This window comes from Streptomyces camponoticapitis (assembly GCF_014646115.1).
GTDB lineage: Bacteria > Actinomycetota > Actinomycetes > Streptomycetales > Streptomycetaceae > Streptomyces > Streptomyces camponoticapitis.
On record NZ_BMMV01000009.1, the window covers coordinates 171271 to 262521 of the forward strand.

A 91251-nucleotide genomic window follows, 5' to 3' on the forward strand; every position below is an offset into this window, starting at 1 on the left:
CGACGTGGTCGTCGGTGTCGTACGTGGTCAGGACCAGCACCTTGACGCCGGCGAGGTCGTCGTCGGCGGCGATCAGCCGGGTCGCCTCGATGCCGTCGGTGTCGGGCATCCGGATGTCCATGACGACGAGGTCGGCGCGCGCGGAACCGGCCAGTTCCACGGCTTCCCTGCCGGTGCCGGCCTGGCCCACGACCTCCATGTCCGGGGCGGACTCGACGAGCATCGCGAAGGCGGCCCGGACGAGACGCTGGTCGTCGGCGAGCAGTACACGGATCATGCTCATGCGAGCGACTCCCGTCGTCGGGTGAGACCGGTGGCCCGGCCGGCTTCCACCGACTTCGCCGGCCCTGCGGGCGCCCCGGCATCCGATGCCGGCTCGCCGCGCTCCCGCAGCGGCAGGACGGCGGACACCCGGAACCCGCCGTCGTACGGCCCCGCGTCGAGCGTGCCCCCGACGCTGCGGGCCCGCTCACGCATGCCGACGATGCCGTAGCCGGGGTCGGCGGGCGCCGCCCTGCCTCCGGGTCTGCCCCCGTTGTCGGTCACGGTGACGTGCAGGGCGCCGTCCGACGTCTCGACCCGGACCCGCACCCGTGGGGCGGGGCCCGCGTGCCGTACGGCGTTGGTGAGCGATTCCTGCACGATCCGGTACGCCGCCGCCTCGGCCACCGGCGGCACCCGTACGCCCTCCATCCGCACCGTGAGCTCCGCCTCCGCGCCCGCCGTCCGCGCGGACTCCACGAGGCCGGACAGCGCCGCCAGGTCGGGCAGGGCCCCCGCCCAGGTACCCTCCTCGTCCTCGCCCGTGCCGGCGGCGCGCAGCACCTCCAGCGTGGTGCGCAGCTCCGAGCGCGCGTCGCGGCAGGTGTCCGAGATGCCGTCGAGCGCCTGGGAGATGGCTGCCCGGTCCAGCCGTTCGGGGTCGACGGACAGGATGTGCGAGGCCACCGAGGTCTGGACGCCGATGAGCGTGATGCTGTGGGCCAGCAGATCGTGCAGGTCCCGCGCGATCCGCAGACGCTCCTCGGCGACGCGCCGGGCGGCCTCCTCCTCCCGGGTCCGCTCCGCGCGTTCGGCGCGTTCCACGACCGCCGCGATGTACTTGCGGTAGACGCGTACGTCCATGCCGACGACGATGACCGCGATGATCCAGCCGGACGTGCGGAGCATCTCGATGCCCCGGTCGGTGTTGATCACCAGCATCACCGTGAGCGTGATGCTGACGATGCCGACACCGAGCAGCGCGGCGCGCATCGGCGGGCCGGTGACCGCGAGGGTGTAGAGGGCGATCATCGTGGCCGGGGTGGTGGCCGCGTGCGAGTAGTCCAGCGCGTGGTAGACGGCGACGAGCGGCACCATGACCGTGAGCGCGGCGACGGGGTGGTGGCGCCGCCAGATCAGGGACGCGGTCACGGCGGCCAACAGCACCCAGCCGAGGGCGTCGGGGCGGCCGCCGTCGGTCACGACGAAGGCGAGCAGGACGCCCAGCGCGCCGGCGACCCCGGTGATCACCAGGTCCGTGCGGAGCTGGTTCGGTGCGTCGAGCGGATCGCGGTTGAGCACGGCGAAGACGCGTTCGGTGAGCGGTCCTCTGCTTGAGGTCTCTGGCACGGGCCCATCCTCTCTCGTCGGGGGCGGGACGGGACATGGTCCGGTGCGGTACGGCTCCGGGGACGAGGAGCCGTACCGCACCGGTCGCTTCGGGCGGCTCAGGCGCCGGTGGTGACCGACTCCCGGTCGCGGTCGTCCCGTTCCTCGTCGGGGAACGGCGCCGCCGGCGGCTTGGAGAGCGCCCCCGGCCACCAGACCTTGCGGCCGAGCAGCACGCTCGCGCTCGTCACCAGATACGTACGCACCAGGAAGGTGTCCAGCAGGACGCCCACGGCGACGAGGATGCCCATCTCGGCGAGCATCACCAGGGGCAGGCTGGCCAGGACACCGAACGTCGCGGCGAGTACGACACCGGCCGAGGCGATCACGCCGCCCGTGGTACGCAGCGCGGTCAGCGCGGCGGCCTCGGGCTCCGCCCCCTTCAGGGCCTCTTCCCGCATCCGGTGCATCAGGAAGATGCCGTAGTCGACGCCGAGGGCGACGAGGAAGACGAACGAGAGCAGCGCGAGCCCGGGATCCATCCCGCCGAAGCCCAGCAGCGGCTCGAAGACCAGCCCGCCGATGCCCATCGCCGCCCCCCAGACGACCACGACGGCGAACACCAGCATCAGGGGTGCGACGAGGCTGCGCAGCAGGGCGACGAGGATCAGCAGGACGGCGATGATGACGAGCGGGATGACGTACATCCGGTCGCGCGCGTTGGTGTCGGCGAGATCGATCTGCTGCGCGCTGGGACCGCCGACATATGTCTCGTCGTCGAGGGTCGACCGCAGCCGTTCGATGGTGGCGGTCTCCCCCGCCGACTCCGGCGCGTCCTTCGCGAAGACGGTGATCTCGGTCCAGCCGCCGCCGCTGCGGCCCCGTTCGGCGTCGGCGACGCCGGAGACCGAGCGGGCGGTTTCGAGCGCCGCGTCAGCGGTGCCGGTCGGCGCCATGATGCTGATGGGCTGGGCACTCTGCTCCGGGTAGGCAGCCGCCAGATGTGCCATGGCGACGACCGACTCGGGCCTGTCGATGAAGCTGTCCTCCTGCTTGAGCGTGCCAGGAAGGTTCAGCACGCCGAGGGCGAGGGCACCGAGCGCCACCACGCCGGTGGCGAGCACGGCGACCGGCCTGCGGGCGGCCGACGTGCCCATGGCGGCGAAGAAGGAGCGGCGCTGCTTGCCCTCGCTGCCGTGGACGGGGATCAGCGGCCAGAAGACACGGCGGCCGAGCAGCACCAGGACGGCGGGGAGCAGCGTGAGCATCGCGACGAGCGCGCACACGACGCCGATGGCGGCGATCGGTCCCATGCCGCTGCTGCTGTTGAGGTCGGCGGCCAGGAGGCACAGGAGACCGGCCGCCACGGTGCCGGAGGAGGCGAGGACGGCGGGGCCGCAGCCGCGCAGCGCAATGCGCATGGCGTCGTACGGGTGGGGTACGCGGCGCAGCTCCTCGCGGTAGCGGGCGACCAGCAGCAGCGCGTAGTCGGTACCCGCGCCGAACACGAGCACCGTCATGATGGCCGAGCTCTGGCTGCTCACGACGGTGTCGAAGCCCTGCACCAGGCCGTAGACAACCGCCATGGAGCTGACGGCAGCGGCGCCGACGACGAACAGCGGCACGATCCACAGGAACGGGCTGCGGTAGGTGAAGATCAGCAGGACGGCGACCACCAGCACGGTCGCGATCATCAGGGTGCCGTCGATGGACTCGAAGACGGCCTCCATGTCGGACTGGAGCGCGCCGGCTCCGCCGACCTCGATGTCGAGGCCGCTGCCGCCGCCCGTGCCGCTGTCGGCCGTGGTGACGGCCCGTACGTCCTCGACGAAGGCGATCTGCACGGCCTCCCTGTCGACGCCCGGCCGGTCGGGCACGGCGCTCGCGATCGGGTACATCAGGGTCGTACCGTCCTCGGACGGGATGCCCCTGGGCGGGGCGGTGAGCTTCTGCTCGGAGGCGATCCGGGCCAACTGCCCGTCGGCGACCGCCCGGTCGCCGGCGGTGAGTCCGCCGTCGCGGTGGTAGACGACGATCAGATCGGTCGTCTCACCGCCGGGAAGTTCCTGCCGGACCTTCTCCACATGGGTGGAGTCGGCGCTCGCCGGGAGGTAGTCGACGGCCTCGTCACGCTGCACGTCGGTGAGTTTCCCGGCGAACATGGCGGCCACGGCGATCACGATCACCCACAGCCCGACCACCGCCCAGGGCAGCAGACGTCGGCGTTTGTTCTCGGGCCCCATCGCGGGCCCCCCCTTCTGCACAGCCGGTCAGAGTCTGGTTTCAGCCTCGGGCCCGCAAGAGGCGGATTCGTCGCGCGTGAGGGCGAGATGGGCGTTACTGCCGTGGGTGACGGGGGCGCCCCGCTACTCCCGGGAGAGTACCGCCCGGGAGTAGGCGCAGGGGCTCAGGGCACGGCGTACGGGCTCGACGGGACGGCTCCTCAGGGGGAGGGCGTACGGGCCGATTCGAGCAGCCGGGCCGTGTCGTCGGCGCGCAGTTGCAGCGCCCCGCCGACGGTGGAGAGCACGTCGCGCTCCGACGCGCTGTAGGGCCCGTCCGCGAGGGCGATCCGGGCGGCCTGGAGCAGGATCGACTCCCGGCCGGCCGCGGCGAGGTGCGGGGCCAGCGGCTCCAGGGCCTCGTGCAGCTCGATGGCGAGCGCCGCCCCGCAGGGGCCCGGGTCGAGCAGGAAACGTCCGGTGTCGGCGGCCAGCGCGTCCACCAGGTCCGTGAGCTGCTCCTCGGTGCAGTCCTCGATCCCGGCGGCCCTGACCGTGCCGACGGCGGTCTCGCGGACCGTACGGGAGGACGTGCCGCCCGCGGCGAGGACGGCGAGTGCCACCGTGTGCACGGCGTCGCGGAGCATCGCGGAGAAGCGGACGGTGGTGGGGTGGTCGAGGATGTCGGTGCCGAAGTGCCCGTGGCAGGCGGCGCATTCGACGACCGGGCCGGCCGAGCCGCGCGGCACCAGCGGGACGCCGAGGACCGCGAAGCGGCGACGGCCGGTGCGTCGCCGGTAGTTGCGGTCACCCCCGCAGTCGGGGCAGAAGAACTCCCCGTCACCGATCGTGTTCCACGCGGTCGTGATGCCGCAGATGCGCAGTTTCCTGCCGTTCGGTCCCTGGCCTGGCAGCACGTCGCGCACCTCCGTAACGCTTCGGCAACTTTGCCGCATTGACGTGATGTTAACCACAGCAACGATGCGGCGTCATTACCTGGGCGTCAGGTCGCCACGACATGGCCGAACCCCGCCCACCGCGATCGGTGGACGGGGCCCGTAAATCCTCAGGTCAGCGCGGTGCGCGATTGACCGCGGAGACGACGGCCTTCAGCGAGGCGCGCGTGGTGTTGGCGTCAATGCCGATACCCCACAGCACCTTTCCGTCGATGGCGCACTCGATGTACGAGGCGGCCTGCGCGCTCGCGCCCTCGCTCATGGTGTGCTCCGAGTAGTCCAGCAGCCGGGCGTCGACCCCGACGGCGGCCAGCGCGGCGAAGAAGGCCGAAATCGGCCCGTTGCCGGTGCCGGTCAGCACGGTCTCGACCCCGTCCACGACCGCCTCGACGGTGAGGGTGTCCGTGCCGTCCTTCTCGGTCGTGGTCTGGCCGGACCGCAGCTGGATCCGGCCCCAACGGGCGCCGGGCTCCTCGGCGTTGGGCAGGTACTCGTCCTGGAAGACCGACCAGATCGCGCCGGGCGTGACCTCGCCGCCCTCGGAGTCGGTCTTCGCCTGGATGATCCGCGAGAACTCGATCTGCATCCGGCGGGGCAGGTCCAGCTTGTGCTCGTTCTTCAGTACGTAGGCGATGCCGCCCTTGCCGGACTGGGAGTTGACCCGGATGACCGCCTCGTAACTGCGGCCCACGTCCTTGGGGTCGATCGGCAGATACGGCACGGCCCACTCGATGTCGTCGACCGTCCTGCCCTGGGCGGCGGCGTCGGCCTCCATGGCGTCGAAGCCCTTCTTGATGGCGTCCTGGTGGGAGCCGGAGAAGGCGGTGTAGACGAGGTCGCCCGCGTAGGGGTGGCGCGGGTGGATCTCCATCTGGTTGCAGTACTCGCTGGTGCGGCGGATCTCGTCGATCTGCGAGAAGTCGATCTGCGGGTCGACGCCCTGGGAGAACAGGTTCATGCCGAGGGTCACCAGGTCGACGTTGCCGGTGCGCTCGCCCTGGCCGAACAGACAGCCCTCGATCCGGTCGGCCCCGGCCATGATCGCCAGCTCGGCGGCGGCGACGGCGGTGCCGCGGTCGTTGTGCGGGTGGACGGAGAGGCAGAGGTGCTCGCGGCGGGACAGGTTCCGCGACATCCACTCGAAACGGTCGGCGTGCGTGGACGGCGTGGACCGCTCGACGGTGGCCGGCAGGTTGAGAATGATCTCGCGGCCCTCTTCCGGCTGCCAGACGTCCATGACGCCCTCGCAGACCTCCAGGGCGAAGTCCAGTTCGGTGTCGGTGAAGATCTCCGGGCTGTACTGGTAGCCGAAGACGGTCTCCGGGCCCAGGATCTTCTCGGCGTACTCGGAGACCAGCCGCGTACCGTCCACGGCGATCTGCCTGACCTGCTCGCGCGTGCCGCGGAAGACGACGCGGCGGAACGTGGGGGCGGTGGCGTTGTACAGGTGGACGGTGGCGCGGTGGGCGCCGACGAGCGACTGGACGGTGCGCTCGATCAGCTCTTCCCTGGCCTGCGTCAGGACGGAGATGGTCACGTCCTCGGGGATGGCGCCGTCTTCGATGATCGACCGTACGAAGGCGAAGTCGGTCTCGCCGGAGGACGGGAAGCCGACCTCGATCTCCTTGTAGCCCATGCGTACCAGCAGGTCGAACATCTCGCGCTTGCGCGCGGGCGACATGGGGTCGATCAGGGCCTGGTTGCCGTCGCGCAGGTCGGTGGAGAGCCAGCGGGGCGCCTGGGTGATGCGGTTGTCCGGCCAGGTGCGGTCGGGGATGTCCACGGCCTCGTAGCGGCCGTACTTGTGGATCGGCATCCCGGACGGCTTCTGGGTGTGCGTCGCGTTCGTGACGGGGGTGGGACGGCCGACGGCCGATCCGGCCACCGCGGGGTCGGACATGCGCTCAGACATTGCGTAGGGCTCCTCGTGTGTCCGCTGGAACGGCCGACGGGGCGGGAAAACCGCATCACCAGACTCCGCGGGGAGGGGGTCGGCCTACGACTACAGACCCTCGCCGCGGCAGCTAAGGAGAAGCAGCCCGAAACGCATGATGTGCCGCAGCCTAGCCGAGCCGGGTGGTCCGCGCGGGCCCGTATCAGTATGCGGGATCACCGGGGGTCGAGGCCAAAACCCCTCGAAAGCCCCATTCCGGAGCCCCCCGGGGCCCTCCGGGGCCCCCGCGGTCCCTAGAACCCCAGCTTGCGCAGCTGCTTCGGGTCGCGCTGCCAGTCCTTGGCGACCTTGACGTGCAGGTCCAGGAAGACCGGCGTGCCCAGCAGCGCCTCGATGTGCTTGCGGGACTTGGTCCCGACCTCCTTGAGCCGCTTGCCCTTGGGGCCGATGATGATCCCCTTCTGGCTCGGCCGCTCGATGTAGACGTTCGCGTGGATGTCCAGCAGCGGCTTGTCGGCCGGCCGGTCCTCGCGCGGCAGCATCTCCTCCACGACGACCGCGATCGAGTGCGGCAGCTCGTCCCGTACGCCTTCGAGCGCGGCCTCGCGGATCAGCTCGGCCACCATGACCATCTCGGGCTCGTCGGTGAGATCGCCCTCCGGGTAGAGCGGCGGGCTCTCCGGCAGCAGGGGGACGAGCAGGTCGGCTACGAGCTCGACCTGGTCACCGCTGACGGCCGAGACGGGGATGATCTCCGCCCACTCGAAGCCGAGCTCCTTGCCGAGCTGGTCGATCGCGATCAGCTGCTCCGCCAGGACGCGGGAGTCGACCAGGTCGGTCTTGGTGACGAGCGCGACCTTCGGCGTCTTCCTGATCCCGGCGAGCTCCTTGGCGATGAAGCGGTCACCGGGGCCGAGCTTCTGGTCGGCGGGCACGCAGAAACCGATGACGTCGACCTCGGCCCAGGTGGTCCGTACGACATCGTTCAGCCGCTCCCCGAGCAGCGTACGCGGCTTGTGGAGACCGGGGGTGTCGACCAGGATCAGCTGCGCCTCGGGCCGGTGCACGATGCCGCGCACCGTGTGCCGCGTGGTCTGCGGCCGGCTGGAGGTGATCGCCACCTTCTGGCCGACGAGAGCGTTCGTGAGGGTGGACTTGCCCGCGTTGGGGCGACCGACGAAACAGGCGAAACCAGCCCGGTGGGGGGCTTCGGACGGTTCGGCGGAAGTCTCGGGAGACGTAGGGGTACGAGCGCTCATGGCGCCCATTCTCCCCGATCGCCCCGCCCCCGCCGACCAGTCGGCCCGGACCCGGGCCCTCCGGATGCCTCAGCCGGCGGTGACGGCCAGCCGCACGGTCCCGTCGGGAGCGGCCACGAGCACCGGTGTACCGGGCCCGCCGAGATCGCGCACGGCGGCCCGGTCCTCGTCGCTGGCCGCCGCCGCCTCGGTGACGACGGCGGCGGCCTCCAGCGAGGTGGCACCGCTCGCGACGGCCATGGCGACGGCGGTGCGCAGGGCACTGAGCTTGAGGGAGTCGAGCTCGACGCTCCCGGCGACATAGGTCCGCCCGGTCTCGTCCCGCACGGCGGCCCCCTCGGCCACCCCGTTCCTGGCACGGGCGCTCCGGGCCAACGTAATGATCTTGCGGTCCTCGGGACCGAGTTCGGTGCTCTGCGTCGTCATACGCCGAGCATAGAGAGCCGCGCCGGCCGGAGGACGGGGCCCGCCCTCATCAGCCGAGAAGGCAGAAGGGATGCCCGGCCGGATCCGCGAAGACCCGCCACCCGGCTTGGTCGACGCGGAGCAACGTGGCACCGAGAGCGAGGACCTGTTCATGGGCCCGGTCGATGTCCCCGACATCGAGATCCAGATGGAACTGCTGCGGATGCGCCTGGTCCGGCCACCGCGGCGCCCGGTACCCCGCCACCCGCTGAAACGCAAACACAAGACCGTCACCGGTGTGCAGGGTGGCGAAGCCGTCGCCCACGGCCCACCTGGGATCGGATCGATTGACGGCGCCTCCGAGGAGCGCCTGGTAGAACCGAGCGAGATCCCCCGCATCGGGGCAGTCCAGCACCACGCACTGCAGCTTGCCGATCACCGGCTGATTCTCCGTCCCTCCCGAACCCGCGACTCACACCTGTCACAGAGGACCAGCAGGACTGGTCTGCTCGCACGCTCGGAGCCGTCCGCGCCACAGCGTTCGCACACCGTCTCGCTGCGCCGCGCGAACACCTCGATGACCTCGTCGAGTCGCTCGGACTCGGCGTCTGTCCAGTTCCCTCCGAGCCTCCATGGGCGCGGAAACGCCTGGAAGGCCAAGGATGCCCACTTCTGCTTGACGGCCAAGAGCTCGTACTCGGGGAACTCCGCGGCGACGGCGCGATGGCATTCGAGCACCAGCTCCAACCAGCCCGGCCCCACGTCGATCTCGACCGACGGATCGCGGAAATGCCGCCGGACCTCACTCATCGCCCCCTCGCCCGCTGCCACCATCCGGACACTCCCTACCCGATGTCGTCGAGAGACGCCTTACGCGTCGAAGTCGTACTCCAGGACGTAAGACGCCGAGTCGAGAATCATCTCGTTGACCTCGACCGCCCGGCCGTCAGCGGTGAACGCCGTGCGGCAGATCAGCATCACGGGCGTCCCGGCGGACAGACTCAATCGCCGTGACTCCTCCTGGGACGGCATGCGCGAGCGGACTTCCTCCCGGAAGTGCGCGGGTTCGTGGCCGAGTTCGGCGAGGCGGGCGTAAATACCGCCGGGCCCTGTGTCCTCCCGCGTGATCGCGGACCCCGCGACGAGCGCGGCGGACAGGTGGCTGGCGGCCAGCAGCACCGGCTTCCCGTCCAGGACGAAGCGGCGGCTTCGTACGCACACGGGGGCGCCCGGAGCGAGGTCCAGCACATGGGCGACCCGTTCCGGCGCGGGCTCCTCGGTCACGGCGATCTGATCGACCACAAGATCCCGGTCCTCGATGTCCGCCGCCCAGATCGACCGTCCGGCGCCCCACAGCTCACCTGACAACCGCTGGACACCACGCCGCCGCACCGGCCGAAAGGCCCGCACGAACACCCCGGCCCCCTTGCGCGACTCGGCGATCCCCTCGGTCTGCAGCACCCCGAGTGCCTGCCGCGCCGTCATCCGTGCGACGCCGTGCTCGGTCATGAGCTCGTTCTCACCTGGCAGCCGCGCCCCGGGACCGTAGTCACCGAGCCGAATCGCCTCACGCAGCACATCGGCGATGCGCCGGTACTTCGGCTGCCCTCCGTCGTCCCTGGTCGCCATGCGTCGACACCCTTCCGTCTTCTCTAGACAGCCTAGGCCACACCCGTAACAGAGCATTCGGACCGTCAACCTCTCTAGACATCTCATTGACACCGCTGGCCCCGACAGGTTCTACTCAAGATGTCTAGAGAGGTTGCGTGCTGCGATGACACGTCAGAAGCCACCGCCGAACACCACACACCGACACCCCGCTCCCGTGCCCTACATCACACGGTGGAGCGCGGAGGAGTCACCCGGCATACGCGTCGTCGCGAAGAACGGTGGCATCGGCTACGCGGACGAGCGACCGTACGACCGGGACACGAACGGCGTCCTGTGGACGCGTGTCCCCTCGCTGCCAGGCAAGGGCGACCCGAGTTCGGCAAGGTGCACGCACTACGCCAACGGTTGGCCATGGAGGCCCTGCTGTGTCAGGTATGCGCCCTTCCGGCCGACTGGACCGGCGACGGCGTGCTGTGGATGCTCGGCGAGAGCCTGGATGACACTGACGGCTCCGGATCGGACATCGATGAACTCGTCACCGCCCAGCCGCCTCTCTGCCCGCCCTGCGCCGTGAAATCCGCCCAGGCGTGTCCGCACCTCCGCCGGCGGTGCACCGTCCTGCGGGCGCGCTCGTTCGACCTGGCCGGAGTACGAGGGGTCCTCTACCGCCCGGGACATCCGAGCCCCGTCGCGTGGGACGCGAGCGGTGTGGGCTTCGGCGATCCCCGCATCCGCTGGATCCGCGCCGGACAGTCGCTCATGCGGCTGCGTGGCATCACCGTCGTGCGTCTCGGCGCGCTCCGCGAGACCCCCCTCGGCGCACTCAGCGCACCGGTCGTCTGACGGAGCGTGAACCTGGGTGTTCGCGGGGTGGTGCGGGAGCCGCAGATCACATGAACGGCGTCCCAACAAAGCACGAATTAGGCATGTCTTCTAGCTTTTGATCTCGGGTATCGTCCCGTTCCACGCGGCCAGGTCACGTGATCGGGAACGGTGCCGCCGAGGGGAAGAGCGCGCTTTGCCGGGCTCCCGGGCAGGTTGTCCGAGCAGACGAGGAAGAAGGTCATGAAGCGCATACTCATTCGCTCTGGGAAGAGTCCGTTCTACGTCGCCAGTCAGCAGGAGTTCCTCCAGAAGGACCTGATCGGCACGAACTCCGGGAATCTGCTCTTCAGCGACGCCGCGCACAAGATCCTGCTCACCGAGCGGACCGAGGTGACGTCCAACGGTATCGGCACCGACGCGACGCCCGAGCGCGCGCGGCAGATCAACGAGGACTACGACGTCTTCGTCATTCCGCTGGCCAACGCCTTCCGGCCCTCCTTCAAGCCCAACCTGAACAAGCTCTCCACCCTCATCGAGCAGCTCACCATCCCCGTCGTCGTCGTGGGCGTGGGCGCGCAGGTGTCCGAGGACTACGACACCACCAGACTCGTGCCCATCGAGGCCTCGGTGAAGAGGTTCGTCAAGGCCGTCCTGGAGAGATCCGCCTCCATAGGTGTGCGCGGCGAGCTGACCGCCTCCTATCTGGAGCGGCTCGGCTTCAAGCGGCACGTCGAGGTCATCGGGTGCCCGTCGATGTTCCTGCACGGCGACACCTTCCCGACCCCCCGGGACCCGGGCACCATCGACGCCCACTCCCGGATAGCGATCAACATGTCCCCCGGTGCGATAGCCGTCGGCGACATGGAGGGCCTGGCCCGCCACGCGCTGAGCCGCTTCCCGCATCTCAGGTACTACGCGCAGAACCTCGCCGACGCCGAAGTCCTCTTCTGGGGCGACACCTCCGCCGTCACCGGCCCCCAGACCCGCTTCCCCCGGCGGTTGACCCACCCGCTGTTCGAGGAGAACCGGGTCAGGGTCCCGCTGGATCCCAAGACATGGATGGACGAACTGGCGACGTACGACTTCGTCTACGGCACCCGTATCCACGGCAACATCGCGCCCCTGCTCGCCGGCACCCCCAGCGTCGTCCTCGTGCACGACTCCCGGACCCTGGAACTCTGCCGCTACTTCGGCATCCCGCACCGGATGCTTCGCACCACGCCCGCCGACGTCCACCCGCAAGAACTGTACGAGCAGGCCGACTACAGCGAGATGGTCGGCGGGCACAAGGAGCGCTTCGACCGGTTCGTCGGCTTCCTCGACAGGAACGGTCTGGAGAACACGTTCACGCACGGCGACGGCGGCGCCGCCTTCGACCTGCGGCTCGGTGCCCTCGATCTGCCGCCGTCACTCGGCGTGTGGGACGGCACCGACGACGGGGCGCTGCACTACCGCTTCAGCCGGATGCACGAGCGTCACACCATCACGGACCGCCGTATCGAGGTGCTCACCAAGAAGAACAACGAGCTCCAGAAGAAGCTCACTTCGCTGGAGCGGCGGCTGTCCACCCTGGAGAGCGGCTCGATACGGCGGATCGGTCCGGCCGTCCGGCGTCAGGTACGCCGCCGGCTGCGGCCCAAGAACTGATCCGCGCGCGCCCGTTACGGCCGGTCGAGCCGAAGACGCTCCGCCTTCGGCAGACCGGCCACCACCAGGTCGTAACTGTCCTCGATCAGCTCGCGCACCATCCGCGCGGGCAGCCCGGGGACCGTGACCGTGTTCCAGTGCCGCTTGTTGAGGTGCCATCCGGGGACGATCTCCGGATGGGCCGCGCGCAGCCGTATCGCCTCGTCCGGGTCGCACTTGAGCGAGACCTTCAACGGCTCGGCGTCCAGGGCGGTGAGCAGGAACACCTTCCCCACCACCTTGAAGACCGAGGTCTCGGGGTCGAAGGGGAACTCCTCCTTCACCGCGTTGAACTCCAGGCAGAACGCGCGCAGTTCGTCCCGCGACAACGAGCCGCCCCCGGCGGAGCTCATCGCGACGCCGCCTTCCCGGCCGGCTCCGCGAGCACCGTAACGATCTTGTTCCGCCGGCCCGCGGGCGACTCCGCCGTCAGCCGCAGCGTACGGCCGTCCGGCAGCTCCACCAGCGCGCTCGCACCGGCGATCGGCACCCGCCCGAGCGCCTTCGCGAGCAGACCGCCGACCGTCTCCACGTCCTCGTCGTCGAACTCGTCCAGCCCGTACAGCTCGCCGAGATCACCGATGTCGAGCCGGGCCGTGACCCGGTAGGAGTCGGTGCCCGTCTCCTCGACCGGCGGCAGCTCACGGTCGTACTCGTCCGTGATCTCGCCGACGATCTCCTCCAGGATGTCCTCGATCGTCACGATGCCTGCCGTGCCGCCGTACTCGTCGATGACGACGGCGACATGGTTGCGCTCCTGCTGCATCTCCCGCAGCAGATCGCCCGCGTTCTTCGTGTCCGGCACGAACGCCGCCGGGCGCATCGCCGTGGAGACCAGATCGGCCTCGGAGTCGCGGTTGATGTGCGTCTTCCTGACGAGGTCCTTGAGATAGACGATGCCGACGATGTCGTCCTCGTTCTCCCCCGTGACGGGGATACGGGAGAAGCCGGAGCGCAGCGCCAGCGTGAGCGCCTGGCGGATCGTCTTGTAGCGCTCGATGCAGACCAGGTCCGTACGCGGCACCATGACCTCCCGCACCAGCGTGTCCCCCAGCTCGAAGACCGAGTGCACCATCCGCCGCTCGTCGTCCTCGATCAGCGACTCCTGCTCGGCGAGGTCCACCATCGCGCGCAGCTCCGCCTCGCTCGCGAACGGTCCCTTGCGGAAGCCCTTGCCCGGTGTGAGCGCGTTGCCGAGGAGGATCAGCAGCTGCGGGACGGGCCCCATGATCCGGGCCAGCGGCAGCAGCACGTACGCCGCGACGGTCGCCGTGTTCAGCGGGTGCTGCCGGCCGATGGTGCGCGGCGAGACGCCCACGGCCACGTACGACACGAGGACCATCACCCCGATCGCCACCAGCAGCGCGGCCCAGGTCTCCGCGAACTCCTCCAGGCAGACGTAGGTGACCAGCACCCCGGCCGCCATCTCGCACGCGACGCGCACCAGCAGCGCCACGTTCAGATACCGCGTCGGGTCGGCGGCGATCTGCGCCAGCCGGTCGGCGCCGCGCCGCCCGGAGCGCTCGGCCTCGGCGGCGCGGAAGCTGGAGACGCGGGCGAGCCCCGCCTCCGCGCAGGCCGCCAGCCAGGCGATGACCACCAGCGCGACGGCCCCGATGATCAGTTGCGTGATCACGAGACGGTCGGCGCGGGAGAGGGACCGGTCAGGCCCTGTTCGGCCCGCCAGCCGTCCACGATGGCCGCCTGGAGGCCGAACATCTCGGCCTTCTCGTCCGGCTCCTCGTGGTCGTACCCGAGGAGGTGCAGCACACCGTGGACGGTGAGGAGCTGGAGCTCCTCGTCCATGGAGTGCCGCGTCGGCGCTTCCTCGCCCTGGGTCTTCGCGACCTCCGGGCAGAGCACGACGTCACCGAGGAGCCCCTGGGGGGGCTCCTCGTCGTCCTTCACCGGCGGACGAAGCTCGTCCATCGGGAAGGACATGACGTCGGTCGGACCCGGGAGGTCCATCCACTGCATGTGCAGCTGCTCCATGGCGGCGGAGTCCACCACGATCACCGAGAGCTCGGAGAGGGGATGGATGCGCATCCGGGTCAGCGCGTAGCGGGCGGCCCCGAGGATCGCCTGCTCATCGACCTCGGTGCCTGACTCGTTGTTGACGTCGATCGACATGGTGCGGTGTGACTCTCCCGGTTAGTGCCGCGAGGCGTCGTTCAGCTGTGCTGTTCGTTGCCGTTGCGGCTGTCGTACTGCTCGTAGGCGTCGACGATACGGCCGACGAGCTTGTGCCGGACGACATCGTCGGAGGTAAGACGGGAGAAGTGCACGTCCTCGACGTCGTGGAGGATGTCCTGGACCTGGCGCAGACCGCTCTTCGTGCCGCCGGGAAGGTCGACCTGGGTGACATCGCCCGTGATGACGATCTTCGAGTCGAAGCCGAGCCTCGTCAGGAACATCTTCATCTGCTGCGAGCTCGTGTTCTGCGCCTCGTCGAGGATGATGAACGCGTCATTGAGCGTCCGGCCTCGCATGTACGCCAGGGGCGCGACCTCGATCGTGCCCGCGGCCATCAGACGCGGGATCGAGTCGGGGTCGAGCATGTCGTGCAGCGCGTCGTAGAGCGGACGCAGATACGGGTCGATCTTCTCGTACAGCGTGCCGGGCAGGAAGCCGAGCCGCTCCCCCGCCTCCACCGCGGGCCGGGTCAGGATGATCCTGGTGACCTGCTTGGACTGGAGGGCCTGCACGGCCTTGGCCATGGCGAGATAGGTCTTGCCGGTACCGGCGGGGCCGATGCCGAAGACGATCGTGTGCTTGTCGATCGCGTCCACGTAGCGCTTCTGGTTGAGCGTCTTGGGGCGGATCGTGCGGCCACGGCTGGAGACGATGTTCTGAGTGAGAACTTCGGCGGGGGTCTCGGGTCCGTCCGCGCCGCCGTTCTCGCTCGCCCTGAGCATGGCGATCGAGCGTTCCACTGCGTCCTCCGTCATCGGCTGTCCGGTGCGGAGCACCAGCATCATCTCGTCGAACAGGCTCTGGATCAGCGCGACCTCTGCCGCGTCGCCCACGGCGCTGATCTGATTGCCCCGGACATGGATGTCGGCGGCCGGGAACGCCTTCTCGATCACGCGCAACAGCGAGTCACCGGAGCCCAGGATCGTCACCATCGGGTGCTTGGCCGGGATGGTGAACTGGGCTCGCGCCTGACCGGGCGCGGGGGTAGGGGCTGTGGGTGTCTGAGTCATGGGCCGGCACTGTGGCCTGCACATACCTCCCGTTGCAGGGTTCTCGCCGCTCGACAACCTCTGGGTACCAGCGTACGACTCCGCACTGACAAGCCCGAAGGGCTTTTACACGCGCCTTCGCGCGGACGGGCCCCGGCGGGATCGTCCGATCCCACCGGGGCCGCTCACTGTCAGTAGCCGACCGGGGCCCGCGAAGACCGCCGGACGCCCTCTAGTGCTTTCTGACCTTCACCACGACGGTGTCGCTGGTGGAGCCGGTCGCACGCTCGCCCTCGGCCGGGACGTACTCGGCCGTGAACTTCCGGTTGCCGACCGTGGTGTCCGGCTTCAGCGTGCAGGCGGCCTTCCCGGCCCGTACGGGCATGGCGGCCAGCTTCTGCCCGCCCGACCTGAAGACCACCGTCCCGGCCGGCTCGGCCCTCGGGTCCAGCGTCACCTCGGCGGTGAGCCTGACCGGGTCCTCGGTGCCGTACCACTGCGCGTCGTCCGACGCCTTGAGCCGCACCGCCGACGTCGCAGCCGGGGCCTCCAGCGCCCCCGGCACGGCCGGCGGCCGGTTCTCCGCGCCACGGCCCCACGTGCTGCTCGCGCCGTCGGTGGTGAGCCTGAAGTTCACCGTGCCGGCGGAGAGCAGGTCGTGGTGCGAGATCCAGCTGCGCCCGGTCTTCTCGCCCGCGACGCTCAGCGTGTCGATGTACTGGATCGTCGACGCCTTCGCCCCCGGGGCGTTCAGGGTCAGCCTGGTGCCGTCGGGCTGCGTGATCACGGCCTTCGGGAACATCGGCGCCGAGAAGACGTAGTTGCCGGAGCCGGGCTGCGCCTCGAAGAAGCCCCGCATCGCGAACGCGGCCCCTCCCCGTCAGCCGGAGCGCCCGAAGCCGATCGTCGGCACCGCCCTGCGCAGCGGCCACGGCCGGGTCGGCGCGGGCAACAGGCCCGTCAGGAAGGCGTATCGGCGCAGTGCCGCCGGATCCTGGTCCGACAGCTCCTGCACGTAACTCCACCAGGCGGCCACCTCCGCCCAGCCGGGCGCCGACAGCGATCCGCCGAACTCCTGGACCGAGAGCGCGGCCGTGAGCCCGGAGAAGGCGAGCCGGTCGGCGAGCGGCCAGCCGGCGAGCGTGCCGGTGACGAACCCGGCCACGAACACGTCGCCCGCGCCCGTCGGATCGAGCGCCTCCACGTCGATGGCCGGCACCTCGGCGGTCGCGCCGGCGGCGCTGTCCACCGCGTACGCCCCCTCCGCGCCCAGCGTCACGACCACCAGCGGCACCACCTCCGCGAGCGCCCGCGCGGCGGCCTTCGGGCAGTCCGTACGGGTGTAGCGCATGGCCTCCTCGGCGTTGGGCAGGAACGCCTCGCAGTACGCCAGGTCGGGCAGGCCCGCCAGGTCCCAGCGGCCGGTGTCGTCCCATCCCACGTCGGCGAAGACCCGCGCCCCGTGTCCGGCGGCGCGGGCGATCCATCCCTCGCTGCGGCCCGGTGTGAGCGCGGCGACGGCGGCACGCGCGCGGGGCGGGCACTCGGGCACGGCGCCCTCGGGCGGCGGGGCCTCGTGGCCGTGCGAGACCATCGTGCGCTCGCCCTCGTACGCCATGGAGACGGTGACCGGCGAGTGCCAGCCGGGGACGGTGCGGGAGCGGGAGAGGTCGATGCCCTCGCCCTGCTCCAGGGCGTCCCAGCAGTACTCCCCGTAGTGGTCGTCGCCGAAGGCCGCCGCGAGCGAGGTGCGCAGTCCGAGCCGGGCCAGCGCGCTGGCCATGTTCGCGATGCCGCCGGGGCTCGAACCCATGCCCCTGGCCCAGGACTCGGTGCCGCGCACGGGGGCGCTGGCGAGACCGGTGAAGATGATGTCGAGGAAGACCGTGCCCGTCAGGTAGACGTCGCAGTCCGGGTCGTCCGGAGCACGCAGGGCGCCCAGCGGGTCGACATCGGCGGTGTGCTGCTGCGGCTTTCCTTCGGTTGGGGTCACGGTCGCGCTCCCGGATCGGCGTACGGATCCGGACAGTGTGCCCGATGGCACTGACAGCCCGCGTGACGGCAGGCCGTGGGGGCTGCCGTCGACGGCCGCGGGGCCGGGGCGGCGGCGGTCAGCCGGAGCGCTTGGGCAGCGGTACGCGTACGAGGTCGGCCGCGACGGTCAGCTCGCCCTCGTAACCGGCCGCCCTGGCCTGCCGCTCGAACTCCGCGGGGTCGGAGTAGCGCTGCGAGAAGTGCGTCAGTACGAGGTGCCGTACGCCGGCCTCGCGCGCCACCGCGCCCGCCTGACCGGCGGTCAGATGCCCGTGTTCCTCGGCCAGTTGCGCGTCCTCGTCGAGGAACGTGGACTCGATGACCAGCATGTCGCAGCCGTCGGCGAGGGCGTGCACCCCGTCGCAGAGCCTGGTGTCCATGACGAACGCGAAACGCTGCCCCCTGCGCTCCTCGCTGACGTCGTCGAGCGTCACCCCGCGCAGTTCCCCGTCGCGCTGGAGACGCCCCACGTCGGGCCCCTTGACGCCGTGCGCGGCGAGGCGTTCCGGGAGCATCCTGCGGCCGTCGGGCTCGGTGATCCGGTAGCCGTAGGACTCGACGGGATGGGACAGCCGGTGGGCCTGGAGGGTGTACGAGTCGGTGCGGGCGAGCACGCCGTCGGCGTCGACGGGAGCCTCGGTGACACCGACGGTCTCGCGGTACGCCGTCGCGTACCGCAGTCTCCTGAAGAAGACGTGTCCGCTCGCCGGGTAGTGCGCGGTGACCTCGTGCGGGACACGGTCCAGGTTGACTCGCTGGATCACCCCGGCGAGGCCGAGCGAGTGGTCACCGTGGAAGTGCGTGACGCAGATCCGGTTGATGTCGTACGCCGCGACTCCGGCGCGCGACATCTGGCGCTGGGTGCCGTCCCCGGGGTCGAAGAGGATGCCCTCGCCGTCCCAGCGCAGCAGATAGCCGTTGTGGTTGCGGTGCCGGGTGGGGACCTGGCTGGCGGTGCCGAGGACGACGAGTTCGCGTACGGACAAGGTGCGGGCCTACCCGGGAGGCCAGTTGAGACCGCGTCCGCCCAGGACGTGGGCGTGCGCGTGGAAGACGGTCTGGCCCGCGCCGCTGCCGGTGTTGAAGACGATCCGGTAGCCGCTGCCCACGGTCTTGTCCTCGGCGGCGACCTCCGCGGACTCGCGCAGGATGTCGGCGGCCATCTGGGGCTCGGCGGCGGCGAGGGCGGCCACGTCCGGGTAGTGGACCTTGGGGATCACCAGGATGTGCGTGGGGGCCTGCGGGTTGATGTCCCTGAAGGCCACGGTGGTGTCCGTCTCGCGTACGACGGTGGCCGGCACCTCCCCGGCGACGATCTTGCAGAACAGGCAGTCGGCCTGTCGTTCTCCCGCCATGGTCCGGGTCTCCTCATCGGTCGGCCGGTCGCCCCTGGTCACTTCCGTACGGAGGCATGCTATCCGCCCCCGGGGCGTGTCCGGCGATCAGGACCAGCGCCCCGTACGGCCCAGGAGCAGCGCGCAGGCGGCCGTGCCCGCGGTGGAGGTGCGCAGCACGGTGCGGCCGAGCCGGTACGGCGCGGCCCCGGCGTCCGCGAAGAGCGCCAGCTCGTCCGGGGAGACGCCACCCTCGGGTCCGACGACGAGCACGATGCTCCCCGCGCCGGGGAGTGCGGCGGTGGCCAGCGGCTCGCTGCCCTCCTCGTGCAGGACCGCGGCGAAGTCGGCTCCCGCCAGCAGCGCCGCGACCTCTTTGGAGGTCATCGCCTCCGCGATCTCGGGGAAGCGGAGCCTGCGGGACTGCTTGCCCGCCTCACGCGCGGTGGCACGCCATTTCACCAGGGACTTGGCGCCCCTTTCGCCCTTCCACTGGGTGATGCAGCGCGCGGCCTGCCAGGGCACGATCGCGTCGACACCTGTCTCGGTCATCGTCTCCACGGACACCTCGCCGCGGTCGCCCTTGGGCAGCGCCTGGACGACGGTGATGCGGGGCCGGGGCTCGTCCTCGGTCCGTACGCCGCTGACCGCGACGTCCAGCCGGTCCTTGCCGTGAACCGCCTCGACGGTTCCGTGGGCCCCGGTGCCCGCGCCGTCCGTCAGGACCACCTCCTCGCCGACGCGCAGCCTCCTTACGGAGACGGCGTGGCGGCCCTCGGGGCCGTCCAGCGTGACCGTGCCCGGCCGCAGGGCGACAGTGGGGTCGACGACGAAGACAGGTGCGGTCATGAGGCGTTCCCCAGGGTCAACGAGGCGCGGGCGGCTTCGAGTTCTTCGGCGAGGACCTCGACGAGCTGCCCGGCGGGCAGATCGCGGGCCATCCGGTGTCCCTGGCCGGCCCACAGGGCCATGCCCTGCGGGTCGCCGACCTTGGCCGCGGCCTTGCGCAGCCCGGTGGTGAGGTGGTGCACCTCCGGGTACGCGGGCGGGGCGTAGCGGCCGTGTTCGCGCATGAAGCGGTTGACGAGGCCGCGCGCGGGCCGGCCGGAGAAGGCGCGGGTGAGTTCGGTGCGGGTGAACAGCGGGTTGGTCATGGCCTGCTTGTGGAGCGCGTGGGCGCCGGACTCCGGGCAGACGAGGAAGGCGGTGCCGAACTGCGCGGAGTCGGCGCCCGCGGCCAGCACGGCGGCGATCTGGCCGCCGCGCATGAGTCCGCCGGCCGCGATGACCGGGAGCCGTACGGAGTCCCGTACCTGCGTCACGAGCGACAGCAGCCCGATGCCCGTGGCGTCGGCGGCGGGGTCGTCGCGGTGCGTGCCCTGATGGCCGCCGGCCTCGATGCCCTGGACGCAGACGACGTCGGCGCCCGACCATTCGGCGGTCTGGGCCTCCTCGGGCGTCGTCACGGTGACGACGGTGACGGTGCCGACGCGGGTGAAGGCGTCGAGGGTGGTGGGCGTGGGGCAGCCGAAGGTGAAGGACACGACCGGGACGGGATCGTCGAGCAGTATCGCGAGTTTGGCCTCGTACCCGTCGTCGCGGCCCGCCTCGGGGTCGCCGAGCGGGGTCTCGTACCAGGTCACCTCACCCGCGAGCTGTTCGCGGTAGAGCTCCACGGCGGCATGGTCGTCGTGGTGCGGCTGCGGCATGAAGAGATTGATCCCGAACGCGGCGGAGCTGAGCCCCCGGAGCTGCTTGACCTCCTCGTACATCCCGTCGGCGGTCTTGTAGCCGGCGGCGAGGAATCCGAGCCCCCCGGCGTCACCGACGGCCGCCACCAGCTGCGGGCAGGACGCGCCGCCGGCCATGGGAGCCTGCACGATCGGATACCGGCAGAGATCGGTCAACACGGAGGACATGCACGCATGGTGCCATGTCGCCCGTGGAGTCTTGGTACCGGTTCGTCCTCGGCCGCCGGAGGGGCCCTGAGCAGGCCGTCCGGCGGCCGAGGAGACGGTCTAACGACCGTTGAACGCGTCCTTCAGCCGGGAGAAGAGTCCCTGTTGCCCCGGTTGAAACTGGCCGGTGGGCCGTTCCTCGCCCCTGAGCTTCGCCAGCTCTCGCAGCAACCGCTCCTGCTCCGGGTCGAGTTTCGACGGGGTCATGACCTCGACATGGACGATCAGGTCGCCCCGGCCACCGCCCCGCAGATGCGTGATGCCGCGGCCGTGCAGCGGGATCGACTGGCCCGACTGGGTGCCCGGCCGGACGTCGATGTCCTCGACGCCGTCCAGCGTCTCCAGCGGGCACTGTGTGCCCAGGGAGGCCGCCGTCATCGGGATGGTCACCGTGCAGTGCAGATCGTCGCCGCGCCGCTGGAACACCGCGTGCGGCAGTTCGTGGATCTCGACGTACAGATCGCCCGCCGGACCGCCACCGGGGCCGACCTCGCCCTCGCCGGAGAGCTGGATACGGGTGCCGTTGTCGACGCCCGCGGGGATCTTGACCGTGAGCGTGCGGCGCGACCTGATGCGGCCGTCACCGGCGCACTCGGGGCAGGGGGTCGGCACGACCGTACCGAAGCCCTGGCACTGCGGGCACGGCCGCGATGTCATGACCTGGCCCAGGAAGGACCGCGTGACCTGTGAGACCTCGCCGCGACCGCGGCACATGTCACAGGTCTGCGCGGACGTACCGGGTGCGGCGCCCTCGCCCGAGCAGGTCGTACAGACGACCGCGGTGTCGACCTGGATGTCCTTGGTCGTACCGAAGGCCGCCTCGTTGAGGTCGATCTCCAGCCGGATCATCGCGTCCTGGCCGCGCCGCGTCCGCGACCTCGGCCCACGCTGCTGCGACGTTCCGAAGAACGCGTCCATGATGTCCGAGAAGTTGCCGAAGCCTCCGGCGCCGAAGCCACCGGCGCCGCCGCCCGCCTGCGAGAGCGGGTCGCCGCCGAGGTCGTAGACCTGCTTCTTCTGCGGGTCCGACAACACCTCGTACGCGGCGTTGATCTCCTTGAAGCGCTCCTGCGTCTTGGGATCGGGATTGACATCCGGGTGCAGCTCGCGGGCGAGCCTGCGGAATGCCTTCTTGATCTCGTCCTGTGATGCGTCGCGGCGTACGCCGAGTACGGCGTAGTAGTCCGTGGCCACTTACGACTCCGCCAGGATCTGTCCGACGTAACGTGCCACTGCGCGTACCGCTCCCATCGTTCCGGGGTAGTCCATGCGGGTCGGTCCGACCACGCCGAGTTTGGCGACTGCCTCGTCGCCCGAACCGTAGCCGACCGCGACGACGGACGTGGAGTTGAGGCCCTCGTGGGCGTTCTCGTGCCCGATTCGTACGGTCATGCCCGAGTCCTCGGCCTCGCCGAGCAGCCTGAGGAGCACGACCTGCTCCTCCTCCTCAAGTGCCTCCAGCACCGGCCGGATGGTCAGGGGGAAGTCGTGCCCGAAGCGCGTCAGATTGGCGGTACCGCCGATCATCAGCCGCTCCTCGGTCTCCTCCACCAGAGTCTCCAACAGCGTCGCGAGGACGGTGGACACCGTCCCCCGGTCCTCCAGGTCGAAGGATTCGGGCAGCTCCTGCACCAGCAGCGGCACGTCGGAGAACCGGCGGCCCACGACCCGGGCGTTGAGCCGGGCCCGCAGGTCCGCCAGCGACGTGTCGCCGAACGGCACCGGACAGTCGATCATGCGCTGCTCGACCCGGCCGGTGTCGGTGATCAGCACCAGCATCAGCCGCGCCGGGGCCAGCGAGAGCAGTTCCACGTGCCGCACCGTCGAGCGGGTCAGCGAGGGGTACTGCACGACCGCGACCTGCCGCGTCAGCTGCGCGAGCAGCCGCACCGTACGGCCCACCACGTCGTCCAGGTCGACGGCGCTGTCGAGAAAGTTCTGGATGGCCCTGCGCTCCGGCGCCGACAGCGGCTTCACACCCGCCAGCCGGTCGACGAAGAGCCGGTAACCCTTGTCCGTCGGAATACGCCCCGCACTCGTGTGGGGCTGTGCGATGAAGCCCTCGTCCTCCAGGACCGCCATGTCGTTACGGACGGTGGCCGGGGAGACACCGAGCTTGTGCCGCTCGGTCAACGCCTTGGAGCCGACGGGCTCCTCGGTGCCGACATAGTCCTGGACGATGGCGCGCAGCACCTCAAGCCTGCGTTCGCTCAGCATCGCGCACACCTCCAGCTCTGGGTCCTCGGATCCGGCTTGGCACTCGGTGCGTAGGAGTGCCAGCATTCCCCGGGCCAGTGTACGGCCGTGAGGTACGCCCCTAGCAAGGCCGACCGGTCACGCTACCGCGCGGCACCGCCCGCCCCACCGATAGCGTCGCCGTATGAACGTCCGTTGGGAAGAGCACGGCTGGGAACGACTGGCACCAGGGGTCGGCAGACGGCGACTGCCTGGCTGGGATGCGACGGTCGGGCTCGTCGTGGGCGAGGACGCCGTCCTTCTGTACGACACGGGCTCGACGCTCCGTGAGGGCGCGGAGATCCGCGCCCAGGCGCAGGCCCTCTGCGGCCGGCGCGTCACCCACATCGCGCTCAGTCACCCCCACTTCGACCATGTCCTCGGCACGGCGGCCTTCTCAGGAGCGGAGGTCTACGGCGCGGTCGGTCTGGGCGAGCTGCTGCACCGCGACCGCGAGAGCCTGCGCGCCACGGCCGTAGGGCACGGTGTACCCGCCTCCGAGGCCGCCACGGCGGTGGACGTGCTCGTCCTCCCGGACCACCCCGTGTCCGGCGAGTGGACGCTCGATCTCGGTGGGCGGCAGGTACTTCTCGCCAATGTCGGCCCCGGGCACTCCGGACACGATCTGGCCCTGCTGGTCCCCGGCGACCGGGAGATCGTCTTCTGCGGCGACCTGGTCGAGGAGTCCGGCGAACCACAGGCCGGCGACGACGCGATCCCCTCCCGCTGGCCGGCCGCCCTGGACCGGCTGCTGGCGCTGGGCGGTGAGGACGCGGTGTACGTTCCCGGCCACGGCGCGGCCGTCGACGCGGCGTTCGTACGGGCCCAGCGGGGCGCGCTCGCCGCACGTTTCGGGACGGCGTGACGCGGGGTTATCGTCTGCGGATGCGCAGTTACAGCCCCGATCTGACCCCGCCCTGGAAGCGTTCGAAGCGGGTGCCCGAGGTGCCCGCCGAGCCGGATCTGGTGGTCGAGGAGGTGTCGACGGGCTTCTGCGGTGCGGTGATCCGCTGCGAGAAGACGGCCGAGGGGCCGACGGTCACCCTGGAGGACCGCTTCGGCAAGCACCGGGTCTTCCCCCTGGTCGAACGGGGGTTCCTGCTCGAAGGCCAGATGGTCACCCTCGTCCGGCCCACCTCCGGGGGTCCGGCCCGGCCCGCCCGTACGGCCTCCGGCTCGGTCGCCGTCCCGGGCGCGCGGGCGCGGGTGGCCCGTGCGGGGCGCATCTACGTCGAGGGGCGGCACGACGCGGAACTGGTCGAGCGGGTCTGGGGCGACGACCTCCGTATCGAGGGCGTGGTCGTGGAGTACCTGGAGGGCATCGACGACCTCCCGGCGATCGTCACGGAGTTCGGCCCGGCACCGGACGCGCGGCTCGGCGTACTGGTGGACCACCTGGTGCCCGGCTCCAAGGAGTCCCGCCTTGCCGAGCAGGTGACCGGGGACGACGTACTGGTCGTGGGGCACCCGTACATCGACGTCTGGGAGGCGGTGAAGCCGTCGTCGGTGGGCATCCGGGCGTGGCCGACGGTTCCGCGCGGCCAGGACTGGAAGACGGGGGTGTGCCGGGCCCTGGGCTGGCCGGAAAACACCGGTGCGGCGTGGCAGCGGATCCTCGGCTCGGTCCACACGTTCCGAGACCTGGAACCGGCGCTGCTGGGCCGGGTGGAAGAACTGATCGACTTCGTCACGGAACCGGTGTAGCTCCGGGGGGGCTTGTGCGGATCCCCCACCGGCGTGAGGGGGGGCGGGGGCGCAGGAGGGGTGTGTTCGGACACTCAGGCTGATTTGTGGCGCGGGAACAAGAACCTCTCCTCGGGGCCAACGAGCGGTGCGCGCGCCGTAAATCACGCCGTCCGGAACATACCCCTCCGGAGACCCCGAACCCCGCCCCGAGCACCGGCAGCAACCAAGACCCACGCCGGAGGCGCTACGCCTCAGTCCACCAGGTCCCGCACCACCGCGTCCGCCAGCAACCGGCCCCGCAACGTCAGCACCGCCCGCCCCTCTCCGTACGGCCCCGCGTCCAGCAGCCCGTCGTCCAGCGCCTTGCGCGCCGCCCCGAGCCCCGCCGGCCGCAGCAGCGACAGCTCCACGCCCTCCGACAGCCGCAGCTCCAGCAGGATCCGCTCCACGCGCCGGTCCTCCGCCGTGAGGAGTTCCCGCCCCGCCCCCGGCGACCGCCCCTCCGCCAGCGCCGCCGCGTACGCGCCGGGGTGCTTCACGTTCCACCACCGGACCCCGCCCACATGGCTGTGGGCGCCCGGCCCGGCGCCCCACCAGTCCGCCCCTCGCCAGTACAGCTCGTTGTGCAGGCACCGCCCGGCCGTCGTGGTGGCCCAGTTGGAGACCTCGTACCAGGAGAACCCGGCGGCGGCCAGCGTCTCGTCCGCGATCAGGTACCTGTCGGCGTGCTCGTCGTCGTCCGTCATGGGGATCTCGCCCCGGCGGATACGGCGGGCCAGCCCCGTGCCCTCCTCGACGATGAGCGCGTACGCCGACACGTGGTCGGGCCCGGCCCCCACCGCCGCCGCGATCGACTCTCGCCAGTCGTCGTCGGTCTCCCCGGGCGTGCCGTAGATCAGGTCGAGGTTCACATGCTCGAACCCGGCCGCGTGGGCCTCCGCGACGCACGCCTCGGGCCGCCCGGGCGTGTGCGTGCGGTCGAGCACCTGAAGGACGTGCCGCTTCGCGCTCTGCATGCCGAACGAGATCCGGTTGAAGCCGCCCGCGCGCAGCTCCGCCAGGTACGCGGGGTCGACGGACTCCGGGTTCGCCTCGGTGGTGATCTCGGCGTCGTCGGCAAGGCCGAACTCGTCGCGTACGGCGCCCAGCATGCGTACGAGGTCGGACGCGGCGAGCAGCGTGGGCGTACCGCCGCCGACGAAGACCGTGCGGACGGGCCGGGAGTCGTCGCCGAGGACCTTGCGGGCGAGCCGGATCTCGTCGGTCAGGGTGTCGGCGTAGTTGTCGCGGGATGCCAGGACGCCCCCCGAGCCGCGCAGCTCCGTCGCGGTGTAGGTGTTGAAGTCGCAGTAGCCGCAGCGGGTGGCGCAGTACGGCACGTGCAGGTAGAAGCCGAGCGGCCGGTCCGCCGCGCCCTCAAGGGCGTGCGGGGGCAGCGCGCCGGACTCGGGCATGGGGTCACCGTCGGGCAGAGCGGAAGGCATGCCCCCAGTGTCCCGCACCGCGGAGGTGTCCCGACCAGGACGCCGAGGCGGACGCCTACTCCGCCCGCAGCACCAGCATCGCCAGGTCGTCCGAGGGCGGACTCGGGTCGAAGTCGTGCACCGCGCGTCTGATCCGCTCGGCGACGCCCTGCGCGTTCAGTCCCGTGCAGCCCGCCAGGATCGCGGCGAGACCGTCGTCGTCGTCCAGGAGCAGCCGGCCCGAGCGGCGCTCGGTGACCCCGTCGGTGACGCACAGGAGCGTGTCCCCCGACGCCAGGTCGAAGCTGAGGCTCTCGTACGCGACGTGCTCGTCGACCCCGAGGAGCAGTTGCGGCTCCGCCGCCACGCGGACCGTCCCGTCGGGCCGCAGCAGCAGCGGCAGCGGGTGCCCCGCGCTCGCGAGGGTGCAGCGGGCGCCGCCGCCGGTGCCGGGGAGCGGCGCGAGTTCGCCGTACAGGAGGGAGAGGAAGCGTGACTGGCCGCCGTCGGCGAGTCCGCCGCCGCGCCCGCCGTCCCCGGCGCTCTGCTCGATGTCGCCGATGTCACGGATGTCGCCCATGTCACTGAGCGGGCCCAGGTCGCTGAGTCCGGGGAGGGCGCCGTCGCCACCCGTCAGGTCCTGCCCGCCGGCGACGGCGACCATCAGCGCGGCGGCCTCGGCGGCTTCCATCGCGTCGTCGAGCAGGAGCCGGTTGAGCCGGTCGAGGACCTCGCCGACGCCGTACCCCTCACGGGCCAGGAGCCGCAGCCAGGGCCGGGCGAGACCGGTGACGACGGCGGCCTCGGGGCCGCTGCCCTGGACGTCGCCGAGCATGAAGCACCACCGTCCGCCGGGCGGCGCCGGGAAGACGTCGTAGAAGTCGCCGCCGACCACGCCGTCGTCGGCGGGCTCGTACACGAGGTGGCTCTCGACGCCCGGGATCCGGGCGACCTGACTGGGCAGCAGGCTGCGTTGCAGGACGCGGCTGATGGTGGCCTGCCGGGTGTAGCGGCGGGCGGCGCCGATCGCGAGTGCGACGCGGCGGGCGAAGTCCTCGATGAGCGCGATGACTTCGTCGGGCATCCGGGCGAGCCGGCGCCGGCCGAGGACCAGGGTGCCGAGGGGGCGGCCGTTGGCGACGAGCCGGCAGGAGACGGCCGCGCCGTCGTGCGAGCCGGTCTGGCCGGAGCCGGGCCAGGGGACGGGCACAGGAACGTTACGCCCGCCGGTGCCCCCGCCCGTGCCGTCCTGGCCGGGCTGGGAGTCGAGCAGCCTCGGCGGCTCCTTCTCAAGGAGGGCGCGGAGCAGTTCGATACGGGACTCGTCGGCGTGCCAGACGCGGGCGAGCCGCGGCGTACCGGCCCTGCCGTGTCCTTCGCCCTCGCCGTCGAGCCAGATCGCGCACCAGTCGGCGAGCCGGGGCACGAGCAGCTGCCCGGCGAGCGCGGCGACCAGGTCCTCGTCGAGCTGGCCGGCCAGCAGGTCGGAGGCTTCGGCGAGGAAGGAGAGTGCGCCCCGGCTGATCCAGTCCGGGTCCTCGCGCGGCATGCCGCGCGGTGCGGCGGCGAGGATCTCGGCGGCGCGCAGCCCGCGGCGCAGGGCCGGTTCCCCGACGACCCCGTTGACTCCGGAGGCCGCGTCGGTGCCGGACGGGACCTCGGCCGTCGGTCCGTCGAGCGGGAGCCGGGCCCAGACGGTCTTGAGGCCGGTGCGGTAGGTGATGCCCCAGCGTTCCGCGAGGGCGGCGATGAGCTGGAGGCCCCGGCCGTAGTCGGGAGCGCCGCCGCCCTCCGGACCGTGCGCGTCGCTGCGTACGGAGCGGGCGGGGTGGTGGTCGGAGACCTCGATGACGAGCGCGGCGGGCTCGTACTCGGAGGCGGTGTCCGGCTCGGGGAGCGCGACGGGCGCGCCGTCGGGACCGGGCGCCCGGTCGGGTCCCGGCGCGTCGGGCCCGTCGGCCTCGGGCTCCGGCGGTGCTTCGAGACGGCAGAGCAGTTCGACGTTGGTGCCGGCGTGCACGACGGCGTTGGTGACCAGTTCGTCGACGATCAGCACCGCGTCGTCGGCGAGCCCGTCGGAGCTGTGGCGGCCCGGTGGGCACGCCTCGTCGCCCTGGCAGAGGGCGCAGGTGGTGAGCAGTCCGAGGCTGGTCCACTCGGCGAGAGCCGCGCGTACGAACCGGCGCGCGGCCGACGGAGCGAGCGGGTTGCCCGGCAGGCTGGTGCGTGCCGTGCGTCGCTCGTCGTGCCGGAACACCCGACTCCGCGTCGGAGTCGGCACTTCCGGATCGTTCGGGTCCCGACGGTCCCCTATAGGCACCACGTGCGGCTCCTGGTTGTTTCTTTCGTTGCGCCGCTTACGACCCCGACAGAGTGACAGACTGAGCGTGCCCATATGCGTCGAGTCATCGAAACGGGCGAATAAGCGGGCGAAGAAATGGGCGAAGAACGGAGCTCAGAGGCCACCTCCCGGCCGCCGTACCCCCGACACACTACGCACCCGGATCCCCCAATCCCGGCCATCATCTACTCGGACGCCACCCACGATGAGCACCCAGATACCCACCGAACCAGCCACTGACACCCCTGTCGAGGACCGCGCGGGAATCCTTCTCGTCGACGACATGGAGGAGAATCTCCTCGCACTCGAAGCCGTACTGGCCTCCCTCAACGTCCCGCTGGTACGCGCCCGTTCGGGCGAGGAGGCGATGCGGGCGCTGCGCCGCGAGCGGTTCGCGCTGGTCCTGCTGGACGTACGGATGCCGGGCATGGACGGCTTCGACACCGCCGCCGGCATCAGGCGGCTGGACCAGGCGAAGGACGTCCCGATCATCTTTCTGACCGGGAGCGATCCCGACAGCGGATTCACGTTCCGCGGCTACGCGACCGGGGCGGCCGACTTCATCCCCAAGCCGTTCGACCCGTGGGTACTGCGCGCCAAGGTGACGGTCTTCCTCGAACTGCACCGCAAGAACCGCCAGTTGGAGGCCCTGCCGGCCCGGGACCACGCACAGCTCGCGGAGATGGCCCGGCGGCTCGCCGCGATCGAGTCGATGCTCGGCGGTGACGGTCCGGTCGGGCACGGCGGCGGCTCCGCCGGCGGCGGTGCGGGCGCGGACGGCACCGAGGGCGAGGGCGGCACGGACACCCTGCGCGGCCCCGGTGACCTGGCGGCGCTGCGCGAACACGTGGCCGGGCTCGGCAACATACTGCGAGAATTACGCCGCGGACGGAGCCTCCAGCCGTAGATCCCGGCCGCCGGCCCCGCCCGCGTACTGATGTACGGCGCGTATACGCGTCTACGCCTCCCGCGTGCCCTCGTACATCTCGTCCAGCAGGTGCTTGTACTCCCGCTCCACGACAGGCCGCTTGAGCTTCAGACTCGGCGTCAGCTCGCCGTGCTCGATGTCCAGGTCGCGCGGCAGCAGCCGGAACTTCCTGATCGTCTGCCAGCGCTGAAGGCCCTCGTTGAGCTCCTTCACATAGCCCTCGATGAGCTCCTTCGTCCGCGGCGACGCGACGACGTCGGCGTACGAGGCGCCCTCCATGCCGTTCTCGGCCGCCCAGCCGAGCAGGGACGGCTCGTCCAGGGAGATGAGCGCGGTGCAGAAGTTCCGGTCGGCGCCGTGCACCAGGATGTTGGAGACGTACGGGCACACCGCCTTGAACTGGCCCTCGACCTCGGCCGGTGCGATGTACTTGCCGCCGGAGGTCTTGATCAGGTCCTTCTTGCGGTCGGTGATCCGCAGATAGCCGTCGACCGACAGCTCCCCGATGTCGCCGGTGTGGAACCAGCCGTCGGATTCGAGGACTTCGACGGTCTTCTCGGGCAGGCCGTGGTAGCCGTCCATGATGCCGGGGCTGCGCAGCATGATCTCGCCGTCGTCGGCGATCCGGACCTCGGTGCCGGGCAGCGGCTTGCCGACGGTGCCGGTGCGGTAGGCCTCGCCCGGGTTGACGAAGCTCGCGGCGCTGGACTCGGTGAGGCCGTAGCCCTCCAGGATGTGGATTCCGGCGCCGGAGAAGAAGAAGCCGATGTCGGGCGCGAGGGCGGCGGATCCGGAGACGGCGGCGCGCAGTTGGCCGCCGAACGCGTCGCGGAGCTTGGCGTAGACGAGCTTGTCGGCCACGGAGTGCTTGGCGCGGAGGCCGAAGGGCACCGAGGCGGTGCCGGTGTGGCGGAAGTTGTCCTGGCGGACCTTGGCGTACTCGCGGGCCACCTCCGCGGCCCACTGGAAGATCTTGTACTTCGCCGCGCCGCCAGCCCGCGCCTTGGCCGCGACCCCGTTGTAGACCTTCTCGAAGATGCGGGGCACCGCCGCCATATAGGTCGGGCGCACCACCGGCAGATTCTCGATGATCTTGTCGACGCGGCCGTCGACCGCGGTGACATGACCGACCTCGATCTGGCCGGAGGTCAGCACCTTGCCGAAGACGTGCGCCAGCGGCAGCCAGAGGTACTGGACGTCGTCGTTGGTGACGAGCCCGGTGCCCGCGATGGCCTTCGCCACGTACGACCAGTTGTCGTGCGCCAGCCGTACGCCCTTGGGGCGGCCGGTGGTGCCCGAGGTGTAGATGAGGGTGGCGAGCTGCTCGGCGGTGATCGCGCCGACCCGCTCCTTGACGGCCTCGGGGTGCTCCTCCAGATACTTCGTCCCGCGCTTCTCCAGCTCGGCGAGGGAGAGCACCCAGCCGTCCGGGTCACCCTCGGCCGGCGTCGCGCCTGCCTCGTCGATCACCACGACATGGGCGAGCTTCGGCAGCTCGGACCGGCGCTCGCGCGCCTTGGCGAGCTGCTCGGCGTCCTCGGCGATGAGGATGCGGCTGTCGGAGTCGGCGAGGATGTACGCGCACTCCTCGGCGTTCGTCGAGGGGTAGACGGTCGTCGTCGCCGCTCCCGCGCACATCACACCGAGGTCGGCGAGGATCCACTCGACCCGGGTGGCGGCGGCGAGCGCGACACGCTCCTCGGGCCGTACGCCCAGCGCGATCAGACCGGCGGCCATCGCGTACACCCGCACGGCGGCCTGGCCCCAGCTCAGGGACTTCCAGTCGTCGGGGCCCTGACCCGTGGCGGGAGGGACCGGATGGCGGTACGCCTCCGCGTCCGGCGTGGCCGCCACGCGCTCAATGAAGAGGGTCGCCACTGACGGCGGCCGATTCTCGATCAAGGTCTTTGTGTCGCTCACGACGTCCTCCGGGCCCCGCAATGTTTGCGCGACTGGCTTGTTGTTTAACTGGTGAGTAACCATCGAGCAGTGATCAGACTAGAGCGGACCCGCCCGGTACGTAAGGGGACGCGGGGACCCGCTTCATAACGAACAAGACCCGTGAACGGGCGTCGGGCCCGCGCGCCTGTGCGCCCGGACCCGACTGGTCCTACTCGCGAGTCACTTCCCCGTCGCCTCCGGTCCCAACCCGGCACGCGCCCGCGATCACTTCTTCTTGCTCGACGACTCGTCGCTCGACAGCACCGCGATGAACGCCTCCTGCGGGACCTCCACGCTGCCGACCATCTTCATCCGCTTCTTGCCCTCCTTCTGCTTCTCCAGCAGCTTGCGCTTCCGGGAGATGTCACCGCCGTAGCACTTGGCGAGGACGTCCTTGCGGATGGCGCGGATCGTCTCGCGGGCGATGACCCGGGATCCGATGGCCGCCTGGATGGGCACCTCGAACGCCTGGCGCGGGATGAGCTCCCTGAGCTTGGCGACGAGCCGTACGCCGTACGCGTACGCCTGGTCCCGGTGCGTGATCGCGGAGAAGGCATCGACCTTGTCGCCGTGCAGCAGGATGTCGACCTTGACGAGCTGGGCGCTCTGCTCGCCGGTGGGCTCGTAGTCCAGCGACGCGTAGCCACGGGTCTTCGACTTCAGCTGGTCGAAGAAGTCGAAGACGATCTCGGCGAGCGGAAGGGTGTAGCGGATCTCCACCCGGTCGGCGGAGAGGTAGTCCATACCGAGGAGCGTGCCGCGGCGGGTCTGGCAGAGCTCCATGATCGAGCCGATGAACTCGCTGGGCGCGAGGATCGTGGCCCGGACGACCGGCTCGTGCACCGAGTCGATCTTCCCCTCGGGGAACTCGCTCGGGTTGGTGACGGTGTGCTCCTTGCCGTCCTCCATCTCCACCCGGTAGACCACGTTCGGCGCGGTCGCGATCAGGTCGAGGTTGAACTCGCGCTCCAGCCGCTCCCGGATCACATCGAGGTGCAGCAGCCCGAGGAAGCCGACGCGGAAACCGAAGCCGAGAGCGGCGGAGGTCTCCGGCTCGTAGACCAGGGCCGCGTCGTTGAGCTGGAGCTTGTCGAGGGCGTCGCGCAGCTCGGGGTAGTCCGAGCCGTCCAGCGGATAGAGGCCGGAGAACACCATCGGCTTGGGGTCCTTGTAGCCGCCCAGCGCCTCGGTCGCGCCCTTGCTGAAGGAGGTGATCGTGTCACCGACCTTGGACTGGCGGACGTCCTTCACACCGGTGATGAGATAGCCGACCTCGCCCACGCCGAGACCGTCGGCCGGGGTCATCTCGGGCGAGGAGACACCGATCTCCAGCAGCTCGTGGGTGGCGCCGGTGGACATCATCCGGATGCGCTCGCGCTTGTTGAGCTGACCGTCGATGACACGTACGTACGTGACGACGCCCCGGTAGGAGTCGTACACCGAGTCGAAGATCATCGCGCGCGCCGGGGCGTCGGCGACGCCGACCGGCGGGGGTACGTCCTTGACGACCCGGTCGAGCAGGATGTCCACGCCGACGCCGGTCTTCGCGGAGACCTTGAGCACGTCCTCCGGCTGGCAGCCGATCAGGTTCGCCAGCTCCTCGGAGAACTTCTCGGGCTGCGCGGCCGGCAGGTCGATCTTGTTGAGCACCGGGACGATGGTGAGGTCGTTCTCCATCGCCAGATAGAGGTTGGCGAGGGTCTGTGCCTCGATGCCCTGCGCGGCGTCCACCAGCAGGATCGTGCCCTCACAGGCGGCGAGGGAGCGGGACACCTCGTAGGTGAAGTCCACGTGGCCCGGGGTGTCGATCATGTTCAGGACATGGGTGGTTCCCTTGTCCGGACCCTCGTTGGGGGCCCACGGCAGCCGGACCGCCTGGGACTTGATCGTGATGCCGCGCTCGCGTTCGATGTCCATCCGGTCGAGATACTGGGCACGCATCTGCCGCTGGTCGACCACGCCGGTCAGCTGGAGCATCCGGTCGGCGAGCGTCGACTTGCCGTGGTCGATGTGCGCGATGATGCAGAAATTGCGGAGCAGCGCCGGGTCCGTACGGCTCGGCTCGGGCACGTTGGTAGGGGTCGCGGGCACGCAGGGTCCTGATTCTTGAGACGCGCGGCGTCTCGTCTCGGGTCGATCGGATCGATACGTAGGCTCCATCGTCCCACGGGTACGGGGCTGCGCCCGGTTTGGGCCGGTCGGGCGGCGACTGGTAGCGTTGTCAGCTGTGTCTGCTGCCGTCTCGGCGTGGGCGCTCATTCAAAGATCATCGAACCTGAAAAGGCGTTTCGTGGCGAACATCAAGTCCCAGATCAAGCGGAACAAGACCAACGAGAAGGCGCGCCTGCGCAACAAGGCCGTCAAGTCGTCGCTCAAGACCGCTATCCGCAAGGCCCGCGAGGCCGTTGCCGCCGGTGACGTCGAGACGGCGAACGTGGCCGTCCGTGAGGCGTCGCGCAAGCTCGACAAGGCTGCCTCGAAGGGTGTCATCCACAAGAACGCCGCCGCCAACAAGAAGTCGGCGCTGGCGTCGAAGGTTGCCGCCCTGCAGGGCTGAGCGACTGTCTGCTCACTCTTGATTCCAACCGCCGGAACGGACTCAGCGGGCCCTCTCTACCGCTCCTGACCGGTGTCTTTCGGAGCCGCGCACGACTGCGTTCGCCACGCGGGTGCGGGTCCAGCCAGGTTTGACGACGAAGGCCCCGGTACGGCGTACCGGGGCCTTCGGCATGCGGGTCCGCGCCGCGGCGGGGCCTCAAGGCCGTGTCCGGCAAATCCCGCCTGGCGCGCGATGCCCTGCGTCCGGACGTCGCTGTGTGTCGGGCACGACCTAGCGGCCGGCGCGGGCCGCGCGGGCGACCGTCACGACGGCCTTCTCCAGCGCGTACTCGGGGTCCGCGCCGCCGCCCTTGACGCCCTCGTCGGCCTCCGCGACCGCGCGCAGCGCCGTCGCCACCCCGTCCGGGGTCCAGCCGCGCATCTGTTGACGCACCCGGTCTATCTTCCACGGCGGCATGCCCAGCTCACGCGCGAGATCGGCGGGCCGGCCGCCCCGCGCCGAGGAGAGCTTGCCGATGGCGCGCACGCCCTGCGCGAGGGCGCTGGTGATCAGTACGGGCGCGACGCCGGTCGACAGCGACCAGCGCAGCGCTTCGAGCGCGTCGGCCGCGCGGCCCTCCACGGCCCGGTCGGCGACGGTGAAGCTGGACGCCTCGGCGCGGCCCGTGTAGTAGCGGGCGACGACGGCGTCGTCGATCGCGCCCTCGACGTCCGCGACGAGCTGGGACACCGCGCTCGCCAGCTCCCGCAGATCGCTGCCGATCGAGTCGACCAGCGCCTGGCAGGCCTCGGGCGTGGCCGACCGTCCCAGCGTGCGGAACTCCGAGCGGACGAAGTTGAGCCGCTCGGCGGGCTTGGTCGTCTTCGCACAGGGGACCTCCCGGGCGCCGGCCTTGCGGGCGGCGTCGAGCAGGGCCTTGCCCTTGGGCCCGCCCGCGTGCAGCAGGACGAGCGTGATCTCTTCGGCAGGGGCGTCGAGGTACGCCTTGACGTCCTTGATCGTGTCGGCGGGGAGGTCGTGCGCGTTCCGTACGACGACGACCTTGCGCTCGGCGAAGAGCGACGGGCTCGTCAGCTCGGCGAGGGTGCCGGGATGGAGCTGGTCGGAGGAGAGGTCGCGTACGTCCGTGTCCGGGTCGGAGGCGCGGGCCGCCGCCACGACCTGCTGGACGGCACGGTCCAGCAGCAGGTCCTCCTGGCCCACGGCGAGCGTGAGAGGGGCGAGCGGATCGTCGGGGGAAGTCTTCCTGGTGGCCATCGCGGTCCAGCATCGCACGGCCCACCGACAGCGCTCCGCGTGCCGGCCGGGTACGGGAGAATGGGCGGGTGAGCGATGTTCGACATGTACTGGTGCTGCCTGACCGCGACGCCGCCGAGGAGGTGGCGAGTGAACTCGCCGACCGCTTCGGGGTGGTGGAGGAGCCCCAGCTCGTACGGGACGCCCTGGCCGGCGAGGACGACGCGGAGGACGCGCAGTGGCTGGTGGTGATCGAGGACGCGGCGACGCGGCTCGACCCCGCGGCGCTGGACGCGTTCGCGGCCGAGTACGAGGGGTGGCTCGAAGCACCGCCCGAGGAGTGACACCCCGGGTCTCGGGTCCTACGGACGATGGTGACGCCCCCGGGTCTCGGGACCCGCGGGCGATCAGGACTTACGGACGATCTGGACGTCGAGATCGATGGCGATGCTGGAGCCGACGACGGCGATGCCACGGGCGACCATCGTCTGCCAGGTGAGGGTGAAGTCCTCCCGGTGCAGCTCGGTCGTGGCGCGGCAGGCCGCGCGGGTCTCGCCCTCCATGCCGCTGCCGATGCCCAGGTAGCGGGTGTCCAGGGTGACCGTACGGCTGACGCCGTGCAGGGTCAGCGCGCCGGTCACGCCCCAGTGGCCGCCGCCCCGGTGGACGAAGCGCTCGCTGTAGAACTCCAGCGTCGGATAGTTCGCCACGTCGAGGAAGTCCGCCGAGCGCAGATGGTCGTCGCGCATCCTGACGTTCGTGTCGATGGACGAGGCGTCGATGATCACGTGCATCGCGGACTCGTCCATACGCTCCGCTATCCGCACGGCGCCGGCGAAGATGTTGAACCGGCCGTGGATCCGTGCCAGTCCGATATGGCGGGCGGTGAAGCCGATCTGGGAGTGCATCGGCTCGATCTCCCACTCCCCCGGTTCGGGGAGCGGCGGGGGCGTCGCGATCTGGAGGGTCACGTCGCCGACGCCCGCGTGCGCGCTCTCGCTCACCGTGGCATTGCGGCGGTAGGGCGTGAAGCCGTCGGCCGTGACCGCGAGCCGGTACTCACCGGCCGGGACGGTCGCCATGACCGAGCCGAACGGATCGGTCTCCCCGCCGACGACCTTCCGCCCCGAGCTGTCGCTGAGGATGAACTCGGCCCGCTGGACGGGTTCGCCGCCCGGATCGAGAACGCGGCAGCTCAGTACGCCCGCAGTGGGCGGCACCGCCACGCCCGCGAGAGGCCCGGCCTCCGCCGCGGCTGCCGCGCGCCCGCCGAACCAACGTCCGAACATTCCTGCCCACCCCCGTGCTGGGACCCAGCGTCCGTGCGCGGCATCTCATCGTTGCCGAATACACGGACCTTTGACGAATAGGCATTCGATCACCCTTGTGCCGTTCAGGGCAAACACGCGCGCTCGAAGGGGGTTTGGCCAGTCACCTACCCGCAAGTACCCGACGTCCGGTTACGTCCTCTCCCTCACGACCTTCCCCTCGTCCGACCGGCCATGACCTGAGGCACCTCGTCCAGGTCGAGACCGAAGTGCTCCAGGTAGGCGGCCAGGACCTCGGCGTCCCCGACCAGCTCCCGCTCGTGCCGCTCACCGTTCACCGTCGTGACGAGCCGGTCGCCGGTGAGCGTGATCCGGCCGTCCCGGGTGTTCCGGGAGCAGACCAGGGACCGGGTGAACGGCGAGTCGGGCGAGGTCCGGTGGTACCAGGATCCGGCGGTGAAGTCGGCGAGCACACGGGGCCGCCGGTCGATACGGAGCTGGGGCTTCCCGTCCCGCAGCACATCCAGGTCGCCGTCCGGGGCCTCCACGACGCGGAACGTGCCGGCCGGGTCGTCCTGGTCACCGCGCTCATCGAAGGCCAGCGGGTAGGAGTGGTGACTGCCGAAGCCGACGTCCGCGAGCCACCGCCGCCTTCCCTCTCCGGGCCCGGTCCCGTTCGGGGCGGGCGTCTCGACGAGGAGCGCCAGGTGGTCGTACGGGATTCCCAGCCCACCGTCCGGCGTGAACACCCGGGCCTGAAGAAGCGTCACCCGGAAGCCCAGTCCGCGCAGCAACGTAGCGAAGGCACCGTTGAGTTCGTAGCAGAAACCTCCCCTCCTCCGCTCCACGACCTTGGCGACCAGCGCCGCGTCCTCCAGGACGATCTCCTCGCCCAGGTGGATCGAGAGATTCTCGAACGGCACCGTGAGCAGATGCCGAAACTGAAGATCCCGCAGCGCCGCGGCGTCCGGAACCGGCGGCCGGTCGGCGCCGATACGGCGCAGATAGTCGGAAATGCTCCGAGACATGTCCATGTGCTCAGTCTCGCAAGGCGTTCTCCTCTCCCACCATGCGTCCTTCGTCCTGGTCCGGAAGGCGGGGACCGCCCGGCCGGCGCCGCCTCCCCGACCCCTTCCCTCGTCAGCCGGGCCCGCGTGGCACCGCCCGCAGCCCGGCCCCCGCGCCGGTCACCGCGACAGCGCCGTCCGTGTCGGTACGCATCACCACCGCTCCCCCGGCCCTCAGCGCGCCGACGGTGCGCGGTGAGGGATGGCCGTACGGGTTGTCCCTGCCGCAGGAGATCAGGGCCAGCCGGGGCCGCAACTCACGGAGCAGCCCCGGGTCCTGGAAGGCCGAGCCGTGGTGCGCGACCTTCAGTACGTCCACCGGCGGCAGCGACGGGTGGTCCCTCGACAGCCCCTGCTGGGCCGGCGGTTCGAGATCACCGAGCAGCAGCAGCGTCGGACCGCCCACCGTCCGGACGAACAGGGTGACGCTCGCGTCGTTCGGTCCGCCCGCGCGCAGCCCGGGCCCGGCCCTCGGCCACAGCACCCGCCAGTCGAGCGGCCCGACCCGGCGCCGCTCCCCCGGTATCGCGCGCACCAGGGGCACGCGCGCCTCCCGCGCCGTCCGCCGTACGAACTCGCTCTGCTCCCACGGCTCTTGAAGAGTGGTCGTCTGGATGGCACCGACCCTCCTGCCACGCAGCACCCCGGGCAGTCCGGTGACATGGTCGGCGTGGAAATGGCTCACGACGAGCAGTGGTACACGGGTGATCCCGAGGTCGCGCAGGCACCTGTCGGCCAGCAGGGGATCGGGACCGGCGTCCACGACCACACCGGCTCCCTCACCGGCCGCGAGCACCAGCGTGTCGCCCTGCCCGACGTCGCACATCGCCAGTGCCCAGCCCGGCGGCGGCCAGCCGGTGACCATCCGGGTGAGGGGGGCCGGCCGCAGGACGGCCAGCAGCAGGAGCACCGCGCACATGGCGGCGACCCATGGGTGGCCCCGTATGCGCCGTACCGCGTACACGACGAGCACCGTGACGACGGCGAGCAGCGCCCCGCCCCGCCACCCGCCGGGCCACTCGGACTCGGCCCCGGGCAGTGCCGCGCCGGTACGCGCGACCGAGGCGATCCATCCGGCGGGCCAGCCCGCGCACCGGGCCAGCAGCTCGGCCACCGGCATCGCCACCGGCGCCGTGGCGAGCGCCGCGAACCCGAGCACCGTCGCCGGCGCCACCGCCAGCTCCGCGAACAGATTGCAGGGGATCGCGACGAGACTCACCCGCGCGGCGAACACCGCCACCACCGGCGCGCACACCGCCTGCGCCGCCGCCGCTGCCGCCAGCACCTCGGCGAGCCGGGGCGGCACCCCTCGCCGCCGCAGCGCCGCACTCCAGCGCGGCCCGATGGTGAGCAGCGCGCCCGTGGCGAGCACGGACAGCACGAAGCCAAAGCTGCGCGCCAGGGCCGGGTCCCAGAGAACGAGGAGCAGGACGGCGGCGGCCAGCGCCGGGATCAGCGATCTGCGCCGGCCGGTGCCGATGGCCAGCAGGGTGATCAGTCCGCAGGCCGCCGCCCGCAGCACGCTCGGCTCCGGCCGGCAGACCACCACGAAGGCGAGTGTGAGCGCCCCGCCGAGCAGGGCCGTCGACCGCAGTGAGATCCCCAGACGCGGGGCGAGTCCGCGCCGCTCGGCCCTGAGCGCGAGCCCCGGCGGCCCGATGAGCAGGGCGAGGACGATCGTCAGATTGCTTCCGGAGACGGCGAGCAGATGGGAGAGGTCGGTCGCCGTGAACGCGTCGTGCAGCTCGGGCGGGATACGGGAGGTGTCCCCGACCACCAGTCCGGGCAGCAGGGCGCGGGCGTCCGGCGGGAGCCCCTCCGTCGCCTCCCGCAGCCCCGCGCGCAGCCGGCCCGCCGTGCGCTGCACGTCGGTCGGCGGGCGTACGACCTGTGGCGGCCCACCGCCCTCCACCCGCAGCAGCGCCGCGTACCTCTCGTCCCCCTCCGCCGGTGGCGCCAGCCGACCCGCCAGCCTCAGCCCGGTGGACGGCAGCAGCCGCTGCCAGGCCCTGGCGCCGTCCCCCGCCCCGGCGCCAGCGAAGACGAGCACCGGCGTACGGACGGCGGTGGCGGCTCCGTCCCGGGAGGTCACGCGCGTGAGGTCCGCGTCCAGGACGAGGCCCGCCGAGGAGAGCCTGTCACCGTGCACCCGCGGTCTGATGGGACGCGGGTCGGAGGTGACCGTCAGCTCCACGGTGGCGCGTGCGTACTCCTCCGCCAGTCCGGGCACCGGCCCTCGGTGCCGGTCCGCGCCGTGCAGCCAGGCGGATCCCGCCCCGGCGACGGCGCAGAGCAGCGCGGCGGCCACAGCCACACCGTTCACCCGCCGCCGTGCGTCCCCCGGCCGAGCACCCGCATGCCTTCCCGTCACGGGGCCCGGCAGGAGAGCCGCCCGCACCAGCAGCACACCCGCCACGGCCAGCCCGGTCAGCACCGCACCGGCGATCCAGCCCCCCGGTGCGCCCGCCGCCAGCGCCGCGGCGGCCCAGGCGGCCAGCGCGGGCGGGACCAGCCGCAGGTCGGCCGGGCCTTCCTGGCGAGGGGCCGCGGCACCCAGCGGATGCCCGGATGAGGCGTGTACGGCCGCGCGGGTCACGGCCGCACACGGGGCTCGATGTCGGCGAACCGGCGTTCACCGATCCCGTTCACCTCGCGCAGTTCGTCGACGGACCTGAATCCGCCGTGCCGGGTGCGGTAGTCGACGATGTGCTGCGCGAGCACCGGGCCGACTCCGGGCAGGGTGTCGAGCTGTTCCACGGTGGCGGTGCTGAGACTCACCGGCGCCCCGCCGGGGCCCGCGCCGCCCGCGCCCGGCCCCACGGCGCCCCCGCCGACCCCTCCGGCTGCGGGCTGCCCCGGTGACGCGGGGACGCCGACGACCACCTGCTCGCCGTCCACCAGCACGCGTGCCCGGTTGAGCCCGGTCAGATCGGCGCCGGGCCTGACTCCCCCGGCGGCCCGCAGCGCGTCGGTCACCCTCGACCCGGCGGGCAGTCGGTGGACACCGGGACTGCGCACCTTGCCGCTGACATCGACCACCACGCGCCTGCCCGACGAGGGGGCCGCGGCAGCGGGAGGCTCCCCTGGAGACGGTGCGGGTTCCCGCGCGGGCCCGGTCGTGGCCACCTCCTCACGGACCGTCTCGGGCGCGCTGACCGGCTGTGGCCGGCCGGACCAGAAATGCTGGGCCGCCAGGACGGCGGCGACGACCAGCACCACCGCCAGCGCGGCGAGTGTCTTCGGCTCCACCCCACATCTGAGCTGCACCCACAACGGCAGCCGCTCCCGTACGGCCAACCACACCCGCTCACGCCGCCCGGCCTCCGGCCCGGCCGGAGGCGGCGACGGGGCTGCCGGCGACGGGCTCGGTGTCGGAGCCGACACCGCCCCCGGGATCACCGCCGGAGCCGGACCGCCCACCGCGTGGGCCACCCGAGCCGCCCCCGCGTCGGCGAGCCCGCCGGCCGCCGCATCGCCCGGCGTCGCACCTCCCGGCCTCACGGCGAGGAGAGCATCGGCGCGGCGGCGTAAGGCCGTCGTCGCGGGTGTCGTCCCCGCGCGCCCGCGGCGCGAGCGCGGCGCGGAGGAGACGAACGGCCGGCCTCGACCGTGGCCGACGCGCCGGACCCCTCGCGCACCACGGACACGTCCGTCGGACGTCGGGGCACGGCCGGGGCCGCTGGTCACGGAGTGTGATCGAAGAGTCATGCCTCCAGACGGTAGGCACTCCCGGCCGATCTCGCCGAAGACGCCGAATTACCGTGGATAACTCACCAGTTGTGGATAACTCGGCCACTCGAACGAGCGATTCCGCCCCAGGGACCAGGTCAGCGTGGCGAGACCACGGCCCCCAGGAGCCCCGGCCCGGTGTGCGCCCCGATCACCGCGCCCACCTCGCTCACATGCATCTCCGCGAGGCCCGGCACCCGTTCCCGGAGCCGTTCGGCGAGCGTGGCCGCCCGTTCGTGCGCGGCGAGATGATGCACCGCGATGTCGACCTGACCGGTGCCCGCCCGCTCGGCGACGATCTCCTCCAGGCGCGCGATCGCCTTCGACGCCGTACGCACCTTCTCCAGCAACTCGATCCGCCCGCCGTCCAGTTGGAGCAGCGGCTTCACGGCGAGCGCCGAGCCGAGCAGCGCCTGCGCGGTCCCGATCCGGCCCCCGCGCCGCAGGTAGTCCAGTGTGTCGACGTAGAAGTACGCGTACGTCCCGGCGGCCCGCTTCTCCGCGGCCGCCACCGCCTCGTCCAGCGTGCCGTCCGCCTCCGCAGTCTCGGCCGCGGCCAGGGCGCAGAAGCCGAGGGCCATCGCGACCATGCCGGTGTCCACCACCCGTACGGGCACGGGCGCGTCCCGCGCGGCGAGAACCGCGGCGTCGTACGTCCCGGAGAACTCCGCCGACAGATGCAGGGAGACGATGCCCGTTGCCCCGGCCTCTGCGGCTGCCCGGTACGCGGCGGCGAACACTTCGGGGCTCGGCCGCGAGGTGGTGACGGAGCGCCGTTTCTGCAGCGCGAGCGCGAGCGATCTCGCCGAGATCTCGGTGCCCTCTTCGAGCGCCCGGTCGCCGAGTACGACGGTCAGCGGCACCGCGGTGATGCCATGGCGTTCCATCGCCTGGGGCGGCAGGTAGGCCGTTGAATCGGTGACGATCGCGACATGGCGGGACATGAGCGGGAGGTTACCCGCCGCGACCGCCGGTCGGCAGCCCGGCCCCGCCACGCCCGCCGAATTCGAAGAGGTCCCCATCGGCTTCCGCCCTCTTCTCCGCCTCGGCATGTCCGATCTCGACGGGTCCACATCTCTGACGGCCCGCCACCGCCATGCGTGTGCCCCGTCCGGCCGGGGACAACCCGACCACCGCGAGCCGTCGGCCCGTCAACCACAGGGTGTGAGAGATCAGTTCGTCGTCTCCGGACGCGTCGACTTCTCCTGCCACGGATAGCTGGTCCTGCGGGGGTCGGGCGGATCGATGGCCTGCGGCCCTTCGCCCGCCGGCGGCGGATCGGGCCATGTCTGGTCGGCGAGTGTGGGCTCCGGGCGCGTCGCGCGCCCGCCGCGTGCCTCCGCGCTCTCCGGTCCGGTCGGCGGCTCGGGCTCCGGCCACTCCATCGGCTGAGGCCCCGGGGCCGCCTGTCGGATCGGATCGGCGTTCGGGTCGGCGTTCGGCTGCACCGGCTCCGCCGACGCCCAGTGCCTCAGCGCCCCCGACTCGACGTCGATCTGCTCGCTGAGGAGCGTCAGCTCGTCCTCGGAGAACTTCCGCGCCCGGTCCCTCGCCGCCCACCGCAGCGAATCGGCCGACTTCGTGATCCGTTCCGTACGCTCCCGCAGCTCCGGGAGCCGCCGGGAGACCGTCGCCCGGTCCGGGTCGCGCTCCAGCCGCCTGAGCTCGTCGTCCAGCTCGTGCCCGTACGCACTCAGCCGCTGGAAGAGGCTCAGCGACTCCGCGAGTGAGGCGTCCTGCGCCTCATTCGCCCGGAGCGCCTCCTGGGTGGCCCGCATCGACGTGCGCAGCGAGAGCCGGAGCTGTGCCAGCTCGGCCGTCACACCCGTCTGCCCGAGGCTCTTCGCTCTCAGGGTGGTGTCCTCGACCGTCCGGCGGGCCTGCGTGATCGTACGGTCCACGCCTCGCTTGGCCGCTCGGACCGCCTTGACGCTCACGAACACGCCCAGCGCCACGAATGCGACGAAGAGCAGCGCCACGATCAAAAGCACGGCCTCCATGAGGATGCCTCTCCGGTGTCGACGTCGGTCTCTCCACCGTAAACGGAACGGGCAGCCTGAGGGTTCCGTCGGAACCCCCAAACTGCCCGTAAGGGAAATGCCCTGTGCCCGTAGACAACCCGCTGACCGGCCGCCGACCGCCCGCGAACCGCCGACGACCGTCCGCGAACCGCCGGCGAACCGCCCGTGAACAGCCGAGGACTCCCCGCCGGCGCCTCCGCCCCCGCCTACGCGGTCACGATGTTGACCAGCTTCGGCGCCCGCACGATCACCTTGCGGATGCCCGCGCCGCCCAGCGCGGCGACGACCGCGGCATCACCCAGCGCCAGCGCTTCCAGCTCCTCGTCCGAGATCGACGGGGAGACCTCCAGCCGCGCCTTGACCTTCCCCTTGATCTGTACGACGCAGGTGACGGTCTCGTCCACCACATACGCCGGATCGGCGACCGGGAAGGCCTCGTGCGCGACCGAGCCGGTGTGCCCCAGCCTGCGCCACAGCTCCTCGGCGACGTGCGGCGCCAGCGGCGCCACCAGCAGCACCAGCCGCTCCGCGACCGAGCGGGCGACCGGTCCGCCCACCTTGGTCAGATGGTTGTTCAGCTCGGTGATCTTGGCGATGGCGGTGTTGAACCGCAGCGTCGCCATGTCCTGGCCGACCCCGTCGATCGCCTTGTGCAGGGCTCGCAGCGTCGCCACGTCGATGTCGGCGTCCGGCAGGTCGACGACCGTGACCTCACCGGTCGCCTCGTCCACGACGTTGCGCCACAGGCGCTGCAGGAGCCGGTACTGGCCCACCACCGCGCGGGTGTCCCACGGCCGTGACACATCCAGCGGACCCATCGCCATCTCGTACAGCCGCAGCGTGTCGGCGCCGTACTCGGCGAAGATCTCGTCCGGAGTGACCGCGTTCTTCAGGGACTTGCCCATCTTGCCCAGCAGCCGGCTGACCTTCTCGCCCCGGAACCAGTAGCCGTCCTCCCGCTCCTCGACCTCGTTGGCCTCGACAGCGATGCCGCGGCTGTCGCGGTAGACGAAGGCCTGGATCATGCCCTGGTTGTACAGCTTGTGGAACGGCTCGACCGAGGAGACATGGCCCAGGTCGAACAGCACCTTGGACCAGAAGCGCGCGTACAGCAGGTGCAGCACGGCGTGCTCGGCGCCGCCCACGTACAGGTCGACACCGCCGTGCGGCATGCCGTCGCGGGGGCCCATCCAGTACTGCTCCACCGCCGGGTCGACCAGCTTCTCGGAGTTGTGCGGATCCAGGTAGCGCATCTCGTACCAGCACGAACCGGCCCAGTTCGGCATGGTGTTGGTCTCGCGGCGGTAGCGCCGTACGCCCTTGCCGTCGCCCAGGTCCAGCTCGACGGCCACCCAGTCCTCGTTGCGCGACAGCGGTGTCTCGGGCCGGGTGTCGGCGTCGTCCGGGTCGAACGTGCGCGGTGAGTAGTCGTCGACCTCGGGCAGCTCCAGCGGCAGCATCGACTCGGGCAGCGCGTGCGCGATGCCGTCCTCGTCGTAGACGACGGGGAAGGGCTCGCCCCAGTAGCGCTGCCGGCTGAACAGCCAGTCACGCAGCCGGAAGTTGACGGTTCCCTCGCCAATGCCCTCGGCGGCCAGCCATTCGGTGATCTTCGCCTTGGCATCGACGACGCCCAGTCCGTCCAGGGTGAGGGCGGCGGACGACGAGTTGACGATCTTCGCGTCGTACGAGGCGAACGCGTCGTCCCACTCGGAGGGGTCGGTGCCCCGGCCGTCGCTCGGCTCCACGACACAGCGCATCGACAGTTCGAAAGCGCGTGCAAACGCAAAGTCACGGCTGTCGTGCGCCGGGACGGCCATGATCGCGCCGGTGCCGTACCCCATCAGCACGTAGTCCGCGATGAAGACCGGAATCCGCTCACCGTTGGCCGGATTGGTCGCGTAGGCGCCCGTGAAGACGCCCGTCTTGTCCTTGGCCTCGGCCTGCCTCTCGACGTCGGACTTCGAGGCGGCCTGCTTGCGGTACGCGCCGACGGCGTCGGCGGGCGACGCGTGGCCGCCCGTCCACACGTCGTGCGTGCCCTCGGGCCAGGCGGCCGGGACGATCTTCTCGACCAGCTCGTGCTCGGGCGCCAGGACCATGTACGTGGCGCCGAACAGCGTGTCCTGACGGGTCGTGAAGACAGTGATGGCACCCGCGTCGCCGACCGGGAAGTCGACGCGCGCGCCCTCGCTGCGCCCGATCCAGTTGCGCTGCTGCTGCTTGATGGCATCGGGCCAGTCCAGCGCGTCCAGGTCGGTCAGCAGCCGGTCGGCGTACGCGGTGATGCGCATGTTCCACTGGCGCAGCTTGGACTTGAAGACCGGGAAGTTGCCGCGCTCGGAGCGTCCGTCGGCGGTGACTTCCTCGTTCGCCAGAACGGTGCCCAGACCGGGGCACCAGTTGACGGGGGCCTCGGAGGCGTACGCCAGCCGGTACTCGCCCAGGACGCCGGCGCGCTCCTTCTCCGTCAGCTCGCTCCAGCTCCGGCCGTCCGGCGTCGGGCGCTCGCCGCTCTCGAACCGCGCCACCAGCTCGCTGATCGGGCGGGCCCCGTCGGCGTCCGGGTCGTACCAGGAGTTGAAGATCTGTACGAAGATCCACTGGGTCCAGCGGTAGAACTCGGGGTCGATGGTGGCGATCGAGCGCCGCTTGTCGTGCCCCAGGCCCAGCCGGCGCAGCTGCCGCGTCATGTTCTCCATGGCGGCCTCGGTCGACTCCCGGGGGTGGGTGCCGCTGCTGATCGCGTACTGCTCGGCGGGCAGGCCGAAGGCGTCGAAGCCCAGCGTGTGCAGCACGTTGTACCCGCTCATGCGCTGGTGGCGGGCGTAGACGTCGGTGGCGATGTAGCCGAGCGGGTGCCCCACGTGCAGCCCGGTCCCGGAGGGGTACGGGAACATGTCCATGACGTACTTCTTGGGGCGCGCGACGACGTCCGGGTCCCCGGCCAGGTCGCCGGCCGGGTTCGGCGCCTCGTAGGTGCCCTCGCTGTCCCAGAAGTCCTGCCAGCGTGCCTCGATGTCGGCGGCCATGGCAGCCGTGTAGCGGTGCGGCGCGGTCGTCGCGGTCGTCTCCGCGCCGGCGGCGGCCGGATTCGTCTCGCTCATGTCCTCTGAAGCTCCATCGATCGTCTCTGCTGCGGGAATGAAAAAACCCCTCACACAGGAGGGGGCAGCCACGCTGATTCCGACCGGATCTGTCATCCGTCGGGTCTGATCAGCGCGGCTCGCTAAGCAGAAGGCGTACGGCACGCATGCGAGCAGGGTACCGCAGCGGGCCCACGGCTCGCACAGCGGATTCCGCGCCGAGGCGACCTCGCGGAGGGGCGGAGACGACGGAGGCGACCTCCCGGACGGGGTCGACCGCGCCGACGGATCCGACCGGGACGACGGATCGCGAACGCCACCGCGACCGCCGCGCGCCGTTCGAAACCCATACAAGATCGTTCGAGGCGAGAACAGGCCATCGGCCATATGTGATTCATCAAACCTTCGGCACCCGAATTACTCCGCGTATCGACCCTATCCGGGGCAACCCCAGGGTCAGTTGACGCTCAATCCCCTCGGTAAACCTGCAAACGGCGTACTGCCCAGTTTGGAGCGACTTAGCATGCGGCAACGGGACCGCTTTGCCGAGCCATTCGGAGTTGCCCCCATGAAGCTTCAAAGCAAGATCCGCTCAGCGCCTTCCCCGAACCCGGGCATGAGCCGCTCCGTCAGGGGCGGAGTGTCGGTCGCCGCGCTCGTTCTCGTGCCTCTCCTCGCCGTAGCGGGGAGTGACGGGTTCCGCGCGATGCTCGACTTCACCACCGGCGTTCTGTCGCTGGTGTCCCTGACGGCGGCCGTCGCCTGGGGACTGATGGCCACCGACCGGTTGCTGCTCTCCCCGCGCCACCGGCTGCTCGCCCAGGGCATCCACCGGTTCACGGCGATGGCCTCCCTCGGGTTCCTGCTGCTGCACGCCACGGTGAAGATCTCGCTCGGCCACGTCGCGCTGATCGGCGCCGTGCTCCCCTTCAGCCTCGGGATCACCGGTACGGACGCCCTCATCGGTTTCGGCTCGCTCGCCGGCCTCCTGATGGTGGTCGCCGCCGCGACCGGGGCGCTGCGCAGCGCCTTCGCCCTCCCCGGCAAGATCGCCGGCCGCTGGCGCGCGCTGCACATGCTGGCCTATCCGGCCTGGTGCTTCGCGCTGATGCACGGCCTGTACGCGGGCCGTGCCGCCGCGACCTGGGTGATGACCATGTACTGCCTGGCGCTCGTCGCCGTCATCGGCGCCGTCTCCCTGCGGCTGCTGCCGCGGCCGGTCCAGCGCCGGCTCGCCGACAAGATCCTCAAGCTGGTCGGCGGTGTACGCGAGGCTCCCGAGCCCGAGCAGTCGGCGCGCCGCGATCTGACCCGCGAACCGCTGCCCGGCGCGGCGAACGTGCCGCAGGTGGAGTTCGAGCAGCAGTTCCCGCGCCAGCGGTCCGGCTCCGTCGGCGCGGTGCCGCTGGGCGCGACGCGTGTCCCGCCGCGCATCGCCCCGCCGTCGCCGCCTCTTTACGAGGCGGGGCGCCCGCCGAGCGCGGACCCGTTCGCGGACACCTTCGCCGCCGACTCCTTCGCGCCTCCGTCGGCCGCGCCGTACGCCGCGTCCCCGCCGCCGGCGCCCGCCGCTCCGGCTCCCGCTCCGTATCCGGACCCGCTCGCGGACACGTTCATCGACCCGGGGGCCGCGGGACGTGGCCCAGGACCCGGACCCGGACCCGGACCCGGTACGAGGCTGTCGGCCGGGTACCGCGCGGTCTCCTTCGGCGCCGACCCCGCGCCGGGCACACCGGCGCCCGCGGCCCCGGCCTCGCCCTTCGCCGACCCCTCCGACCCGCTGACGTCGCCCGAGATCCCGTACGCCGAACGCATCCCGATGACCGAGGAGATACCGGTCATCAGCGAGCCGTCGGCGGCCGGGGCCGGTATGTGGCCGACACCGTCGCCCCCGCCCCCCGCGCAGGCCCGGGGCCAGGAGCCGGGCATCGGCGCACCGCCGCCCGTGGCCGACCCCTACCAGCAGCCCTCTCCGTATCTGCGGCAGGAGACGTACGCGCCGGCTGAGACAAACCCGCCCTCCGACACGTACCTACAGTCGGCCCCCTACCCGCAGCCCGATGGCACCCCGGCACCCGACCTCTACCAACAGGCCGACCTGTACCGGCAGTCGGACGACACATTCCAGCAACCCCCCGCCAACGGCGGGGGAACCCCGAGTGCCGGTGAACCCTGGTACCCATCCGCAGGAGACCGACAGTGAACGCCCCTCTCCCCGATGTCCCCGAAGTCCGTGTCGTCGGCCTTCCCCAGCTGACACAGGGATTCGACCTCGTCGAGCGACTCGACCTCGCCATGCACCTCAAGGTGCACGGGCCGCTGGAGCCGTTGACCGGGGAACTGCTCGCACAGCTCGCCGAGAACATCAGCCTGCGCGGACGCGGTGGCGCCGGATTCCCCTTCGGCAAGAAGCTGCGCGCCGTCGCCAAGGCGTCGATCCGGCGCGGGGTGCGTCCCGTCGTCGTCATCAACGGCAGCGAGGGCGAGCCCGCCTGCCGCAAGGACACGGTGCTGCTCAACCGCGCACCGCACCTCATCCTGGACGGCGCCCTGTTGGCGGCCGAGGCGCTCGGCGCGCGCACCCTGGTCGTCGCCGTCACCCGCAACTCCACCGAGATATCGATGCGGGCCGCGCTCGCCGAGCGCGGCCTGTCCGACCGGCGCGGGCAGCAGCTGCGGGCGCGGGTGGTCCGTACGCCCGAGCGCATGGTCTCCGGCGAGGCCTCGTCCGTGATCCGCGCGGCCAACGGCGGGCCCGCCCTGCCTCCCGGGCGCCGTGAGCGGGCCGCCGAGACGGGCGTCGGGGGCGCCCCGACGCTGCTGTCCAACGCCGAGACGTACGCGCAACTGGCCATCGGCGCCAGGATCGGCGCACGCCGCTACGGGCACACCGGGCTCGACGCGGAGCCCGGCACCGTCATGCTCACCGTCTCCGGCGCCGTCGCGCGCCCGATGGTCGTGGAGGTGCCGACGGGCGTGCCGCTGCGGTACGTCCTCCAGCTCGCCGGCGCGCCGCCGCTGCCCCAGGGCGTGCTCACCGGCGGCTACCACGGCAACTGGATCGACTCCGTGGCGGCGCACGACGCGGTCGTCTCGCGCGAGTCGCTCGCGGCGGTGGGCGGTTCGCTGGGCGCGGGCGCGATCCTGCCGATCGGCCCGGAGACCTGCCCGCTGGGTGAGGCGCTGCGGGTGGCCAACTGGCTGGCCGCCGAGACGGCCGGTCAGTGCGGCCCCTGCAAGCTCGGTCTGCCGGCCGCGGCGGGCGGCCTGAGCGACGTACTGAACGGGGGCGGCCCCGCCGCTCTGGAGGCGCTGCGCGAGGTGACCCAGGCGGTACGGGGGCGGGGAGCGTGCAAGCACCCCGACGGCTCCGCGCGGTTCTTCATGTCCACGCTCTCCGCCTTCACCGACGACCTCGCCGCTCATGTGCTGGACGGCGGCTGCGGGCGCGACACCACCGGCGTGCTGCCGCTGCCCGGGCCCGGCTACGAGACGGCCGAGGAGTCCATCCCGAGCGGCGAGAAGCTGGCCGTGGACTGGACGCTCTGCCAGGGGCACGGCCTGTGCGCGGACATCGTGCCCCAGCTGATCCGGCTCGGCCCCGACGGCTTCCCCGCGCTCGCCGACGCCTCCGTACCGATGCATCTGCGGGGCGGCGCCCAGCGTGCCGTACGACGCTGCCCGGCGCTCGCGCTCCGTATCGAGCAGCCGGCGCCGCAGCGGCCCGCGCGACAGGGAGGCCCGGCGGCGCTGCCGCCCGGGGGCGGCAGGAAGGCTCTGGGCAGCGGGCGTTGACGCGCCCCTGTGCGAGCCGTGCGGCGTGAGTCAGTGCGGCCGGTAGACGGAGACGAGGAAGGAGACGGTCACCGTGAGCGGCGTGTCCAGCGACGCGACGCTCCGGTGCACGTCTTCGGCGCTGAGGTGGTGGGCGCTCGGACCCATGAGGATCAGGTTCCGCACGTCCTCGTCGGTCATGGTGACCTCCCGCTCCACCACATCCGTACGCTCCTGCCGGAAGTGACCTGACAGTGTGCGGTGCAGCCGGTCCTCCTTGGCGGCGTCCACCGACAACATGCCGAGACTCGCCGGGAGTTCGCCGAGGTGCCGCGCGGTGGGCGTGACGACGACGAGGGCGCCGTCCGGCCGCAGGACACGCTGGAACTCGGGGCCGTTACGGGGTGCGAAGACGTTGATCACGACGTCGGCCGCGCCGCTGACGACCGGCAGCGGCTTCCAGATGTCCCAGGTCGCCGCGCCCGCCCTCCGGTGCGCCCCGGCGGCCCGGCGCAGCGCGAACTTGGAGGCGTCGAGGCCGAGTCCCACGGACCCGGGCAGCGCGTCGAGAACGGTGGCCAGGTAATAACCGGTGCCGGCCCCGGCGTCCATGACGGTGCCGTCCGGCGGGCAGAGCTCCGCGACGGTCGCGGCCAGCGCGCGTGCGAGCGGCTCGTAGTGGCCGGCCTCCAGGAAGAGCGTCCGGGCCGTCACCATGTCCGCGCTGTCGGCGTTCGCCGCGTTCGTGTTGCCGGTCAGCAGGCTGAGGTAGCCCTGGCGGGCGACGTCGAACGAATGGCCTTCGGCGCAGCCGAGGGACCTGACGCCCCGCAGGGTCGTGAACGATGCCGGGGCACCGTGCGGGGGCGCGAGCGCTCCGCCGCACAGCGGGCACCTCAGCACACCGAGGAGCCGGTGCCAAAGGTCGGGCGCGGTGGGCGAGTTGGACACGGCGTTCCTCCGCGACGGGCTGTCAACGAGAAGAACCCGCCCGGACAAGGCGTCCGGACGGGAACTTCTGAGATGTGGAGCTAAGGAGAATTGAACTCCTGACCTCCTGCATGCCATGCAGGCGCTCTACCAACTGAGCTATAGCCCCTTGTGATGCACCGCACTTCAGGCATCCCCTCGGCGGCGGTGCCAACATTACACGGTCCCTCGGCCCCACCGCCAAATCGTTTCCGATTTGCACCGATAGGACTGCTACTGTCACTCTTCGTGACCGTATCCACTTCCGTATCTGCGCGGGTCACCGCCGACCGCCGTTCCGTCCTCGTCGGCGCCGGTGTCTGCCTGTTGTCGTTCACGGGATTCTGGATCGCGCAGCGCGCCGCCGCGGTCTCGATGATCGACGTGATGGTCTACCGGGCCGAGGGCCGTACGGTGCTCGACGGGCTCGATCTCTACGCGATGCGCGCGACCCAGGTGGGTCTCCCGACGACGTATCCGCCGTTCGCGGCGCTGCTGTTCACGCCGCTGACGCTGCTGGGCGTCCCGGAGATGCGCACCCTCGCCACGGCGGGCAATCTCCTCCTCCTCGTCGCGTTCGTCCAGCTGTCACTGCGGCTGACGTTCCGGGCGGCGGTCCGGCCCGGCACGGCGCTGTGGGTGGCCGCGGCCGCCGTCTGGTGCGAGCCGGTGTGGACGACCCTGCGATACGGGCAGATCAATCTGCTGATCGGCGTCGCGGTCCTGTGGGACCTCACGCGACGTGACGGCCACCGCTGGGCGGGCGTCGGCATCGGTCTCGCCACGGCGGTCAAACTGACCCCCGCGCTCTTCGCCGTCATGCTGCTGATCACCGGCCTGCTGCGGTTCCGCGAGGCGGGCTGGAACCCCTGGCTGCGGAAGACCGCGACGGCGGTCGGGGCGTTCCTGGCCGCCACCCTCGCGTCCGCCGTCGTCCTGCCGTACGACACCCGTCGCTTCTGGACGGACATCGTCTTCCGGGCGGACCGGGCGGGGCCGGTGGAGGCAGCCGCGAACCAGTCGCTGCGGGGAGTCCTCGCGCGGGTGCTGCACACGACCGATCCCGCCCAGTGGTGGCTCCCGGTGGCGGCCGTCGTCACGGTGGCCGGGCTGGCGGTGTCGGTGACCGCCGTCCGGCGCGGACGGACGGCGGAAGCCACCGTCGCCTGCGCGGCCACCGCACTGCTGGTCAGCCCGATCTCCTGGTCGCACCACTGGGTGTGGTGCCTGCCGGTGGTGCTGCTCCTGGTGGCGCACGGGAGGGCCGGGTGGGCGGCGGTGACGGGGACGGGCTTCTGCTCGTACGCGCTGTGGCGGGTACCGCGCGGCACCGCCGAAAGGCTTGAACTCGACCAGGACCGGACGCAGATGATGCTCACGGCGCTGTATCCGGCGTTGGCGCTGGGGCTGCTGGTGTATCTGTCGGGCGCCGGCCGCAAGGACCGGGTGTCTGCGGGTCGCCCGGTCGCGAAGGAGGTGACGGCGCCCGGGCGGCCGACGCGGGCGGAGGAGCCGGCGAGCCGGCACACGCCCTACCTAGGTGTACCTAGGCGGTGGCGAAGGAGTAGAAGCGCTTGAGGGTGCAGTGCTCGTCGAGGAGCCGGCCGTAGATGGGCTCGCCCTCCAACTCCCGGTACGTCTCGATGGGGTCGCCTTTTATGATCAGCGCGCGGGCGCACTCCTCGCACCAGTACTGGAAGGAGGCGTTGAGCGGGTCCATGTCCCGGACGATGGGGGTGCCGCTGCCGCACCAGTCGCATTTTCTCCTGTGCGCACCCATCACTCAGCTCCAGCTGTGGCCGCAGGCCGTGCACACGTAGGAAACTCCGCCGTTGTCGCCGAGTACTTGGGCCACATGGAACGAACCGCACGACGGGCAGCTCAGGCCGGTGGCCCACTCCGTCGCCGCGAGCAGAGCACCGACGTGGTCGATGCTGCTGGCGGACATCGCGCTCTCTCCTCCCCATCCGTGCCGTCGTCCCCCTCCGGCCGTCCGATTCTGTCATGGCATCGCAAGGAGGGCAGCATGATCAGGCCGGGGCTTTGCGCCGGAACGAGGAAATCCCGCCCTCGTGACGAGGACGGGATTCGTGGTGTGGAGCTAAGGAGAATTGAACTCCTGACCTCCTGCATGCCATGCAGGCGCTCTACCAACTGAGCTATAGCCCCTCATGTTCTTCGCGCTCCGCGCTGTGAACAAGAAGAACTTTAGCCTGCGGTCAGCCGGAAAGTGAAATCACGTCCGCCGAGGTCCGGGGGCCCTCGCCACGACCGCCCGCCACCCGCGCGGCGGCCGGTCGTTCAGTCGTCGTCGCCCAGCACCGGCTCGGGGAGCGTGCCCGCGTTGTGCTCCTGCAGACGCCAGCCCCGCACACCCTCGCCCAGGATGGACCAGCAGCAGTTGGAGAGCCCGCCGAGACCTTCCCAGTGGTGCGCCTCCAGACCGAGCAGCCGGCCGATCGTGGTGCGGATGGTGCCGCCGTGGCTGACCACGACGAGCGTGCCGTTGTCTGGGAGCTTGTCCGCGTGGCGGAGCACGACGGGCGCGGCCCGGTCGGCGACCTCGGTCTCCAGCTCGCCGCCCCCGCGCCGGACGGGCTCGCCGCGCTTCCACGCCAGATACTGCTCGCCGAACCGCTCCACGATCTCCTCGTGGGTCAGGCCCTGCCAGGCGCCCGCGTAGGTCTCCCGGAGCGCGGAGTCGTAGCTGACGGGGAGCCCGGTCAGCGAGGCCAGCTCGTTGGCCGTGGCCACGACGCGCTGGAGGTCGGAGGCGACGATCGCGTCCGGCCGCAGCGACGCGAGCAGCCGGGCGGAGCGGCGCGCCTGCGCGACGCCGGTCTCCGTCAGCTCGATGTCCGTGGAGCCCTGGAAGCGGCGCTCCAGATTCCAGGCCGTCTGGCCGTGCCTCCACAGGATGACGCGGCGGCCCCTGCCGCCTTTGCCGCCGTTCAGCTCAGCTCACCTTCCATGGAGCCGTTCACATCCGCGTGCTCGGCGCCCTTGCCACGGGTCTTGACGGCGTCCTCCGGCAGCGGCAGCTCCGGGCAGTCCTTCCAGAGGCGTTCGAGCGCGTAGAAGACCCGCTCCTCGCTGTGCTGGACGTGGATCACGATGTCGACGTAGTCCAGGAGGATCCAGCGGGCGTCGCGGTCGCCCTCACGGCGCACCGGCTTGGCGCCGAGCTCCTTGGACAGTCGCTCCTCGATCTCGTCCACGATCGACTTGACCTGACGGTCGTTGGGCGCGGAGGCGAGCAGGAACGCGTCGGTGATCGACAGCACGTCGCTGACGTCGTACGCGATGATGTCGTGCGCGAGCCGGTCTGCTGCCGCCTGAGCGGCGGCGTTGATGAGCTCGATGGAGCGGTCCGTGGCGGTCACAGGCGATGCTTTCGTCGGCGGTCTGGAGACCCCCAGGGTCTCACGGACCGCCGACAAGCCGACGCAGCCTTTTGATCAGCCGGTTTCGTAGTCCTCGCCGAGAGTGACCAGGACATCCGCGTTCGGCGGGGCCTTGTCCTTCTTGACCGCGCTCACCGGCAGCCCGAGCGTCTTGGCGACCTCTTCCGCCTGCGCCTTGTTCTTCGCGTCACCGTAGGTGACCTGCGAGGAATCGGCCGGATCGGCCGTACCGCCGTCGACGAAGGTATAGCCGCCGTTGATGATCGAGACCCGGGCCGCGTCCGTGTCCGCCTTGTCGCCCGTGGCGTTCTTCACACCGACCCGCAGAGCGGCGCCCTCCTCGGGAGCGCTGACGGTGCCTCCGAGGATGTCCTTGACGACGGTGTCGGTCGCCTCCTTACCGAGGGAGCCGTCCTCGCCCACCGGCAGGACCGTCGTCTTGTAGTCGCCGACCTTGGCGTGCGCCGCGAGGTTCGCGAGGGCCGCGCCCAGGTCCTGCTCGGTCATCGGGGGTTCGAGGATCTGCGCCAGGGTCTCGACGGTGATCGTCGCACCCTTCGGGTCGTCCGAGATCTTCCGCAGGACGCCCTGCATGACCGTGCCGAACCGCTCCAGCTGTTTCACCTCGGGCTCGTCCGGTCCCAGGAAGGTGGCGTACGCGACGGCCGCCTGCCCGTTCAGCGTCTGTTCCGTGCCCTTGGTGACCAGCGGGTCCTCGCCCTTCTTGGCGGCCGGGATATCGACGTTCGTGGTGATGTCGATGTTGCCGACCAGCTCGACGAGATTCTCCAGATACGGGGTGTCGAGCCGCCAGGTGCCGGAGATCTTGGTGCCGAGCAGGGTGTCGACCGACTCGCGGGTGCTCTGGGAGCCGCTGTCGGCGACGGACTTGGCGAGGGTGCCGGTGACACCGGTCTCGCCGTCCGCGACGAGCGTGGAGTTGGGCAGCAGGACGGTGGTGCCCTGTTTGGTGGTCGAGTTGTTGACGAGCAGCGCCGTGGAGGTGGCCTTGTCCTTGGTGTTGTGCAGATTCACCATGATCACGTCGCGCTTCTGCGGACCGGTGGCGGTGTTCTGCTTCTCCTCGTCCGACGAGAGGCCGGGCAGCTTGCCGGCGTACCAGAGGTAGCCGACGCCGCCGACGACCACCAGCGCCATCACGACGACCAGGGCGACGACGCGGCTGCGGCCGCGGCGGCGGGCCTCCTCGCGGCGCTCGGAGCGGCTCTCGGTGAACTTGAGCCAGTCGATGACGTCTTCGGACTCGGCGTCCGGTTCTTCTATGAAGGAGAACTGCTCGGTCTTGTACTCGCCGTCGGGCGCGGACCGCCGCTGTCCCGGTACGACGGGGTCGGGCGCCGGTGGGGGTGAGGCCGCCGGCGCGGGCTCTTCGACCGGTGCCGACTGGTGCTGCTGTGTGGGCGGTTGTTGCTGCTGTTGCGGGATGTTCCACTGCGTCGTGTCGACCGCCGCCTGCTGCCGGCCGGTGTCGTAGCCGTAGCCCTGCTGCTGCGCGTACGGGTCGTACGGGGCCTGCTGACCGCCGTACGCGTCGTAGCCGTAGCCCTGTTGTTGCTGCTGCGACTGCTGTTGCTGCGCGTAGGGGTCGTACTGCTGTCCCTGAGGCTGCTGTTGCTGCCCGTCCTGCTGTTGCTGCTGTTGTTGCTGCTGCTGGTACACCGGTTGCCCGTACTCGTCGTAGCCCACGATCCGCGGCTGCGAGTAATACGGGTCGTACGGGTCGTACGGCTGCTGGTCGTTCACCGGTGCCCCTCTCCGTGACTCATTCGCCGCGGTACAACTGGCGCTTGTCGATGTAGCGCACCACACCGTCCGGCACCAGATACCAGACCGGATCGCCCTGCGCGACCCTTCCCCGGCAGTCGGTCGACGAGATCGCCAGCGCGGGAACCTCCACCAACGAGACGCCGCCCTTGGGCAGTCCGTCGTCCGTCAGATCGTGTCCCGGCCGGGTGACACCGATGAAGTGGGCCAGCGCGAACAGCTCTTCGGCGTCCCGCCAGCTGAGGATCTGGGACAGCGCGTCAGCCCCGGTGATGAAGAAGAGATCCGCGTCGCCGTGCAGGGAGTGCAGGTCCCGCAGCGTATCGGTGGTGTAGGTCTTACCGCCACGGTCGATGTCGATACGGCTGACCGAGAACTGCGGATTGGAGGCCGTCGCGATGACCGTCATCAGATAGCGGTCCTCCGCCGGCGAGACCGCCGAGTGGCTCTTCTGCCACGGCTGCCCCGTCGGTACGAACACCACCTCGTCGAGGTCGAACAGCGCGGCCACCTCGCTGGCCGCCACCAGGTGCCCGTGGTGGATCGGGTCGAACGTCCCGCCCATCACCCCGAGACGGCGTCTGCCGTTCTGTCCCGCGCCGGCCGGCGCTGCCTGATTTCCCATGCCTGCGGAGCCTACTGGCACGGCGTTACGGTCCCGTCTCAGCGGTCGCGGTTGAAGCGGGTGGTGATCCACAGCGCCAGGAGCAGCGCGAACAGCGCGCCGCCACCGGTGAGGTACGCGCTGAGGCTCTCGTGGTTGCCGCCGTGCTCGCCGCCCTCGGCGGCGACGGTGACCATGCTGGCTGCGGTGCTGTAGAGGCTCATCTTCGGCGGGACCTATTCGATCGGGAGCGGAGACTTCGCGCACATCGTATGCGGGCCCGTCGGGCACCCTCACGCCGACTCGGACGTTGTTGTCGACGACGGCGCCGGGCGGCCCCGGTACAACCGTAGCCGCAGCGCATACGGTGGGGGCTGTCAGGGGGACGAGCCGATGACTCGTACGAACAGGGGAATTCAATGACCGAAGACAGCCACGACGCAGCCAGTCACGAGAATGTGCCGAGCAGGCAGCGCAAGCGCTTCCCCGGTATCTCCTCACGGGCGTACGAACATCCCGCGGACCGGTCGGCCCTGGTCGCGCTGCGCAAGCTGACCGGTTTCGACACGGTCTTCAAGGCGATGAGCGGCCTGCTGCCGGAGCGAAGCCTGCGGCTGCTCTTCCTCTCCGACTCGGTACGGGTCAGCGACGTGCAGTTCGCGCATCTGCACACGATGCTGCTGGACGCCTGTTACATCCTGGACCTGGAGAAGGTCCCCACGATGTACGTCGCGCAGAACCCGACGCCGAACGCCATGTGCATCGGTCTCGACGAGCCGATCATCGTGATCAACACGGGTCTCGTCGAGCTGCTGGACGAGGAGGAGATGCGGGCGGTCGTCGGCCACGAGGTGGGCCACGCGCTGTCCGGGCACTCGGTCTACCGGACGATACTGCTGTTCCTCACGAACATCGCGCTCAAGGTCGCCTGGATCCCGCTCGGCAATGTCGCGATCATGGCGATCGTGTCGGCGCTGCGCGAGTGGTTCCGCAAGTCGGAGCTGTCGGCGGACCGGGCCGGGCTGCTGGTCGGCCAGGACCCGCAGGCGTCGATGCGCGGCCTCATGAAGATCGCGGGCGGCAATCATCTGCACGAGATGAACGTCGACGCGTTCCTGGAGCAGGCGCGGGAGTACGAGGCGGCGGGCGATCTGCGTGACTCCGTGCTCAAGATCCTCAACGTGCTGCCGCGTACGCACCCGTTCACGACGGTGCGCGCCGCCGAGCTGAAGAAGTGGGGCGAGAGCCGCGACTTCCAGCGGATCATGGACGGGCACTACCCGCGTCGTACGGAGGACAAGGACACCTCCGTCACCGACTCGTTCCGTGACTCCGCCTCGCACTACGCGGACTCGGTGCGCACCAGCAAGGACCCGCTGATGAAGCTGGTGGGCGACATCGCGGGCGGCGCGGGCGACCTCGGCGGCAAGCTCCGGGACAGGTTCACCGGCGGTTCGTCGGGCAACGCGGGCGCCAGCGGCGGTGACAGCACCAACGGCAACGGCGCCAAGCCGGCCGGCGACGGGAAGTAGCGGGGCCACCCGCGCCCGGACGGGGATCAGCCGCGGGGCTGTGCGCTGTCGTCGAGGACGCCGCACAGCCCGGCGGAGGGCGGCCCCTTCACGTACGGATCGGTGCCCGCCGGTGCCTGGGGGGTCGCTCTGGCCCCGGCCAGCAGGGGTCTCAGTGTGGTCGGTGGCTCGGTGGAGCAGGCCTGCGGTCCCGCCTGTATCTCACTGGTCACCAACTCGGCCTGATGTCTGGGCAGATCCTCACGGTCGAGGCGGAAGTGCAGGGTCCGCCGGACGGTGAAGAGCGACGCGTCCTCCTGCGCCGGTTTCCCGGCCGGTCTCAGCGCGTAGACGAAGGTGTGGTCCGAGAGCACGTCGATCGTGCCTGGCGCGGACTCCGCGAAGCGGAGCGTGCCCCTGACCCGGACGGCCGACTCGGCGAGGGCCACCTTCTCCGGGTCGAAACGCACCAGCCAGCCCGCCGGAGCGTGTCTGCCGTCGTCGGCGGGCTCGGCGAAGGTCTGGTCGAACTGGGCGAGCTGCCCCGGGTCCAGCATCACGCGCACCGAGCGGCGTTCCGTGCCGGTGAGGACGTCCGGGTCGAGGGACGAGGCGACGAGGTAGTCCTTGGCGGTGGCCAGCGCGGCCATCACCTCGTTCTCCGTGAAGTGCGGTGTGCGGCGCGCCAGTGGCAGCGGGATGCCGGAGGCGCCTGTGCCGAACTCGGCGGCGGGACTTCGCCGCAGCAGACTCTTGGGGTCGTCGCCCGGCACCTCGCCGGGCGGGGCGAGCGGAATGACCGTCATACGCAGTGGTTCCGCCGAACGGGTGAACGGCGGCCGGTACGGGGGCCGTACACCTACATAGACGGCGGTGCCGAAGGCCACGACGACCACCAGCACCAGCAGCAGCGCCTGGACCGATCCCCGCCGGGGAGTCAGCGAGCCGGCCCCGGGCTTCTCGGCCAGGTCTCGTCTGCGTACGGCATGCGAGTGGTGGCCCATCCGCTCCTGGGCGGAGAACTCCTGGAGGCGGGCAGCACGGACGAACGATTCGTCGAAGACGACGGATCGGAATTCGTCCTCACCACCGTCGGGGGTTCCCTCAGGCGTGCCCTCGGGTGGGTCTCCGCGCCCTGCCATACCTTCAGGTTAGGTCGGCTCGGCCGAACATAAACTCGGACGCCGTCCTCAGAGACGACTGGAGCCACGGGGCGTCAGAACGTACCTGCCGGGGTACGCGCGCGGTTCTGTACGGGCGCGCCGCACGCGGTTCAGGGCGTGCTGCGGGGGACGGCCGAGACCTCGGGGACCGAATACTCCGTCGAGGCCGTGGGCCCGTCTCCGCCGCGCGAGGTGTCGACACCGGTCGTCGCGGGCGGCGGCACCCGGTCCTGGCGATTGCCCGAGGCGCCTCGGTAGACGGCCGTGAACGCGAGGGCGACCATCCCGATGCCCATCACTACGGCGAGGATCCAGGCGACCGGCCGATGCCAGCGGGCACGGCCGCGGTAGGGACGCAGGGAACCGCCGTGGCGTCCGTAGGGGCCGAAGTCGCCGTCGGGGTCGTCCGGGTCGTACGCGCCGCCGTACGGCCGTTCGTCGCCGTACTCGCCCGACGGGCCGTAGCCGTCCTCGTAGCGGTCGTCGTCCGACGAGCCGCCGTAGGACCGGGCGCGGGCCGCCTCGGCGTCCGCGCTCGCCTGGGCGGCGGCCAGCAGCCGCTCGACGGCGGTCGGTTCGTGGACGGGTGCGGACCGGATGAATTCCTCGTCGAACACCACGGAGGCGAAGTCCTCGTCCGCGCCTCCGCGGTCGTCGTCAGGCTCCCAGCCGTCCGGGAACGGCTTGCCCCCCACGTCGTCCGGCACCTTCTCAGAGTAGACCGGAGAGGGCGTTTTCGGCAGAGACAGTGCGGATTCCCCGGGATTCCGCTTCTGGCTACCGTGTGTGACCGTCACCCGTCACGATGTATTTGGTCGAGGTCAGCTCGGGCAGTCCCATCGGCCCGCGCGCGTGCAGCTTCTGCGTGGAGATGCCGATCTCGGCGCCGAAGCCGAACTGACCGCCGTCGGTGAACCGGGTCGACACGTTGACGGCGACCGTCGTGGAGTCGACCAACTGGGTGAAACGGCGGGCCGCCGCCTGTGAGGTGGTGACGATGGCCTCGGTGTGGCCGGAGGACCAGAGCCGGATGTGCGCGACGGCGCTCTCCAGCGAGTCGACCACCGCGGCGGCGATGTCGTACGACAGGTACTCGGTCTCCCAGTCCTCCGCGGTGGCCGCCACGACGGTGGCGTCCGTGCCACCCGCCGCCTGCGCGTACTCCATCACCCGCTCGTCCGCGTGGACGGTGACCCCGGCCGCGGCGAGCGCGTTCAGCGCGCGCGGCAGGAACGCCCCGGCGATGTCCTGGTGTACCAGGAGCGTCTCGGCCGCGTTGCAGACGCTGGGGCGCTGGGCCTTGGAGTTGATGAGGATGTCGACGGCCATGTCGAGATCGGTCTCGGCGTCCACATAGACATGGCAGTTGCCGGTGCCGGTCTCGATGACGGGGACGGTGGACTCCTCGACGACCGTACGGATCAGCGAGGCGCCGCCGCGCGGGATCAGGACGTCGACCAGGCCGCGGGCGCGCATCAGTTCACGTACGGAGTCACGGTTCTCACCGGGCACGAGCTGGACGGCGTCGGCCGGCAGGCCGGCCCCGCCGACGGCGTCGCGCAGCACGCGCACGAGCGCGGTGTTGGAGGAATACGCGGACGACGAGCCGCGCAGCAGTACGGCGTTGCCGGACTTCAGGCAGAGCGCCGCCGCGTCGACGGTGACATTGGGCCGGGCCTCGTAGATGATCCCGACGACGCCGAGCGGGACCCGGACCTGGCGCAGGTCGATCCCGTTGGGCAGCGTCGAGCCGCGCACCACCTCGCCGACCGGGTCGGGCAGCGCGGCGACGTCCCGTACGTCGGCGGCGATGGCCCGCACCCGCTCGGGCGTGAGGGTCAGCCGGTCGATGATCGCCTCGCTGGTGCCCGCTTCCCTGGCACGCGAGATGTCCTCGCCGTTCGCCTTGATGATCTCCTGCGTACGGACCTCAAGAGCGTCGGCGATCGCCAGCAGTGCGTCGTCCTTGACCGAGCGCGGCAGTGGGGCGAGATCAGCGGCTGCGGAGCGGGCGCGGTAGGCGGTCCTGGTGACCGGGGTCAGGTTGTCGTACGGCGAGAGCGAGGTCATGCCCGCAGAGTAGTGCGCGTGCTGCGGGCACTTCCCCCGTATCCCGTACTACGAGACGGCCGCGACCTCCACCGTGTAGACGGCCCCGGCTGTCGGGACGCCCCCGCCGTCGGAGCGGGCCCGGTGGTCACCGCGGCCCGGACGTCAGAACGGATGGACGCCCACCGGTGCGGCCGGCGGCGGACCGTAGCCCTCCGCGATACGCAGGTGGTACGTCTCCCGGTCGATGACCTCCAGGCCGACGATCTCCCAGGGCGGGAGCTTGGCGCTCGACCGGTGCTCGCCCCAGAGCCGTAGCGCGACCGCCGCGGCGTCGTGCAGATCCCTGGCCTCTTCCCAGTAGCGGATCTCCGCGTGGTCGTTGGCGTATCTGCTGGTCAGCAGGAACGGATGGTCGTGGGCGAGCTGTTCGAGGCCCCGTCTGACCTCGGTGAGCGGCGCCTCCGGACCCGACACGCTGAGCGTGATGTGCCACAGCTTCGACACCGCGCGGTCCCCACCGCGCGACTGGGTCTGCCGGGATGTGCCCGGCTCCTTCACGTCGTCGAAGTCGTCGAAGTCCGCCCCGGCTCCGACGCTGGTCAGCGTCCGTTCTTCCCCCGCGGCCCTCCGGGCGTGCAAGGTGCCTCCTCCTGACCCGAGGGACCCCGCCCCCGGGCGCGTTCGTCTCACCGGCGGCCTCCTGTTGCTGCTTCGTCGTACTGCTACCCCGCCTCTAACCCCTGAGACAAAGTTGACCAGCCCTGGGCGGGGCTTGGGGTGCTTTCGGTAAAGGTCCCTTCCAAAAAACCGGACTTTCAGCCGTTTCAGGGGAAGGTCAAGGATTCAGGATGACCAGATCGTCCCTGTGTACGACCTCCCGCTCGTAGGCGGGCCCCAGATCCCGGGCCAGATCCCGGGTGGAGCGGCCGAGGAGCTGAGGGATCTCCTTGGCGTCGAAGTTGACCAGACCACGGGCCACGGCCCGGCCCGCGGCGTCGCGCAGCTCGACCGGGTCCCCCGCGCTGAACTCCCCTTCGACCGCGGCGATTCCGGCCGGCAGCAGCGAGGTGCGGCGCTCGACGACCGCCCGTACAGCGCCGTCGTCGAGGGTCAGCGCGCCCTGCGGGGTGGAGGCGTGGGCGAGCCACAGGAGCCGGTCGGCCGACCGGCGGCCGGTCCGGCCGAAGTACGTACCCGTGTCGCGCCCGGCGAGAGCGTCGCCCGCGCGGCCCGCGGCCGTCAGTACGACGGGGATGCCGGCGGCGGCGGCGATCCTGGCCGCCTCGACCTTCGTGACCATGCCGCCGGTACCGAGCCCGGCCTTGCCGGCACTCCCCATGGAGACGCCGATCAGATCGGCGGGGCCGTCGACGCGCGCGATCCGTGAGCTGCCCGGCTTGCTGGGGTCGCCGTCGTACAGGCCGTCGACGTCCGAGAGCAGGACGAGCAGGTCGGCGCGGACGAGATGGGCGACGAGCGCGGCCAGCCGGTCGTTGTCGCCGAAGCGGATCTCCTCGGTGGCGACGGTGTCGTTCTCGTTGACGACGGGGACGGTGCCCATGGTCAGCAGCTGGTCGAGGGTGCGGTAGGCGTTGCGGTAGTGGGAGCGGCGGCTGGTGTCGTCGGTGGTGAGCAGGACCTGGCCGACGCGGAGCCCGTACCGCGAGAAGGACGAGGCGTACCGCGCGACGAGCAGCCCCTGGCCGACGCTGGCGGCCGCCTGCTGGCGGGCGAGGTCCCGGGGGCGGCGGGCGAGGCCGAGCGGGGCGAGGCCGGCGGCGATGGCACCGCTGGAGACGAGAACGATCTCCTTCTCGCCGCCGCCGCGGGCCTTGGCGAGTACGTCGACGAGGGCGTCGACACGGTCGGCGTCGAGTCCGCCGGAGGCGGTGGTGAGCGAGGAGGAGCCGACCTTGACGACGATCCTGCGGGCTTCCGTTACGTGCTGCCTTGCCACTGTCACGCCCCGAACCTATGCCAGCGGCCCCCGCGCCCGCGCCCCTGTTTCACGCGCTGGACAGCCCGCGGGCCCTCCCGTCGCCGCCGCGGGGGCATCCCTCTCCGGGCGCGGGGCCGGCCCGCCGGCGGCGCCGGGCCGCCGCGCGTGCGACTCGCTGCGCGCCGCCAGAGGGTACGCCCTGCGGGCGCGCTCGTCCCGCCGGTGCGCCCTCATACGCGCACGGCCCGGACCGCCCCCTCAAGAGGGCGTCCGGGCCGTGCTCGTGGCGTGTCGTCAGCGGGCCATCGGTGCCTCAGCGTCGTTCGGTTCTGGGGCCGCGGCCGCCTCGGCCGCCTCCGCCGCCTCCGCCGTGGCGCCCTCCGCCTCCGGGTCCGCCGCCGGCTCGCGTTCCGGCTCCGTGCCCGGCTGTTCCTGGGCGCTCAGGCGCTGGGCCACACCCACGTTGCGGGCCACCGCCTTGGCACCCAGAGCGGCCACGGCGGCGTTGAACTGTTCGATCGACGTCGGCTCGTCCGGGCCCAGCAGATATGTCTTCAGCTCGCGCCGGGCCGAGGCCAGCCGGTCGGCCGCCGGGTCGGCGACCGCCTTCAGCAACTCGTCCAGTTCGGCGGCGCTGTTGGAGAGCACGACCGCCGCCCGTACGGCGGTGTTCTGCCGCTTGAACTCCTCGACACCCAGCTGCGCCGAGTCGGTCACCGCGTAGGGCTTGCCGCTCGCGATGAAGTCCGACACCACGCTGGAGATGTCCGAAACCATGCCGTCGGACTGGTTGAAGCAGTCGTACAGCTTGGGCTCGGCGCCCGAGACGACCTTGTGCTCCCACCAACCGAACGTGCGCCAGTACGCGTCGTTCCACTCCGCCCGCAGCGCCTTCGCCCGGTCCAGCCGGTCGTGGTCGGCGAGCGAGACGCGCGACTCCTCCGACTCGTCGCCGCCGCCCCGGCCCGGGGCGGTGAGCGCGGCGAGGCTCTCCTCGATACGGGTCAACTCGGCGCGCGCGGCGGCCTGTCCGGCCTGCGCGTCGGCGCTCTCCTTCACCCAGCGGGGCTCGGCGGCGCGCGCCACGTTCGCCGCGTTCACCATCGCCGTGATCCGGTCGTGGACGGCCTTGGCCTTCTTGTCGCGGATCCCGGTGAAGGGGTGCGGCTTGTAGATGACCCGGACCGGCTTCTCGGCCTTCAGCAGCCGCTTGACGATGTTCTCGCCGGCCAGCAGGAGCGAGGTGTTGCCGGGGTTGTCGTCCCAGCCCTCCCATGTGGGGGCGTACAGGATCGTCGGTACGGGGTGCCCCGGCGCGTCCTCGCTCGACCTGATGGGCGCGAGCTGCGGGCGGCCCACCTCGACGATGTCCTCGTCGCGTACGCCGACGTCGGCCAGCGCGTAGCGGTCGCGCCCGGCCCGGCCGGCGGTCCACACCTCGTCGTACACCTTGCTGAACGGGTTGACGCTGGCGATCTTGTCGCTGTCGCCGTGGCCGATGAACACATGCTTCATCGTCGGCACGCGCAGCAGATGGATGTTCTTGCCGACGTTGGCCGCGTAGAGCGCGACCCGGACCGACGACAGGTCGAGGTTCATCAGGTGCGTGCCGCCGGGGACACAGAGCACCGGCAGCCACGTCGGGGCGAGTTGGGTCATGATGGCCCGCTCGCGCAGCAGCACCAGCGGGCGCCCCTCGGACTGCTCCAGCGTCTCCAGCCACATGTTGACCTGGTAGGCGGACTCCTTGGAGCCGGAGAAGTACAGGACCACCGAAGGCTGGTACTCCCGCAGCCAGTTGTCGACCGCGCCGAGGACGGCGGGAGGCTTCGGCACGCGGCGGCTGCGGCGCAGGTACGGCACGAGCAGCAGGATGTAGATCAGGCCCAGCGCGAGGGTGATGCCGAGGCCGGCGTACCCGTACACGTCGGTGCCGGACTCGGCGGCGACCAGCAGACCGGCCAGCGCGAACACGTCGAGGTGGAGCATCTTCTCGGCGGAGCGGTTGACCAGGTAGTTCGGCGGGGCGTCCGGGATACGCAGGGCGTGCAGGTCCACGTTGCGGGCGACGACCGGCATGCCGCGGCGCAGCCGGATCAGGGTCGCCAGCGCGCCCTGCGGTGCCTGGATGCCGTAGAAGAGCAGGAAACCGGCGACCGCCGCGTAGAACAGGGGCTGCTCGGCCTGGCCCATCCGGGCCAGCAGCAGCACGAGCAGCAACTGGCGCACCAGGAAGCGGATCGACAGACCGGCCCTGACCTTGTTGAGCCGGTTGATCAGATAGCTGTTCCGCTGATGCAGATATCGGTCCGCACCGTAGGTCACGGCGCAGGCCGCCGCGAAGAACCAGAGGTTCGGGATCAGCGCTGCGAGCATGACGCACGGATAACCCAGCCCCAGCAGGGCCGCCGCGGCCAGCTCGGCTCGGCTGCCCACACGGGCCAGGCGAATTGCGGTCGAAATCACGAAAACCTGCTCCAGGAGAGGGTGCCGGTTATTTCACAGTTGGCGGGAATTGTGAAGCGGGGGCTTCACGCACACGGGCCTCTGCAATTCGCCGAATGGCGACCGCAAAGGCCCGTTTAATGCAAACTTATGGGGAATTATTACACATCTTCCTGGCGGTCAAGAACCGAGGCCAGCGCCTGCTCGAATCCCGAGGCCTCGGAAGAGGCTTCCCGGGTCGGGTCCTGCTGCCGGACGTCGATGACATGTCCCGTCAGCTCGGAGAGCAGAACGTCGAGCGACGTACGCGCCACGGCCTCCGAGGAGAGCAGCGACCCGGCGGGCTCGGTGCCGAACGCCTTGGTGCGCATCGGGGTCGCGGTACGTTCCGGATTGACGCAATTCACCCGGATGCCGTCCCCCGCCCATTCGTCCGAGAGGGCCTGGGTGAGATTCACCATGGCCGCCTTCGTCGACGAATAGAGGCTGTATTCGGCGCGGCCTCGCGTGTAGCTGCTCGATGTGTAGAGGAGCAGCTGGCCCCGGGTCTCGGCCAGATACTTGTACGAAGCGCGGGCGATCTGGACGGGCGCCAGGTAATTGACGTTCAGCGCTTCCTGAATCGTCGTGTTGTCCGTCTCGGCGAGCTTGCCGATGCGCAGGACACCCGCGGTGTTGATGACGTAGTCGATCCGGCCGGTCGCCGAGTACGCCTTCGACAGCGCGTCGTCGACATGCTCCGGGTTCTCGACATGCGTGCCGGTGGTGGAGCGGCCCAGCGCGTACACCTGCGCCCCGTACCGCTCGGCGAGGGCCGCGATGTCCGCGCCGATGCCGTACGAACCGCCGAAGACCACCAGCGTCTTGCCGGAGAGCAGTTCGCGGTAGGCCGCCTCGTCCGCCTGGACAGGTGCGGCGGTGGAGGCGAGTTGGAACAGCTTGTCGGCGATGAAGACGTCGACCGGCTGCGTCACCTTCATGTTGTACTCGTCACCCGCGACGACGTAGATCGGCACGTCGGGCAGATAGCGCAGAACCACCGAACAGTCGTCGGTGGCCTGGAAGTTGGGGTCGCCCGCCGCGATCTCGTACGCCTTGCGGATCGTGGAGAGCTTGAACGCCTGGGGCGTCTGGCCGCGCCGCAGCCGCGAGCGGTCGGGGACCTCGGTGATGAACTCGCCGTCGGAGCCGTGGGTGCGGGTCACGATGATGGTGTCCGCGGACGGGATGGCGACATCGACGGCCTGATAGCGGTCGAGCGCGTCCACACAGTCCTTGATGACGCGCTGTGACAGAAGCGGACGGACCGCGTCATGGAACAGGACGTTGCGGTCCTCACCGTCGGCGAGGCCCTCGCCCAGCGCCGAAATGGCGCGCTCCGTCGTCTCGTTGCGGGTCTGGCCGCCCTCGATGACCTTGGTCACCTTGGTGAGGCCGGCCTTGGCGACGATCTTCTCCACGTCGGGCACGAAACCCGGTGCCATCAGCACGATCACGTCGTCGATCGAGTCCGACTGCTCGAAGATCGACAGCGTGTGCTCGATGACAGCCTTTCCCGCGATCTTCAGCAGCTGCTTGGGGATCGACAGGCCCACGCGCTGGCCGGTACCACCGGCGAGCACGACTGCCGTGGTGCGGGAATGGGCTGCATGCGGCACAGACACAGAACGACCTACCTTGAGACGAGTGGGGGACGCTGTGATGGTCGCACTCTCCGTGACCGTCTCGCAAGGCGGACGCCCGATGCCCCTCACCTACAGGAAACCATCTGTTCACCCTCTGGCCAGCCAGATTGAGACCGAGCCCGGCCAAGTGCGGCGTGACCGACACCACATCACCACGCCGACCAGGCAGTTACCTCCACCGGACCTTTACTTCGCGTCCGCGATTTCCGGACCGCCATATAAGCGCTACGTAAGGGAATTCAGCCGCTCGTCAGCGGTTTCGTGGTTTCCGAGGTAACCACGCTATTTCAGCGGAGCGTCCGCCACGTTGACGATGAGGTCATTGGTCCCCATGTACATGATGCGGACGCGCACCCACTGGGCCGGCCTGCTCCTCAGTTTACGGACCACTCGGCGGACCGGTCCCCACGGCCTGGTCTTGCGTACTTCCGTGACCGGGTACTCGTAGATCGGCCGCTTCTCCACGACGTCGTCGAGCACCCGCGCGACCTTCACCGGCGCGGCGTCCGGGGCGTACTTGAGCAGCAGGTCCCACGACTCCGACCTGGCGACCTGCCGTGCGGCGGGCCCCGACGCGGGGAAGGTGAAGCGGAATCCGCGCTCCCCCTCCCGGCTGCCCGCGTACGTCAACTCCACGGCGGGCTTGCTCCGTCGGCGTACCACCAGCGAGGGCTGCTGGGCCATCGTTCCGGCGCCGAGCAGCTCGCCCGCGACCGTGATGCGCTTGCCGTCGACACGGATGTCACCGGCCTCCGCGTGGACCGGCCGGACCCAGGCACGGAGCGCGAGATGTTTCTGGGGCCGTTTCGCGTACGGGACGAGATTGTGGACGGGCTTGCCGTGCCGCGCGCGTTCGCAGGCGCTCATCGCACCGCGCTGGTCGATGGAGCGGGCGACGATCCGTACCCGCCGTCCGGATTCCGGGAGTTCGGCGAAGCACTCCCAGACGCCCTCGGTGAACTCCTCGTCCGCCGGAATCGTGACCGTGCCGTTGCCGGACAGCGGGAAGACGCGCTCCTGGGTGCGGAGGTCGGCGCGCACACAGACCAGCTTCAGCCCGTCGTGGACCAGGGCCGCCGCCTGCGGCTCGACGAGGGAGAAGGCGAGCGCGCCGCCGGACTCCACCACACAGTCGGCGACCGGCGTGAAATCACCCACGGCCGCGCGCTGGGCGGCGACGGTCCGCAGCTCGCCGAAGAGCTCTTCGTACTTCTTGGCCACCTGGCCGGGATCGAACCGTGAGGCGTTCCGTACGGCCGCCGCGCTCATCCGGCGGCGCAGCGGCTCGTCGTCGATGAGCTGGATCAGCGCCCCGGCGACCGCGTCGGGGTCCGAGACGGGCACCAACAGGCCGTCCACACCGTGCTGGAGGATCTCCCGGGGGCCGTAGTCGCAGTCGCTGCTGACCACGGGCAGGCCGCAGCGCATGGCCTCCACGAGGGTCATGCCGAAGGACTCGTGGCGCGAGGTGGACGCGGCGATGGCGCCCTTCGCCCACTCGGGCTCGATGGGCGAGACGGAGCCCATGAGACGCACGCTGTTGTAGAGGCCGAGCCTGTCGATCTGCCGGCGCAGGTTCTCCTTCTCCGGGCCGCCACCGTAGATCCGCAGGTCCCACTCGGGGCGCACGGCGACGACCTTGGCGAACGCGTCGACGAGCACGCTGTACTGCTTCTCGGCGGAGAGCCGGCCGGCGGCGACGACCGTCGTGCCCGAGCCGGTGGACGGCTGGATAGACGGCTCGGGAACGCTGTTGGAGATGGCGAGCACGCGGGTCGCGGGCAACGGCATCTGCGCGCGGTAGACGGCGGCGTCGCCCTCGGAGACGGTGACGTACGCGTCGAGCGCGTCGATGTGCTGGTACATCTCGTTGCGCAGAGCGGGCTTGTGGTGGTTGTACGTCATGTGCTCCTGGCCGATGAGCACGGCGCTCGCGGGGGCGAACTGGGCGACGTACGCGGCGAGTCCGGGCCTCGTGCCGATGACGACGTCGGCGTCCGAGCCCGCGTAGTGGTCCCTGACCCGCTCGTCGGTCAGCTTGCTGTACTCGCGATAGCGCGCCTCGTACCGCGGGAAGTACTCGGCGGGCTGGAGATGGAGCGGGTGGTCCTTCTCGTACGCCGGGGAGTCTTTCCAGGTGTCGATGAGCGGTACGAGCGTGATGCGCGGGTCGACGTCGAAGAGCGGCACCTGCCGGTGCCTGAAGACCGAGACGATCTCCACCTCATGCTGGTCGGCGAACTCTTCCGCGAGGTTGAGCGTGGTGCGGATGGTGCCGCCGATGCCATAGATGGTGTGGATGAGGAAGGAGATCTTCATCAACGCTCCGTTCGGTGTCGGAATCCTGGGCGGTCATCCCAAGTTCCCCTTGAGTTCCGGACGGGTTCACGCAGCCGTCATGGCTGTGCCCCGCATGCAAGACGGGTGAGCGTGGCCGACGGTTGTGCGAGCACTTGAAAAGAAACCGCATGACTCATTATTCCGCCCATATCGCTCAATGCACGCAGTTGGCTTTCGGCCATGCGGCGCGTCGCGCGGTCCGCGCACGACGAAGGCCGCGGTCCGCTCCGGCTGGAGCGGACCGCGGCCTTGGCGGCGCACGTCTTCGCGTTACGCAATCGAGTCGTCACTGCTCGAAATCGAGGGTTACGGAACCGAACCGGAACCGAACGGGAGTCGGGACCGGGCCGGACGGCACCGCCGCATGGCCGACCAGGAGCCGCTAGAACGGCTTGAACTCGTCGTACTCCTTGTCCGCGTCGTCCCGCTCCGCGTCCCGGTCCCTGCGCCGTACGGCGGCCGGGCGCGGTGCGTCGAGGCGGTGGTCCTCGCCGCGCCGGCCGAGCATCTCGGCGCCGGCCATCACGGTCGGCTCCCAGTCGAAGACGACGGCGTCGTCCTCGGGGCCGATCGCCACGCCGTCGCCGGAGCGGGCACCGGCCTTCATGAGTTCACCCTCGACACCGAGCCGGCTGAGCCGGTCCGCGAGATAGCCGACCGCCTCGTCGTTGCTGAAGTCGGTCTGCCTGACCCAGCGCTCGGGCTTCTCGCCCCGTACGCGGTACAGGCCGTCCTCCTCCAGCTCCACCGTGAAGCCGGAGTCGTCCACCGCCTTGGGTCGGATGACGACCCGGGTGGCCTCCTCGACGGGCTTCGCCGCGCGCTGGGTGGCGATGATCTCGGCGAGCGCGAAGGAGAGCTCCTTGAGGCCGGTACGCGCCACGGCGGACACCTCGAAGACGCGCAGGCCGCGCGCTTCTAGTTCGGGACGGATCATCTCGGCGAGGTCCAGACCGTCCGGGATGTCGATCTTGTTGAGGACCGCGATGCGCGGGCGGTCGCCGAGACCGCCGTACTGCTTCAGCTCCTCCTCGATCATGTCGAGGTCGGAGATGGGGTCGCGGTCGGACTCCAGCGTGGCGGTGTCCAGGATGTGCACGAGGACCGAGCAGCGCTCCACGTGGCGCAGGAACTCCAGGCCCAGGCCGCGGCCCTGGCTGGCGCCCGGGATCAGACCGGGGACGTCCGCGATGGTGTAGACGGTCGAACCGGCGGTGACGACACCGAGGTTGGGGACGAGCGTCGTGAACGGGTAGTCGGCGATCTTGGGCTTGGCCGCGGAGAGCACGGAGATCAGCGACGACTTGCCGGCGCTCGGGTAGCCGACGAGCGCGACGTCGGCGACGGTCTTGAGCTCCAGGACGATGTCGCCGGAGCGGCCGGGCTCACCGAGCAGGGCGAAGCCGGGGGCCTTGCGGCGCGCGGAGGCGAGAGCGGCGTTGCCGAGACCGCCGCGACCGCCCTCGGAGGCGACGTAGGTGGTGCCCTGGCCGACGAGGTCGGCGAGGACGTTGCCCTTCTTGTCGAGGACGACCGTGCCGTCGGGAACGGGCAGGACGAGGTCCTGGCCGTCCTTGCCGGAACGGTTGGCGCCCTCGCCGGGCCTGCCGTTGGTGGCCTTGCGGTGCGGCGAGTGGTGGTATTCGAGGAGCGTGGTCACCGACTGGTCGACGACCAGGATGACGTCTCCGCCACGGCCGCCGTTGCCACCGTCGGGGCCGCCGAGCGGCTTGAACTTCTCACGGTGAACGGAGGCGCAGCCGTGGCCTCCGCTACCCGCGGCGACATGCAGCTCGACGCGGTCCACGAAGGTGGTCATGGTGGTGCCTCCAGTACGTACGGAAAATTCGTGCGCTCAGACAGTCGAACAAGCGAAGGGCGGACCCGCTTCCCCTACGGGAAGTGAGGTCCGCCCTCGCGAGAAACCGATCGAAATCGCTCTACGGGTACCGAATTACTCGGCGACCGGAACGATGTTCACGACCTTGCGGCCACGGTGGGTGCCGAACTGGACCGCACCGGCGGCCAGCGCGAACAGCGTGTCGTCGCCACCACGGCCCACACCCGAACCGGGGTGGAAGTGGGTGCCACGCTGACGGACGAGGATCTCACCGGCGAGCACGACCTGACCGCCGAAGCGCTTCACGCCGAGCCGCTGAGCGTTCGAGTCGCGCCCGTTACGGGTGGACGATGCGCCCTTCTTGTGTGCCATGTCTCCTCAGTCCCTTACTTCTTCGCGGCCGCGGGAATAGCGGTGACCTTGATCGCCGTGTACTGCTGGCGGTGGCCCTGGCGACGGCGGTAGCCGGTCTTGTTCTTGTAGCGAAGGATGTCGATCTTCGCGCCCTTGTGGTGGTCCACGACCTCGGCGGTGACCTTGATGCCGTTCAGGACCCACGGGTCGCTGGTCACGGCGTCGCCGTCGACCACGAGCAGGGTCGAGAGCTCGACCGTGTCGCCAACCTTGGCAGTGGGAATCTTGTCAACCTCAACGATGTCGTCAACAGCAACCTTGTGCTGACGACCACCGCTGCGCACGATGGCGTACACGCGGATCTCACTCTCGCTCGGAACGGGACTCCTGAAGCCAGCCGCTCACGGGACCCGGGGGGCCCGCTGTATCCGGATGGGACGAACGGCCTCCTCCGACGCCGTCGAGGACGGCCACCGGAAGGTGAGGTGCTCAGAAGCAGGCGCGCACAGAAACACGCCGACGGCCAAGACTACGGGGCGGCCGGGTGGGGGGTCAAACCAGGCCCCCCGCCCCGCCGGCGCCCCCGCGAACCGGCCGGCGCTCCACCTCTTGTCCGGCGTTTGCAGCGAAGGGGCAGACGGCGAGCGAGATCGGCATCCGTCACCGCGTCCACCGCTGGGTCCGACGACTGTTCTCCACTCACACCGCCGGGATCAATTCGGCACCACTTTGGTCGATGATGCGCCCTTTGGCACCGTCCCCGCCCGCGTTGTGCGCCAGCACTGACGAGCTACCCGCCAGTACATAGTGTGTGCTGGCGGGATCGCCGTCAGCTGCAACTTCGCTGGTCAGGCTCCGATTTTATAGCCGTTCCACGTTCGCGCACGTGCACTGAAGTCCGTCGGCGTTGCCGTCACTACTGCCGTCGACGGTCCAGACCACTCAGGGAAGTCTCTGGATTTGAGATCCACGTCAAGCGGCCTCGTCGTGCGGAGTGAGACTGATGCTCAAGTCAGCTCCAAGGGCATGGGCCAGGCGGCGCAGCATGGGAAGGGTGGGCACCGTTCCGCCGGCTTCGAAGCGGGAGATCTGCGGCTGTTTCATCCCGCACCGCTCAGCCAGCTCGGCCTGGGACAGCCCGAGGCCGGTGCGCCGGTCACGGACGAGTCTGCCCAGCTCTCGGGCAAGTGCTGTGGAGACGTCCTGCATGGCCCCTCCGGGGTTCAGGCGGCCGGGGTGACGATGGTGACGGTGGGTTCATCCCCAGGGGTGAGGTGCATGTCGACGGTGAGGTCCAGGGCTCGGGCCAGGCGCATGATGACAGCGATGGGCGGCAGTTCGGTCGCGGTCTCGATGCCTTCGATTTCGTCGGTGGTGGTGTGCAGGCGCTCGGCCAGGTCGGCCTCGCTCAGCCCGAGTTGCTTGCGCCGGTCGTAGACGGCTTTGCCCAGCGTCATGGCCAGGCTGGTTTCGTCGTAGACGCGGTCATACTCAGGGTCGGCGTCGAGGTGTTCACCGACCAGCTGGCGGTGGCGGCGGGTCCTCCATTCGCTGTGGTTCATCGGTGCTCCTTGAGGTCGCGGCTGTAGAGGTCGTGTTCGGCGGCTGCCTGGTGCTCGGCTTCGCACAGCCATTGAGCGGCGTGCGCGCGGTCCACTTCGGTCTGCTCGCGCATCTTGGTCTTGCGGAACACGGTGAGCAGCACGACGCGACGGTTGGGCGCGAGCCAGTAGGTAATGCGCTGGTGAGCATCACCGAGGCGGAAGCGCAGCTCGCGGAGCTTGCCGCCCAGGTGGCGGGAGTGTGGTTCATCGAGTGTGGTGGGCTGCTCGGCAAGCAGGTCAGCGACGCGTTCGGCCTGCTTGTAGTGATGGGCGGGAATGTTCTCCAGCCACAGCCGCACCTCCGGCTCAATCTCAATCGACTACCGCCCGCTGTCCATAGCGCCGATGATATATGGCCCGGGGTGCGAGAGCGCGACTTCGTAGCTCAGGTCGTGTGCTGTCGCCGCGACCGCAGCCACTCCAGCCGTCGCACACCCCGATACTCCTCCTTCGTCCTGATGCCACAGCGCCGCTGCAAACCCGCGGCAACCGGCCGAGGCGGCGCAGGGCCGGCTTCTTTCGACAGAATCGGGCCCGAGCGGGAGAGGCAGCGTGTGGCCGGGCTGGTGCGTCGCCCAGTCTGGCGGCGCGGGGCCGGTGCGGAGGGGGTCCGGCCTGGGACGGGCGGCCGGGAGCTTTGCTCCCCGCCGGAGGCGACGCAGGCCACTGCCCTCAGCGAGTCCGGCGGCGGGCGTGAGGGTCGGCCCCCTGGCCGAGCCTGTACCTGCGATCCGGCCGCAGGACGGTCGTAGGCGACAACTTGCTGTGCGACGCGCAAGGACTCCACGCCCGCAACTTGCTTCCGGCCGCACCAGGTTGAGTCTCGCTCGCGCCTGGTACGGCCGACCGCTGGCACCCAGGACGGGCGTCGGCTGCTTGCCCGACGGTGGGTCGGTCTGCGATGTTTGGCCAGTTCAGACGGGTGGGCGCCGCCTTGAACCTCGTAGAGAAACTCTGAACGCACACCCCCGGGCGTGCTCAAGGCCGCCTTGGAGCACACGGAACCTGGAGACCTGCATCAACTGCGACAGACAAAAGGTCGTCAGCACCCGCACACCGGACGGCCCGCTCTGCGCGAACTGCCCCTCCCTGCCCACCGCGGCTCGCAGCATCTGCGGCGAGGAGAAGCCCTGCGGCACCTCCCGCACCACGGGCCAACCGTGGTGCCCGGACTGCCAGCGCCGCTCAGCACCGTGCTCGGCCTGCGGAAGCATCGCGGCGGTCGTCGCCGGCACGCTCAACCAGCCCCTTTGCGCAAACTGCACCACCCCTGAGGTCTGGCACACCAGCCCAACCTGCAGCGATCCCGACTATCCGCACCCCGGTCAGTGCGCTCGCTGTCTCATCAACCAGCGTCTCAACGAGCTGCTGGGCACTCCGTCCACCTGTCCAGTTGCCCGAGCCCGTCGCCACACTGGCCCTTGCGGTCGCCACGAATCGCAAGGGCCACGCGACTATCGGGGCCTTGGCCCGTCTCCATGGCTCTTCCCCGGCGGCCAGCTCGGACGCCCGATCAGCACCACCCAGCTGACACAGCGGCTGAACCAGATCGGCATTCACCCCAACCAGGCCCGCAGCACCACTCTCTTCCAACCCGCCACCGAAATCCCCGCCGCGATCCTCGCCCGCACCCTGGGCATCCACACCGACGTCGCCGTCGCCCCGCAACGACTCTCCGCGGGCGACTGGGCCACCTACGCCGCCGAAGTCAGCCGCCGCACTTCACCGCGACAACGGCCGGTCCACGAACAAGGAGCAAAATCATGAGATTCGACAATCACCGCGTCGTCATCACTGCTGCCGGCCGCGACTTCGGGCGAACTCTGGCCATCCGGCTCGCAGACCACGGCGCCGAGGTCTTCCTGTCCGCTCGCAGCCTCGCTGCCACTGAGCGTGTCCGCGACGAGATCCGAGACCGAGGCCATCAGCGGGTCCACGCCTATGCCTGCAACCTGACGGATCCCGCCTCAATCAGCGACTTCGCTTCCAGCGTCGCCCAGCACACCGACCACGTCGACCTCCTGATCAACAACGGCTCGCGCTACCTCGAAGGGCCGGACCTCCAGTCAGCTTCCGACGCCGATGTCGTCGACACCATCGCATCCGGCGCCACGGGCACGGTCCTGACCGTGAAGAATTTCCTCCCGCTCCTGCTCAACTCGGACAAGCCGGATGTGGTGACGATGATCTCCGCCTGCGGAACTGCCGGACATCACCGCTCGGACGCACACGACGCCTTCTACGCAGCCAAGAGCGCACAGGCCGGATTCACCGAGATCCTCTCCAAGCGCCTACGGCCCCAGGGAGTCCGAGTGATATCGCTCTACCCACCAGACTTCGACAACACCGACCCGCTCTCCGAGGACTGGAAGTCCACTGCCCGGGAGGCCAAAGATGCCCTCACCGCCCAGTCGCTCGTGGAGTGCATCCTCTTCGCAGTCGCCCAGCCCCGTGATTGCTTCATCAAGGCATTCCACTTCGAACAGGTCTGAGCGCTCACATATTCAAGCAAGGCTGACGTCGGCTCTTGGGCCGCACACAGGAAGCTCCGGATCGGAGGCATTCGGACAGTTCCGATACCCGACGTCACCATTACACGTCCGACTCCGCCTCCAGGGCCAAGCCATCGACACCCTCAGCACCGCCCTCGGCAGCCAGAAGACCACCGAGACGGCACACTCCGACGGCGACGAACCGCCGCCCCGGAACGCCTTCGTCCGCTGACGTTGCCGTCAACTACTGCCGACGAAAAAGCCCCGCCAGGACATGTCTGACGGGGCTTCAGATTTGCATGAGCGATCACATCACGGCAGTGAGTGGCAGATCCGGCAGGCTGTCCAAGAGAGCCCTCACCTCATCCTTGGTCGCCCCTACACGCGTCTGAAAGTCACGGTCATCCCCGGTCTCAAGCGCCTCCATCATCAGCGCTTCAACCAGAAAGAATTCCGCTCTAGGCATCGTGATCACGACCTGCTCCCCGCGATCCTCCACACGCATCAAAATCGTCCTCTCACTCTGACTTGAAGTTCCTGGTGAAGTACCTGTGGCCCTCTTGAGGTGCGAAGACAGTACCACCGTCCCTCGATCCGGGGTTGCGGATCACGATTACCCCGTTTCGCCAATAGGCAGACGCACCATCGGATCGCACGCGACGCTCTCCGTTCAGGATTACACCTTCAGCCATGTCGGAGAATTGTGCGCGGGTCCGAATTCCAGGGAACTCCCCCTGCTCTACAACATGCTTCCGGAAGGCGTGACCGTCCGCTCCCGCGAGTTCATCCGCTGCGAGTCGAGCTTGAAGTCGGGGGCCATCCGCAACGTTGCAGCCGCCGGAATTGTGAACGAGGACCGGAGTCTCGCCCGCAAGCACATAGTACGTGTGGACGTCAGCGACAGTGAGGTTGTAGACCGTCGCCTGTTGGGTCCAGCGGGACAGCGCGGTGATCTGTACGTGCGTGCCCGCGCTCGTCCTGAGCCACTGGCCCGGCTTGAGCGTCGTTGCCTTTATCCACTCGTTCAGTTCGGGGACCCAGAAGGGGTGGCCGTCGGTGGCGGTGACCGAGGCAGTCCTGGATCCCTTCTTGCCGTCCGTGTCGATGGTGACCCTGACAAGGTTCTTGGTGCCGAGACCTACCTGACCACCGGCATCACCAACGCCGCCTCCGAAGGCAACAACCGCCTCATCAAGCTCGAAGCACGTAACGCCTTCGGCTTCCGCAACCGAGCGAACCAACGCCTGCGCTCACGCTGTGCAACCACACGCCGCAGCCAACGGGAAGCACACCCCCCACTAAATTCGAAGACCCAACAAAGCCCTCCTCGCGATTTACCAGAATAATTCATTCTTTATGGAAGTCCACATTCTTGTCGATCAAATCGGGGTCGCCGAGATGAATGACAAGATCACCCGAGCCTTTGTAGGCATAAAACCCGCTCTCCGTAACACCTTCAGCACCGCAGGATCCAGGCGGAAATTTGAGAGAGACCCACGGGCTCCCACCACTGCGGGGAGCTTGCACACTCCACGTTCCAGCGAGTCTCGCTCCGCCGTCTCCCTCAGTGAAAACTTGCTGGCACGTCACACCGGAGAGTTCAACCGTTCCATCTCGCGAGAAGGAGGCCAGACCGCCGCCGACCCCCTGCCAGGTCCCGACAACCGCCTCTTGATCCAGTTTCTGCGAACCGTTATCGTCTTTCACTCCGACGCAGCCCGAAACAGAAAGAAGGAGCAAGGAGAGGCCAGACAGCACAATCCGGCGATCCCACCTAACGGAAATCAACCCGTTCACTCCACGAAATTTTGATGGCTGTAGGGCGCTGACCGTTCGGGAATGCCTTCTGCGCCGCATTGAAGAGCGTCTGCAATGCGGTGTTCGAACTTCCACCCTTGTACCCTTCTCCGGTGGGGCTCCTCATCCCTGATTCACGAGTGATGTTGTTTTTGAGCGTGAACTGTACATTGCCGCTCTTTCCGTCACGTCCGACAGAAGCCAATTTCGCTGTCAGCACATAGGATCCGAGGACCGCAGCGGACTGGTTGAAGGTGCGCCCCCTGTCCTCCTTGCCACTCCACTTCCCTCCGGTCGCCATACCGAAAGCATCCTCCAGCATCGTCCCATATCTTTCCACCTGCCCCAGATCGGAGAGTTTGCGATCGTATCTGGCGGAGTCGCCGACCGCCATGCCCTTCATATCTTTACCGAGCAGCTCCCTCACGTGATCGAGCCATCGCTGTCGTTTCACTTCCTCGGTGAACTCATCTCCCTCACCGAACGCCCAGGTATCAGGCGCATTTCCCAGCATCCAAGCCGCGAGGACCACATAAGAATCTACAGTTTTTGCATAGGTCTGAACGCCCTGCCGATACGAGCTCTTGTGAAGTTGGCAGAGCGCGCTACAGCTGAGCGCACCGGAACTTCCGTTTCCATCACTCCCCCCTGCGGAGCTACCGCCACTGCAACCACCACATCCGCTTGAACTCCCATGTGAGCCATTGCCATTGGAGTCACTCGGGATCCACGTCTCCCACTCAGGCTTCTCCGGAGTTCCGACGTTGCACGGGCCGGATCCACCACAGGCACCTTCGGGACGAAGCCCAGTGGGGTCGCTCAACGACACCGGGTTGTTGTTGCCGTACGTGTAGCCGTGCGTCTGTTGCGGGTCCGCGAGGTCGAGGATCGGATCCACGCTGATGAAGCGACCGATCGACGGGTCGTATTCGCGGGCACCCAGATGCGTCAGGTCCGTCGACTTGTCGATCGTGCCACCGACGAAGCCCTTGTCCCCCTCCCAGTTCGTGGGCTGCGTGCCGCGCGGAGCGCCGAAGATCGTGGTCTTGCGGCGGGTCACCGCCTGGGTCGCGTCCGCCGTGATCTGGGTGGTCGCCGTGCCGTGGTGGTCGCTGAGCAGGAACGTCAGCTTGCCCGCCGTGCGCATCGCGACCGTCTGGTCGCCCGCCGTGTAGTAGCGGGTGCCCGTCACCTTGCCGGTCTTGTCCAGGTGGAGTTCGTTGCCGCCGGGAAGGTAGAGCGTGGTGCCCGTCGTGTCACGGCGGAGCATGCGGGCGCCGGCCGTGTCGTAGACATACGACGTGGTGTCCGTGACCTCGGTCACCGAGCCCAAGTGGCCCTCGTCGTCCCACACCAACGTCTGCTTGTCCGCGTTGCCGATCTTGCGGGTCTCCGTGTTGCCCGCCGCGTCGTACGTGTACGTCTCCGTACGCGGCGCCGTGCCCGTCTGGGTGACCGCCGGGAGGTTGTGCTTGCCCGCGTCCGGGGCGGCATACGTGCGGAGCGTGTCGGCGGTCGGGCCTGAGGCCGTCTTGTGCTGGGTCTCCGTCTTGCGGTTCCCCACAGCGTCGTACGCGTACGTCGTCCAGTACGCGTCCGGCCCGCCGACCACCGAGGCCGAAGGGGCGGTGGCGCACGCCGTGCCCGTGTTGGTCCACGCCTCGGTGATGCGCCGCAGCTGGTCGAGTGCGAAGCACTGCGTGTCCGTCGTGCGCGTCGCGTCCTGGCCGTACGCCGTTGCGATCTGTTTGATGTTGCCCGCCGGGTCGTACGTGTACGCGGTGTCCTCGACGCGCTGCGGCGCGACCTCGCGGTCGATGTAGCTGCGCTTCAGTTCGCTGGTGTGCTCGTCGTACTCGTTGGCCACCGAGACCGACTGGGCGAAAGCGCCCATCTTCTGGATGGTGCCACGGCCGTAGTGGTCGTACGTGCTGTCCGCGACCACTACGGCCGCACCCGCGCCCACCGTGTCCAACTGCCCGTGGACCGGTGTGAAGGTGTTGGCCACCCGCTCCGCCGGCAGCCCGCCCATCGCCGGCTGCTCGGTGCGCGCCACCTGTCCGGTGATGGGGTTGTAGCCGGTGATCCACTTGTACGTGTTGGCCAGCGCGCCCTCTCTCGCCGGGATCGTCACCTGCGTGTTGATGGGCTGGTACAGGGGGTCGTACGAGGTGATCGCTGTCTCGTAGGCGTCCGTGCCCACATAGCGCGTGGTCTTCGCGGTCTGGCCCTTGCCCCTGGTCGCGGTGTCGTACGTCCACGCCGCGAGCGTGGCCGTGCCCTTCTTGAGCGCCGTCTGGCGCCCGAGGTCGTCGTAGTCCGTGTGCAGGGTGATACCGCGCGCGTCCTTCGTGTCGGTGGCGCGGTCGCCCTTGTCGTACGTCGTGGTGGAACTGCCCTTGTCCGGGTCGGTGTTGGCGGTCTGCCGACCCCGGATGTCGTAGCCGTACGTCCACTTGGCGCCGGACGGGTCCGTGACCTCCGCGAGGCGACCCTTCTTGTCGTGGGCGTAGGCGGTGGTCTCCGAGGTGGTGCGCTCCGCGTCCGTGTACTGCTTCAGCTCCGTCGTACGGCCCAGCGCGTCGACGACCGTCGTGGTTGCGGTGGCGCCCTTGGGCGGGACGACCGTGGTCGTGTCGCCGGTGTACGACGTCGTGGTGCGCTTGGTCTCGTCGGTGAACTTCTTGGAGATGACGTCTGTCGGGCGTCCCGCGCCGTCGAACAGCGTCTCGGTGTGCGCCGGGTACTTCGTCTCCTGGCCGGTGACCAGGACGGGTTCGGCGGGACCGTCCGCGTAGTACGTACCGGAGGAGCGGTCCGCGATACCCCGGGTGTCGTGGAAGCTCTCGGTGATCAGCCGGCCGGCGCGGTCCGGTGACTCCTGCTGGCTCTGCCTCGGCCGCAGCAGCCCGTCGTAGAAGGCGTAGCTGGTCGCGTACTTGGCGTCGTGGGTGAGAGCGGCGGTGGTGACGACGTTGACGTTGTCCCGGCGGATCAGATACGCGAAGGAGTAGTTCGGAGAGTCCGGATTGGCTGTCGCCGAGCGGTTGGGCAGCCAGGTCTTGGTGACGCGCCCGAGCGGGTCGTAGGCGTTGGTGGTGACCCGGTCGTTCGCGTCGGTGACCGTCAGCGCCTGGGCGCGCAGCGGGTCCAGTGTGGTGGTGACGGTGTGGCCGAGCGCGTTGGTCACAGCGACGGTTGTGGGCACCTCACCGGTGGCGGGTGTGTGGACGGTGCTGGTGACCTTGCCGTACGCGTCGGCCTCGGCGAGCTGGCGGCCGTACTGGTCGAAGCAGAGCTGGTTCTTCGCCGACCCACACGTGCTGGGGGTCGAGGACACGGTGTCGTACCCGTCGCCCTTGCCGTTGATTCGCTCCGTCTTGGTGAGGTGACCCTTGGTGGGGGACGCTCCCAGCGCCAGGCCGTCGTAGTACGTGCGTACGTCGTCGATCACGTCGTCGGGGCGGCTGACAGTGGCTCCGCAGGCGGCGGCCACGGTCTCCGAGCGCGACACCTTGTCGAGCACCCTGGAGCTGGTGTTGCGCGCGTATGTGGTGGTGATGCACTGCTCGTCGCCGGTCTTGGCCGTGTCGCCCAATGCCGAGACACTGGTGACCATGCCGTAGGAGTCGAAGTCGCGCGTGGTGCGGACGGTGCGCGTGCCGCCCGTGACGGTGGTACGGGTCTCCTCCGCCTCCGTCCCGGAGAGGTACGCCTCCAGGTCCGGCAGTCCAGTGCGGGCACGAGTGGCGGTCTTCGCAGAGCGCCACGGGGTGTACGACACCGCGCTGACCAGCGGACCACCGTCGCCGTTGTAGGTGGCGCTCTCGCGCTGGACGCCGGCGAACTGCTCCCGGTCGGTGACCGCGGTGCCCGCGGAGTTCTTCACCTCGGCTCCGTCGATGCCCCGGAAGTGGCGCGCCTCGCTCAGGATGCGGGTGTCGGCGCCCGCGCCCTTGCGGGTCTGCACCCGCCCGTAGCCCCGCGAGAGCGAGTAGGTGCGGTCGGCGGCCTTGGTGAACTCGTCGGTGCTCTTGGCCCATTCGGCGCCGCCGAGGTAGTCGTACTCGGTGACGGTGTCGGGAGTCTCCTTGAGGTTGTCGCCCTCGGAGACGCGCTCGACGACGTAGGAGTTGAACCAGTCCTGCTTGGCGGTGTCGCCCTCGAAGGCCCACTTGACCGGGTAGCAGCGGGTGCTGTTGGAGTCGTCGGTCGGTGGCAGGGCGGTGGCGGTGCAGTCGGGGTCCCGGTAGTCGACGGCTATGGTGCCGCCGGACTCGGTGGTGATCTGGTACAGCCGCAGCCGGATGAACGGGGCCAGGGCGTCGCCGAGTTTGTCGACGCGGTTGGGCTTCTGCTGGCCGGCGAAGGTCACCGGAGGCAGCGCCGCGCTGGAGCCGTCCCCCTTGCCGGTACGGGTGATCGACTCCAGCCACATCGGCGTGGAGATGCCGTCACCGGCGGCGGGAAAGCCCTGCTTGAGGGACCAGGAGTCGACGTCGTCGTACGCGCCTCCGGTGAGCACCTTGGTGGTGATGGTGGTCAGGCGCTTCTTGGACCAGAAGGTGGGCGAGTACTTGTCCTTGCACTCGGCGTCGTCCTTGCAGTACTGGTCGAAGGGGACATCGGGCCAGTTCTTGGCGTGCGATTCGTCGAACGTTCCGCAGTCGGCGAGGCACCGCTCCTCCACGCCGAAGTCGACCTGGCCCGCGGCCTTGGCCGAGAAGAGGCTGCCCGCGCGCAGCCCGTAATCGATGTGGTCGAGGTAGCCGCCACGGAGGTAGTCGGTGGCGGTGGACTTGCCGGTGGTCTCCGAGACGTTGCGGACGTAGTTGTTCTTCTCCGTCTTCCAGTGGTACGTCATCGCGTTGCCGTGCACGTCGACGACGTAGTCGAGCTGCCACCGCCACGCCTGCTGGCACCACGCAGAGGCGAAGGAGGAGTCGTAGCAGGGCTCACCGCTCTGGTTGCCGAACACCGGAGCGGCGAGGACCGAGTTGGTGAGCGGGTCGTCGCCTCGGCGCCGTTGTCGCTCCAGCCGGGCAGCTTGTTCAGTCCGAAGAAGTACTGGGTGCCGTCGGTGGTGGTGATCTTCCAGTGCTCGCCCGAGCCGCCTTCGCCCTTGGAGCCGGCGGTGCCCTTGTCGGCGTTGTCGGCGCCCGTGAGCTTCTCGACCTTCTCGCCCGCGTCCTGGGCGGGGTGCCAGCCCTTCTCGCTGTCGTGGACGAGTTCGGTCGACTTCCCGCCGAGGTTGAGGACAGCGTTGTCGTTGTACCAGCAGAGGTCGCCGACCTTGGTGGTGTTCGTGCCGTCGGTCTTGTCGTCGTTGCATGCCTTGTAGCGGCGCTCGATATAACCGGGTTCGTACGACCAGCCGTCGCCTATCCAGGAGGGCTGGTTGTTCGACGCCGCCGTACGGCCGTCCACCGTCTGGGAGTTGTAGGCCAGCCCGATGGAGGGCTGGAGTCCGCCGGGGACGGCGGGGACGCCGATGGGGTACGACCAGTTGAAGGCGCCCGTCGACCCGCCGGCGCTCCATGAGCCGGACTGCTGGAGCGAGGTGGCCTTGTAGTCGCCGGAGGGACCGGCGGCTTCGGCGGCGGCGGCGAGGACGGTGGCGCCGGTGCGGGCGACGTGGACCGTGGCCGCGAGGTGGCCGGACTTGGTGTCGTTCTCCGTGGTCAGCGGCTTGCCCGTGCGGCAGGCGGGCTTCTCCGGAGTGGTCAGCGCGCAGGCGGGCAGTTCGGTGAGCCGCAGCCGGGAGGCCCAGTCGCCCCCGTACGCGCCGCGGAAGGACGAGTAGTCGACCTGGACGCGCGCCTTGCCCGGTCCGGTGGCGCCGTCGGCGCGGCCGACGCTGAGCAGCAGGCCGTCGACGCCCGCGGCGTCGGCGGCCGCGCGGCCGGCGACCGCGACCTTCGCCTTGGTGAGTCTGGCCGCCTTGCCGGTGCCGGAGGCGGAGCGGGATTGCCCCCCGGTCTTCGGCGCGGTCTCGGACACGGCGACCGACACAGGGAGCGAACCGGCCGCGCGTACGGCGCTCCTGGCCGTCGTATCGCTGCCGCTCAGGTCGACGGTCGCCGTTCCGGGCGCGGGCCAAGTGACTTTCGGCGATTTCCAGGGGTTCGACGCGGCGGCGTCAGCGCGCTTGGTACCGCCGATTCCGGCTTTCGTCACGGGTACGGCGGCAGGCTGCTTCGGCGCCGAGAGCGACGCGCCGGAATTCGGCTCCGCCACCACCGCCGGGGCTGCGGACAGCATTCCGGCCATCACCGAAGTGGCCAGTACGACCACCCATCCCCGCATGCCGAAACGGCTCACGCCCCACCCCTTGCATAGTGTCAGTAATGACCGACGGACAGTAACGGCACAGGTAAAGGCAGCGTCAACTACTCCTCCACAAGTCATTTGCAATGGAAAGCAGTTGTTTTCCAGACATTCACCCCTGACAGTCGCGCACATCACTTCCCGCAGCTCAACAGGGCCGAGACAGAAAGGAGTCGATGACCCCTTAAGCCCAAGTTGCCCCAGAATGGCGAGACCTGATCGTCCCGTAGATGTGAAGAGGACGCGATGACAGAGAATTACGCCGCGTCGCTATAGAGTCACCGCTCGGCAATGCCGAATCAGAGGGGGAGGTGTCGTGCACACGACAAAGGACGGGGCAGAGAAAGAGATATTGGCCGAAACACGTACTACCAATTGTCCTCGCCGGGGCCGTCCTCGCCCCGGCCGCGACAGCGATACCGGCCGCGGCCGCTCCGACTTCCGCCGACTCACCGTCCTCGAAGTCCGCGGCCGCCGACCTCGTCGCCGACGGTTCGACAAGCGAAGAGGACTACGCACTCCAGCAAGCCCAAATCATGGGCCAACCGTATGAGTTGGTCTCCGCGCGCACCGAGTCTTCCGACACCTGGGCGCAGCCCGACGGCTCGTTCTCGGTGAAGCGTTACGGCACGCCGATAAGGATGCTGCGCGACGGCGCCTGGATCGCGACCGATCCGACGCTCGCCCCGGCCGCCGACGGCCGGATCGCGCCCAAGGCATCCACCGTCGCTGTGACATTCTCCGGCGGTGGATCCGGCGCCCTGCTCTCCGGTGTCAAGGACGGCCGCACCCTCTCTCTGACCTGGCCGAAGCCGCTGCCCGCACCGACCACCGACGGCAATGTCGCCACGTACGCCGAGATGCTGCCCGGTGTCGACCTTCAGCTCAAGGCCGAGGTCGAGGGCTTCTCGCAACTCCTGGTCGTCAAGACCGCGACAGCAGCGGCCAATCCCGAACTGGCCTCGCTGAAGTACAAGTTGGACACGGTCGGCCTGAACGTGTCGACCGACGCGGACACCGGAAGCGTCACCGCGGTCAACCCGGCCGGTGAGACCGTCTTCACCAGCCCCTCCCCGCTGATGTGGGACTCCACCACGATCAGCTCTGATGACGACCCGGCGGCGGCCCGTATCGCCAAGGCCCAGGCCGCGGCCGAAGAGGAGACACCCGGCGACCTCTTCGAGCCGACCCCCGGCGCGAAGGACGCGCTGATGCCGACCACCGTCAGCGGTGAAATCCTGGAGATCAAGCCCGACCAGAAGCTGCTCACCAACGCGAAGACCGAGTATCCCGTCTACATCGACCCGTCCTGGGCCTGGGGCAAGCGGCAGAACTGGACCCGGGTCTACAAAAAATATCCGAAAACCTCCTTCTGGAACACAAAGGAGGTGGTGCGCGTCGGCTTCGAGGCGGAGACCGACGGTCTCTCCCGCTCCTTCTTCCAACTGGACACCAGCAACATCAAGGGCGCGCAGGTCAAGTCCTCGACCTTCCGGGTCAGGAACACCTGGTCCTGGTCGTGTCAGGACAGGCCGGTCGAGCTGTGGCATGTCGGCCCCATCTCGTCCAAGACCACTTGGGACAACCAGCCCTCGCAGCACTCCAAGCTCTACACCGTCGACGACGCCAAGGGCTGGAGCAAGGACTGCGCGGCGGGGAACCTGGAGTTCGACGCCACCGACAAGGTCCGTGAGGCCGCGTCCAAGAAGTGGTCCAGCGTCAACTTCGGTCTGTACGCGTCGAACGAAGACGACACCTTCGGCTGGAAGAAGTTCGACGCGAAGACCGCGGTCCTGGAGACGAAGTACAACAACCCGCCCAAGACGCCGACCGGGCTCGGCACCAACCCCAAGACCTCCTGCGCGAGCGGCGGCCTGATCGGCAACACGAGGGTCAGTCTGTACGCGAAGTACGACGACAAGGACGCCGGCAACCTCACGGCCGAGTTCCAGGTCTTCAAATCCGGTTCGAGCACCGCGGTCGTGAACAAGTCGATCCCGGCCGCCAAGAACAAGATCTCCACCCTGGTCGTGCCCGATGTGGACCTGCCCACCGGCGCCTACACCTGGAAGACCCGGACGAAGGACCAGGACGGCGCGTACTCCGGCTGGTCGGCCACCTGCAAGTTCACCCTCGACCGCACCCGGCCGAGCAAGCCCCCAGTGATCACCTCGGAGGGCAACAAGTTCCCGCCCGGTGAGAACGGCTGGCCCGCCGTCACCGGCAAGGCCCGCGAGGCGGGCAAGTTCACCTTCGCGGACAACGGGGTCACCGACGTGGCCCAGTACAGCTGGTACACGGACTACGACCCCGAGGTGCGCGACGCGAAGCCCGGCGTGCCCGTCACGGTGAAGCCGCCCGGCTACGGGCCGCACTTCCTCTACGCCTTCAGCGTCGACAAGGCGGGCAACCGGTCCGACACCGCCACCTATGTGTATTACGCGACGCGTTCACAGGAGCGCGACGGACCGGGAGATCTGAACGGCGACGCCAACCGCGACATCTGGAGCATCGACTCCAACGGCACACTGCTGACGTACGCGGGCCAGGGTGACGGCAACTTCTCCACCGCCACCAACGGCGGGGGCAAGTCCTTCGCGGGCAGCCAGGTCGACTCCCGCGGTGACTGGGGCCAGGACGGCTACAACGATCTTGTTTCGCTGGAGTACGACGACGTCGACAAGAAGCAGAAGCTCTGGACGTATCCCAACGACGGCGCGGGCGTCATCAGCGACGACTTCAAAGAACTGAGCGTCGCCTGCCCGGTGAAGGACCCGGACCTCGGTTGCGACTACGGCGAGGAGTGGACCGGCGACGACCACTGGCACAACGCCGAACAGGTCGTGTCCGCCGGTGACATCAACGGCGACACCCAGCCCGATCTGCTGGTCAAGCAGGGCAAGCAGCTCTGGGCGTACTACGGCAACCGCGCCACGTACTCGCTCGACGTCGCCCGCGAGCCGGTCCTGGTGGGCAACGGCGACTGGGACAAGTTCACCGTCATCGCACCCGGCGACCTCAACGGCGACCAGATCGCCGACCTGTGGCTGCGCGAGAACTCCACCGGCACCATCTGGCGCTCCTACGGCAAGAAGGGCCCCGACGGCCTGCTCGACCCGACCACCTGGGGCAACAGCGCCGGCCGGGTGAAGATCGGCACCGGCTACACGACCGCCGCGTACCCCGCGGTCGGGTCGGTGGGCGATGTCACGGGCGACGGCAAGCCGGACCTCTGGGCGCGCAAGACGGACAACACGATGCTCGGTTGGCCGGGCAAGACTCCTTCCTCCGACAACCTCTCCTTCGGCGCCTCGTTCGTCATCGACGGCATCACGGGCGGCTCCCGTATCCCGGCGGGCACGACACTGAACGGCGGCCAGTCGTTCACCTCCCGCTCCGCCAAGCTCACCATGCAGGACGACGGCAACCTCGTGATCGCCTCCAACGCGGGCAAGACGCTCTGGGAGACGAAGACTTCGGGCAACGTCGGCGCCAAGGCCATCATGCAGACCGGCGGAAACCTCGTGGTCTACAAGGCGGACGGCAGCACGGTGCTGTGGGAGTCGAAGACGGCAGCGCCGGAGGGTTTCGCCCTGCTCCAGGACCGCGGCAACCTGGTGATCTACAACGTCAAGGGCCAGTCACTCTGGAGCAGCGGCACGGCGATCCGGCACGACTACGACGCCGACGGCCGCAGCGACATGGCGGACTGGTACGACTACGCGGACGGGCACGACGCGATCCATACTTTCCGGACAAACTCGGACGGCTCGTTCAATGCTCCCTTCACGGCATGGACAAGGAGCGCCGGAGGCTGGGACCGGAGCCAGATGAAGATCATGTCTGGCGACTACAACGGTGACGGCACCGATGATGTGGCGGCCGCCTATCAGTACGACGACGGAATCAAGCTCTGGACCTGGATCGGCAAAGGCAACGGCACCTTCAACGAGCCGTTCAGTTCCTGGGCCGGCTCGTGGACCCTGGATCGGATGACCCTGCACGCCGGAGACTTCAACGGCGATGGGCGCGACGACATCGGCGTTTGGTACCGGTACATCGACAGCACCAAACTGTGGACTTTCACCTCTGACTCCGGTGGGAAGTTCAACGCTCCCTTCAGCTCGTGGAGCACGACAACCTGGGCCGTCAGCCGCACGAAATTCACCACCGGCGATTTCAATGGTGACGGACGGGACGACCTCGGCGCGCTGTACGACTACGACAACGACAGCGTCAAAATGTGGACGTTCCTGACCTCCCCGTCCGGCAGTTTCAATCACCCCGTCGAGGCGTGGGGCAGCACCGGCTACGGGGACTGGGCCCGCACGGAACTCTTCTCCGGCGATTTCAACGGTGACGGCCGGGACGACTTCGCGACCTGGTACGACTTCACCGACGGGCATGACATCGTCCACGCCTTCGCCGGCACCACCAACGGCACGGTCAAGTCCCCCACCGTCCTCTGGGAAGCTGCGGCGGACCGATTCTGGCGCACCGAGATGAAGATCGTGGCCGGTGACTACGACGGGGACGGCCGTGACGATCTCGGGGCCATGTACCGGTACAACGACGACTCCACCGTCAAGATGTGGACATGGATCACCGGGCCGACCGGCGCGTTCGAGGAACCGACGGCGAGTTGGCAGTCACCACCCGGTAATTGGTACAGCCGGTCCGAGATCATCGGCCGATACCTCTGAGGTGGTGAGCCTGACCACCGACGCCGTTCCACGCCTGCCCCGGCGTCCCGGTACCGGGGCAGGCGTGTGGGCCGCCCGCCCGTCGAGCCCGGCGCGGCAACCTCCGCCAGGCACCCCTAGGGTGTCGTAATGGTCTCCTCTCTCTCCCAGGAGCGCCCCCAAGCCTCCGCCGGTGCCGGCGCCGGGATGCGGGATCCGTTCTTCGACAACGCGAAGTACCTGGCCATCGTCCTGGTCGCCGTCGGGCACTCGTGGGAGCCGTTGCCGGGGAGCGGGCGGTTGGTCGAGGCGTTGTACAGCTTCGTCTACGCGTTCCACATGCCGGTCTTCATCGTGATCGCGGGTTACTTCTCGCGCGGCTTCGACATGAGCCCGAAGCGGGTGTGGCGGCTGGTCACCGGCATCCTGGTGCCCTACCTCGTCTTCGAGGTGGCGTACACGCTCTTCCAGCGCGCGGTGGAGACTCCCGGCTTCCCGCTGACGCCGGCGGATCCGTACTGGATCCTGTGGTTCCTGCCCGCCCTGTTCCTGTGGCGGATCACCACCCCGTTCTGGCAGCTGGTCCGGTGGCCGGTGCCCGTCTCCCTGGCCGTCGCCGTGCTCGCGTCGATGTCGACGGGAATCGGGGACGATCTCCAGCTGATGCGCGTCCTTCAGTTCCTGCCCTTCTTCGTACTGGGACTTCGGCTGCGCCCGGAACACTTCGCGTATCTGCGCCGCACCCGGGTACGGGTCGCGGCCCTGCCGGTCGCTCTGGTCGCGCTGCTGGTGGCGTACTGGTCGGTGCCGCGCATGTCCACCTCGTGGTTCTTCCGCAGCTACGGCGCCCGCCAGCTGGACGAGCCGGTCTGGGCCGGTGCCGCGATGACCCTGATCCTTTTCGCAGCGGCGCTCGTGCTGGGCGCGTGCTTCCTGGCGTGGGTGCCGCGCCGGCGTCTGTGGATGACCGCCCTGGGCGCGGGCACGCTCTACGGCTACCTCCTGCACGGCTTCTTCATCCGCGGCGCCCGGTTCCTGGGCGGCTACGACGACCCGTTCCTGGAGATCCCCGCGGGCCGGATCGCGGTGACCCTGGCCGCCGCGCTGCTGGTGACCGCACTGTGCACGCCACCGGTACGACGGGTGTTCCGGTACGTGGTGGAACCCCGGATGGAGTGGGCACGGGCGGCCGGAAGCGGGCCGGAGACCCCGACGTATGCTCAACCGTCGGAAACGTACACGGAGAGGCGCCAGCGTGAACTACAGGGTCCAGCCAACCGCCCAGGTCGACCAGACCGCGGTGGTCGGTGACGGGAGCAGTGTCTGGGAGCTCGCGCAGATCCGGGAGAACGCGCGCCTGGGTGTGAACTGCGTCGTGGGGCGCGGCGCCTACGTCGGGACCGGGGTGCGGATCGGTGACAACGTCAAGATCCAGAACTATGCGCTGGTGTACGAGCCCGCGGAGCTCGCCGACGGTGTCTTCATCGGGCCCGCCGTCGTCCTCACCAACGACCTCAACCCCCGCTCCGTGGACCCCGACGGCAAGCTGAAGCGCGGCTCCGACTGGGAGGCGGTCGGCGTGAGGATCGAGGAGGGTGCCTCGGTCGGTGCCCGGTCGGTCTGCGTCGCGCCCGTACGTCTGGGCCGCTGGTCGATGATCGCCGCGGGCGCCGTCGTCACGAAGGACGTGCCGGACTTCGGGCTGGTCGTGGGCGTTCCGGCCCGCCGGATCGGCTGGGTCGGGCGCGCCGGGGTGAAGCTCGTGGAGCGGGCCGGGGAGCCCGGTGTGTGGGAGTGCCCCAGGACCGGCGCGCTGCACGACGAGAAGGACGGCGTCCTCACCGAGCGCCCGTAGGCACTGACGTAGGCACGGATACGCCGAAGAGGCCCGAACCGTCGCGGACGCTGTTGGTTAATTCGGGCCTCGCTTCGCCCCGTCGACTGGTTGGTCGGCGGGGCGAAGTGCT

General features: G+C 69.9%; 76 protein-coding genes, 2 tRNA genes and 1 pseudogene (1 of these 79 only partly in view). 16 read left to right on the forward strand and 63 right to left on the reverse strand.

What is annotated here, in order from left to right:
• The 10 genes from IEY79_RS16590 to IEY79_RS16635 form a co-directional block, all read right to left on the reverse strand.
• Positions 1-283: the beginning of a response regulator transcription factor gene (locus tag IEY79_RS16590; protein WP_189108256.1), read on the reverse strand. The gene continues 425 nt to the left of window position 1, outside the view; 283 of the gene's 708 nt are visible here — the first part of the coding sequence; it begins with the start codon at positions 281-283; the stop codon falls past the left edge of the window.
• Positions 280-1611 (reverse strand): sensor histidine kinase, encoded by a 1332-nt coding sequence (locus tag IEY79_RS16595; RefSeq protein WP_229700901.1) that lies wholly within the window; start codon positions 1609-1611, stop codon positions 280-282. The genes IEY79_RS16590 and IEY79_RS16595 overlap by 4 nt, the downstream gene beginning before the upstream one ends.
• A gap of 98 nt (positions 1612-1709) precedes the next feature.
• On the reverse strand, positions 1710-3833 hold the full coding sequence (locus IEY79_RS16600) for an MMPL family transporter (RefSeq protein WP_189108258.1): 2124 nt from the start codon (positions 3831-3833) through the stop codon (positions 1710-1712).
• A gap of 200 nt (positions 3834-4033) precedes the next feature.
• The gene (locus IEY79_RS16605; protein WP_189108259.1) at positions 4034-4729 is read right to left on the reverse strand and encodes a tellurite resistance TerB family protein; all 696 of its coding nucleotides are present in this window, start codon (positions 4727-4729) and stop codon (positions 4034-4036) included.
• A gap of 154 nt (positions 4730-4883) precedes the next feature.
• Positions 4884-6680, reverse strand: a complete 1797-nt coding sequence (gene leuA, locus IEY79_RS16610) for a 2-isopropylmalate synthase (RefSeq protein WP_229700902.1) — start codon at positions 6678-6680, stop codon at positions 4884-4886.
• 275 nt (positions 6681-6955) lie between these two features.
• Positions 6956-7921: a GTPase Era gene (gene era, locus IEY79_RS16615; protein WP_373292554.1), complete on the reverse strand. Its 966-nt coding sequence runs from the start codon at positions 7919-7921 to the stop codon at positions 6956-6958.
• Between the two features lie 69 nt (positions 7922-7990).
• A complete protein-coding gene (locus IEY79_RS16620) occupies positions 7991-8347 on the reverse strand; it encodes a cytidine deaminase-like protein (protein WP_189108261.1) in 357 nt (118 codons plus the stop codon).
• 49 nt (positions 8348-8396) lie between these two features.
• The gene (locus IEY79_RS16625; RefSeq protein WP_189108262.1) at positions 8397-8765 is read right to left on the reverse strand and encodes a VOC family protein; all 369 of its coding nucleotides are present in this window, start codon (positions 8763-8765) and stop codon (positions 8397-8399) included.
• Positions 8762-9160: a hypothetical protein gene (locus tag IEY79_RS16630; RefSeq protein WP_189108263.1), complete on the reverse strand. Its 399-nt coding sequence runs from the start codon at positions 9158-9160 to the stop codon at positions 8762-8764. The genes IEY79_RS16625 and IEY79_RS16630 overlap by 4 nt, the downstream gene beginning before the upstream one ends.
• Positions 9161-9196: 36 nt before the next feature.
• Positions 9197-9955, reverse strand: coding sequence for a GntR family transcriptional regulator (locus IEY79_RS16635; RefSeq protein ID WP_189108264.1), 759 nt, complete (start codon positions 9953-9955; stop codon positions 9197-9199).
• Between the two features lie 393 nt (positions 9956-10348).
• Here IEY79_RS16635 and IEY79_RS37380 point away from each other — a divergent pair, with 393 nt between their 5' ends.
• The gene (locus IEY79_RS37380; protein WP_229700903.1) at positions 10349-10780 is read left to right on the forward strand and encodes a hypothetical protein; all 432 of its coding nucleotides are present in this window, start codon (positions 10349-10351) and stop codon (positions 10778-10780) included.
• A 222-nt stretch (positions 10781-11002) separates the two neighbouring features.
• Positions 11003-12409: a polysaccharide pyruvyl transferase family protein gene (locus tag IEY79_RS16645; protein WP_189108265.1), complete on the forward strand. Its 1407-nt coding sequence runs from the start codon at positions 11003-11005 to the stop codon at positions 12407-12409.
• 14 nt (positions 12410-12423) lie between these two features.
• Here IEY79_RS16645 and IEY79_RS16650 read toward each other — a convergent pair whose 3' ends face one another.
• From IEY79_RS16650 to hrcA, 12 genes are all read right to left on the reverse strand, one after another.
• A complete protein-coding gene (locus IEY79_RS16650) occupies positions 12424-12801 on the reverse strand; it encodes an MmcQ/YjbR family DNA-binding protein (RefSeq protein WP_373292555.1) in 378 nt (125 codons plus the stop codon).
• Entirely contained in the window at positions 12798-14084 is a 1287-nt protein-coding gene (locus IEY79_RS16655; protein WP_189108266.1) for a hemolysin family protein, read from the reverse strand. Before IEY79_RS16655 ends, IEY79_RS16650 begins: the two co-directional genes overlap by 4 nt.
• On the reverse strand, positions 14081-14578 hold the full coding sequence (gene ybeY / locus IEY79_RS16660; RefSeq protein ID WP_147872981.1) for an rRNA maturation RNase YbeY: 498 nt from the start codon (positions 14576-14578) through the stop codon (positions 14081-14083). Before ybeY ends, IEY79_RS16655 begins: the two co-directional genes overlap by 4 nt.
• Positions 14579-14619: 41 nt before the next feature.
• A complete protein-coding gene (locus IEY79_RS16665) occupies positions 14620-15651 on the reverse strand; it encodes a PhoH family protein (RefSeq protein ID WP_189108267.1) in 1032 nt (343 codons plus the stop codon).
• Positions 15652-15862: 211 nt separating this feature from the next.
• A complete protein-coding gene (locus tag IEY79_RS16670) occupies positions 15863-16489 on the reverse strand; it encodes an Ig-like domain-containing protein (protein WP_189108268.1) in 627 nt (208 codons plus the stop codon).
• A 21-nt stretch (positions 16490-16510) separates the two neighbouring features.
• Positions 16511-17623, reverse strand: coding sequence for a carbohydrate kinase family protein (locus tag IEY79_RS16675; RefSeq protein ID WP_189108269.1), 1113 nt, complete (start codon positions 17621-17623; stop codon positions 16511-16513).
• A 118-nt stretch (positions 17624-17741) separates the two neighbouring features.
• The gene (locus IEY79_RS16680; protein ID WP_189108270.1) at positions 17742-18650 is read right to left on the reverse strand and encodes a ribonuclease Z; all 909 of its coding nucleotides are present in this window, start codon (positions 18648-18650) and stop codon (positions 17742-17744) included.
• Positions 18651-18659: 9 nt separating this feature from the next.
• Complete coding sequence (locus tag IEY79_RS16685) at positions 18660-19019, reverse strand: histidine triad nucleotide-binding protein (RefSeq protein WP_189108271.1); 360 nt, start codon at positions 19017-19019, stop codon at positions 18660-18662.
• An 87-nt stretch (positions 19020-19106) separates the two neighbouring features.
• Positions 19107-19847 (reverse strand): 16S rRNA (uracil(1498)-N(3))-methyltransferase, encoded by a 741-nt coding sequence (locus IEY79_RS16690; protein ID WP_189108272.1) that lies wholly within the window; start codon positions 19845-19847, stop codon positions 19107-19109.
• A complete protein-coding gene (locus IEY79_RS16695; RefSeq protein ID WP_189108273.1) occupies positions 19844-20917 on the reverse strand; it encodes a nitronate monooxygenase in 1074 nt (357 codons plus the stop codon). The genes IEY79_RS16690 and IEY79_RS16695 overlap by 4 nt, the downstream gene beginning before the upstream one ends.
• A gap of 99 nt (positions 20918-21016) precedes the next feature.
• A complete protein-coding gene (dnaJ, locus tag IEY79_RS16700) occupies positions 21017-22150 on the reverse strand; it encodes a molecular chaperone DnaJ (RefSeq protein WP_189108274.1) in 1134 nt (377 codons plus the stop codon).
• Positions 22151-23173 carry a heat-inducible transcriptional repressor HrcA gene (gene hrcA / locus IEY79_RS16705; protein ID WP_189108334.1) on the reverse strand — a complete coding sequence of 341 codons (1023 nt, stop codon included), beginning with the start codon at positions 23171-23173 and terminating at the stop codon, positions 22151-22153.
• A gap of 163 nt (positions 23174-23336) precedes the next feature.
• Here hrcA and IEY79_RS16710 point away from each other — a divergent pair, with 163 nt between their 5' ends.
• Complete coding sequence (locus IEY79_RS16710) at positions 23337-24056, forward strand: MBL fold metallo-hydrolase (RefSeq protein ID WP_189108275.1); 720 nt, start codon at positions 23337-23339, stop codon at positions 24054-24056.
• Positions 24057-24076: 20 nt separating this feature from the next.
• The gene (locus IEY79_RS16715; protein WP_189108276.1) at positions 24077-24895 is read left to right on the forward strand and encodes a DUF3097 domain-containing protein; all 819 of its coding nucleotides are present in this window, start codon (positions 24077-24079) and stop codon (positions 24893-24895) included.
• A gap of 233 nt (positions 24896-25128) precedes the next feature.
• On the opposite strand, the gene hemW is transcribed toward IEY79_RS16715, so the two are convergent.
• Together hemW and IEY79_RS16725 are read right to left on the reverse strand one after the other, a co-directional pair.
• On the reverse strand, positions 25129-26361 hold the full coding sequence (gene hemW / locus IEY79_RS16720) for a radical SAM family heme chaperone HemW (RefSeq protein WP_189108277.1): 1233 nt from the start codon (positions 26359-26361) through the stop codon (positions 25129-25131).
• A 55-nt stretch (positions 26362-26416) separates the two neighbouring features.
• Entirely contained in the window at positions 26417-28621 is a 2205-nt protein-coding gene (locus tag IEY79_RS16725; protein ID WP_189108278.1) for a SpoIIE family protein phosphatase, read from the reverse strand.
• A 265-nt stretch (positions 28622-28886) separates the two neighbouring features.
• Between IEY79_RS16725 and IEY79_RS16730 the strand changes: the two genes are divergently transcribed.
• Positions 28887-29588 (forward strand): response regulator, encoded by a 702-nt coding sequence (locus IEY79_RS16730; protein WP_189108279.1) that lies wholly within the window; start codon positions 28887-28889, stop codon positions 29586-29588.
• A gap of 51 nt (positions 29589-29639) precedes the next feature.
• On the opposite strand, the gene IEY79_RS16735 is transcribed toward IEY79_RS16730, so the two are convergent.
• The gene (locus IEY79_RS16735) at positions 29640-31529 is read right to left on the reverse strand and encodes an AMP-dependent synthetase/ligase (RefSeq protein ID WP_189108280.1); all 1890 of its coding nucleotides are present in this window, start codon (positions 31527-31529) and stop codon (positions 29640-29642) included.
• A gap of 246 nt (positions 31530-31775) precedes the next feature.
• Positions 31776-33641: a translation elongation factor 4 gene (gene lepA / locus IEY79_RS16740; protein WP_189108281.1), complete on the reverse strand. Its 1866-nt coding sequence runs from the start codon at positions 33639-33641 to the stop codon at positions 31776-31778.
• A gap of 199 nt (positions 33642-33840) precedes the next feature.
• Between lepA and rpsT the strand changes: the two genes are divergently transcribed.
• Positions 33841-34107 (forward strand): 30S ribosomal protein S20, encoded by a 267-nt coding sequence (gene rpsT / locus IEY79_RS16745; RefSeq protein ID WP_189108282.1) that lies wholly within the window; start codon positions 33841-33843, stop codon positions 34105-34107.
• 273 nt (positions 34108-34380) lie between these two features.
• Here the strand turns inward: rpsT and holA are convergent, their stop codons facing one another.
• Complete coding sequence (holA, locus tag IEY79_RS16750) at positions 34381-35367, reverse strand: DNA polymerase III subunit delta (RefSeq protein ID WP_189108283.1); 987 nt, start codon at positions 35365-35367, stop codon at positions 34381-34383.
• Between the two features lie 68 nt (positions 35368-35435).
• Between holA and IEY79_RS16755 the strand changes: the two genes are divergently transcribed.
• On the forward strand, positions 35436-35690 hold the full coding sequence (locus IEY79_RS16755; protein WP_189108284.1) for a hypothetical protein: 255 nt from the start codon (positions 35436-35438) through the stop codon (positions 35688-35690).
• Positions 35691-35753: 63 nt separating this feature from the next.
• Here IEY79_RS16755 and IEY79_RS16760 read toward each other — a convergent pair whose 3' ends face one another.
• The 7 genes from IEY79_RS16760 to leuS all read right to left on the reverse strand — a co-directional run bounded on the left by IEY79_RS16760 (position 35754) and on the right by leuS (position 46538).
• The gene (locus tag IEY79_RS16760) at positions 35754-36635 is read right to left on the reverse strand and encodes a YceI family protein (RefSeq protein ID WP_189108285.1); all 882 of its coding nucleotides are present in this window, start codon (positions 36633-36635) and stop codon (positions 35754-35756) included.
• A 185-nt stretch (positions 36636-36820) separates the two neighbouring features.
• Positions 36821-37648: an arylamine N-acetyltransferase family protein gene (locus IEY79_RS16765; RefSeq protein WP_189108286.1), complete on the reverse strand. Its 828-nt coding sequence runs from the start codon at positions 37646-37648 to the stop codon at positions 36821-36823.
• A 106-nt stretch (positions 37649-37754) separates the two neighbouring features.
• Positions 37755-40277: a ComEC/Rec2 family competence protein gene (locus tag IEY79_RS16770; RefSeq protein ID WP_189108287.1), complete on the reverse strand. Its 2523-nt coding sequence runs from the start codon at positions 40275-40277 to the stop codon at positions 37755-37757.
• On the reverse strand, positions 40274-41182 hold the full coding sequence (locus IEY79_RS16775) for a ComEA family DNA-binding protein (RefSeq protein WP_308426672.1): 909 nt from the start codon (positions 41180-41182) through the stop codon (positions 40274-40276). Before IEY79_RS16775 ends, IEY79_RS16770 begins: the two co-directional genes overlap by 4 nt.
• Before the next feature lie 326 nt (positions 41183-41508).
• Positions 41509-42354, reverse strand: a complete 846-nt coding sequence (locus IEY79_RS16780; RefSeq protein ID WP_189108289.1) for a DegV family protein — start codon at positions 42352-42354, stop codon at positions 41509-41511.
• Between the two features lie 228 nt (positions 42355-42582).
• Positions 42583-43410: a hypothetical protein gene (locus IEY79_RS16785; protein ID WP_189108290.1), complete on the reverse strand. Its 828-nt coding sequence runs from the start codon at positions 43408-43410 to the stop codon at positions 42583-42585.
• 227 nt (positions 43411-43637) lie between these two features.
• Entirely contained in the window at positions 43638-46538 is a 2901-nt protein-coding gene (gene leuS, locus IEY79_RS16790) for a leucine--tRNA ligase (protein WP_189108291.1), read from the reverse strand.
• Between the two features lie 547 nt (positions 46539-47085).
• Here leuS and IEY79_RS16795 point away from each other — a divergent pair.
• Together IEY79_RS16795 and IEY79_RS16800 are read left to right on the forward strand one after the other, a co-directional pair.
• Entirely contained in the window at positions 47086-48720 is a 1635-nt protein-coding gene (locus IEY79_RS16795) for a ferric reductase-like transmembrane domain-containing protein (RefSeq protein ID WP_229700904.1), read from the forward strand.
• On the forward strand, positions 48717-50312 hold the full coding sequence (locus IEY79_RS16800) for an NADH-quinone oxidoreductase subunit NuoF family protein (protein ID WP_189108292.1): 1596 nt from the start codon (positions 48717-48719) through the stop codon (positions 50310-50312). The genes IEY79_RS16795 and IEY79_RS16800 overlap by 4 nt, the downstream gene beginning before the upstream one ends.
• A 30-nt stretch (positions 50313-50342) precedes the next feature.
• Here the strand turns inward: IEY79_RS16800 and IEY79_RS16805 are convergent, their stop codons facing one another.
• Positions 50343-51242 carry a putative RNA methyltransferase gene (locus IEY79_RS16805; protein WP_189108293.1) on the reverse strand — a complete coding sequence of 300 codons (900 nt, stop codon included), beginning with the start codon at positions 51240-51242 and terminating at the stop codon, positions 50343-50345.
• A 75-nt stretch (positions 51243-51317) separates the two neighbouring features.
• Positions 51318-51390, reverse strand: a tRNA-Ala gene (locus tag IEY79_RS16810).
• Between the two features lie 119 nt (positions 51391-51509).
• On the opposite strand from IEY79_RS16810, the gene IEY79_RS16815 reads away from it, so the two are divergent.
• Positions 51510-52838 carry a glycosyltransferase 87 family protein gene (locus tag IEY79_RS16815; RefSeq protein WP_229700905.1) on the forward strand — a complete coding sequence of 443 codons (1329 nt, stop codon included), beginning with the start codon at positions 51510-51512 and terminating at the stop codon, positions 52836-52838.
• Here IEY79_RS16815 and IEY79_RS16820 read toward each other — a convergent pair.
• From IEY79_RS16820 to IEY79_RS16855, 8 genes are all read right to left on the reverse strand, one after another.
• Complete coding sequence (locus tag IEY79_RS16820) at positions 52807-53040, reverse strand: hypothetical protein (RefSeq protein WP_031231688.1); 234 nt, start codon at positions 53038-53040, stop codon at positions 52807-52809. The genes IEY79_RS16815 and IEY79_RS16820 overlap by 32 nt on opposite strands.
• 3 nt (positions 53041-53043) lie before the next feature.
• Positions 53044-53208 (reverse strand): hypothetical protein, encoded by a 165-nt coding sequence (locus tag IEY79_RS16825; protein WP_189108295.1) that lies wholly within the window; start codon positions 53206-53208, stop codon positions 53044-53046.
• A gap of 148 nt (positions 53209-53356) precedes the next feature.
• Positions 53357-53429, reverse strand: a tRNA-Ala gene (locus IEY79_RS16830).
• A 132-nt stretch (positions 53430-53561) separates the two neighbouring features.
• On the reverse strand, positions 53562-54215 hold the full coding sequence (locus IEY79_RS16835; protein ID WP_189108336.1) for a histidine phosphatase family protein: 654 nt from the start codon (positions 54213-54215) through the stop codon (positions 53562-53564).
• Positions 54212-54643, reverse strand: a complete 432-nt coding sequence (gene rsfS, locus IEY79_RS16840; protein WP_189108296.1) for a ribosome silencing factor — start codon at positions 54641-54643, stop codon at positions 54212-54214. The genes IEY79_RS16835 and rsfS overlap by 4 nt, the downstream gene beginning before the upstream one ends.
• Before the next feature lie 75 nt (positions 54644-54718).
• Positions 54719-56428: an LCP family protein gene (locus IEY79_RS16845; protein WP_189108297.1), complete on the reverse strand. Its 1710-nt coding sequence runs from the start codon at positions 56426-56428 to the stop codon at positions 54719-54721.
• Positions 56429-56447: 19 nt separating this feature from the next.
• Positions 56448-57074 carry a nicotinate-nucleotide adenylyltransferase gene (gene nadD / locus IEY79_RS16850; protein WP_189108298.1) on the reverse strand — a complete coding sequence of 209 codons (627 nt, stop codon included), beginning with the start codon at positions 57072-57074 and terminating at the stop codon, positions 56448-56450.
• 38 nt (positions 57075-57112) lie between these two features.
• Positions 57113-57277, reverse strand: coding sequence for a hypothetical protein (locus IEY79_RS16855; protein WP_189108299.1), 165 nt, complete (start codon positions 57275-57277; stop codon positions 57113-57115).
• A 195-nt stretch (positions 57278-57472) separates the two neighbouring features.
• Between IEY79_RS16855 and IEY79_RS16860 the strand changes: the two genes are divergently transcribed.
• A complete protein-coding gene (locus tag IEY79_RS16860) occupies positions 57473-58585 on the forward strand; it encodes a M48 family metallopeptidase (RefSeq protein ID WP_189108300.1) in 1113 nt (370 codons plus the stop codon).
• A gap of 26 nt (positions 58586-58611) precedes the next feature.
• On the opposite strand, the gene IEY79_RS16865 is transcribed toward IEY79_RS16860, so the two are convergent.
• The 14 genes from IEY79_RS16865 to IEY79_RS16930 all read right to left on the reverse strand — a co-directional run bounded on the left by IEY79_RS16865 (position 58612) and on the right by IEY79_RS16930 (position 74303).
• Positions 58612-59706, reverse strand: a complete 1095-nt coding sequence (locus IEY79_RS16865) for an SCO2583 family membrane protein (protein ID WP_189108301.1) — start codon at positions 59704-59706, stop codon at positions 58612-58614.
• Positions 59707-59837: 131 nt separating this feature from the next.
• A complete protein-coding gene (locus tag IEY79_RS16870) occupies positions 59838-60434 on the reverse strand; it encodes an SCO2584 family spore wall biosynthesis protein (RefSeq protein ID WP_189108302.1) in 597 nt (198 codons plus the stop codon).
• 70 nt (positions 60435-60504) lie between these two features.
• Positions 60505-61797, reverse strand: a complete 1293-nt coding sequence (locus IEY79_RS16875) for a glutamate-5-semialdehyde dehydrogenase (protein ID WP_189108303.1) — start codon at positions 61795-61797, stop codon at positions 60505-60507.
• Between the two features lie 144 nt (positions 61798-61941).
• The gene (locus IEY79_RS16880; protein WP_189108304.1) at positions 61942-62469 is read right to left on the reverse strand and encodes a DUF8830 family protein; all 528 of its coding nucleotides are present in this window, start codon (positions 62467-62469) and stop codon (positions 61942-61944) included.
• Between the two features lie 145 nt (positions 62470-62614).
• Positions 62615-63742, reverse strand: a complete 1128-nt coding sequence (proB, locus tag IEY79_RS16885; protein WP_229700906.1) for a glutamate 5-kinase — start codon at positions 63740-63742, stop codon at positions 62615-62617.
• Between the two features lie 270 nt (positions 63743-64012).
• Positions 64013-66184: a hypothetical protein gene (locus IEY79_RS16890; protein WP_189108305.1), complete on the reverse strand. Its 2172-nt coding sequence runs from the start codon at positions 66182-66184 to the stop codon at positions 64013-64015.
• 140 nt (positions 66185-66324) lie between these two features.
• Positions 66325-67827: a bifunctional cytidylyltransferase/SDR family oxidoreductase gene (locus IEY79_RS16895; protein WP_189108306.1), complete on the reverse strand. Its 1503-nt coding sequence runs from the start codon at positions 67825-67827 to the stop codon at positions 66325-66327.
• A 303-nt stretch (positions 67828-68130) separates the two neighbouring features.
• Positions 68131-70167 (reverse strand): glycosyltransferase family 4 protein, encoded by a 2037-nt coding sequence (locus tag IEY79_RS16900; protein WP_189108307.1) that lies wholly within the window; start codon positions 70165-70167, stop codon positions 68131-68133.
• Between the two features lie 403 nt (positions 70168-70570).
• Positions 70571-72007, reverse strand: a complete 1437-nt coding sequence (gene obgE, locus IEY79_RS16905) for a GTPase ObgE (RefSeq protein ID WP_189108308.1) — start codon at positions 72005-72007, stop codon at positions 70571-70573.
• Between the two features lie 135 nt (positions 72008-72142).
• On the reverse strand, positions 72143-72400 hold the full coding sequence (rpmA, locus tag IEY79_RS16910; RefSeq protein ID WP_189108309.1) for a 50S ribosomal protein L27: 258 nt from the start codon (positions 72398-72400) through the stop codon (positions 72143-72145).
• A gap of 14 nt (positions 72401-72414) precedes the next feature.
• A complete protein-coding gene (gene rplU, locus IEY79_RS16915) occupies positions 72415-72738 on the reverse strand; it encodes a 50S ribosomal protein L21 (RefSeq protein ID WP_078077375.1) in 324 nt (107 codons plus the stop codon).
• 616 nt (positions 72739-73354) lie between these two features.
• Entirely contained in the window at positions 73355-73591 is a 237-nt protein-coding gene (locus IEY79_RS16920; protein WP_189108310.1) for a helix-turn-helix domain-containing protein, read from the reverse strand.
• Positions 73592-73605: 14 nt separating this feature from the next.
• Entirely contained in the window at positions 73606-73944 is a 339-nt protein-coding gene (locus IEY79_RS16925) for a helix-turn-helix domain-containing protein (RefSeq protein ID WP_229700907.1), read from the reverse strand.
• On the reverse strand, positions 73941-74303 hold the full coding sequence (locus IEY79_RS16930; RefSeq protein WP_229700920.1) for a type II toxin-antitoxin system RelE/ParE family toxin: 363 nt from the start codon (positions 74301-74303) through the stop codon (positions 73941-73943). Before IEY79_RS16930 ends, IEY79_RS16925 begins: the two co-directional genes overlap by 4 nt.
• A gap of 1446 nt (positions 74304-75749) precedes the next feature.
• On the opposite strand from IEY79_RS16930, the gene IEY79_RS16935 reads away from it, so the two are divergent.
• Positions 75750-76478, forward strand: coding sequence for an SDR family oxidoreductase (locus IEY79_RS16935; protein WP_189108311.1), 729 nt, complete (start codon positions 75750-75752; stop codon positions 76476-76478).
• A 307-nt stretch (positions 76479-76785) separates the two neighbouring features.
• On the opposite strand, the gene IEY79_RS16940 is transcribed toward IEY79_RS16935, so the two are convergent.
• Positions 76786-76983, reverse strand: a complete 198-nt coding sequence (locus IEY79_RS16940) for a hypothetical protein (RefSeq protein WP_189108312.1) — start codon at positions 76981-76983, stop codon at positions 76786-76788.
• Between the two features lie 13 nt (positions 76984-76996).
• Positions 76997-77617: pseudogene (locus IEY79_RS16945) on the reverse strand (polymorphic toxin-type HINT domain-containing protein); the annotation flags it as partial.
• Between IEY79_RS16945 and IEY79_RS38380 the strand changes: the two are divergent.
• Positions 77525-77824, forward strand: a complete 300-nt coding sequence (locus tag IEY79_RS38380) for a transposase (protein ID WP_373292559.1) — start codon at positions 77525-77527, stop codon at positions 77822-77824. The pseudogene IEY79_RS16945 and the gene IEY79_RS38380 sit on opposite strands and share 93 nt — an antisense overlap.
• A gap of 1 nt (position 77825) precedes the next feature.
• Here IEY79_RS38380 and IEY79_RS16950 read toward each other — a convergent pair whose 3' ends face one another.
• The 3 genes from IEY79_RS16950 to IEY79_RS37385 are packed head-to-tail and all read right to left on the reverse strand — an operon-like array spanning position 77826 to position 84596.
• A complete protein-coding gene (locus IEY79_RS16950) occupies positions 77826-78275 on the reverse strand; it encodes a hypothetical protein (protein ID WP_189108314.1) in 450 nt (149 codons plus the stop codon).
• Positions 78253-83253: an RHS repeat domain-containing protein gene (locus tag IEY79_RS16955; RefSeq protein WP_229700908.1), complete on the reverse strand. Its 5001-nt coding sequence runs from the start codon at positions 83251-83253 to the stop codon at positions 78253-78255. The genes IEY79_RS16950 and IEY79_RS16955 overlap by 23 nt, the downstream gene beginning before the upstream one ends.
• Positions 83136-84596, reverse strand: a complete 1461-nt coding sequence (locus IEY79_RS37385) for a hypothetical protein (protein WP_229700909.1) — start codon at positions 84594-84596, stop codon at positions 83136-83138. Before IEY79_RS37385 ends, IEY79_RS16955 begins: the two co-directional genes overlap by 118 nt.
• Positions 84597-85138: 542 nt before the next feature.
• On the opposite strand from IEY79_RS37385, the gene IEY79_RS37390 reads away from it, so the two are divergent.
• The 3 genes from IEY79_RS37390 (at position 85139) to IEY79_RS16970 (ending at position 91139) form a co-directional block, all read left to right on the forward strand.
• Positions 85139-89305, forward strand: a complete 4167-nt coding sequence (locus tag IEY79_RS37390) for an FG-GAP-like repeat-containing protein (protein ID WP_229700910.1) — start codon at positions 85139-85141, stop codon at positions 89303-89305.
• 129 nt (positions 89306-89434) lie between these two features.
• Positions 89435-90595, forward strand: coding sequence for an acyltransferase family protein (locus IEY79_RS16965; RefSeq protein WP_189108315.1), 1161 nt, complete (start codon positions 89435-89437; stop codon positions 90593-90595).
• Positions 90540-91139, forward strand: a complete 600-nt coding sequence (locus tag IEY79_RS16970) for an acyltransferase (protein WP_189108316.1) — start codon at positions 90540-90542, stop codon at positions 91137-91139. The genes IEY79_RS16965 and IEY79_RS16970 overlap by 56 nt, the downstream gene beginning before the upstream one ends.
• Positions 91140-91251 lie beyond the last annotated feature (112 nt).

What these genes read in the sequence shown, in the direction of transcription:
- IEY79_RS16600 (WP_189108258.1), bottom strand. Translation starts at nt 3,833, where the DNA reads ATGGGGCCCGAGAACAAACGCCGACGTCTGCTGCCCTGGGCGGTGGTC.
- leuA (WP_229700902.1), bottom strand. Translation starts at nt 6,680, where the DNA reads ATGTCTGAGCGCATGTCCGACCCCGCGGTGGCCGGATCGGCCGTCGGC.
- era (WP_373292554.1), bottom strand. Translation starts at nt 7,921, where the DNA reads ATGAGCGCTCGTACCCCTACGTCTCCCGAGACTTCCGCCGAACCGTCC.
- IEY79_RS16620 (WP_189108261.1), bottom strand. Translation starts at nt 8,347, where the DNA reads ATGACGACGCAGAGCACCGAACTCGGTCCCGAGGACCGCAAGATCATT.
- IEY79_RS16630 (WP_189108263.1), bottom strand. Translation starts at nt 9,160, where the DNA reads ATGGTGGCAGCGGGCGAGGGGGCGATGAGTGAGGTCCGGCGGCATTTC.
- IEY79_RS16635 (WP_189108264.1), bottom strand. Translation starts at nt 9,955, where the DNA reads ATGGCGACCAGGGACGACGGAGGGCAGCCGAAGTACCGGCGCATCGCC.
- IEY79_RS37380 (WP_229700903.1), top strand. Translation starts at nt 10,349, where the DNA reads ATGGAGGCCCTGCTGTGTCAGGTATGCGCCCTTCCGGCCGACTGGACC.
- IEY79_RS16645 (WP_189108265.1), top strand. Translation starts at nt 11,003, where the DNA reads ATGAAGCGCATACTCATTCGCTCTGGGAAGAGTCCGTTCTACGTCGCC.
- IEY79_RS16650 (WP_373292555.1), bottom strand. Translation starts at nt 12,801, where the DNA reads ATGAGCTCCGCCGGGGGCGGCTCGTTGTCGCGGGACGAACTGCGCGCG.
- ybeY (WP_147872981.1), bottom strand. Translation starts at nt 14,578, where the DNA reads ATGTCGATCGACGTCAACAACGAGTCAGGCACCGAGGTCGATGAGCAG.
- IEY79_RS16665 (WP_189108267.1), bottom strand. Translation starts at nt 15,651, where the DNA reads ATGACTCAGACACCCACAGCCCCTACCCCCGCGCCCGGTCAGGCGCGA.
- IEY79_RS16670 (WP_189108268.1), bottom strand. Translation starts at nt 16,489, where the DNA reads ATGCGGGGCTTCTTCGAGGCGCAGCCCGGCTCCGGCAACTACGTCTTC.
- IEY79_RS16685 (WP_189108271.1), bottom strand. Translation starts at nt 19,019, where the DNA reads ATGGCGGGAGAACGACAGGCCGACTGCCTGTTCTGCAAGATCGTCGCC.
- IEY79_RS16690 (WP_189108272.1), bottom strand. Translation starts at nt 19,847, where the DNA reads ATGACCGCACCTGTCTTCGTCGTCGACCCCACTGTCGCCCTGCGGCCG.
- IEY79_RS16695 (WP_189108273.1), bottom strand. Translation starts at nt 20,917, where the DNA reads ATGTCCTCCGTGTTGACCGATCTCTGCCGGTATCCGATCGTGCAGGCT.
- hrcA (WP_189108334.1), bottom strand. Translation starts at nt 23,173, where the DNA reads ATGCTGAGCGAACGCAGGCTTGAGGTGCTGCGCGCCATCGTCCAGGAC.
- IEY79_RS16710 (WP_189108275.1), top strand. Translation starts at nt 23,337, where the DNA reads ATGAACGTCCGTTGGGAAGAGCACGGCTGGGAACGACTGGCACCAGGG.
- IEY79_RS16715 (WP_189108276.1), top strand. Translation starts at nt 24,077, where the DNA reads ATGCGCAGTTACAGCCCCGATCTGACCCCGCCCTGGAAGCGTTCGAAG.
- hemW (WP_189108277.1), bottom strand. Translation starts at nt 26,361, where the DNA reads ATGCCTTCCGCTCTGCCCGACGGTGACCCCATGCCCGAGTCCGGCGCG.
- IEY79_RS16730 (WP_189108279.1), top strand. Translation starts at nt 28,887, where the DNA reads ATGAGCACCCAGATACCCACCGAACCAGCCACTGACACCCCTGTCGAG.
- holA (WP_189108283.1), bottom strand. Translation starts at nt 35,367, where the DNA reads ATGGCCACCAGGAAGACTTCCCCCGACGATCCGCTCGCCCCTCTCACG.
- IEY79_RS16760 (WP_189108285.1), bottom strand. Translation starts at nt 36,635, where the DNA reads ATGTTCGGACGTTGGTTCGGCGGGCGCGCGGCAGCCGCGGCGGAGGCC.
- IEY79_RS16765 (WP_189108286.1), bottom strand. Translation starts at nt 37,648, where the DNA reads ATGGACATGTCTCGGAGCATTTCCGACTATCTGCGCCGTATCGGCGCC.
- IEY79_RS16780 (WP_189108289.1), bottom strand. Translation starts at nt 42,354, where the DNA reads ATGTCCCGCCATGTCGCGATCGTCACCGATTCAACGGCCTACCTGCCG.
- IEY79_RS16785 (WP_189108290.1), bottom strand. Translation starts at nt 43,410, where the DNA reads ATGGAGGCCGTGCTTTTGATCGTGGCGCTGCTCTTCGTCGCATTCGTG.
- leuS (WP_189108291.1), bottom strand. Translation starts at nt 46,538, where the DNA reads ATGAGCGAGACGAATCCGGCCGCCGCCGGCGCGGAGACGACCGCGACG.
- IEY79_RS16795 (WP_229700904.1), top strand. Translation starts at nt 47,086, where the DNA reads ATGAAGCTTCAAAGCAAGATCCGCTCAGCGCCTTCCCCGAACCCGGGC.
- IEY79_RS16820 (WP_031231688.1), bottom strand. Translation starts at nt 53,040, where the DNA reads ATGGGTGCGCACAGGAGAAAATGCGACTGGTGCGGCAGCGGCACCCCC.
- IEY79_RS16825 (WP_189108295.1), bottom strand. Translation starts at nt 53,208, where the DNA reads ATGTCCGCCAGCAGCATCGACCACGTCGGTGCTCTGCTCGCGGCGACG.
- nadD (WP_189108298.1), bottom strand. Translation starts at nt 57,074, where the DNA reads ATGGGAAATCAGGCAGCGCCGGCCGGCGCGGGACAGAACGGCAGACGC.
- IEY79_RS16855 (WP_189108299.1), bottom strand. Translation starts at nt 57,277, where the DNA reads ATGAGCCTCTACAGCACCGCAGCCAGCATGGTCACCGTCGCCGCCGAG.
- IEY79_RS16860 (WP_189108300.1), top strand. Translation starts at nt 57,473, where the DNA reads ATGACCGAAGACAGCCACGACGCAGCCAGTCACGAGAATGTGCCGAGC.
- IEY79_RS16865 (WP_189108301.1), bottom strand. Translation starts at nt 59,706, where the DNA reads ATGGCAGGGCGCGGAGACCCACCCGAGGGCACGCCTGAGGGAACCCCC.
- IEY79_RS16875 (WP_189108303.1), bottom strand. Translation starts at nt 61,797, where the DNA reads ATGACCTCGCTCTCGCCGTACGACAACCTGACCCCGGTCACCAGGACC.
- IEY79_RS16900 (WP_189108307.1), bottom strand. Translation starts at nt 70,167, where the DNA reads ATGAAGATCTCCTTCCTCATCCACACCATCTATGGCATCGGCGGCACC.
- obgE (WP_189108308.1), bottom strand. Translation starts at nt 72,007, where the DNA reads ATGACCACCTTCGTGGACCGCGTCGAGCTGCATGTCGCCGCGGGTAGC.
- rpmA (WP_189108309.1), bottom strand. Translation starts at nt 72,400, where the DNA reads ATGGCACACAAGAAGGGCGCATCGTCCACCCGTAACGGGCGCGACTCG.
- IEY79_RS16920 (WP_189108310.1), bottom strand. Translation starts at nt 73,591, where the DNA reads ATGCAGGACGTCTCCACAGCACTTGCCCGAGAGCTGGGCAGACTCGTC.
- IEY79_RS16925 (WP_229700907.1), bottom strand. Translation starts at nt 73,944, where the DNA reads ATGAACCACAGCGAATGGAGGACCCGCCGCCACCGCCAGCTGGTCGGT.
- IEY79_RS16935 (WP_189108311.1), top strand. Translation starts at nt 75,750, where the DNA reads ATGAGATTCGACAATCACCGCGTCGTCATCACTGCTGCCGGCCGCGAC.
- IEY79_RS16940 (WP_189108312.1), bottom strand. Translation starts at nt 76,983, where the DNA reads ATGCGTGTGGAGGATCGCGGGGAGCAGGTCGTGATCACGATGCCTAGA.
- IEY79_RS37390 (WP_229700910.1), top strand. Translation starts at nt 85,139, where the DNA reads ATGGGCCAACCGTATGAGTTGGTCTCCGCGCGCACCGAGTCTTCCGAC.
- IEY79_RS16965 (WP_189108315.1), top strand. Translation starts at nt 89,435, where the DNA reads ATGGTCTCCTCTCTCTCCCAGGAGCGCCCCCAAGCCTCCGCCGGTGCC.